At 59.5% G+C, this 113,985-nt stretch carries 107 protein-coding genes, 1 tRNA gene and 3 pseudogenes (1 of these 111 cut by a window edge); 35 read left to right on the top strand and 76 right to left on the bottom strand.

What is annotated here, in order from left to right; translation table 11 throughout:
* A protein-coding gene (gene purL, locus AACY08_RS18400; protein ID WP_339470758.1) for a phosphoribosylformylglycinamidine synthase crosses the window boundary here: on the bottom strand, window positions 1-616 show its 5' portion. It extends 3,281 nt beyond the left edge of the window; only the first 616 of its 3,897 coding nucleotides appear in the window; it begins with the start codon at window positions 614-616; its stop codon lies off the left edge, out of view.
* A gap of 286 nt (window positions 617-902) precedes the next feature.
* Here purL and mltF point away from each other — a divergent pair, with 286 nt between their 5' ends.
* Complete coding sequence (gene mltF / locus AACY08_RS18395; protein ID WP_339470757.1) at window positions 903-2,363, top strand: membrane-bound lytic murein transglycosylase MltF; 1,461 nt, start codon at window positions 903-905, stop codon at window positions 2,361-2,363.
* Between the two features lie 152 nt (window positions 2,364-2,515).
* On the opposite strand, the gene AACY08_RS18390 is transcribed toward mltF, so the two are convergent.
* The 5 genes from AACY08_RS18390 to treP all read right to left on the bottom strand — a co-directional run bounded on the left by AACY08_RS18390 (window position 2,516) and on the right by treP (window position 9,882).
* Window positions 2,516-2,797, bottom strand: a complete 282-nt coding sequence (locus AACY08_RS18390; RefSeq protein WP_339470756.1) for a PTS transporter subunit EIIB — start codon at window positions 2,795-2,797, stop codon at window positions 2,516-2,518.
* Between the two features lie 2 nt (window positions 2,798-2,799).
* Window positions 2,800-5,316 carry a phosphoenolpyruvate--protein phosphotransferase gene (gene ptsP, locus AACY08_RS18385; RefSeq protein ID WP_339470755.1) on the bottom strand — a complete coding sequence of 839 codons (2,517 nt, stop codon included), beginning with the start codon at window positions 5,314-5,316 and terminating at the stop codon, window positions 2,800-2,802.
* 141 nt (window positions 5,317-5,457) lie between these two features.
* A complete protein-coding gene (locus AACY08_RS18380) occupies window positions 5,458-6,678 on the bottom strand; it encodes a maltoporin (RefSeq protein ID WP_339470753.1) in 1,221 nt (406 codons plus the stop codon).
* A gap of 70 nt (window positions 6,679-6,748) precedes the next feature.
* The gene (treC, locus tag AACY08_RS18375) at window positions 6,749-8,395 is read right to left on the bottom strand and encodes an alpha,alpha-phosphotrehalase (RefSeq protein WP_339470752.1); all 1,647 of its coding nucleotides are present in this window, start codon (window positions 8,393-8,395) and stop codon (window positions 6,749-6,751) included.
* Window positions 8,396-8,439: 44 nt separating this feature from the next.
* Complete coding sequence (gene treP, locus AACY08_RS18370) at window positions 8,440-9,882, bottom strand: PTS system trehalose-specific EIIBC component (RefSeq protein WP_339470751.1); 1,443 nt, start codon at window positions 9,880-9,882, stop codon at window positions 8,440-8,442.
* 239 nt (window positions 9,883-10,121) lie between these two features.
* Here treP and treR point away from each other — a divergent pair, with 239 nt between their 5' ends.
* Window positions 10,122-10,826: a trehalose operon repressor gene (treR, locus tag AACY08_RS18365; RefSeq protein ID WP_339436004.1), complete on the top strand. Its 705-nt coding sequence runs from the start codon at window positions 10,122-10,124 to the stop codon at window positions 10,824-10,826.
* Between the two features lie 130 nt (window positions 10,827-10,956).
* Here treR and AACY08_RS18360 read toward each other — a convergent pair whose 3' ends face one another.
* Complete coding sequence (locus AACY08_RS18360) at window positions 10,957-11,184, bottom strand: transcriptional regulator (RefSeq protein ID WP_339470771.1); 228 nt, start codon at window positions 11,182-11,184, stop codon at window positions 10,957-10,959.
* 50 nt (window positions 11,185-11,234) lie between these two features.
* Between AACY08_RS18360 and AACY08_RS18355 the strand changes: the two genes are divergently transcribed.
* The 3 genes and pseudogenes from AACY08_RS18355 (at window position 11,235) to AACY08_RS30580 (ending at window position 15,000) form a co-directional block, all read left to right on the top strand.
* Complete coding sequence (locus AACY08_RS18355; protein WP_339470750.1) at window positions 11,235-12,572, top strand: IS4 family transposase; 1,338 nt, start codon at window positions 11,235-11,237, stop codon at window positions 12,570-12,572.
* 427 nt (window positions 12,573-12,999) lie between these two features.
* Window positions 13,000-13,881 (top strand): annotated as a pseudogene (locus AACY08_RS30585) (cache domain-containing protein); the annotation flags it as partial.
* Complete coding sequence (locus tag AACY08_RS30580) at window positions 13,867-15,000, top strand: methyl-accepting chemotaxis protein (protein WP_445262033.1); 1,134 nt, start codon at window positions 13,867-13,869, stop codon at window positions 14,998-15,000. The pseudogene AACY08_RS30585 and the gene AACY08_RS30580, both read left to right, overlap by 15 nt.
* 76 nt (window positions 15,001-15,076) lie before the next feature.
* On the opposite strand, the pseudogene AACY08_RS30575 reads toward AACY08_RS30580, so the two are convergent.
* Window positions 15,077-15,187 (bottom strand): annotated as a pseudogene (locus tag AACY08_RS30575) (DUF2252 domain-containing protein); the annotation flags it as partial.
* Window positions 15,188-15,382: 195 nt separating this feature from the next.
* Between AACY08_RS30575 and AACY08_RS18345 the strand changes: the two are divergent.
* Entirely contained in the window at window positions 15,383-16,954 is a 1,572-nt protein-coding gene (locus AACY08_RS18345; protein WP_339470747.1) for a putative bifunctional diguanylate cyclase/phosphodiesterase, read from the top strand.
* A 503-nt stretch (window positions 16,955-17,457) separates the two neighbouring features.
* Here the strand turns inward: AACY08_RS18345 and AACY08_RS18340 are convergent.
* The 6 genes from AACY08_RS18340 to AACY08_RS18315 all read right to left on the bottom strand — a co-directional run bounded on the left by AACY08_RS18340 (window position 17,458) and on the right by AACY08_RS18315 (window position 23,565).
* On the bottom strand, window positions 17,458-17,910 hold the full coding sequence (locus AACY08_RS18340) for a hypothetical protein (protein ID WP_339420571.1): 453 nt from the start codon (window positions 17,908-17,910) through the stop codon (window positions 17,458-17,460).
* Between the two features lie 185 nt (window positions 17,911-18,095).
* Window positions 18,096-18,341, bottom strand: coding sequence for a TolC family protein (locus tag AACY08_RS18335; protein WP_339470745.1), 246 nt, complete (start codon window positions 18,339-18,341; stop codon window positions 18,096-18,098).
* A gap of 530 nt (window positions 18,342-18,871) precedes the next feature.
* Window positions 18,872-20,449, bottom strand: coding sequence for a glutamine-hydrolyzing GMP synthase (gene guaA, locus AACY08_RS18330; RefSeq protein WP_339420569.1), 1,578 nt, complete (start codon window positions 20,447-20,449; stop codon window positions 18,872-18,874).
* 81 nt (window positions 20,450-20,530) lie between these two features.
* Entirely contained in the window at window positions 20,531-22,000 is a 1,470-nt protein-coding gene (guaB, locus tag AACY08_RS18325) for an IMP dehydrogenase (protein WP_339420568.1), read from the bottom strand.
* Window positions 22,001-22,104: 104 nt separating this feature from the next.
* A complete protein-coding gene (locus tag AACY08_RS18320; RefSeq protein ID WP_339420567.1) occupies window positions 22,105-22,653 on the bottom strand; it encodes a sugar ABC transporter ATPase in 549 nt (182 codons plus the stop codon).
* Between the two features lie 144 nt (window positions 22,654-22,797).
* Entirely contained in the window at window positions 22,798-23,565 is a 768-nt protein-coding gene (locus AACY08_RS18315; RefSeq protein WP_339470744.1) for a sulfite exporter TauE/SafE family protein, read from the bottom strand.
* A 42-nt stretch (window positions 23,566-23,607) separates the two neighbouring features.
* On the opposite strand from AACY08_RS18315, the pseudogene AACY08_RS18310 reads away from it, so the two are divergent.
* The 4 genes and pseudogenes from AACY08_RS18310 to leuA form a co-directional block, all read left to right on the top strand.
* A pseudogene (locus AACY08_RS18310) lies at window positions 23,608-23,955 on the top strand (LysR substrate-binding domain-containing protein); the annotation flags it as partial.
* A 10-nt stretch (window positions 23,956-23,965) separates the two neighbouring features.
* Window positions 23,966-25,345, top strand: coding sequence for an exodeoxyribonuclease VII large subunit (xseA, locus tag AACY08_RS18305; RefSeq protein ID WP_339470742.1), 1,380 nt, complete (start codon window positions 23,966-23,968; stop codon window positions 25,343-25,345).
* A gap of 3 nt (window positions 25,346-25,348) precedes the next feature.
* The gene (locus tag AACY08_RS18300; protein WP_339438135.1) at window positions 25,349-26,170 is read left to right on the top strand and encodes a peptidoglycan DD-metalloendopeptidase family protein; all 822 of its coding nucleotides are present in this window, start codon (window positions 25,349-25,351) and stop codon (window positions 26,168-26,170) included.
* Between the two features lie 324 nt (window positions 26,171-26,494).
* Window positions 26,495-28,174: a 2-isopropylmalate synthase gene (gene leuA, locus AACY08_RS18295; RefSeq protein WP_339470741.1), complete on the top strand. Its 1,680-nt coding sequence runs from the start codon at window positions 26,495-26,497 to the stop codon at window positions 28,172-28,174.
* 198 nt (window positions 28,175-28,372) lie between these two features.
* On the opposite strand, the gene AACY08_RS18290 is transcribed toward leuA, so the two are convergent.
* The 21 genes from AACY08_RS18290 to trmJ all read right to left on the bottom strand — a co-directional run bounded on the left by AACY08_RS18290 (window position 28,373) and on the right by trmJ (window position 47,171).
* Window positions 28,373-29,164 carry an amidohydrolase gene (locus tag AACY08_RS18290; protein ID WP_339470740.1) on the bottom strand — a complete coding sequence of 264 codons (792 nt, stop codon included), beginning with the start codon at window positions 29,162-29,164 and terminating at the stop codon, window positions 28,373-28,375.
* Entirely contained in the window at window positions 29,152-30,300 is a 1,149-nt protein-coding gene (locus AACY08_RS18285) for a pyridoxal phosphate-dependent aminotransferase (RefSeq protein ID WP_339470739.1), read from the bottom strand. Before AACY08_RS18285 ends, AACY08_RS18290 begins: the two co-directional genes overlap by 13 nt.
* A gap of 114 nt (window positions 30,301-30,414) precedes the next feature.
* A complete protein-coding gene (der, locus tag AACY08_RS18280; protein ID WP_049711641.1) occupies window positions 30,415-31,884 on the bottom strand; it encodes a ribosome biogenesis GTPase Der in 1,470 nt (489 codons plus the stop codon).
* A 134-nt stretch (window positions 31,885-32,018) separates the two neighbouring features.
* Complete coding sequence (gene bamB, locus AACY08_RS18275; RefSeq protein ID WP_339470738.1) at window positions 32,019-33,170, bottom strand: outer membrane protein assembly factor BamB; 1,152 nt, start codon at window positions 33,168-33,170, stop codon at window positions 32,019-32,021.
* Window positions 33,163-33,804 carry a YfgM family protein gene (locus tag AACY08_RS18270; protein WP_339420559.1) on the bottom strand — a complete coding sequence of 214 codons (642 nt, stop codon included), beginning with the start codon at window positions 33,802-33,804 and terminating at the stop codon, window positions 33,163-33,165. Before AACY08_RS18270 ends, bamB begins: the two co-directional genes overlap by 8 nt.
* Before the next feature lie 41 nt (window positions 33,805-33,845).
* Window positions 33,846-35,135 carry a histidine--tRNA ligase gene (hisS, locus tag AACY08_RS18265; RefSeq protein WP_049711638.1) on the bottom strand — a complete coding sequence of 430 codons (1,290 nt, stop codon included), beginning with the start codon at window positions 35,133-35,135 and terminating at the stop codon, window positions 33,846-33,848.
* Between the two features lie 23 nt (window positions 35,136-35,158).
* Window positions 35,159-36,268 (bottom strand): flavodoxin-dependent (E)-4-hydroxy-3-methylbut-2-enyl-diphosphate synthase, encoded by a 1,110-nt coding sequence (ispG, locus tag AACY08_RS18260; RefSeq protein ID WP_099585613.1) that lies wholly within the window; start codon window positions 36,266-36,268, stop codon window positions 35,159-35,161.
* 2 nt (window positions 36,269-36,270) lie between these two features.
* Window positions 36,271-37,260: a RodZ family helix-turn-helix domain-containing protein gene (locus AACY08_RS18255; protein ID WP_339470737.1), complete on the bottom strand. Its 990-nt coding sequence runs from the start codon at window positions 37,258-37,260 to the stop codon at window positions 36,271-36,273.
* Window positions 37,260-38,018 carry a type IV pilus biogenesis/stability protein PilW gene (pilW, locus tag AACY08_RS18250; RefSeq protein WP_339470735.1) on the bottom strand — a complete coding sequence of 253 codons (759 nt, stop codon included), beginning with the start codon at window positions 38,016-38,018 and terminating at the stop codon, window positions 37,260-37,262. The genes AACY08_RS18255 and pilW overlap by 1 nt, the downstream gene beginning before the upstream one ends.
* Before the next feature lie 12 nt (window positions 38,019-38,030).
* Window positions 38,031-39,179 (bottom strand): 23S rRNA (adenine(2503)-C(2))-methyltransferase RlmN, encoded by a 1,149-nt coding sequence (gene rlmN, locus AACY08_RS18245; RefSeq protein WP_049711635.1) that lies wholly within the window; start codon window positions 39,177-39,179, stop codon window positions 38,031-38,033.
* A 29-nt stretch (window positions 39,180-39,208) separates the two neighbouring features.
* Window positions 39,209-39,634 (bottom strand): nucleoside-diphosphate kinase, encoded by a 426-nt coding sequence (gene ndk / locus AACY08_RS18240; protein WP_003175956.1) that lies wholly within the window; start codon window positions 39,632-39,634, stop codon window positions 39,209-39,211.
* 92 nt (window positions 39,635-39,726) lie between these two features.
* The gene (gene iscX / locus AACY08_RS18235) at window positions 39,727-39,927 is read right to left on the bottom strand and encodes a Fe-S cluster assembly protein IscX (protein ID WP_032879605.1); all 201 of its coding nucleotides are present in this window, start codon (window positions 39,925-39,927) and stop codon (window positions 39,727-39,729) included.
* Window positions 39,928-39,941: 14 nt separating this feature from the next.
* On the bottom strand, window positions 39,942-40,283 hold the full coding sequence (gene fdx, locus AACY08_RS18230; RefSeq protein WP_015885743.1) for an ISC system 2Fe-2S type ferredoxin: 342 nt from the start codon (window positions 40,281-40,283) through the stop codon (window positions 39,942-39,944).
* A gap of 3 nt (window positions 40,284-40,286) precedes the next feature.
* The gene (gene hscA, locus AACY08_RS18225; RefSeq protein ID WP_339470734.1) at window positions 40,287-42,149 is read right to left on the bottom strand and encodes a Fe-S protein assembly chaperone HscA; all 1,863 of its coding nucleotides are present in this window, start codon (window positions 42,147-42,149) and stop codon (window positions 40,287-40,289) included.
* 51 nt (window positions 42,150-42,200) lie between these two features.
* Entirely contained in the window at window positions 42,201-42,722 is a 522-nt protein-coding gene (gene hscB, locus AACY08_RS18220) for a co-chaperone HscB (RefSeq protein ID WP_339470732.1), read from the bottom strand.
* A gap of 8 nt (window positions 42,723-42,730) precedes the next feature.
* The gene (gene iscA, locus AACY08_RS18215; protein ID WP_003175963.1) at window positions 42,731-43,054 is read right to left on the bottom strand and encodes an iron-sulfur cluster assembly protein IscA; all 324 of its coding nucleotides are present in this window, start codon (window positions 43,052-43,054) and stop codon (window positions 42,731-42,733) included.
* A 28-nt stretch (window positions 43,055-43,082) separates the two neighbouring features.
* The gene (gene iscU, locus AACY08_RS18210) at window positions 43,083-43,469 is read right to left on the bottom strand and encodes a Fe-S cluster assembly scaffold IscU (protein ID WP_339470730.1); all 387 of its coding nucleotides are present in this window, start codon (window positions 43,467-43,469) and stop codon (window positions 43,083-43,085) included.
* 99 nt (window positions 43,470-43,568) lie between these two features.
* Window positions 43,569-44,783 (bottom strand): IscS subfamily cysteine desulfurase, encoded by a 1,215-nt coding sequence (locus tag AACY08_RS18205; RefSeq protein WP_339420553.1) that lies wholly within the window; start codon window positions 44,781-44,783, stop codon window positions 43,569-43,571.
* Between the two features lie 49 nt (window positions 44,784-44,832).
* Window positions 44,833-45,324 (bottom strand): Fe-S cluster assembly transcriptional regulator IscR, encoded by a 492-nt coding sequence (gene iscR, locus AACY08_RS18200; protein WP_065874522.1) that lies wholly within the window; start codon window positions 45,322-45,324, stop codon window positions 44,833-44,835.
* A 287-nt stretch (window positions 45,325-45,611) separates the two neighbouring features.
* A complete protein-coding gene (cysE, locus tag AACY08_RS18195) occupies window positions 45,612-46,397 on the bottom strand; it encodes a serine O-acetyltransferase (RefSeq protein WP_339470728.1) in 786 nt (261 codons plus the stop codon).
* Between the two features lie 3 nt (window positions 46,398-46,400).
* On the bottom strand, window positions 46,401-47,171 hold the full coding sequence (gene trmJ, locus AACY08_RS18190) for a tRNA (cytosine(32)/uridine(32)-2'-O)-methyltransferase TrmJ (RefSeq protein WP_065874520.1): 771 nt from the start codon (window positions 47,169-47,171) through the stop codon (window positions 46,401-46,403).
* A gap of 145 nt (window positions 47,172-47,316) precedes the next feature.
* Here trmJ and suhB point away from each other — a divergent pair, with 145 nt between their 5' ends.
* A complete protein-coding gene (gene suhB / locus AACY08_RS18185; protein ID WP_003175971.1) occupies window positions 47,317-48,132 on the top strand; it encodes a type III secretion system regulator SuhB in 816 nt (271 codons plus the stop codon).
* 224 nt (window positions 48,133-48,356) lie between these two features.
* Here the strand turns inward: suhB and AACY08_RS18180 are convergent, their stop codons facing one another.
* From AACY08_RS18180 to queA, 6 genes are all read right to left on the bottom strand, one after another.
* Complete coding sequence (locus AACY08_RS18180) at window positions 48,357-48,899, bottom strand: glycine zipper 2TM domain-containing protein (RefSeq protein WP_015885750.1); 543 nt, start codon at window positions 48,897-48,899, stop codon at window positions 48,357-48,359.
* A gap of 124 nt (window positions 48,900-49,023) precedes the next feature.
* A complete protein-coding gene (secF, locus tag AACY08_RS18175; RefSeq protein ID WP_339420643.1) occupies window positions 49,024-49,938 on the bottom strand; it encodes a protein translocase subunit SecF in 915 nt (304 codons plus the stop codon).
* A gap of 9 nt (window positions 49,939-49,947) precedes the next feature.
* A complete protein-coding gene (gene secD / locus AACY08_RS18170; RefSeq protein ID WP_339420644.1) occupies window positions 49,948-51,816 on the bottom strand; it encodes a protein translocase subunit SecD in 1,869 nt (622 codons plus the stop codon).
* A gap of 62 nt (window positions 51,817-51,878) precedes the next feature.
* Complete coding sequence (gene yajC, locus AACY08_RS18165) at window positions 51,879-52,217, bottom strand: preprotein translocase subunit YajC (RefSeq protein WP_003175975.1); 339 nt, start codon at window positions 52,215-52,217, stop codon at window positions 51,879-51,881.
* Between the two features lie 43 nt (window positions 52,218-52,260).
* Window positions 52,261-53,376: a tRNA guanosine(34) transglycosylase Tgt gene (gene tgt / locus AACY08_RS18160; RefSeq protein ID WP_339470770.1), complete on the bottom strand. Its 1,116-nt coding sequence runs from the start codon at window positions 53,374-53,376 to the stop codon at window positions 52,261-52,263.
* A gap of 5 nt (window positions 53,377-53,381) precedes the next feature.
* Entirely contained in the window at window positions 53,382-54,431 is a 1,050-nt protein-coding gene (gene queA / locus AACY08_RS18155; protein WP_339438138.1) for a tRNA preQ1(34) S-adenosylmethionine ribosyltransferase-isomerase QueA, read from the bottom strand.
* Between the two features lie 108 nt (window positions 54,432-54,539).
* On the opposite strand from queA, the gene AACY08_RS18150 reads away from it, so the two are divergent.
* Window positions 54,540-54,624, top strand: a tRNA-Leu gene (locus AACY08_RS18150).
* Between the two features lie 194 nt (window positions 54,625-54,818).
* On the opposite strand, the gene AACY08_RS18145 is transcribed toward AACY08_RS18150, so the two are convergent.
* The 9 genes from AACY08_RS18145 to AACY08_RS18105 are packed head-to-tail and all read right to left on the bottom strand — an operon-like array spanning window position 54,819 to window position 63,154.
* Window positions 54,819-55,895 (bottom strand): protein-glutamate methylesterase/protein-glutamine glutaminase, encoded by a 1,077-nt coding sequence (locus AACY08_RS18145; RefSeq protein ID WP_339470726.1) that lies wholly within the window; start codon window positions 55,893-55,895, stop codon window positions 54,819-54,821.
* Complete coding sequence (gene cheD, locus AACY08_RS18140; RefSeq protein WP_339470724.1) at window positions 55,888-56,391, bottom strand: chemoreceptor glutamine deamidase CheD; 504 nt, start codon at window positions 56,389-56,391, stop codon at window positions 55,888-55,890. The genes AACY08_RS18145 and cheD overlap by 8 nt, the downstream gene beginning before the upstream one ends.
* A complete protein-coding gene (locus AACY08_RS18135; RefSeq protein WP_339470722.1) occupies window positions 56,388-57,197 on the bottom strand; it encodes a CheR family methyltransferase in 810 nt (269 codons plus the stop codon). The genes cheD and AACY08_RS18135 overlap by 4 nt, the downstream gene beginning before the upstream one ends.
* Before the next feature lie 9 nt (window positions 57,198-57,206).
* Window positions 57,207-57,746 (bottom strand): chemotaxis protein CheW, encoded by a 540-nt coding sequence (locus AACY08_RS18130; protein ID WP_339420649.1) that lies wholly within the window; start codon window positions 57,744-57,746, stop codon window positions 57,207-57,209.
* 39 nt (window positions 57,747-57,785) lie between these two features.
* Window positions 57,786-59,444, bottom strand: coding sequence for a methyl-accepting chemotaxis protein (locus AACY08_RS18125; RefSeq protein ID WP_339470719.1), 1,659 nt, complete (start codon window positions 59,442-59,444; stop codon window positions 57,786-57,788).
* Window positions 59,445-59,473: 29 nt separating this feature from the next.
* A complete protein-coding gene (locus AACY08_RS18120; RefSeq protein WP_339470717.1) occupies window positions 59,474-61,513 on the bottom strand; it encodes a chemotaxis protein CheA in 2,040 nt (679 codons plus the stop codon).
* Between the two features lie 40 nt (window positions 61,514-61,553).
* Window positions 61,554-61,841, bottom strand: a complete 288-nt coding sequence (locus tag AACY08_RS18115) for an STAS domain-containing protein (protein WP_339470715.1) — start codon at window positions 61,839-61,841, stop codon at window positions 61,554-61,556.
* Window positions 61,842-61,864: 23 nt separating this feature from the next.
* Window positions 61,865-62,233: a response regulator gene (locus tag AACY08_RS18110; protein ID WP_058423391.1), complete on the bottom strand. Its 369-nt coding sequence runs from the start codon at window positions 62,231-62,233 to the stop codon at window positions 61,865-61,867.
* A 9-nt stretch (window positions 62,234-62,242) separates the two neighbouring features.
* Complete coding sequence (locus AACY08_RS18105) at window positions 62,243-63,154, bottom strand: methyl-accepting chemotaxis protein (RefSeq protein WP_445262032.1); 912 nt, start codon at window positions 63,152-63,154, stop codon at window positions 62,243-62,245.
* A 538-nt stretch (window positions 63,155-63,692) separates the two neighbouring features.
* On the opposite strand from AACY08_RS18105, the gene AACY08_RS18100 reads away from it, so the two are divergent.
* Together AACY08_RS18100 and AACY08_RS18095 are read left to right on the top strand one after the other, a co-directional pair.
* The gene (locus AACY08_RS18100; protein WP_339470710.1) at window positions 63,693-64,073 is read left to right on the top strand and encodes a cupin domain-containing protein; all 381 of its coding nucleotides are present in this window, start codon (window positions 63,693-63,695) and stop codon (window positions 64,071-64,073) included.
* Between the two features lie 619 nt (window positions 64,074-64,692).
* Window positions 64,693-65,022, top strand: a complete 330-nt coding sequence (locus tag AACY08_RS18095) for a hypothetical protein (protein ID WP_339470708.1) — start codon at window positions 64,693-64,695, stop codon at window positions 65,020-65,022.
* 6 nt (window positions 65,023-65,028) lie between these two features.
* On the opposite strand, the gene AACY08_RS18090 is transcribed toward AACY08_RS18095, so the two are convergent.
* The 4 genes from AACY08_RS18090 to AACY08_RS18075 form a co-directional block, all read right to left on the bottom strand.
* Window positions 65,029-65,664 (bottom strand): LysE family translocator, encoded by a 636-nt coding sequence (locus AACY08_RS18090; protein ID WP_339470705.1) that lies wholly within the window; start codon window positions 65,662-65,664, stop codon window positions 65,029-65,031.
* A gap of 275 nt (window positions 65,665-65,939) precedes the next feature.
* Entirely contained in the window at window positions 65,940-66,506 is a 567-nt protein-coding gene (locus AACY08_RS18085) for a hypothetical protein (protein ID WP_339470703.1), read from the bottom strand.
* Between the two features lie 36 nt (window positions 66,507-66,542).
* Window positions 66,543-68,621, bottom strand: coding sequence for a hypothetical protein (locus AACY08_RS18080; protein ID WP_339470695.1), 2,079 nt, complete (start codon window positions 68,619-68,621; stop codon window positions 66,543-66,545).
* Between the two features lie 54 nt (window positions 68,622-68,675).
* Window positions 68,676-69,059 (bottom strand): c-type cytochrome, encoded by a 384-nt coding sequence (locus tag AACY08_RS18075; RefSeq protein WP_339470769.1) that lies wholly within the window; start codon window positions 69,057-69,059, stop codon window positions 68,676-68,678.
* Between the two features lie 178 nt (window positions 69,060-69,237).
* Between AACY08_RS18075 and AACY08_RS18070 the strand changes: the two genes are divergently transcribed.
* The 6 genes from AACY08_RS18070 (at window position 69,238) to AACY08_RS18045 (ending at window position 76,207) form a co-directional block, all read left to right on the top strand.
* Window positions 69,238-69,618: a response regulator gene (locus AACY08_RS18070; RefSeq protein WP_339470694.1), complete on the top strand. Its 381-nt coding sequence runs from the start codon at window positions 69,238-69,240 to the stop codon at window positions 69,616-69,618.
* A gap of 195 nt (window positions 69,619-69,813) precedes the next feature.
* The gene (locus tag AACY08_RS18065) at window positions 69,814-70,428 is read left to right on the top strand and encodes a biliverdin-producing heme oxygenase (protein WP_339470692.1); all 615 of its coding nucleotides are present in this window, start codon (window positions 69,814-69,816) and stop codon (window positions 70,426-70,428) included.
* A complete protein-coding gene (locus tag AACY08_RS18060) occupies window positions 70,425-72,668 on the top strand; it encodes an ATP-binding protein (RefSeq protein WP_339470690.1) in 2,244 nt (747 codons plus the stop codon). Before AACY08_RS18065 ends, AACY08_RS18060 begins: the two co-directional genes overlap by 4 nt.
* A gap of 176 nt (window positions 72,669-72,844) precedes the next feature.
* Window positions 72,845-73,051 (top strand): hypothetical protein, encoded by a 207-nt coding sequence (locus AACY08_RS18055; RefSeq protein WP_339470688.1) that lies wholly within the window; start codon window positions 72,845-72,847, stop codon window positions 73,049-73,051.
* A 112-nt stretch (window positions 73,052-73,163) separates the two neighbouring features.
* Window positions 73,164-75,056 (top strand): alkaline phosphatase family protein, encoded by a 1,893-nt coding sequence (locus tag AACY08_RS18050; RefSeq protein ID WP_339470687.1) that lies wholly within the window; start codon window positions 73,164-73,166, stop codon window positions 75,054-75,056.
* A gap of 137 nt (window positions 75,057-75,193) precedes the next feature.
* Window positions 75,194-76,207, top strand: a complete 1,014-nt coding sequence (locus AACY08_RS18045; RefSeq protein WP_339470686.1) for a diguanylate cyclase domain-containing protein — start codon at window positions 75,194-75,196, stop codon at window positions 76,205-76,207.
* A gap of 51 nt (window positions 76,208-76,258) precedes the next feature.
* Here AACY08_RS18045 and AACY08_RS18040 read toward each other — a convergent pair whose 3' ends face one another.
* A complete protein-coding gene (locus tag AACY08_RS18040) occupies window positions 76,259-77,287 on the bottom strand; it encodes an amino acid ABC transporter substrate-binding protein (protein WP_339470684.1) in 1,029 nt (342 codons plus the stop codon).
* Between the two features lie 144 nt (window positions 77,288-77,431).
* On the opposite strand from AACY08_RS18040, the gene AACY08_RS18035 reads away from it, so the two are divergent.
* The 3 genes from AACY08_RS18035 to AACY08_RS18025 all read left to right on the top strand — a co-directional run bounded on the left by AACY08_RS18035 (window position 77,432) and on the right by AACY08_RS18025 (window position 80,560).
* Window positions 77,432-78,325, top strand: coding sequence for a LysR substrate-binding domain-containing protein (locus AACY08_RS18035; protein ID WP_339470683.1), 894 nt, complete (start codon window positions 77,432-77,434; stop codon window positions 78,323-78,325).
* An 89-nt stretch (window positions 78,326-78,414) separates the two neighbouring features.
* Window positions 78,415-79,668, top strand: a complete 1,254-nt coding sequence (locus AACY08_RS18030) for a 2-aminoadipate transaminase (protein WP_339470682.1) — start codon at window positions 78,415-78,417, stop codon at window positions 79,666-79,668.
* 172 nt (window positions 79,669-79,840) lie between these two features.
* Entirely contained in the window at window positions 79,841-80,560 is a 720-nt protein-coding gene (locus tag AACY08_RS18025; protein WP_339470680.1) for a hypothetical protein, read from the top strand.
* A 73-nt stretch (window positions 80,561-80,633) separates the two neighbouring features.
* Here the strand turns inward: AACY08_RS18025 and ptaA are convergent, their stop codons facing one another.
* The 8 genes from ptaA to hmpA form a co-directional block, all read right to left on the bottom strand.
* The gene (gene ptaA / locus AACY08_RS18020; RefSeq protein WP_339470679.1) at window positions 80,634-81,728 is read right to left on the bottom strand and encodes a pyoverdine biosynthesis transaminase PtaA; all 1,095 of its coding nucleotides are present in this window, start codon (window positions 81,726-81,728) and stop codon (window positions 80,634-80,636) included.
* 149 nt (window positions 81,729-81,877) lie between these two features.
* Window positions 81,878-82,765 (bottom strand): heme o synthase, encoded by an 888-nt coding sequence (gene cyoE, locus AACY08_RS18015; RefSeq protein WP_049711593.1) that lies wholly within the window; start codon window positions 82,763-82,765, stop codon window positions 81,878-81,880.
* A gap of 11 nt (window positions 82,766-82,776) precedes the next feature.
* Window positions 82,777-83,118 carry a cytochrome o ubiquinol oxidase subunit IV gene (cyoD, locus tag AACY08_RS18010; RefSeq protein ID WP_010206434.1) on the bottom strand — a complete coding sequence of 114 codons (342 nt, stop codon included), beginning with the start codon at window positions 83,116-83,118 and terminating at the stop codon, window positions 82,777-82,779.
* Window positions 83,118-83,744: a cytochrome o ubiquinol oxidase subunit III gene (locus tag AACY08_RS18005; RefSeq protein ID WP_017734786.1), complete on the bottom strand. Its 627-nt coding sequence runs from the start codon at window positions 83,742-83,744 to the stop codon at window positions 83,118-83,120. Before AACY08_RS18005 ends, cyoD begins: the two co-directional genes overlap by 1 nt.
* Window positions 83,745-83,747: 3 nt before the next feature.
* A complete protein-coding gene (gene cyoB, locus AACY08_RS18000; protein ID WP_339420675.1) occupies window positions 83,748-85,766 on the bottom strand; it encodes a cytochrome o ubiquinol oxidase subunit I in 2,019 nt (672 codons plus the stop codon).
* A gap of 3 nt (window positions 85,767-85,769) precedes the next feature.
* Complete coding sequence (gene cyoA / locus AACY08_RS17995; protein ID WP_339470768.1) at window positions 85,770-86,711, bottom strand: ubiquinol oxidase subunit II; 942 nt, start codon at window positions 86,709-86,711, stop codon at window positions 85,770-85,772.
* A gap of 793 nt (window positions 86,712-87,504) precedes the next feature.
* A complete protein-coding gene (locus tag AACY08_RS17985; RefSeq protein WP_339470678.1) occupies window positions 87,505-88,011 on the bottom strand; it encodes a disulfide bond formation protein B in 507 nt (168 codons plus the stop codon).
* A 198-nt stretch (window positions 88,012-88,209) separates the two neighbouring features.
* Window positions 88,210-89,391 (bottom strand): NO-inducible flavohemoprotein, encoded by a 1,182-nt coding sequence (hmpA, locus tag AACY08_RS17980; RefSeq protein ID WP_339470677.1) that lies wholly within the window; start codon window positions 89,389-89,391, stop codon window positions 88,210-88,212.
* A gap of 147 nt (window positions 89,392-89,538) precedes the next feature.
* On the opposite strand from hmpA, the gene norR reads away from it, so the two are divergent.
* Window positions 89,539-91,083 (top strand): nitric oxide reductase transcriptional regulator NorR, encoded by a 1,545-nt coding sequence (norR, locus tag AACY08_RS17975; protein WP_339470675.1) that lies wholly within the window; start codon window positions 89,539-89,541, stop codon window positions 91,081-91,083.
* Between the two features lie 22 nt (window positions 91,084-91,105).
* Here the strand turns inward: norR and AACY08_RS17970 are convergent, their stop codons facing one another.
* The gene (locus AACY08_RS17970; RefSeq protein WP_339470674.1) at window positions 91,106-92,008 is read right to left on the bottom strand and encodes a DMT family transporter; all 903 of its coding nucleotides are present in this window, start codon (window positions 92,006-92,008) and stop codon (window positions 91,106-91,108) included.
* Window positions 92,009-92,146: 138 nt separating this feature from the next.
* On the opposite strand from AACY08_RS17970, the gene AACY08_RS17965 reads away from it, so the two are divergent.
* The gene (locus AACY08_RS17965; protein WP_339470673.1) at window positions 92,147-93,022 is read left to right on the top strand and encodes a helix-turn-helix transcriptional regulator; all 876 of its coding nucleotides are present in this window, start codon (window positions 92,147-92,149) and stop codon (window positions 93,020-93,022) included.
* On the opposite strand, the gene AACY08_RS17960 is transcribed toward AACY08_RS17965, so the two are convergent.
* From AACY08_RS17960 to AACY08_RS17930, 7 genes are all read right to left on the bottom strand, one after another.
* Entirely contained in the window at window positions 93,019-95,520 is a 2,502-nt protein-coding gene (locus AACY08_RS17960; RefSeq protein ID WP_339470672.1) for a helix-turn-helix transcriptional regulator, read from the bottom strand. The genes AACY08_RS17965 and AACY08_RS17960 overlap by 4 nt on opposite strands.
* A gap of 163 nt (window positions 95,521-95,683) precedes the next feature.
* Window positions 95,684-97,042, bottom strand: coding sequence for a DUF1329 domain-containing protein (locus tag AACY08_RS17955; RefSeq protein ID WP_339470670.1), 1,359 nt, complete (start codon window positions 97,040-97,042; stop codon window positions 95,684-95,686).
* A 26-nt stretch (window positions 97,043-97,068) separates the two neighbouring features.
* Complete coding sequence (locus AACY08_RS17950; RefSeq protein WP_339470668.1) at window positions 97,069-98,859, bottom strand: DUF1302 domain-containing protein; 1,791 nt, start codon at window positions 98,857-98,859, stop codon at window positions 97,069-97,071.
* A 483-nt stretch (window positions 98,860-99,342) separates the two neighbouring features.
* Window positions 99,343-100,254, bottom strand: coding sequence for an SDR family oxidoreductase (locus AACY08_RS17945; RefSeq protein WP_049711581.1), 912 nt, complete (start codon window positions 100,252-100,254; stop codon window positions 99,343-99,345).
* A gap of 154 nt (window positions 100,255-100,408) precedes the next feature.
* Entirely contained in the window at window positions 100,409-101,314 is a 906-nt protein-coding gene (locus AACY08_RS17940; RefSeq protein WP_339470667.1) for an alpha/beta fold hydrolase, read from the bottom strand.
* A complete protein-coding gene (locus AACY08_RS17935) occupies window positions 101,314-102,096 on the bottom strand; it encodes a class II aldolase/adducin family protein (RefSeq protein ID WP_339470665.1) in 783 nt (260 codons plus the stop codon). Before AACY08_RS17935 ends, AACY08_RS17940 begins: the two co-directional genes overlap by 1 nt.
* 206 nt (window positions 102,097-102,302) lie before the next feature.
* Window positions 102,303-102,758 (bottom strand): flavodoxin, encoded by a 456-nt coding sequence (locus AACY08_RS17930; RefSeq protein WP_339470663.1) that lies wholly within the window; start codon window positions 102,756-102,758, stop codon window positions 102,303-102,305.
* Between the two features lie 136 nt (window positions 102,759-102,894).
* On the opposite strand from AACY08_RS17930, the gene AACY08_RS17925 reads away from it, so the two are divergent.
* Window positions 102,895-103,362 carry a PAS domain-containing protein gene (locus AACY08_RS17925; protein ID WP_339470661.1) on the top strand — a complete coding sequence of 156 codons (468 nt, stop codon included), beginning with the start codon at window positions 102,895-102,897 and terminating at the stop codon, window positions 103,360-103,362.
* Window positions 103,363-103,420: 58 nt separating this feature from the next.
* On the top strand, window positions 103,421-104,026 hold the full coding sequence (locus AACY08_RS17920; RefSeq protein ID WP_339470660.1) for a hypothetical protein: 606 nt from the start codon (window positions 103,421-103,423) through the stop codon (window positions 104,024-104,026).
* Window positions 104,027-104,028: 2 nt separating this feature from the next.
* On the opposite strand, the gene AACY08_RS17915 is transcribed toward AACY08_RS17920, so the two are convergent.
* The gene (locus AACY08_RS17915; protein WP_339470659.1) at window positions 104,029-104,979 is read right to left on the bottom strand and encodes a MerR family transcriptional regulator; all 951 of its coding nucleotides are present in this window, start codon (window positions 104,977-104,979) and stop codon (window positions 104,029-104,031) included.
* Window positions 104,980-105,194: 215 nt separating this feature from the next.
* Between AACY08_RS17915 and AACY08_RS17910 the strand changes: the two genes are divergently transcribed.
* From AACY08_RS17910 to AACY08_RS17885, 6 genes are all read left to right on the top strand, one after another.
* On the top strand, window positions 105,195-105,752 hold the full coding sequence (locus AACY08_RS17910) for an antibiotic biosynthesis monooxygenase (protein WP_065874470.1): 558 nt from the start codon (window positions 105,195-105,197) through the stop codon (window positions 105,750-105,752).
* A 57-nt stretch (window positions 105,753-105,809) separates the two neighbouring features.
* A complete protein-coding gene (folM, locus tag AACY08_RS17905) occupies window positions 105,810-106,520 on the top strand; it encodes a dihydromonapterin reductase (protein ID WP_339470657.1) in 711 nt (236 codons plus the stop codon).
* Window positions 106,521-106,540: 20 nt separating this feature from the next.
* Window positions 106,541-107,101, top strand: a complete 561-nt coding sequence (gene folE, locus AACY08_RS17900) for a GTP cyclohydrolase I FolE (RefSeq protein WP_339470655.1) — start codon at window positions 106,541-106,543, stop codon at window positions 107,099-107,101.
* A 2-nt stretch (window positions 107,102-107,103) separates the two neighbouring features.
* Window positions 107,104-107,508: a dihydroneopterin triphosphate 2'-epimerase gene (folX, locus tag AACY08_RS17895; protein WP_339470653.1), complete on the top strand. Its 405-nt coding sequence runs from the start codon at window positions 107,104-107,106 to the stop codon at window positions 107,506-107,508.
* 65 nt (window positions 107,509-107,573) lie between these two features.
* Window positions 107,574-107,870 (top strand): DUF1244 domain-containing protein, encoded by a 297-nt coding sequence (locus tag AACY08_RS17890; RefSeq protein ID WP_339420692.1) that lies wholly within the window; start codon window positions 107,574-107,576, stop codon window positions 107,868-107,870.
* On the top strand, window positions 107,863-108,201 hold the full coding sequence (locus tag AACY08_RS17885) for a HopJ type III effector protein (protein WP_339435950.1): 339 nt from the start codon (window positions 107,863-107,865) through the stop codon (window positions 108,199-108,201). Before AACY08_RS17890 ends, AACY08_RS17885 begins: the two co-directional genes overlap by 8 nt.
* Before the next feature lie 185 nt (window positions 108,202-108,386).
* Here AACY08_RS17885 and trxB read toward each other — a convergent pair whose 3' ends face one another.
* Complete coding sequence (gene trxB / locus AACY08_RS17880; RefSeq protein ID WP_003176041.1) at window positions 108,387-109,349, bottom strand: thioredoxin-disulfide reductase; 963 nt, start codon at window positions 109,347-109,349, stop codon at window positions 108,387-108,389.
* Between the two features lie 283 nt (window positions 109,350-109,632).
* On the opposite strand from trxB, the gene cysZ reads away from it, so the two are divergent.
* Both cysZ and AACY08_RS17870 read left to right on the top strand, forming a co-directional pair.
* A complete protein-coding gene (gene cysZ / locus AACY08_RS17875) occupies window positions 109,633-110,400 on the top strand; it encodes a sulfate transporter CysZ (RefSeq protein ID WP_339470650.1) in 768 nt (255 codons plus the stop codon).
* A 54-nt stretch (window positions 110,401-110,454) separates the two neighbouring features.
* A complete protein-coding gene (locus tag AACY08_RS17870; protein WP_339436059.1) occupies window positions 110,455-111,657 on the top strand; it encodes a glycosyltransferase family 4 protein in 1,203 nt (400 codons plus the stop codon).
* Here the strand turns inward: AACY08_RS17870 and AACY08_RS17865 are convergent.
* From AACY08_RS17865 to AACY08_RS17855, 3 genes are all read right to left on the bottom strand, one after another.
* Window positions 111,626-112,729 carry an NADH:flavin oxidoreductase gene (locus AACY08_RS17865; RefSeq protein ID WP_339470649.1) on the bottom strand — a complete coding sequence of 368 codons (1,104 nt, stop codon included), beginning with the start codon at window positions 112,727-112,729 and terminating at the stop codon, window positions 111,626-111,628. The two genes, AACY08_RS17870 and AACY08_RS17865, sit on opposite strands and share 32 nt — an antisense overlap.
* Window positions 112,730-112,923: 194 nt before the next feature.
* Complete coding sequence (locus AACY08_RS17860) at window positions 112,924-113,406, bottom strand: glutathione peroxidase (protein WP_339420547.1); 483 nt, start codon at window positions 113,404-113,406, stop codon at window positions 112,924-112,926.
* A gap of 101 nt (window positions 113,407-113,507) precedes the next feature.
* Window positions 113,508-113,972, bottom strand: coding sequence for a CreA family protein (locus AACY08_RS17855; RefSeq protein WP_065874460.1), 465 nt, complete (start codon window positions 113,970-113,972; stop codon window positions 113,508-113,510).
* Between the last annotated feature and the right edge of the window lie 13 nt (window positions 113,973-113,985).

The following is a 113,985-nucleotide window of genomic DNA, read 5'->3' as shown; positions in this document are numbered from 1 at the left end:
TCATCAGTTCGATGTCGTGAGGGTTGCGCTTCAAGCCGTTGAAGGCGTTGACCAGGTAGTCGATCTCGTCTTCGGCCAGGGCCAGGCCCAACTCGGTGTTGGCCTTCTCAAGGGCGGCGCGGCCACCGCCGAGCACGTCAATCGCGGTCAGCGGCTTGGGCTCGGCGTGGCTGAACAGGCCGGCAGCCTGTTCCATCTGGCTGACGATGATCTGGGTCATGCGGTCGTGCAGGCTGCTGGCGATCAACTCGGCGTCGGCATCGCTGAACTGGCCTGCGACATAGAAGGCAATACCACGCTCCAGGCGCTGGATTTTTTCCAGGCCACAGTTACGGGCGATATCGCTGGCCTTGCTCGACCAGGGCGAAATGGTGCCGAACCGTGGCAGAACCAGAAACAAGCGGCCATTGGGCTCTTGAACGGGAACGCTCGGGCCGTACTTCAGAAGGCGTGCGAGCACTTGCTGTTCGTCGGCGGCCAACACGCCGGTAACGTCGGCGAAGTGAGCAAATTCAGCATACAGGCCTGTAACCGCTGGAACCTTCTGGCTCAGTTGCTCAAGGAGTTTGCTGTGGCGAAAGGCAGAAAGGGCAGGAGCGCCGCGCAGGATCAACATCTTCGGGACAGCCTCGGGAAGGGGTGTGCTTTGAGGCCGTGCATTCTAGCGTAAACCGCCGCCAACGGCACCCGAAACGCTACCGGTGGCGACTGCCAGACGTCAGTTGGCCGGATTGCACCGCTTTTGAGGGGGCGTACGGGGTATTCCGCGCAGTTATTTTAACCGTCACAATCCCTCGCCAAGCCCCGTTTCTGCGGGCTACAGCACAGTTTTGCACGCGCTAGCAGACAAGTCCCGCGCTGTCGAGATATGGCGCCGTGAGCCGTTTGCGTATACTGCGCAGATGTTCTCCCCAACTGCTTTGCGCCCGCGATGCGCCAAATGGCTTATCGCAACCGGACTCTTCCTGATGCTCAGCGCCTGTGTTGATAAGCCCAGCACGCTCGAGCGAATCAAGGAGGATGGCGTATTGCGGGTGATCACCCGAAACAGTCCGGCCACGTATTTCCAGGACCGCAACGGTGAAACCGGTTTCGAATACGAACTGGTCAAACGCTTTGCCGACGACCTGGGGGTAAAGCTGGAGATCGAGACCGCCGACAACCTGGATGACCTGTTTGGCCAGTTGGGCAAGCCCAACGGCCCGGTCCTCGCTGCCGCAGGCCTGGTCAGCAGCGAACAGCGCCGGACGCAGGTGCGTTTCTCCCACCCTTATTTAGAAGTCACCCCACAGATCATCTACCGCAATGGCCAGTCCCGCCCGACGAACGCGGCAGACCTGGTGGGCAAGAAGATCATGGTGCTCAAGGGCAGCACCCACGCCGAACAACTGGCGGCGCTCAAGAAGCAGAATCCTGCGATTGAATACGAAGAGTCCGACGCCGTTGAAGTCGTCGACCTGCTGCGCATGGTGGACGAGGGGCAAATCGACCTGACCCTGGTGGACTCCAACGAAGTCGCCATGAACCAGGTGTACTTCCCCAACGTGCGCGTGGCCTTCGACCTGGGCGATCCCAGCAATCAGAGCTGGGCCGTGGCGGCGGGTGAAGACAACAGCCTGCTCAACGAGATCAACAGTTACCTGGACAAGGTCGAGAAGAACGGCACCCTGCAGCGTCTCAAAGACCGCTATTACGGGCACGTCGATGTACTCGGCTACGTAGGCGCCTACACCTTTGCCCAGCATCTGCAGCAGCGGTTGCCCAAGTATGAGAAAAACTTCCGGGCCTATGCCAAGAAAGAGAAGGTCGATTGGCGCCTGTTGGCAGCCATTGGCTATCAAGAATCGCTGTGGCAACCGACCGTCACCTCCAAGACCGGCGTGCGCGGCCTGATGATGCTGACCCAGAACACCGCCCAGGCGATGGGCGTGTCCAACCGACTGGACCCCAAGCAAAGCATCATGGGCGGCGCCAAGTACCTGGCCAAGATCAAGGATGAACTGGACAACAGCATCGCCGAGCCGGATCGCACCTGGTTTGCCCTCGCCGCCTACAACGTGGGCAGCGGCCATCTGGAAGATGCGCGCACGCTGGCCAAGCGCGAAGGTTTGAACCCGAACAAGTGGCTGGATGTGAAGAAGATGCTGCCGCGCCTGTCGCAAAAGCAGTGGTACAGCAAGACGCGCTACGGTTATGCGCGCGGTGGTGAGCCGGTGCATTTTGTGGCGAACATCCGGCGGTATTACGACATTCTGACTTGGGTGACGCAGCCGCAGTTGGAAGGTAACCAGATGGTTGAGGGCAACCTGCACGTGCCGGGTGTGGATAAGACCAAGCCGCCGGAAGATAACTCGCCGTTGTAAGACACGCTATTCAAAACGCTGCAAAACCCTGTGGGAGCGGCGGTGCGACGATTCGACTTGCCCGCGATGGCGGCCTGGCAGTCGAAATACCCGCAGCCTGACACACCGCTATCGCGGGCAAGCCCGGCTCCCACATTGATCTGCGTTGATCTCTAGACCGAGCCCAGCCCGGTAAGCAGGTGCACGACCCCACCCGCCAACACCATCACCCCAGGCACACCCGCAGCCTTTAACGCTGCAGCATCCACTTTCGCAGCATCCTGCAACTGCACCCGCACCCGCGTCAGCGCCACCCGCTGCTGCGACTTGAGATTATCCGCGCCGCCCAACGCCCGCAGCACATCAGCCGACAACAAACCCGGCGCCGCTGCCGTCTCGGCAATCAAATCCGGCGTGAGGGCCTTCCAGAACGCCTGCTGCAATTTCTTGAACATGCTCAAAGCTCCACAACAGGTGAGGTTTCAACGGTAGCCGCGTGATATTGGCGCAATGCCTCACGCACCTGACCGGCTTCTTCCAGGCCGAGCACCTGGCGGGCAATGATCTGGCAGCCAGCCAGGTCCAGCTCGCGCACGGAGGCCTTGATGATGGGGATCAACGGCACGCTGACCGACAACTCATCCACACCCAGCCCGATCAGCACCGGCACCGCCAGCGCTTCGGACGCCAGTGCACCGCACACGCCGACCCACTTGCCATGAGCATGCGCGGCCTTGACCGTGGTGGCGATCAAGCGCAACACCGCCGGGTGGAAGCTGTCGGCCTGGCCGGCCAGGCGCGGATGGTCGCGGTCCATGGCGAGGGTGTATTGGGTCAAATCGTTGGTGCCGATAGAAAAGAAATCCACATGGGGCGCGAACACGTCCGCCATCAAGGCGGCAGACGGTACTTCAATCATGATCCCCAGCTTCGGCAGTTCAGTGAGCCCGAGCGCCAGCGCTTCCTCTTCGAGGATCTTACGGGCTAGGCGCAACTCCGACAGCAGGCTGACCATCGGCAACATGATATGCAACCGCGCAAAACCGGCACTGGCGAGGATCGCGCGGAACTGTTCGCGCAGCAACTCCGGGCGCTCCAGGCACAGGCGGATGCCGCGCAAACCGAGGAATGGGTTGGTCTCGGCGTCCATGGGCACATAGGTCAACGGTTTGTCGCCACCAACGTCGAGGGTGCGCACCACAAGGTTGCGCTCGGTGCCCAGGGCACGGGCGATCGCGGTGTAAGTCGCCGCTTGCTCGTCGGGGCTCGGCGCGCGGTTGCGGTCCAGGTAGAGAAATTCCGAGCGCAACAGGCCGACGCCTTCCCCGCCGAGGTTCAAGGACTGTTCCACCTGCGTCAACGAAGCCACGTTGGCGGTGACTTCGACGTGATGGCCGTCGCGGGTGGTTGCCGGTAGAGACGCGTGCGCCACGTCGCGCTGATGGCGCAGCGCCTGTTGCTTGCGCGCCGCCTCCAACTGTTCGATCTCGGCCAGGTTCGGCTCAAGGTGCAGCTCGCCTTTGTCGGCGTCGAGCAGGACCTGTGTGCCATTGGCCAACGCCAGCACTTGGGCCGACACACCGCAAATCGCTGGTAAACCCAGGGCGCGGGCGAGGATCGCGACGTGGCTGGTTGCGCCGCCGCCGACCGTGACGAAACCCAGCACCTTGCATGTATCCAGGCTGGCGGTCTGTGACGGCGTCAGTTGTTCAGCGATCAGGATAGCGCGTTCCGGCAAGTCCCAGGCGCTGTCTTGAATGCCGAGGATCAGTTTCAGCACGCGCTGGCCGACGTCGGCCAGGTCTGCCGCACGTTCGGCAAGCAGAGCATTGCCTGAGCCCTGGAACACGCTGGCCGTCGCGACTGTGGCACTGTTCCAGGCAAATACGGCGCTCTTGCCGTCAGCCAGCAGGCTGTGGGCTTGTTCCAGCAAGGTTGGGTCTTCGAGCAGTTCCTGATGTGCCCGGAAGATCTCTGCCTGGGCACTGCCGGCGGCCTTGTCTTGCAGAGCTTGCAGCGCTTCGGTTGCAGCCAGCAGGCCACGCGCCAGGGCAGCACGTTCAGCGGTTTCACCCGTGCCGTGTTCAATGATAGCCAGCTCAGGCTCGGTCACTTGAACGACCTGGCCAAACGCCGAACCCGGTGACGCACACACGCCCCGCAGCAACGTTGCCGACAATACCGCCGCGACCGGCTCAGCAACGGTCGCAACCGCCTCCCCACAGCCTTCAGCCAACAAGGCCACCAGCGCGTTGATCGCCGCCTCGGCCTCCTCCCCTGCCGCGCTCACTTGCACGGTGTCGCCCTGCACGGTTTGCAACGCCATGATCGCTACTAGCGACTTCGCATTGGCGCTCTGGGTTTGCTTGTGCAGGTAGATGCTCGCATTGAAACCCTTCGCCGCCTGGGCGAGCACCGCCGCAGGGCGGGCGTGCAAACCGTTGGCGTTGGGCAAGGTCAGCGGTTTGGAGAACAGCGCATCGCCGCCCTCCTCGTCCAGCGTTTCAACAGTTTCACTTGGGGATAACTGCAACAACGGCTGGCCGACCGCCACAAGACCGTTCGCCAACAGGGTAAACGGCTCGCCGCTGACCACCAGCATCAAGGTCAGCAAACTGCGCGCATTGAGCGCCACATAATCGGCATCGAATTCGATCAGCGCTTGCCCGGCCTCCACCCGCTGGCCTTCCTGCACCTGCCGAGTGAAGCCCTGGCCTGCCAGGTTCACGGTGTCCAGGCCGATATGCATCAGCACTTGGACGCCGTTGTCGTCGGTGATGCTGACGGCATGCCCACTGTCCTGGATATTACTGATCACCCCGGCCAGTGGCGCGCAGAGGGTCTGCGACGTGGGGTCGATGCACAGGCCGTCGCCGATCAAGCGGCTGGAGAATACCGGGTCGGGCACCTTGTCCAACGCCAGCAGCACACCCGACAAGGGCGCCAGCAGTTCCAGGGGTTGAGTTGTGGTCATGGCTTCACCTGCTGTTTTGTTCTGTAAATATCATTGGCTGGATGCAAAAATTTGGAGTACCGACGATCAAAATGTGGGAGCGGCGGTACGACGATTCGACTTGCTCGCTCCCACATGTCTAGTCCGCGTGCACCCGTCTAGTTATTTCCACCAATATTCAACTTGCACACCAACGTTCGCCCCATGCCGCGCCGTGCCGTAGGAGCCGGTGTCTGACAACGCCGACCCCGCCGCCAATTCATTCGCCGCGCGCTTGGCCGCTTCGTTCCACGTTGCATAGGTGTAGTACAAGCGCACTTGCGGCCGCGCCCAGAAATCCGGGCCTTTGGGCGACCAGGTTGGTGCGAAGGTAAATTTGCTCAGCTTGCGCGTGCCGCCGCTGGCGTCAACCTGATCATGCCCAAGCTCGGTGACCAGCTTGAACTGCTCGCTGATGGCGTACGCCGGGCGCACACCGAGGGACATCCAGGTCTGATCCTGGCTGCCGGGACGAATGTCCTTCTGGTACACCGCCTCGATCTGCCCACCGAAACGCGGAGTCACCTGCCAGTCGAAAAACTCCACGGCGCGGTAACTTTTGCTGCTCTTATCCAGGAAGGTATTGCCGGTGTAACCCAGGCCAGTGCCTGGGCCTTCGCCATACTGCAAGGCAAGCTTGTTCTTGCCGCCCAGGAAAGGTTTTTGCACGTGCTGCGCGGTGATCGCCCAGCCGCTGTTGGTGTCACGCCCGCCCGCTTTTTCGATGTAGCTCAAGCCCAGCTCCAGCTCGCCGCCAGGGTTGGTCTTGAAGCCTGCGACGTTGAAGTCGTGACGGGTGGCGTATTCCTTCTGGTACAGGTTGTCCTTGCGGGAAATCGCGTAGCTGTACTTGAGGTCGCCGATCAGTACGTCCTCGATCCCCCCGCCCGTGGCGCTCTGGTTCCAGTAGTAGAAGTCGGAGATATGAATGTCGTTACGCTTGTAGTAACGCCGACCGGCCCACAGCGAGCCGCCATTGAGGCTGGGCAGGTTGGACCACTGCGCATACATCTGCGGCATGCGCGCGGTGCCGTTGTTCTCGCCCTGGAACTTCAGTTCACGGTCGTACTTGTTGTAGAGCGACGCCATGGCATCGACGCTGAGCACAGAGCCGTCGTCGAGGGTAACCAGGTCCTGGCGCAACTCCAGTTCGCCATACTGCTCGCATTCGTTACCCAGGCGGTACTTGGTTTGCGCGCCCGGCAGTTGGAAACATTGCTGTGGGCCGCTGCCCGTTGAAGTCCCCGCGCCACTGCGCACGTAACCGGCAAATTCCAAGGCTTGAGCGCCAATAGGCAGGCTTAAACAAGACGCAACGAGGCCCAGCTTTATTGTTGTTTTCATAAAGCACTCCGATATTTTTATTATGTTTTTTCAAAGCGCCCCGTGCTCCCACACGGGGTTACAACGAGTCTCAGTCCTTGAGGTGCAGCACAAACGATTCGTAAGGACGCAGCGCCACCGTGGCGGTACGTTGCGGGCAGTCGGGGTAGTTGCTGATCAGCAGGCGTTGTTCACTTGCAGGGTTGATCACGGTGTCCGGCAGTTGGATGTCGCAGGGCGTTCCGTAGAAGTTGTTCAGCACCAGCAGGCGCTCGCCATGGCCTTCGCGCAGGTACGCCCAGACCTGTAAGTGGTCTTGCAGCAGTTGACGGTAAACACCTTCTTGGATCAGAGGCTCATGCCGGCGCAAGGCAATCAGCACACGGTAGTGATGCAGCACTGAATCCGGGTCATCCAGCTGGCTTTCGACATTGATTGTTGAAGCATTTTCCGGAATACCGATCCAGGGCTCGCCGGCGCTGAAACCCGCATTTTTCGCCGCATTCCACTGCATCGGCGTGCGACCGTTGTCCCGCGACTTCTGCATGATCGCCGCCATGCTCGACGTCTCGGACTCGCCAGCATCGCGCTTGAGGCGGAAGATATTCAGCGTCTCCACATCACGGTACTGCTCGATCCTGTCGAAGCCCGGATTGGTCATGCCCAACTCTTCGCCCTGGTACACGAACGGCGTGCCCTGGAGGAAGTGCAGCGCGGTGGCGAGCATCTTGGCCGAGACCACGCGGTGCTCGCCGTCATCGCCAAAACGCGAGACCACCCGTGGCTGGTCGTGGTTACACCAGAACAGCGCGTTCCAGCCGCCACCGGCTTGCATGCCCATTTGCCAGTCGGAGAGGATCTGCTTGAGTTGCAGGAAATCGAAGTCAGCTTTCACCCACTTCTGCAGGTTCGGGTAGTCCACTTTCAGGTGATGAAAGTTAAAGGTCATCGACAGCTCTTTCGACTCCGGCCGCGAGTAGCGAATGCAGTGTTCGAGGCTGGTGGATGACATCTCGCCGACATTGATCAGGTCATGCCCTTCGAAGACTTCGCGGTGCATTTCCTGCAGGTATTCGTGCACATTCGGGCCGTCGGTGTAGAAACGGCGGCCGTCGCTGTTGTCTTCGGGAAAGTCGGCGGGCTTGGAGATCAGGTTGATCACGTCCAGGCGGAAACCGCCCACGCCCTTGTCGCGCCAGAAGCGCATCAGCTTGAACACTTCGGCGCGCACCTGGGGGTTGTCCCAATTGAGGTCGGCCTGGGTGTGGTCGAACAGGTGCAGGAAGTACTGGCCGGTTTGCGCCTCGTATTCCCAGGCCGAGCCGCCGAACTTGGATTCCCAGTTGTTCGGCTGGTCGCGCCAGATGTAGAAGTCGCGGTACGGGTTGTCGAGGCTGCTGCGCGCCTGCTGGAACCACTCGTGCTCGATGGAGGTGTGGTTGACCACGATATCCAGCATCAGCTTGATGCCACGTTTGGCCGCTTCGCTGATCAGCAGGTCGCAGTCGGCCATGGTCCCGTAGCTCGGGTCGATGGCGTAGTAGTCGCTGATGTCATAGCCGTTGTCCCGTTGCGGCGAGCGCAAGAACGGGGTAATCCACAGGCAGTCCACGCCCAGCCATTTCAGGTAATCGAGTTTGTCCACGATGCCCAGCAGGTCACCGGTGGCGTTACCCGCGTGGCTGTGGAAGCTTTTGGGGTAGATCTGGTAGATCACCGAGTGTTGCCAGTTTTGCATGGTGGGTTCCTTCAGTAGAGTTGTGTGCTGGCGAAGGCGCCAGATCAGGCGACCCTGTATCCGGGTCGAACAATCTTCATGCTCAATGCACAGGTCAAAACAAACGGCACCACCATCGCGATGACCATGCCGATCACAAACACCGCGATGGATTGCGGCACGATCGAGATAAATCCAGGCAAGCCCCCCACCCCAATGGCCGAGGCCTGCACCTTGTTCAGCGCGAGGAAAATGCTGCCCAGCGCCGAGCCAACAAGGGCCGCATAAAACGGAAACTTGAAGCGCAGATTCACCCCGAACATCGCCGGTTCAGTGATGCCGAAATACGCCGAAATTGCCGAAGTCGAAGCCATGCTTTTGTCCCGCGCATTGCGGCTCATGTAGAACACCGCGAGCGCGGCGCTGCCCTGGGCCAGGTTGGACATGACGATCATCGGCCAGATAAAGGTGCCGCCCTGGGTGGAGATCAGTTGCAGGTCCACGGCAAGGAACATGTGGTGCATGCCGGTGATCACCAGCGGCGCATACAGCAGGCCGAAAATCGCCCCGCCGACCATCGGCGCCAGGTCAAACAGGGTGACCACGCCTTCGGTGATCAGGATGCCGAGGTGACGGGTCACCGGGCCGATAATCGCCAGGGCCAGCACACCGGTAACGACGATGGTGGTGATCGGCACGAAGAGCAGTTGAATCGCATTGGGCACCCGCGCCCGCAACCACTTCTCGATCACGCTCATCACATACGCCGCCATCAGGATCGGCAGGATCTGCCCCTGGTAGCCGACTTTTTCGATCTGGAACCAGCCGAAAATATCGAAGTACGGCAGGCTCTGGCCGTCGAGCCCGGCCACGGCTTTGCCGTAGTTCCAAGCGTTGAGCAGGTCCGGGTGCACCAGCATCAGGCCCAGCACGATGCCAAGGATTTCACTGCCGCCGAAGCGCTTGGCCGCCGACCAGCCGACCAGCGCCGGCAGGAACACGAACGAGGTGTTGGCCATCAGGTTGATCAGGCTCCACAGCCCATCCAGGTTTGGATAGGCCTCGAGCAGCGTCTCGCCCTCGATGAACATGCCCCTGGCGCCCATCAGGTTGTTCACGCCCATCAACAGGCCGGCGATGATCAGCGCGGGCAGGATCGGCATGAACACATCGGAAAACACCCGCACCAGGCGCTGCATAGCGTTGGTCTTGTCGGCGCCCTTCTTCTTCACATCGGCGATGGTGGCGGCGGCGAGACCGGTCTGTTCGCGCAGGGCGGCGTAGACCTTTTCCACTTCGCCGGGACCGATCACCACTTGGAACAGGCCGCCGGTGAAGAACGAACCCTTGACCAGATCGACCTGGCTCAGCGCGCTGCCATTGACCAGGCTCGGGTCCTTGAGCGCCAGGCGCAGGCGCGTAACGCAGTGGGCAGCTTGCTCAAGGTTGTCGCGGCCCCCGAGGTTTTCGAGGATCTCGCGGGCAATGTTCGAATAGTCGTGGCTCATGCTTGTTTTCCACTTTGATTTTTTTATTTGAGGGGCAGTCATTGGCAGCACGCCGAGGGCAAAAGTACTCGTCTGTACGAGTTAAAGCAACAGCTCGTCTGTACGAGTTTAATTTTGTTTATTTCCTGTAGGCCGCCGCATCGCTGCAAGCCGCATAAATCCAAGGGCCTAATGGACAAACCCCCTCTCTGCCACTAAGGTTCCTGCCTTGACCGCAACCCCGGCAAAGAGCCATCCCCATGAGCAAATACAACCAGATCTACACGGATCTGCTTGCCAGCATCACCACCGAACGCCTGCAGCGCGGCACGCGCCTTCCCTCCGAAACCGAACTGATGGACAGCTACCAGGCCAGCCGAGGCACCGTGCGTCGCGCCATCGAGCAGTTGCAGGAGCGTGGGTTCGCGCAAAAAATCCATGGCAAGGGCACGTTCGTGTTGTCGCCCAACCCGATTGAGTTCCAACTCGGCGGCATCGTCAGCTTCCACGAAACCCACGCCGACCTGGGCGACGACGTACACACTGAAGTGGTCGAGTTCACCCAATGCCCACTGGAGGGTTCACTGCTGCAGCACATCGAAGCAGAGCCCGGTACGCTGATCACCCGCATCAAGCGGGTAAGGCGCATCGGCGGTAAACGCGTGATCCTGGACATCAACCACTTCGTCGCTGATGTGATCCCGGGTTTGCACCGCGACATCGCCGAACAGTCGATCTACGCGTTCATTGAACAGACCTTGCAACTGCAGATCGCCTACGCCCAACGCACTATCGAAGCCCTGCCACGCGGCAAGGACGACCAGGCACACCTCGACCTCGAAGGGCAGAGCCATGTGATCGTGGTGAGCAACCAGACGTTTTTGCAGGACGGGCGGCAGTTCGAGTACACCGAGTCGCGGCATACGTTGGACAAGTTTTACTTTTCGGATATTGCGCGCAGGTAAGCATCAACCGGGAAGATCATTGCACTGCGATACTTTTTGCCAGCCCCGCCGTCCATGCAGCAGTCATCTTCTCTCCTACCGCCGCGAACTCTGGGTGAATGCTTCACCGGATTACAAACGATCCCTTTGACTAATCATGGAAGCTTACTGATTTAAATTCATCGAGGGTTTTGCGCCGACGTTTTGGTATGGCGGTCAATTCGTACCCCAAGCCCTCGAGGATCGCTGCGACTTTGCGAATTCTCACTTCGGAGATCGTGTTGTTCTCGACCCCCGAAATGGTGGAGCGGCTCATGCCATAAACACAAAACCCCGGCACATGGCCGCAATGCTGTTCACTTAAGGATTGTTGACTAATCCTCAAGCAGCCGGAAAATCCGGAGTCTGATAAGGACTCCGGATTTTTTTATGCCTGTTGCCCAGGATTTAAGTGCTGTTCTAGATTTTGCTGAGCGGCCGCTCTCACGCCTTGAGGTGTTCGCCGATCATATTCCTGATGAGTGGATAACAGCAGCGGCCACGCTGGCTGATAAAGCGACGATCCGACGTCGCCGTCTGCCTTCGGACATGGTGCTTTGGCTGGTAATCGGGATGGCCCTTTTCAGGGGCGAGCCGGTCATTGAAGTCGCTTGTCGATTGAATATCTGCGCCGACGGACTTGCCAACGAGGTGCTCCTGGCCAAAAGCGCGCTGTCCCAGGCTCGCCAACGTCTGGGCAAGCAACCCATCGCCTGGCTGTTTCAGCAGTGCGCCAACGCCTGGGGATATGAGCGCTACCCACAAGACGACTGGCATGGGCTCCAGGTGTTTGCAGTTGATGGCGCCTTATTTCGAACACCGGAAACATCTGCCTTGCGAGAGCATTTCGGCTCTGGCAATACCTCTTCCGAACGTCAAACCCCATACCCGGTATTGCGCCTTGTTGCACTGATGAATGCCCGCTCGCACATCATTGCCAATGCGGCCATCAGCCCTTATCGAAAGGGCGAGATCCCACTGGCGAGGGATTTCGTTGAGGCCATACCCAACGATTCGGTGACGCTGCTGGATAAAGGCTTTTTCAGTGCGGACCTGTTACTGAGCATCCAAAGTCCTGAGCAAAACCGTCATTGGATGATCCCGGAACGCAAGGGCACGGTCCGTACGGAAATTGAGTGCTACGGCGATGGGGACTACCTGGTGCAGATGAAGGTCTCGCCACAGGCGCGTAAAAAGAACCCGGTTCTGCCTGAGTACTGGCAGGTGCGAGCCGTCAGCTATGAGGTCGAAGGCAAGGAAAAAACCGTCTTCACCTCGCTGCCCGCTTCACGCTTTAGCGCTGAGCAGGTCGCTACTCTTTATCATGAACGATGGGAGATCGAGCTGGGTTTTCGGGATATCAAAAGCTCAATGCAGGACAACGCATTGACCCTTCGCAGCAAGACCGTAGAGCTGGTGTATCAGGAGCTGTGGGGACTGTTGCTGGCGTACAACGTAGTGCGACGCGAGGCCAGCCAGGCAGCTGTTGCGCACAACCGAGCCCCCAGCGAGGTGAGCTTCAAGTTTGCCTGTCAGCATATCGCTAGCCATTTGGTGGTGATGGCTGGCGCCGTATCGCCATCACATACGCCAAGACGCCTGGAAGAGCTTCGCGGCAGCATAGGTGTGCTCTTCATAACAAAACGCCCCAGGCCAGCAAGGCCCAGGGCGGTGAAGATGTCAAAAACCCGGTATCCGATTAACCGCAATGCTGCTCCGCTTAAGTGAACAGCATTGGGCACATGGCCGGGGTTTTGTTGTTCAGCATTCACCTGCTAAAGCAGGATCATTCCCGCTCTATTATCAACTAGAAAATTCCACCCTTTAAATAAAGGCCATAATAAAAAACAGCCAAACCATGGGAAATACTATGATTGATAGATAAACAACCTAAGTTTTCTTTGTTATCGCTGATGCGAATTGCCCCTACTGCCGACTTGGCGTTGCGCCATAAGTACTCAGTCCAAAGTCAGACCGGCTAACGCTTTACGAAGTAGAAGCCTGGGTCAGCGAAATGTGGGCAGCTCTATCAATTCTGCATTGCCGTTGACAGCCACCGGTCGCCTAATCATTCAAAATATCATGTAGCGCCTCAACTACCGGGCTTGGCTGCCGCTATTAACTAAAGCCAACCCTAATTTTGTGGAGTTACAGCATGTCGCTACTTCCCAACCGCATCGCAGGGCGAATGACTCTGGGGATCCTGACGCTGCTGGTTCTCACGGCATTGGCGATTTACTCAGTCATGACCTTGGGCGGCAAGCCTCAGTTAGTGGCAGCAGGAACCGAGGCAGCGGAACAATCGGCCCGTGCGATTACACGCCAGTTAGCCCTGCAAGTGAATCGCATTGAAGGCACCGCTACAGCGATGGCGCACCTGGCTGAAACCCTGCCCCACGACGAAAACCTGCTCAAGGCTAATCTGCCTAATGTAATCGACAGCCAAGGCGATGCAGCCATTGCAGGCGGCGGTCTGTGGCCAGAGCCCAACAGTTTTACTGCCGGTACTGATCGCCGAAGTTTTTTCTGGGCACGCAACGTCAGCAATGGGTTGGATTACTCGGACGAGTACAACGCCGCGCAAACCCCGCCGTATCAGGCTGAGTCCTGGTACACGGGAGCGAAATCCGCGCCATCGGGACGTTGCGTCTGGTCAGATGCTTATCAGGACCCGGTCAGTGGCGTGGCAATGACGACCTGTAGCGTGCCCTACCTCGCAAAGGGCGCGTTTGCCGGTGTCGCCACTATCGACCTCAAGCTTGACGGCCTCGCAGCGTTTCTCAAGGCCAAGGGCAATGTCACCGGCGGCTACGCTTTTGCGGTCGATCCTTCAGGGAACCTGCTGTTTTTCCCCGATGCAAAGAGCACCAAGGGCCTGCCGACCATTGCCGGGTTGAGCCAGGAACAAACGTGGTTGAAGCCGGTCGCCGAAAGCCTGTCGAGCAAGCCGGCCGGCACGACAACGCTGTATCTGGAACACGATGCGCGCTTGGATGGACCGGCTTACATCACATTGGAAACCATGGAAGGCACCGGCTGGCGCATTGGGCTGGTCACGCCAGAGGCCCGCGTGGTCGGACTCGCGAACAAGCTGACCGGGCAGATCTTGCTGTTCTTGCTACCGCTGTTGGGCATCCTGCTGGGGCTGGCATGGCTGGCCGGCAAACGGCTGCTCACTCAGCTTGAGGAAACCACTGCGCAAATCGAACGTCTGGGCCAAGGCGGTCAGGCAGGCGCTCAGCTAGAGATTCTGCGGTCAGATGAACTCGGCGCGTTGCGCATTGCGGTCAACCATTACGCTGGCTCTCTGCAGGCCATGCTGCGACGCATTGCCGATGAGTCGGTGTCACTGGAAACCCAGGCCAACGAACTGGCGCAACTGTCCAATGGCCTGGCTGAACGGGCAGAGACTCAACGCATGGACAACACCCTGCTCGCCACCGCCATTACTGAAATGTCGGCCAGCGCCAACGAGGTCGCACGCAACACCACAGACTGCTCGGACACGGCCCGCAGCTCACTGGTAGAAGCGCAAAAGAGTCAGGACCAAGTCAACCGCAACGGTGAATCCATCGAAAGCCTGGCGACCGACATCTCAGGCGCGGCCACCGCCATGACTCAGTTAGGTGAAGACATCGAGCGAGTTGGCAGCGTGCTGGAGGTAATCAAATCGATCTCTCAGCAGACGAATCTATTGGCGCTCAACGCTGCTATCGAGGCCGCTAGAGCCGGTGAGCAAGGACGTGGCTTTGCGGTGGTGGCAGATGAAGTGCGCACGCTCGCAGGCCGCACACAAACGTCTGCCAACGAAATTCAGGAGATGATCACCCAGCTGCGCCAGGCATCAAATTCTGCCGTCACAACCATGCAAAACGGCGCTCAACGCACTCGCGAATCAGTGCAACAGGCAGTCGGCGTGTCCGCCACATTGGGCACTACGGTGGGCAGTTTCGATGACATCGTCCAGCGCGCCCAGCAGATCGCCGTTGCCGCCCAAGAGCAGAGCCACGTGACTCAGGAAATCAACGAGCTGGCGGTACGTATCCATGCGGCCAGCGAAGAAGGCGCGCGAGATGCGAGCACCCTTCGGGAACTGGGCAAAGGCATGCAGTCGATCTCAACCCGTCTGGGTGGATTGAGCCGCGGCGCCCAATAGCCACGCGGGGGAAAACCGGCATCAGTTTAACGAAGCTGATGCCAGTTAGCCTTTGCGGCTAAGCGTGGACAGACTATCAGTGGTCCAGCGCGCAGCGACGGCAATGCTCCAGATACCCTTGCTCGTAACGACCGACCAGGAGCACAACACCGGACCATAGCCAGGACGGTGTAAACAGCAATGCAGAGTTGACCCAGTTGCCGAAATTTCGCTGACCCACGCATCTAAATGATGCGAAATTAATAGCGTCTGGACGTCACTACAAGTTAAGCGGGCCGAAAAATGTGGTTGGCGGTAAGGGGTCCTGAATGATGAATGGACTCAAGGAAGTTTTAAATGGGTCGATAGCTAAAGATGAGAACCCTCAAATGATGGCATTTCCATGGCCGACCGCTTATTACGTCGCTTCTTGAGACTCCACCAAGCGTGGTTAGACTTCATCGTCGTCGCCTGTTTGGGCACTTGCGTGCTTTGGGCTGGCCTTCACCTTGACCTTTATGAAGCACTTGCTCGCTTCAATATCCGGCACGAGAGCTGGCAGGCAGACGAGTTCTTTTTAGGCCTCATCGTCATGGGCTGGTGTGGCTTTGCCTTTGGTATTCGAAGGGTCTACGAGCTTCGCAAGGAAATTGTCGGTCGACGTCTGGCTGAAAAAGCGGCCATCGATATGGCCATCCATGACACCTTGACGCGGTTGCCCAACCGTAGAGGGCTGGACTTGGAGTTCCATTCACGCAGACTGTGTCCTAATGATCCGTTCTTTCTTGTACTGTTTGACTTAGATGGCTTTAAATCAGCAAACGATGTTTATGGTCATAGCTATGGCGATCGGCTGTTGCGGGAATTGGCAAGCCGTATCAGTACAAGCCTACCAGATGGTGATTTCGCCTGCCGTCTGGGCGGAGATGAGTTTGCGCTCATCATTCGGTCTGCAAAAACAGCCGAGTCAGCTCGTCTTTTCCTAGATCAACTCGCCTCTTTGATTTCAAGCCCTATGGTATTTGACTCCGTATGTCTCTGCACAGCGGGCACCTATGGTGTTGCACAGTTTCCACAAGACGGGAGGGACCTTAGCAGCTTGCTGCGGCGGGCCGATCTTGCGCTGTACCAAGGTAAGCATGACGGCAAGAATACAGTTCGGTTTTTCGATCCGAGTCGGGATGTGCATCTGGAAAAGCAATCCCAAGTAGTGCAGTTGCTGCGCGAAGCACTCGATAATGGCTATCTGAGCTTGGCATATCAGCCAATTGTTGCTCTGGAGGATGAGCGTATTGTTGGCTTCGAGGCCTTGGCCCGCCTGAACCATCCCTTGCATGGGCCGATTTCCCCCTTACATTTCATCCCTGCTGCTGAGCGATCCGGCCTGATGCGCGAGCTCACCACGTTATTGCTGGAACGAGCCTGCCGGGAGGCAGCAGTTTGGCCTGAGCACCTATTGCTAGCATTCAACCTGAGCGCATTGGACCTTCGTGACGAAAATCTCGTCAACCGAGTGAAGGGTGCATTACAGCGAACCGGCTTCCCACCGAATAGGCTTGAATTGGAAGTGACCGAAACCTCCGTAGTGAGCGATTTTGGAATGGCAAGCAAGCACATAGAAGCGCTGCATGAAATGGGCATCCGCATCGCCATGGACGATTTTGGGACAGGCTACTCCAGCTTGGCTCAACTGGCTCAGTTCAATTTTGACAAACTTAAAATAGATCGCACTTTCATCAGCACGGTTCTTGAAAACGACAAGAATGCCCGCATCGTCCGAGCCGTCCTTTCTCTAAGTAAAGGACTGAGCCTGACAACTCTTGCGGAGGGGGTTGAAACGCGCTGCCAAGCGCAATGGCTGAGTGAAGCAGGCTGTGCCATGGCACAAGGGTTTCTGTTCAGTGAACCGCTTTCGGAAACGCGCCTAAGGGAAATGCTGGGATCGTTATCAAAATCTGGTAATGAAACGGCATAACTGAACCGCCCGTGGTTTTCTAGTTAGCGTGGCCGCTACTTTTTGGCCGGTAGTCGCAATTAACCGAATGTCAGCTTTTGGCTAATTCTGTTGAAAATGTCGATTTCTCAGGAAACGTGACGCTGAGCTTGGCCTGTTGCCACTGATGCAGAGTTGACCCAACTGCCGAAACTTCGCTGCCCCATGCTTCTACTTCGTAAAGCGTTAGCCGATCTGACTTTGGGCTTAATACTTATGGGGCAACGCCAAGTCGGCAGCAGGGTCAACTCTGCATCAGCGGCAACAACCCGTGGCAGAGGGGCCAGCTCACCGACGCCGAGGGAACGACTGGCGTCGATGAAACTGCGGTTTTGTTAAGTACGAGGGCAGCGGCCCCGCCTTTGAATGGCACCAGCTCGCAACCAACAACAGAAGCTGCTGACCTGCGCCGGTACGCGTCAGACTGTCCTAGGAAGCCATGCACCTGGAAATCAATCTAACGCTTTACGCCAAGTCGTCAGGGCCTAGCGGACCTTGTACAGCACCGCAGCCCCTGGCTTGGCTTCAAAAGCCGGCACGGTACGCTGCTCGAGGCTACCCTCGGCGTCCCACACCAGGGTGTCCGATGGGTAATCGTCCTTACGGGTCATGGCGTCGATCTGATTGACGATCACCGCCGAGCCTGCCGATACTTCGGGGTTCCATTCAAAAACGCCGACTCTGCCGTAGAACACGGCCGGCGCGTCGGCATCGAGGCGCCGATCGGGGCACATGACCAGGCCACGATCGAGCATGACCCGCAACGCGCCGACGGGCACCGCCTTCACGGTGGGCGTGGTGCGCTCGGTACTGTGGCCCGGGCAGACATTGGCCGAGCGGGTCACCATGTCCTCGACCACTTGACGATCGGATTGAGCCTGCGCCGAAAAAGCGGCGGCAGACAGGGCGAGCAGTGCGAAACTTGACTTCCTGAGCACGCAAAACCTCCTACTGGACGAAATACTCAAACATTATGAACCGCCCATACGCAGGAACGGTCCGTTCCCAGGGGCACGCGGATACTAGCATGACAATAATTGGCCAATTGCAGCATCCGGTGCACCGGCTTTGCAGCATTCGACTTACCAGCGCAGCGCAGGTGCCAGGTTACTCCGGGGGATGATCAGTGCCCCCAGTACAGGAGCCGCCCAAGGCGACTTGCAACTGGACGCTGGTCACCAACTGCGTAGACACCCAGACTGAGCAAGGTCTGGCGCTCACTCAGGCTAGTGGACTGGGTAGTGGCAACATCGAGGTAGTCGATGGCCCCGGCTTCATATTGGTCGCGGCTGACCGACGCCGACTCTTCCGCCGATTGCGCAGAATTACGCCGCGCTTCCAATTCCGACTGCAAGGTGCGCAGCTCCACCAGGTAATCCTCGACTGTTGCCGCTCAACATGCTGTAACCACTCGGCTGCCCGGCCTTAGCTCGCAATTCCATGCCTTCGCCCAAGTGATCCCGGGCGTCCGAGCTAGCAATGATCCTGTGGTTGGCGTCGATTATCATCACTCGGCTTCGCGCGCGTTCTTCGTCGCTCAGACGCACGCTGCTGATGACCGACTCGGCGTGATTTTTCCAGTCGAAAAAATTCCGACTACGCCAATTATCGCCGTCTGCTTTTCGGCCTTGGCCCGTACGGCAGCGCTGAATACACAGCCGACCAAGGCTTCCGGGGGCAGAGTTACTTTAAGTGGAGACTGGCAAACAGTTACTGCTGACATCTGCGCAGCCAAGCGTTCTCGATACCATGTCGGCATTCCTTATCCAGGCCATGGTATCGATGTAGCTCTCTCACATGCGTACGATGCGCGCCATTAAGAACGCCATTGACGTCGTAGCAAACATCGCTTTCTGTTTTTATTTTTTTAGATAAAAATCATATAGTTACGAATCAACTCTACTCCCACTCAATCGTCGCCGGCGGTTTGCTCGACACGTCATACGTAACGCGCGAAATACCTTCGATCTCATTGATGATACGGCCGCTGACAGTCTCCAGCAGTTCGTACGGCAGGTGCGCCCAACGGGCGGTCATGAAGTCGATGGTTTCTACGGCACGCAGCGCAACTACCCACGCGTAACGACGGCCATCGCCTACCACGCCAACCGACTTAACTGGCTGGAACACCACGAAGGCCTGGCTGACTTTGTGGTACCAGTCGGCCTTGCGCAGTTCTTCGATGAAGATGTGGTCGGCGCGACGCAGCAGGTCGGCGTATTCCTTTTTCACTTCACCCAGGATACGCACGCCCAGGCCCGGGCCTGGGAATGGGTGGCGGTAGACCATGTCGTACGGCAGGCCGAGTTCCAGGCCCAGACGGCGGACTTCGTCCTTGAACAGTTCGCGCAGAGGTTCTACGAGCTTGAGGTTCATTTCCTCAGGCAGCCCACCCACGTTGTGGTGGGACTTGATCACGTGGGCCTTGCCGCTCTTGGCGCCGGCCGACTCGATCACGTCGGGGTAGATGGTGCCCTGGGCGAGGTACTTGATGTTGTCCAGGTGTTTGGCCTGGGCATCGAAGACGTCGATGAAGGTGCGACCGATGATCTTGCGCTTTTTCTCTGGGTCGGACTCGCCGGCCAGGTTGTTGAGGAACTGCTCCTCGGCGTTGGCACGAATAACTTTGACGCCCATGTTCTCGGCGAACATGGCCATCACTTGCTCGCCCTCGTGCAATCGCAGCAGGCCGTTGTCGACGAAGACGCAGGTCAGTTGGTCGCCGATGGCTTTGTGCAGCAGCGCAGCAACCACAGAGGAGTCAACGCCACCGGACAGGCCGAGCAGCACGTTGTCGGTGCCGACTTGGGCACGCACGTTGGCGATGGCGTCTTCAGCGATCTTCGACGGCGTCCACAGGGCTTCACACTCGCAGATGTCGAGGATGAAACGCGACAGGATGCGACCGCCTTGTTTGGTGTGGGTCACTTCCGGGTGGAACTGCACGCCGTAGTAACGGCGCTCGTCGCTGAACATGCCGGCGACCGGGCAGCTCGGGGTGCTGGCCAGGATGTGGAAGTCTTCCGGCATCTTGGTGACTTTGTCACCGTGGCTCATCCACACGTCGAGGCCGAACAGGCCGTCGGCGTCGATGTGGTCTTCGATGCCGTCCAGCAGGCGGCTCTTGCCGACCACGTCGACACGGGCATAACCGAATTCACGCAGCTCGGAACCTTCAACCTTGCCGCCCAGTTGCTCGGCCATGGTCTGCATGCCGTAGCAAATACCGAAGACCGGCACGCCCAGATCGAATACGGCCTGCGGGCAACGCGGGCTGTTGGCTTCGTGCACGGACTCGGGGCCACCGGCGAGGATGACGCCTTTAGGTGCGAATTCGCGGATCGCTTCGTCGTCCATGTCGAACGGATGCAGTTCGCAGTACACGCCGATTTCACGCACGCGGCGGGCGATCAGCTGGGTGTACTGGGAACCGAAGTCGAGGATCAGGATGCGGTGGGCGTGAATGTCGAGGGCCATGAAGTCAGTCTCGTCTAATGAATCAGAAACAACTCGGGGCTGAAAGAACAGCCCCGGTTACTTAACATTTTGCTGGAAGCATCAACCTACGCGGTAGTTTGGCGCTTCCTTGGTGATCTGCACGTCGTGGACATGGGATTCAGCCATGCCGGCGCCGGTGATCCGCACGAACTCTGGTTTGGTGCGCATTTCTTCGATGTCGGCGCTGCCGGTGTAGCCCATCGAAGAACGCAGGCCGCCCATCAGTTGATGGATGATCGCGCTCAGTGTGCCTTTGTACGGCACACGGCCTTCGATGCCTTCCGGGACGAGTTTCTCGGCGCCTGCCGAGGAGTCCTGGAAGTAACGGTCGGAAGAACCTTGCGCCTGGGACATGGCGCCCAGCGAACCCATGCCGCGGTAAGCCTTGTAGGAACGGCCCTGGAACAGTTCGATCTCACCTGGCGCTTCTTCAGTGCCGGCGAACATCGAGCCCATCATCACGCAGGAAGCACCGGCAACGATGGCCTTGGACAGGTCACCGGAGAAACGGATGCCGCCGTCGGCGATCAACGGAACGCCGGTGCCTTCAAGGGCGGCGGCGACGTTGGCGATGGCGCTGATTTGCGGCACGCCCACACCGGCAACGATACGGGTGGTGCAGATCGAGCCAGGGCCGATACCGACCTTGACTGCATCGGCGCCCGCTTCAGCCAGGGCCTTGGCCGCTGCGCCGGTGGCGATGTTGCCGCCGATCACTTGCACATCAGGGAAGTTCTGTTTGACCCAACGCACGCGGTCGATCACGCCTTTGGAGTGACCGTGGGCGGTGTCGACCACCACCACGTCAACGCCGGCAGCGACCAAGGCCGAAACGCGGTCACCGGTGTCTTTACCGGTACCGACGGCGGCGCCAACGCGCAGACGACCTTGATCATCCTTGCTGGCCAGCGGGTAAGCCTTGGCTTTTTCGATGTCGTTGACGGTCATCATGCCCTTAAGGGCGAATTTGTCGTCGACGATCAGCACGCGCTCGATGCGGTTTTTATGCAGCAGTTCGCGCACATCATTCTTGTCGGCACCTTCGCGGACAGTGACCAGGCGCTCTTTAGGCGTCATCACGTCGCGGACGGTGACTTCCATGCGGTTTTCAAAACGCACGTCGCGGGAAGTGACGATGCCGACCAGGTCGCCATCGTGCAACACCGGAACGCCGGAGATGTTGTGCAGGCGGGTCAGTTCGAACAGTTCACGCACGGTAGCGTCGGCTTCGATGGTAATGGGATCTTTCACCACACCGGCTTCGTAACGCTTGACCTTGCGCACTTCGGCAGCTTGCTGCTCGATGGTCATGTTCTTGTGGATGATGCCGATGCCGCCTTCCTGAGCCATGGCGATTGCCAAACGGGCTTCAGTGACGGTGTCCATGGCAGCGGAAACCAGGGGAATATTCAGCTCGATGCCACGGGTTAGGCGGGTCTTGAGACTGACTTCGTTAGGAAGTACCTCGGAATAACCGGGCACTAGGAGAATGTCGTCGAATGTCAGAGCTTCTTGGCTGATACGCAGCATCGCGGGGGCTCCCGAGCGGGAAAATGGAAGCGCGCCATTATATACATGCACCCTGTCGGGCTCAATGTAAAACTCTGACAAACTTGGTAATACTGATAGAAGGGTTAAAGCTCGACTTTGACCCAACTCATCTTCTGGTCCAACCAATCGGCAAATTCGTCGATAAAGCTCTGCTTGAACCCCGCCTCCGCCCAGTTGTTGAAAATGAACCCCAGGTTGGAAAACCCGCATTCCTGTAGGAACAGGAACCCATTGATGTCGTCTTCATGCCCACACAGCGGGCAGGTGAAGTTATCGGTGTGACCGGGCATCCAGTCTTCCAGGCTGTCAAACAATGCTTCGCCGACTTCCTTGCGGCATTCCGGGCAGCCGGCTTCTTCGAGAAAGCCCTTGGCCGGCGTGTAGATGCAGCGCTTGTAGATGATTTCCAGGCCGTTGATCGGCTCGTTGAACGGCAGCGCCTGGGGGTGCAGCACCACGGCGCGGGCACCATCGGCCAGGGCGTAGGCCATGCGGTTGCCGGTGCGGCCACAGGTGGTCAGCTCTTCCTTGATAATGTTCTTGCGCACCAGCCAGCGCACGATCGCCCGGGCGCGGGGTTCGTGGACGGGCAAGGTGGAGATTTTGGGGACAAGGATGCTTTGGGAGTTCATGAGACCTGAGAGTCCTGCGGTGTGGCTACTGGCGCCATCGCGGGCAAGCCCGGCTCCCACATTGGAACGCGATCAACTGTGGGAGCCGGGCTTGCCCGCGATGAGGCCCTGAAGGCTGGCAGCTTAATCCCTGCCCCACTCAGGTCAAGTACTCAAGTACCGCCCAATCAACGCCATCCCACTCGCCAGCACCAGCCAGGTGACCAACCGCACAAACGCCTCACGGGACATGCGCATGGTCAGCCTGCGCCCACACCACAGCCCCAGGGCCATCGCTGGCAGCAGGCACACCGCCAACATCAACAACGGCAAATCTGCATACACCCCGGCGACCAGGAACAGGCTCAAGCGCACCACCGTGCTGCAACTGATCAACGCACTTTGCGTGGCGCGCGCCGCGTCTTTGGGCAGGCGGCTGTTCAGATAGATTGCGTAGAGAAAGCCGCCACTGCCGAACAGCGCACCAAATAACCCGCCCACGGTGCCCATCGGAATCGACCACCCTGCCGCCAGTTGAGTCGGACGCGCCCTTACCGCCAGGCTGTAGATCGCGTAGGCGCTGATAAACAGGCCCATCAACAACAGCAATAGGTCGGAATGCAAGTTGAGCAAAAACACCACGCCAAGCGTGCAACCTATCGCCATGCACGGCAGCAACCGCAGCAGTTCCGGCTTGTTCACATCACGCCGCGCTTGCAGCAGGTTGCCAAAGGCCGCGACAAAATCCAGCAGCACCAGCAGCGGAATGATTTTCGACAGTGGCATAAACAGGATCAGCAGTGGCCCCGCCACCAACGCCGTTCCAAAGCCGGCGATGCCAAACACGATATAGGCCACAACGATGCCCAGGCCGATGACCAGCCAATCCACACCAACAAACGACCACTGGTTCATCAGCTCAACCGGGCTCATGGAAAATTCCTTACGAGAGAGAGATCACTTTAGCCATCGGTGAGCAATGCGCCTATCGAACTGGCGCAATTGAAGGACGAAGCGTTTATCTCGATCCCCCATCCCCAACGCGGCGGCCTGAGTTATCTGTCAGCCGAGTTGTGCATGCGTGCGGGATTTTTCCCCAAGGCCGCGCGGGTGATGTCCCGCAAGACCACCCAGTTGCAGCTGATCCAGGCCGGCTTCGGTATTGCCTTGTTACCAAAATCCATGCAGGACATCGCCCCGGCTAACCTGCACTTTCTGCCCCTGGCCGACCCGGACTGCCTCAGCACCGTGGCCCTCGCCTGCGCGCAGGCGCCAAGTGCGCTGGTGGAGCAATTCTGTCAAACACTGCGCGAATGCCTATAAACTGACGCCCATGATTAAAGATCCTTTTGCCCGACTGGGCCTGGACCGCGAAGTCCTGACTGTCAGCCAGCTCAACGGCCGCGCGCGGGTGTTGCTGGAAGACGTGTTCACCAATATCTGGGTCGAAGGCGAGATCTCCAACCTCGCCCGCCCGGCCTCCGGCCATGTGTATTTCACCCTCAAGGACAGCGGCGCCCAGGTGCGTTGCGCGCTGTTTCGCAATAACGCCGCGCGGGTTCGCCAGGCGCTGAAGGATGGCCTGGCGGTGAAAGTGCGCGGCAAGGTCTCGCTGTTCGAAGGCCGGGGTGATTACCAACTGATCCTCGATACCGTGGAACCGGCCGGTGATGGCGCGCTGCGCCTGGCGTTCGATGCGCTGAAAGAAAAGCTCAGCGCCGAAGGTCTATTCAGCGCTGAACGTAAAGTGCCGCTGCCGGCGCATCCTCGGCGCATCGGCATTATCAGCTCGCCAACCGGCGCGGTGATCCGCGACATCATCAGCGTGTTCCGCCGCAGGGCTCCGAACGTTGAGCTGACATTGATCCCGACAGCCGTGCAAGGCCGCGAAGCCATCCCGCAGATCGTACGTGCGCTGAAACTAGCCGACGCCCGGGGCTTTGATGCGCTGATCCTGGCGCGTGGTGGCGGTTCGCTGGAAGACCTCTGGTGCTTTAACGAAGAGGCCGTAGCACGCGCGGTAGACGCCTGCGTCACACCAATCGTCAGCGCCGTTGGCCATGAGACCGATGTGTCCATCAGCGATTTCGTCGCCGATGTCCGCGCCCCTACCCCATCCGCTGCGGCGGAATTGCTCGCGCCGGACGCCAGCCACCTGGTACGCCAAGTCGAAAACCTACACCGTCGCCTGGTGATGCTGATGCGCAATCGCCTGAGCCATGACCGCCTGCGCCTGGAAAGCATGGCCCGACGTCTGCGTCACCCTGGCGAGCGTCTGCGCCAACAGGCCCAGCGCCTGGATGACCTGGACATGCGCCTGCGCCGTGCGTTCGAGCGCAGCCTCAATACCCGGCGCGAACGCCTGATCCGCCTGGAAACTCGTCTTGCCGGCCAACACCCCGGCCGGCAACTGGCCCTGCTGCGTCAGCGCTTGGACAGCCTTGCCGAACGCCTGCCCCGCGCCATGCGAGAAGGCCTCAAGGCTCGGCGCATGCAACTGCAAAGCCAGGTGCAGACGCTGCAGGTGGTCAGCCCGCTGGCGACCCTGGGCCGTGGTTACAGCATCCTGCTGGACGAACGCGGCCAGGCCATTCGCGACGCCGCTCAAACCCACACCGGCCAGCGCCTCACCGCGCGTCTCGGTGAAGGCAAATTGCAAGTGCGGGTGGAAGACAACCACCTGACACCCGTCACCCTTTCGTTATTGGATTGATTAATGCCACGTCTCTTTAGCCTGTTGATGCTGCTGTGCCTCGCCGTTAATGCCCATGCCGACAGCTATATAACACGCACCCTGAACAAACCCGTGCCGGGCGGCGTTGCAGTCGTAGAACTCGGCCCCTCGGCGGCAGCACCGAAAGCCACCTACCAAGGGAAACCGGTGCTGGTGGTGAAGGAGGCGGACAACTGGCTGGCGATTGTCGGCATCCCATTGACCGTTAAACCCGGCAACGAGCGCCTCAGCAGCGGCGGGCGCAGCCTGCCGTTTATCGTCGGTTACAAGAAGTACCCAGAACAGCGCATCACCCTGAAAAACAAAAGCCAGGTAAACCCTAAGCCGGCGCAACTCAAGCGCATCGAAGGCGAACTGGCGGTGCAGCTCAAGGCCTACCGCAGTTTCAGCCCGAACCTGCCGAGCAACCTGGTGCTGGATAAACCGGTGAACGGGCCGCTGTCGAGCAAGTTTGGCGTACGCCGCTTCTTCAACGGTGAAGAACGCAATCCGCATTCGGGCCTGGATTTCGCCGTGCCCGCGGGCACGCCGATCAAGACCCCGGCGAACGGCAAGGTGATTCTCATCGGTAACTACTTTTTCAACGGCAACACGGTGTTCGTCGACCACGGCCAGGGCTTTATCAGCATGTTCTGCCACATGTCGAAGATCGACGTAAAAGTGGGCGATCAACTCAAGCGCGGCGCAGTGGTCGGCAAGGTCGGTTCAACGGGCCGTGCGACCGGACCGCACATGCACTGGAATGTCAGCCTTAACGATGCAAGGGTAGACCCGGCGATCTTTATCGGCGCGTTCCAACCCTGAAACGTCCGATTGCGCGCTCGATAATGGGCGCGCAATTAAAACCAGCCTTCATCTTGTAAACAAGCATAAAATCTCGCTTCCTACGCAGATAACAGAACTTATCTCAATTTTTCTCGACTGCTTGCCATCTTTCACCCCGGCGGTTAGGGTTGAGCTTATGAAAACCTCTCACACCCTCATTCAGCTCCGCCAGCACCGCAGTTTGTGCCTCGTCAGCGCACGACTGCCAAGCTGAATCGATCTGCCTCGTCTATACGTTTTATCCCTAAAAACAGTTCTACGGCAGGCCGCCTTTTCTCGGCCCCTACTACAAAGGATTTCCCGATGAGCATGCTCAAAGACCCGTCTTCGAAGTACCGCGCGTTTCCAACCATCGATATCCCGGACCGCACCTGGCCATCGAAGACCATCACCGAAGCGCCGATCTGGTGCAGCTCGGACCTGCGTGATGGCAACCAGTCGCTGATCGAGCCAATGGACGCCGCAAAAAAGCTGCGCTTCTGGAAGACCCTGGTAGCGGTAGGCGTTAAAGAAATCGAAGCCTCGTTCCCGGCTGCGTCGCAAACCGACTTCGACTTCGTACGCACCCTGATCGAAGACAACCACATCCCCGAGGACACCACCATCCAGGTGCTGACCCAGGGCCGTGAAGACTTGATCGCGCGTACGTTCGAATCCCTGCGCGGCGCCAAGAAAGCCATCGTGCACTTGTACAACGCCACGTCGCCGTCGTTCCGCCGCATCGTGTTCAACCAGGACAAGGACGGCATCAAGGCAATCGCGGTCAACGCGGCCAAGCTGTTCGTCAAATACGCCGCGCAGCAGCCGGAGACCCAGTGGACGTTCGAATACTCCCCGGAGACCTTCAGCGCGACTGAGCTGGAGTTCGCCAAGGAAGTGTGTGACGCGGTGATCGAAGTGTGGAACCCGACGCCTGAGCACAAGATGATCCTCAACCTGCCGGCCACCGTGGAATGCGCCACGCCAAACATTTATGCCGACCAGATCGAGTGGTTCGGTCGCCATATCAACCGTCGTGACAGCGTGATCATCAGCCTGCACACCCACAACGACCGAGGCACTGGCGTAGCCGCCACTGAGCTGGGCCTGATGGCCGGCGCCGATCGTGTCGAAGGCTGCCTGTTCGGCAACGGCGAGCGTACCGGTAACGTCGACCTCGTCACCGTGGCACTGAACATGTACACCCAGGGCCTCGACCCGCAACTGGATTTCTCCGACATCGATGGCGTGCGCAAAGTCGTCGAAGAGTGCAACCAGATCCAGGTGCACCCACGTCACCCGTACGTTGGCGACCTGGTGCACACCGCGTTCTCAGGCTCTCACCAGGATGCGATCCGCAAAGGTTTCTCCCAGCAGAAAGACGATGCGCTGTGGGAAGTGCCGTATTTGCCGATCGACCCAGCGGACATTGGCCGCAGCTACGAAGCGGTGATCCGTGTAAACAGCCAGTCGGGCAAAGGCGGCATCGCCTACTTGCTGGAGCAGGAATACGACATCAGCTTGCCGCGCCGCATGCAGATCGAGTTCAGCCAAGTGGTACAGGCCGAGACCGACCGCGTCGGCCTCGAGATGACTGCACCGCAGATCTACGCGTTGCTGCAGCGTGAATACCTGCAAGCCAACACCCCGTACGCGCTGGTCAGCCATCGCCTGCAGGAAGAGAACGGCAACAGCTATGTCGAGGTGGAAGTCTCGGGCAAGGGCCAGGGTGAAACCAACCTGCACTGGAAAGGCAAGGGCAACGGTGCGCTGGAAGCACTGGTAGCCGGCCTGCCGATTGCCGTGGAAATCATGGACTACAACGAACATGCAATCGGTGCAGGAACCAATGCCAAGGCGGCGGCCTACATCGAGCTGCGTGTGAACGGTGAGCGTCCGGTACATGGTGTGGGTATTGATGAAAACATCACCACTGCGAGCTTCAAGGCGTTGTTCAGTGCGTTGAACCGCTCGTTGAGTCAGATGGAAGCTAAAGCGGCGTAAGTTTTATCGCTGCAATACAAAAGGCCCTTGGATGAGAATCCAGGGGCCTTTTTGTTAGGCTTCAGATTTGTGGTGTCGGTGAGGACCTCTTCGCGAGCAAGCCCGTTCCCACATTGAACCGCGTGTTTCCTGTAGGAATGCGCTCGAAATGTGTGCGGGCTTGCTCGCGAATACAATCTCCCAGGCACGGCAAACCCGTCAGACAAACTGAAAGCTATCGGCATCCAGGTTCGCCGGAAATCGGGTGCGATACGCCGCCAGCTCAGCCGCCTCGAGGCACACCTGAAACACCCCATCCGCCTCCCCCGCACTCAGCAAGGTCTCACCCTGGAAGTCCAACACCTGACTATCACCGGTGTAGGCAAACCCCTTCCCGTCCGTCCCCACCCGATTCACGGCCGCCACATAGCACAGGTTTTCAATCGCCCGCGCCGGCAGCAGCCGATTCCAATGCTGGCGCCGAGCGCCCGGCCAGTTGGCCGTGTACAGCAGCAGGTCGGTGTCCTGAGCATCGCGGCTCCACACCGGAAAGCGCAGGTCGTAGCAAATCAACGGGCGAATACGCCAGCCCTTCAACTCAAATTGCACCTGCCGCTCGCCGGGGGTGTAGTGATCGTGCTCGCCGGCCATGCGGAACAGGTGGCGCTTGTCGTAATGCTGCACCTCGCCATCCGGCCGCGCCCAGAGCAGGCGGTTGCGGTGGCTGCCGTCGGCGGCCCGGATGATCACGCTGCCGGTGATCACCGCGTTGTACTTCGCTGCCTGGGCCTGGAGCCATCGACGGGTCGGGCCGCTCTCCGGTTCGGCCAGGGAGCCTGACTCCATGGAGAAACCGGTGGTGAACATCTCCGGCAGCACGATCAGATCGGCGCCCCTGGCCTGGTCCAGCAGCAGTTCGAAATGTTCCAGGTTGGCCTGGCGGTCATGCCAGGCCAGGGTGGTCTGGACCAGGGCGAGGTTCAGGTTCGGTAACGCAGTCAAATCACGCATAGTTTCTCGGCTGCTTGTTGCAGCGTTTCCTCGCGCTTGGCAAAGCACAGGCGCACCAGGCGCTGGCCTTGGGGTGGGGTCTGGTAGAACACCGAGACCGGGATGGTTGCCACGCCGTGTTCGCGGGTCATCCACAGGGACATGGCGACGTCGTCCAGGTCCGGGCGGATCTGTGAGTAATCGACCAACTGAAAGTAGGTGCCGGTGACGGGGGTAAAGCTGAAACGTGACGGAGCCAGCAGGTCACAGAACAGGTCGCGCTTGGCCTGGTAGAACGCCGGCAGCTCATCGACGTGCTCTGGATGTTCGGCCATAAAATCGGCCAATGCGAACTGGAGCGGCGTCACGCCGCAAAAATTAACGTACTGGTGCACCTTGCGCAGTTCGGCCGTGAGGGCCGATGGCGCGATGACGTAGCCGGTTTTCCAGCCGGTGACATGGTAGGTCTTGCCGAAGGAACTGACCACGAACGCGCGCTGATACAGTTCTTCGTGGGCCAGCACGCTGACATGGGGCACACCGTCGAATACCAGGTGTTCGTAGACCTCGTCGCTGACCAAGTAGATATCGCGGTCGCGGATCAACTCCGCCAACTGGTCCAACTCGGCGCGGCAGACCAAGGCGCCAGTGGGATTGTGCGGCGTGTTGAGGATGATCATGCGCGTGCGCGGCGACAGCGCGGCCTTGATCTTTTCGAAGTCGAGAGCAAAGCCTTGCAGGCTCAGTTGCACATGCACGCAACGGCCACCGGCCAGTTCGACCGAGGGCTCATAGCTGTCATAGCAAGGGTCGAACACAATGACTTCATCGCCACTGCGAATCACCGCCTGGATCGCGCAGAAGATCGCAGCAGTAGCCCCAGGGGTAATGGTCACTTCGCTGTCGGCATCCACCGTGGCGCCATAACTGCGGGCGATCTTGGCCGCCACTTGCTGGCGCAGGGCTGGCAGGCCAGCCATCGGTGAATATTGGTTGTGTCCGCTGGCAACGTGCTTGCCCACGGCATCGAGCAAACCTTGGGGGCCATTGAAGTCCGGGAAGCCCTGGGACAGGTTGAGCGCACCGGTTTCGGCAGCGAGTTGCGACATGGTGGTAAAAATGGTGGTGCCGACATTCGGCAGCTTGCTGGTGATCATCGGAGCCCCCTGCAGGTGAGCCCAAGTTTTAAGCTGCCAATTGCAGCGGGTCAAGGCACAAACCGTCGCGCACAAAAAAGGGCTCGCAATGAGCCCTTTTTTGACACGTCGATATCAGCGTTTGTCGCGACGCTTTTTGTCGGCTTTCTTGTGGTGCGTCATCATCCGGCGTTTTTTATTCACTTGGCGGTCGGTGAGGCTGTTCTTGTTACCTTCGTACGGGTTCTCGCCACCCTTGAACTCGATACGGATCGGCGTACCGACCAGCTTCAAGACGCGGCGGTAAGTGTTTTCCAGGTAACGCACGTAGGACTTCGGCACCTTCTCGATCTGGTTACCGTGAATCACGATAATCGGCGGGTTGGCACCACCCAAGTGGGCGTAACGCAGCTTGATCCGGCGGTTGTTGACCATCGGCGGCGCGTGCTCGCCAACGGCATCTTCCAGGATCTGGGTGAGGCGGTTGGTCGGCCAGCGGGTGACCGCGGACTTGAACGAGTTCTGTACGGAGGCGTAGAGGTTGCCTACGCCGGTGCCGTGCAGTGCCGAGATAAAGTGGATATCGGCGAACTCGACGAAGAACAAGCGACGCTGCAGCTCGATCTTGACGAAGTCGCGCTCGCTCGGCGTCATGCCGTCCCACTTGTTGATCGCGATCACCAGTGCCCGACCGGCTTCCAGGGCAAAGCCCAGCAAGTTCAGGTCGTGGTCGACCACGCCTTCGCGGGCGTCCATCACGAAGATCACCACGTTGGCGTCTTTGATCGCCTGCAGGGTTTTCACCACCGAGAACTTTTCAACTTCCTCGTGGATCTTGCCGCGCTTGCGCACACCGGCGGTGTCGATCAGCGTGTACTTTTCTTCGTTACGTTCGAACGGGATGTAGATACTGTCGCGGGTGGTGCCGGGCTCGTCATAGACGATTACCCGGTCTTCACCGAGCATGCGGTTGACCAGGGTCGACTTGCCGACGTTAGGGCGACCGATGATGGCGATCTTGATACCGTCTTTTTCACTCGGGCCAGGAATGCGCTTGGCCTCCTCACCTTCGGCGACGATCTCTTCTTCACCCTCTTCTTCCTCAGCGTCATCCTTCGGAAAGGTGCTGAGGGCAATTTCCAGCATCTGGGTGATGCCGCGACCGTGGGCACCGGCGACCGGGATCGCGTCGCCCAGGCCCATCGGGCTGAATTCGGCACGGGCCTGCTCAGGATCGATGTTGTCGATCTTGTTGGCGACCAAATAGGAACGCTTGTTACGCTTGCGCAGGTGCTCGCCAATCATTTGGTCGGCAGCGGTATAGCCCGCGCGGGCATCCACCAGGAACAACACAACATCGGCTTCTTCAATGGCCAGCAGCGACTGCTCGGCCATCTTTTCGTCCATGCCATGCTCGTCACCGGAGATACCACCGGTGTCGACAATAATGTAGGAGCGCCCTTGCCACTTTGCCTCACCGTATTGGCGATCACGGGTCAGACCGGACAAGTCGCCGACGATGGCGTCGCGAGTCCTGGTCAGGCGGTTGAACAAGGTGGACTTGCCGACGTTAGGTCGGCCCACCAGGGCGATTACGGGAACCATGCGGCTCTCCACTTCGTTATTTCAGAAAATACAAAAGCCGCTGCAAGGCAGCGGCTGGTGCTCGGGGCAGCATAATAAAATGCCGCATGCCCCGCCGAAGCGGGGCCGCCTGGGTGTTACCCCAAGCATAGTTCTTACTTGATGGTCAGGGCTTCCAGCTTGCCGCTGTTGCCATACACATAAAGCATGTTACCCACCACCAGCGGACGCGCACGCAGGCCGTCGCTGTCGATACGCTCGCGACCCACGAAGCGACCGTCTACCTGGCTCAGCAGGTGCAGGTAGCCTTCGAAGTCACCGACCGCGACGTAGCTGGAGAACACTTCCGGTGCCGACAGTTGGCGGCGAGCCAGGGAGTCGTTGCTCCACAGTGAGGTGGTGGAACGCTCGTCGACACTTTCAACGGTGCCGGACGCAAGGCTTACGTAGACGCTGCCAAACCCTTGGGCGACACCTGCGTAGCTGGAAGCATCACGCTGCCAGTTAACGCGGCCGCTCTGCAGGTCCAGTGCGGCAACACGGCCCTGGTAAGTGGCGACATAGAGGGTTTCACCGGACAGCAGTAAACCGCCGTCGATGTCCACTACGCGCTCCAGCTCGGAACGACCTTGCGGAATGGCCACACGGGTTTCCCAGACCGGCACGCCGTTCTGAGTGTTCAGGGCGACCACTTTACCGGTCGACAGGCCCGCAACGGCCAGATTGTTGGTCACAATCGGACCACTGGTACCACGCAACGTCAGCACCGCAGGGGTGCTGTCGTACAACCAGCGCTGTTCGCCAGTGTTGGCGTCGAGGCCGATGAGGCGGTCCTCCTGCGTCTGTACCACGACGATATCGCCGTTGGTAGCAGGCGGTGCGAGTACTTCACTGCTCACGCGAGCGCGCCACTTCTCTTCACCGGTGCTGGAATCCAGCGCCACGACTTCGCCCTTGAGCGTGCCGAGCAACACCATGCCATAACCCACGCCAACGGCGCCGGAGACAGGCAATTCGAGATCCTTGGACCACTTCACGTCGCCGTTCATGCGGTCCATGGAGGTCACAACGCCGGTCACGTCAGCGGCCACAATGTTGTCACCGTCGATTGCCGGTACCAACATGTTGTAGGTGTCGCCCTGACCATCACCAATGGAGCGGCTCCACTGCTTTTGCAGGACCACTTCTTCCTTGAAGCTGGTCAGCTCGGCAGGAGGCAGTTCTTTTTTACTGTTGCTGCTGCAACCCGCGGCCAGAACGGCCAGAGCCAGCAATGCTGCATGTTTCCAACGGATCACGTCACGCATCCCCTTTGGCCAAGTCGTCCAGCTTGATTTGTAAGCCACCGACCGCTGCTTCATCAGACAGCGCCGCCTTGGCTTTTTTGTACGCAGCATTGGCTTCGTCGGTACGACCCAATTGGACCAACAGGTCGCCCTTGAGCTCTTCGCGAGTGGCTACAAATGCCTTGTCAGCATCGCCGTCGAGCAGTTTGAGTGCTTCGTCAGCCTTGTTCTGTGCCGCGAGAACCTGAGCCAGACGCTGACGTGCGATTTCACCCAGGGTCGGGTTGGTCGGCTTGTCAGCGACAGCCTTCAGCTCTGCGGCGGCGTCGTCCAGCTTGCCAGTGTCGACTGCGACTTTCGCGACGAACAGGCTGCCGTATTGGGCGTAGGTGCTACCGCCGAATTCGCTCTTCAGCTTGCCGGCCAAATCGGCGACCTGCGCCGGATCAGGCTTGCCGTCCGGCGTCAGCGTGGTTTCCAGCAACTGCTGATAGAGGATCGAGGCGCCTTGGGACTGGTTGGCCTGATATTTGGTCCAGGCTTGCCAGCCGAACACCACCACTAAAGCCAGCAGACCGCCAGTAACCAGGGGCTTGCCATTACGCTGCCACCAGTCCTTGAAATCGGCCAGTTGATCATCATCAGAACTCGACACCCCAGTACTCCTTAATCGCTAAATTCGGCTGTTCGACAGCTTCAACCCTGCACGACGCAGGTGGCCAAGTGCGCAGCGAGCGCATCAAAGGCAATGTTCTGTTGCTCGCCCTGGCCACGCAGGGGTTTAAAACCTATCACTTGCTGGGCCAACTCGTCATCGCCGAGGATCAATGCATACAGCGCACCGCTCTTGTCGGCCTTCTTGAACTGGCTCTTGAAGCTGCCAGCGCCGGCATTAACCTGCAGGCGCAGGTTCGGCAGTTGGTCGCGCACTTTTTCGCTCAGGGCCAGGGCCGCCAGTTCGGCAGCCTCGCCAAAGGCGCAGAGGTACACGTCCACCTGACGGGAAATCTCTTCAGGGACTTGCTCCAGCGTTTCCAGCAGCAGGATCAGCCGCTCGATGCCCATGGCGAAGCCCACACCCGTGGTCGGCTTGCCGCCCATCTGCTCGACCAGGCCGTCGTAGCGGCCACCGGCACACACAGTGCCCTGGGCGCCGAGTTTGTCGGTGACCCACTCGAACACGGTCTTGCTGTAGTAATCGAGGCCGCGCACCAGCTTGGTGTTGATCACGAACGGAATACCGGCCGCATCCAGGCGAGCCTTGAGGCCCTCGAAGTGGATACGGGATTCGTCGTCCAGGTAATCGGCCATTTTCGGCGCATTGACCAATACAGCCTGGGTATCGGCGTTCTTGGTGTCCAGCACGCGCAGCGGGTTGGTCTTCAGGCGGCGCTGGCTGTCTTCGTCCAACTTGTCCAGGTGGGCCGACAGGTACTCGACCAAGGCGACCTTGTAGCGGCCGCGGGATTCGCTGGTGCCCAGGCTGTTGAGCTCAAGCTTGACCGCGTCGCGGATACCCAGCAGGCCCCACAGGCGCCAGGTCAATACGATCAGCTCGGCATCAATGTCTGGGCCATCGATGTTGAACACTTCTAGGCCAATCTGGTGGAACTGGCGATAACGACCTTTTTGCGGACGTTCGTGGCGGAACATCGGGCCGATGTACCACAACTTCTGAGGCTGGCCAGCACCGGTGAGACCATGCTCAAGCACGGCACGCACGCATGCAGCAGTGCCTTCGGGACGCAGGGTCAGGGAGTCGCCGTTGCGGTCTTCAAAGGTGTACATCTCTTTTTCGACGATGTCGGTCACTTCACCGATGGAGCGTTTGAACAGCTCGGTGAACTCGACGATCGGCATGCGGATCTGCTTGTAACCGTAGTTATCCAGCAGGCGCGCGACAGTGCTCTCGAAGTAGCGCCACAGGGGCGTCTGCTCCGGCAGGATGTCGTTCATGCCACGAATGGCTTGCAGAGACTTGCTCACATCAAATCCTTAAATTCGTTCAATCAGCCGCGCGCGATCAGCGCTGCGTCAGCGGCGACCTTTTCGGCCGCTTTCTCGCGGATCAGTCTTTCGAGCTCATCCACCAGATTGTCATTCGTTAACTTCTGCGCTGGCTTGCCGTCGATGTAGATCAGGTTCGGGGTACCGCCAGTCAGGCCCACATGGGCTTCCTTGGCTTCACCCGGCCCGTTGACCACGCAACCGATCACTGCAACATCCAGCGGCACCAGCAGGTCTTCGAGGCGCAATTCCAGATCGTTCATGGTTTTCACCACGTCGAAGTTCTGCCGCGAGCAGCTAGGGCAGGCAATGAAATTGATGCCACGGGAACGCAAACGCAGGGATTTGAGAATGTCGTAACCGACCTTCACTTCCTCTACGGGGTCTGCCGCCAGCGAGATGCGGATAGTATCGCCAATCCCTTCGGCGAGCAGCATACCGAGACCCACCGCAGATTTCACTGTGCCTGAGCGTAAACCACCCGCTTCAGTGATACCCAAGTGCAGCGGCTGTACGATTTCCTTGGCCAGCAGGCGATAGGCTTCGACCGCCATGAAGACGTCGGAGGCCTTTACGCTGACCTTGAAGTCCTGAAAATTCAGGCGTTCAAGGTGCTCAACGTGGCGCAGTGCTGACTCAACCAGCGCCGCCGGGGTCGGCTCGCCGTACTTCTTTTGCAGGTCTTTTTCCAGGGAGCCGGCGTTGACGCCGATGCGGATTGGAATCCCGCGATCACGGGCAGCGTCCACCACGGCGCGCACACGGTCTTCGCGACCAATGTTGCCCGGGTTGATCCGCAGGCAATCCACACCCAGTTCGGCTACGCGCAGGGCGATCTTGTAGTCGAAGTGAATGTCGGCAACCAACGGCACCTTGACCAGTTGCTTGATGCGCCCGAAAGCTTCGGCAGCGTCCATGTCCGGCACGGATACGCGCACGATGTCCACACCGGCAGCTTCCAGACGGTTGATCTGTGCAACGGTGGCGGCCACGTCATTGGTGTCGCTGTTGGTCATGCTTTGTACTGCGATGGGGGCATCGCCACCCACCGGCACCGAGCCGACCCAGATCTTGCGCGATACGCGACGTTTGATTGGAGATTCGCCGTGCATGACTATTGTCCCAACTTCAGGCGAGCTGTCTCGCCACTGGTGAACGGCGCCACGTCTACAGGCTGGCCGTTATAGACCACCTGCGCGCCCCGGGCGAAGCCCAGACGCAGCGTCAAAGGAGGCTTGCCGCCCTGATCAAGCGTATCTCCCTTACGCTTCAGACCGCTGAACAACACTTTGCCATTGCCATCGGTGAGTTGCGTCCAGCAGTCAGCGACGAAGGTGATCTGCACGCGGCCATCACCGGCGATCAGCGCTGGGGTGGTGGGCGGCGAAATCGCAGGGGCAGCTGGCGTGGTAGTCGCTGGCGCTTGCACTGGGGCGGTCGATGTATGGGGCTGGGCAGCCGGAACAGCCGGAGTGTGAGCCGGCGCAGCTGGCGTCGCAGGTACGGCGGCGGTCGTGGCAGGCGCGGCTTCTGGTACGGGTTGCTCGGCGACGGGTGCTTCAGGCGCGGCCTGGCCCTCGGCAACCGCCTGGTCTTCGGGCTCATCCAACGGATGAATCTGAGTGGTGCCGTCGGCGCTTTCGACTTCGACGTGCTCCATGGCGTTGCTGGTCATGTCCTTGGTGCGCTGGGCGGCCTGGTCTTGCCACCAGACGAAACCGCCGCCAATGACAGCAATCAGCAACAACAGGCTGACAATTCGCAAAATAGTGTGGGAAACCCGCACCGGCTCTTCGATTCGACCCAAGCCATGCACATTGCTGCCTTGGGAGTCGGTACCGGTGAATTGATCGAATTGCTGGACCAATATGGCCTGGTCAATACCCAGCAATTTGGCATAGGCACGGATATAGCCACGGGCAAAGGTATGCCCAGGCAGCTTATCGAAGGCGCCAGCTTCCAGATTGCCCAGGGACGTCGTGGTCAAATTGAGCTTGAGGGCCACTTCCGCCAGCGACCAACCATTGCTTTCGCGGGCCTGACGCAAGGTGTCGCCTGGGTTTACGCGATTAGCTGCTACAACTTCCGGGTGCGACGCTTTCATCATTGCTCCGACAGGTATTGCTGATATTCCGGCGTACCGGGATAGAGTCGTTCGAGTTGCTGGCCAAAACGTGCGGCTGTGTCGCGTTCTTCATGAACCGTCGCCAAGCGCACACCGAGCAATAGACTACGTGCATTTTGCCCGCTGAGCAGGCTAAAACGCTCGTAATAGTCACGTGCCGGCACATAATGCCTGTCTTCGTAGGACAACTCAGCCATTTCGAGCAATGCTCGAGGCTGACGACCATTCAAATGCAGGGCTTTTTCCAGTTGTTGGCGGGCGCTGTCGCGTTGGCCGAGACGCATGGAGGTCACCCCGAGGTTCTCGAACACCCGCGAACGCTCAGGATAAAGGGTATCGGCGCTGGCTTGCTGGAAATAACGAGCGGCCTGGTCATAACGTTTCTGCGCAAACAGGAAGCTGCCGTAATTGTTCAGCAGCCGCGGGCCTGCAGGTTTTGAGGCGAGTGCCTTGAGGAAATACTGCTCAGCCAGTTCAGGCTCGGCCTGGGCCTGGAACACCAGTGCCAACGCGCCATTGGCGTCAGCATCGTCGCTGTCCAGTTCAAGGGCCTTCTTCAAAGGCACCTTGGCCTGCTCGTTCATGCCTTGCTGCAGGTAACCCATGCCCAATTGCACATAGGCAACTCGCGCCTCATCACGGCCTTTACCCGTGTGCATAGGGCTGTCATAACCCGATGAAACACAACCGGCCGCGAGACCGGTAACAAGCAAAAGCAGCGCAAGGCGCAAGGGCATAGAGATCCTCTCTCAGATTCGATTCACAGCAATCAGCGGCAAATCGTCGGCGGCGTTCAGTTCGCGTCCGGCGATATAACGTTCGCTGCGGCGGGTGCGGTCCATCACCTGCCCTACTAATTGGCCACAGGCGGCGTCGATGTCTTCACCACGGGTGGTGCGCACGGTGACGTTGTAACCGGCCTGGTGCAGTTGATCCTGGAAACGGCGGATGGCGTTGTTGCTCGGCCGCTCGTAGCCAGAATGGGGAAACGGGTTAAACGGAATCAGGTTGATCTTGCACGGGGTGTTCTTGAGCAGTTCGATCATCTCGACCGCGTGCTCGACCTTGTCATTGATGTCCTTGAGCATGGTGTACTCAATGGTCAACACGCGCTTCTCGCCCAACGTTGCCATGTAGCGCTGGCAAGATTCGAGCAGCATCTTAAGCGGATACTTCTTGTTGATTGGCACCAATTGGTTACGCAATGCGTCATTCGGTGCGTGCAGCGACAACGCCAGGGAGACGTCGATGTGCTTGGCCAGCTCATCGATCATCGGCACCACGCCAGAGGTCGACAGGGTCACACGGCGCTTGGAGATGCCGTAGCCCAGGTCGTCCATCATCAGGTGCATGGCCGCGATCACGTTGTCGAAGTTCAGCAGCGGCTCACCCATGCCCATCATCACCACGTTGGTGATGGCACGGTCGACGGTCGCCGGGACGCTGCCAAAGGATTTGTTGGCAATCCACACCTGGCCGATGACTTCAGCGGCGGTGAGGTTGCTATTGAAGCCTTGCTTGCCGGTGGAGCAGAAACTGCAGTCCAGGGCACAGCCTGCCTGGGACGAAACGCACAAAGTGCCACGTTTGCCCTGGGGAATGTACACGGTCTCGACGCAACTGCCGGACGCCACACGCACCACCCATTTACGGGTGCCGTCGGTGGAGATGTCCTCGCTGACAACCTCGGGACCACGGACCTCAGCAATGGCCTTGAGCTTGTCGCGCAGGGCCTTGCTGACGTTCGTCATGGCGTCGAAATCGTCGACGCCAAAGTGGTGAATCCATTTCATTACCTGACCGGCACGGAAGCGCTTCTCCCCGATTGAGTCGAAGAATTTCTCCATTTCCGGCTGAGTCAGACCCAGCAGGTTGGTTTTCACAGTCGATGTAGTCATGGATTCACCCTCACTCTTTAAGCCAATGCTTAGCGAGCGGTTACTTCAGTAGCAGCGAAAAAGTACGAGATTTCGCGAGCAGCAGCGGCTTCGGAGTCCGAACCGTGTACAGCGTTGGCGTCGATGGATTCAGCGAAGTCAGCACGGATAGTGCCGGCAGCTGCTTCTTTAGGGTTGGTAGCGCCCATCAGCTCACGGTTCAGAGCGATAGCATTTTCGCCTTCCAGAACCTGAACAACAACAGGACCGGAGATCATGAAGGCCACCAGGTCGCCGAAGAAGCCACGAGCGCTGTGCTCAGCGTAGAAGCCTTCAGCTTCAGCTTTGGACAGTTGCTTGAGTTTCGAAGCTACAACCTTCAGGCCGGCTTTTTCGAAACGAGTGGTGATCTCGCCGATGACGTTTTTTGCAACAGCGTCAGGCTTGATGATGGAGAAAGTACGTTGAACAGCCATGGTGTAACTCCAGAAACGGTAATTTACGAAAAATTAAACCCGCGAATTATACGCGGGTTATTGGGTATTGCCTAACTGCGTAAAAAGGCGGTTCAGTCTGCTTCTTCGATCCACAGGCCTTGAATCGCCTCCAGGACCTTTTCGCCACCCCGGTCAGGGATGTCGTCGAAGTCCGGCAGCGCCATTACCAGATTGCGCAGCTTGACGAAGTTGACCGTAAGAGGATTGACCTCAGGATGAGCTTCAGCAAGTTGTATAGCGATTTCTTGTACATCAACCCATTTCAGGCTCATGACATTTCCTTGAATCAATGCGGCGCTTCGGCTGCATGGTTGAGGGAATATTTCGGAATTTCGACGGTAATGTCTTCCGTCCCGACCTTTGCCTGACAGCTTAGACGCGAAGTCGCTTCCAGGCCCCACGCGCGGTCAAGAAAGTCCTCTTCCAGCTCATCAGCCTCTTCAAGGCTGTTGAAGCCCTCGCGGATCACGCAGTGGCACGTGGTGCAGGCGCACACACCGCCGCAGGCGCTTTCGATCTCGATGTGGTTGTCATGGGCAACTTCGAGGATGGACTTGCCGGTCTCAGCCTCCACGACCATACCGTCCGGGCAGTGCTCGGCGTGTGGCAGAAAAATGACCTGCGGCATTAATTATTCCTCGATTTCATTCAGGTTGCGTCCCGCCAGGGCAGCTTTTACCGACTGGTCCATGCGGCGGGCGGCAAAGGCATCGGTCACTTGTGACAGACGCTTGGTCTGCTGCTCGATGGCGTAACCATCGGTGCCTTTCATCAGTTCGGCCAGCTCCTGCATCTGCAGGTCGATGACCATGCGCTCTTCGGCGTCCAACAGGCGCTCACCGTCAGCATCCAGGGCGCCCTGCACCGCTTCGAGCAAACGCTGGGCGTCGACCTGTTGCTCGCGCAATACGCGGGCGACCTTGTCGTCACCGGCATACTGGAACGAGTCCTTGAGCATCTTGGCGATTTCGCCATCGGTGAGGCCGTAGGACGGCTTTACCTGGATGCTGGCTTCAACGCCTGACGCCAGTTCACGGGCGGCCACGCTGAGCAGGCCGTCGGCATCCACCTGGTACGTCACGCGAATCTTCGCCGCACCAGCCACCATCGCCGGAATACCGCGCAATTCAAAACGCGCCAGGGAGCGGCAATCGCTGATCAGCTCGCGCTCGCCTTGCAACACATGGATCATCATGGCCGTCTGGCCATCTTTGTAAGTAGTAAAGTCTTGGGCGCGGGCGACAGGAATGGTGGTGTTACGTGGAATCACCTTCTCCATCAAACCGCCCATGGTTTCCAGCCCCAGGGACAACGGAATCACGTCAAGCAGCAGCAGCTCGCCGCCATCGCGCTTGTTGCCGGCCAGGGTATCGGCCTGGATCGCGGCACCAATGGCGACCACTTGATCCGGGTCGATTTCAGTCAGCGGCTGGCGACCAAAGGCTTCAGCGACAGCGTCACGAACGCGCGGCACACGGGTGGAACCACCGACCATGACCACGGCACCGACATCTTCTAGCTCGATACCGGAATCACGCACAGCGCGGCGACAGGCTTTCAGGCTACGGGCGACCATCGGCTCGATCAACGCATCGAAAGCTTCGCGCGTCAGCTGGGCCGACCAAGTGCCGTAGGACACTTCAATAAATGCAGCCTCCGTCAGCGCTTCCTTGGCGGCACAGGCGGTTTGCAGCAGGTTGCGCTGCTCGCCCGGGTCCAGGTCGGCAGACAAGCCGGCGCTGGTGATGATCCAGCCCGCGATGGCGTGATCGAAGTCATCTCCGCCCAAGGCAGTATCACCACCGGTGGCCAGGACTTCGAAGACACCGCCAGTCAGGCGCAGGATCGAGATATCAAAGGTGCCGCCGCCCAGGTCGTAAATGGCAACCAGGCCTTCGGCATGCTGGTCCAAACCGTAGGCCACAGCGGCTGCGGTTGGCTCATTGAGGAGGCGCAGCACGTTTAGACCGGCAAGTTTCGCCGCGTCCTTGGTGGCTTGGCGCTGGGCGTCATCGAAATAGGCCGGCACGGTGATCACCGCCCCTACCAGTTCGCCGCCCAAGGTGGTTTCTGCACGCTGGCGCAGCACCTTGAGGATATCGGCCGACACTTCCACCGGGCTTTTCGGGCCCTGGACGGTGTCGATAAACGGCATATGGGATTGGCCACCGATAAAGCGGTACGGCAGTTGGTCGCCCAGCTGCTTGACGTCGGACAGCCCGCGACCCATCAAGCGTTTGACCGACAGTACAGTGTTCAAAGGATCGGTAGACGCTGCCAATTTAGCCGACTCACCGACTTCGGTGCGATCAGCGTGATAGCGCACGGCGGACGGCAAGATAACCTGGCCATCGGCGTCGGGCAGCGGTTCGGACAGGCCGCTGCGCAAGGCAGCAACCAGGGAATTGGTGGTGCCCAGGTCAATCCCGACCGCCAGGCGACGCTGGTGCGGTTGGGGGCTTTGGCCGGGTTCGGCGATTTGCAGTAGGGCCATGGTAATCAGGTCTTATCTGTCTATCAGGCGTGCATCACGGGCAGCACTGGGTTAATCGTCGAGGCGCTCTTCTAGCTGGCGCACTTCGTAGGTGAGCTTGTCGAGGAACTGCATGCGCCGCATCAGGCGTTCGGCCTGTTCGCGTTGCGCTGCATCATCCCAACAAGCTGCGAAGCTTTCGTTGAGCTCATCCTGGGCCACTTTCAGACGACGCTTGAAGACCGCGACGCCAGCCACATCGGCTTCGTCCTGCAAGTCTTCGAGTTCTTCGCGCCACTGCAACTGCTGCATCAGGAAGTCGGGGTCGTGCACCGTGACTTCAAGCGGCAACTCGCCACCGTTCATCGCGAGCAGGTAACGCGCGCGCTTGGGTGGGTTTTTCAGCGTCTGATAGGCTTCGTTGAGGCTGGCCGATTGCTCCAGCGCCAGGCGTTGCTCACGCTCGGAAGCGTCAGCGAAGCGGTCCGGATGCACGCTACGCGCCAATTCGCGGTAGCGCGTAGCAAGCTGCTCAAGGTCCAGCCGAAAGCTCGGCTGCAGCTCGAATAAAGCGAAATGACAAGGAGTGCCCACGAATAGCCTCAGATGTTGAAGCTTTCGCCGCAGCCACATTCACCGCGTACGTTGGGGTTGTTGAACTTGAAGCCTTCGTTCAACCCTTCCTTGACGAAATCGAGCTCGGTGCCGTCCAGGTAGGTCAGGCTTTTAGGGTCGATGATCACTTTCTCGCCGTGACTTTCGAACACCTGGTCTTCCGCAACCACCTCGTCGACAAACTCCAGCACGTAGGCAAGGCCGGAACAGCCCGTGGTGCGAACACCCAGACGAATCCCCTCACCTTTACCGCGCCCATTCAGGGAGCGGCGAATGTGCTGCGCAGCCGCTTCTGTCATGCTGATAGCCATCGTTGACTCCTTACCTGTCGCCAAATGCTTAGATCAAGCCTTTCTTCTGCTTGTAGTCGCGAACGGCCGCCTTGATGGCGTCTTCTGCGAGTACCGAGCAGTGGATTTTCACGGGCGGCAACGCCAGTTCTTCGGCCAGCTGGGTGTTGCTGATAGTGACAGCCTCATCCAGGGTCTTGCCTTTCATCCATTCGGTCGCCAGGGAGCTGGAGGCGATGGCCGAACCGCAGCCGTAAGTCTTGAACTTAGCGTCTTCGATAACGCCAGCGTCGTTAACCTTGATCTGCAGGCGCATCACATCGCCGCACGCCGGAGCGCCAACCATGCCGGTGCCGACATCAGGGTCTTGCGCGTTCATCTTGCCGACGTTGCGCGGGTTTTCGTAGTGGTCGATGACCTTTTCGCTGTAAGCCATGGTACTGAATCCTCACTCATCAGGGCCGCTCTGGAACCCTGTAGAAACGCCTGCGTTTTCCGCCACGTTCCTACAGAGCTGGGGTGGCGGCTTCTATAGTTAGTGTGCCGCCCACTCGATCTTGGAAATATCGACACCGTCTTTGTACATGTCCCACAGCGGCGACAGAACGCGCAGCTTGTTGACGGCTTCGCAAACTTTCTGCGCGGCGTAGTCGATTTGCTCTTCGGTGGTGAAGCGGCCGAACGTAAAGCGGATAGAGCTGTGCGCCAGTTCGTCGTTGCGGCCCAGGGCGCGCAAAACATACGAAGGCTCAAGCGAGGCCGAGGTACAGGCCGAACCGGACGAAACCGCCAGGTCCTTGAGCGCCATGATCAGGGACTCGCCTTCGACATAGTTGAAGCTCAAATTCAGGTTGTGCGGTACGCGGGCGGTCATGCTGCCGTTGACGTACAGCTCTTCAAGGTTCTCGACCTGCTTATAGAAGCGATCGCTGAGTGCCTTGATGCGCACGTTTTCGGCAGCCATGTCTTCCTTGGCTACGCGGAAGGCTTCGCCCATGCCAACGATCTGGTGGGTCGCCAAAGTGCCAGAACGCATGCCGCGCTCGTGACCGCCGCCGTGCATGGCGGCTTCGATGCGCACACGTGGCTTACGGCTCACGTACAGGGCGCCGATGCCTTTCGGGCCGTAGGTCTTGTGGGCAGAGAACGACATCAGGTCGACTTTCAGTTTCGACAGATCGATGTCGACCTTGCCGGTGGACTGAGCAGCATCGACGTGCAGTAGGATGCCCTTGGAACGGGTCAACTCGCCAATGGCCGCGATGTCGTTGATGGTGCCGATTTCGTTGTTCACGTGGATCACGGAAACCAGGATGGTGTCTTCACGCATCGCGGCGTCGATCATCGCCGGGGTGACGATACCGTCGGTGGTTGGCTCAAGGTAGGTCACCTCGAAACCTTCACGCTCCAGTTGGCGCATGGTGTCGAGGACAGCCTTGTGCTCAATCTTGGTGGTGATCAGGTGTTTGCCTTTGGTCGCGTAGAAATGCGCCGCACCCTTGATTGCCAGGTTGTCGGACTCGGTGGCACCGGAGGTCCAGACGATTTCACGCGGGTCTGCGCCAACCAGATCGGCGACCTGGCGACGGGCGTTCTCGACCGCTTCCTCAGCTTTCCAGCCGAATACGTGGGAACGGGAGGCAGGGTTGCCGAAGTTTCCGTCAACCAGCAGGCACTCGCTCATCTTTTGCGCGACACGCGGGTCAACCGGGGTGGTCGCTGAGTAATCAAGGTAAATCGGCAATTTCATGGACTTTCTCCTAATCAGGCTGGCTGGCGTGCCGCTAGCTCTTCGGCTGTCACTCGACGGCGGACGCTTCAATCTTGTCCAGACGCGGCGCCTTGGTGTTGCAACGGCGCTGGTCCTGACGCTGGGCTACTTCTTGTACCTCACGGCGAGTCACAAGATCAGCCAAGCTGATACCACTCAAAAACTCATGGATCTGCAGGCTCAGATCGCACCACAAGTGGTGCGTCAGGCAGGTGTCGCCAGCGTGGCAATCACCCTGGCCCTGGCATTTGGTCGCGTCGACGGATTCGTTGACCGCGTCGATCACCTGAGCCACCTGGATGCCCTGCATATCGCGGGACAGTTGATAGCCGCCACCCGGACCACGCACGCTGGAAACCAGATTGCTACGGCGCAACTTGGCGAACAGCTGCTCGAGGTAGGACAGGGAAATGCCTTGGCGCTCGGAGATATCGGCCAGGGACACAGGCCCAGTTTGCGCGTGCAAGGCCAGGTCAAGCATGGCGGTCACCGCGTATCGGCCTTTTGTAGTCAGTCTCATGGACAAGTACCAAGGTGTTTCAGAATGGGAGCAAGTATGCGATTCCCGAGTATTTAAGTCAACTATAAGACCTAGTACTTTAGTCAGGATTACGCGTAAAAAGGGCGCGCGAATCATAGCAGGATGGGGTGGGGACGAACAGCGGCAACAAGGTCGTAAGGAAATTGCAAGGCCAGAGGATATCAAATACGGGAGCTAGCTTACCTGCGATAGCGGTGGATCAGCACCACATGGGGTAGCTGGCATACCGCTATCGCAGGCAAGCCAGCCCCCACTGGGCAACGCGTTCAGCCAGCCTTGGTGGTGGCGGCTTCGTCCTTGATCTCGGCAAAGTCTTCCTCGCGCAACTCAGGCAGATCCTTCGCGCAGTAAGGGCTACCCAGATCCTTCAACGCACCGCACATACCCTCCAGCTTGCCGTCCACCGCTTGCAGGTGGTCAAGCAACTGGCCAATGGCGCGCGCCACCGGGTCGGGCATGTCTTCGCTGACACCATAGGCATCGAAACCGATCTTCTCGGCCATGGCCTTGCGCTTGGCTTCCTGCTCGTCGCCGACTTCCGGCTTGACGATGATGCGACCAGGAATGCCAACAACGGTCGCGCCAGGCGGCACGGCCTTGGTCACCACGGCATTGGAACCCACCTTGGCACCGGCGCCGACGGTGAACGGGCCGAGTACCTTGGCGCCCGCCCCTACCACCACGCCATCACCCAGTGTCGGGTGACGCTTGCCTTTATTCCAGCTTGTGCCACCCAAGGTCACGCCTTGATAGAGCGTCACGTCATCGCCGATCTCGGCAGTCTCGCCAATCACGATGCCCATGCCATGGTCGATGAAGAAGCGGCGGCCCACTTTGGCACCCGGATGAATCTCAATCCCGGTCAGCCAGCGCCCAAAGTTCGACACCAATCGCGCCAGCCATTTCCAGCCCATGCCCCACAACGCGCCGGACAGGCGGTGAATCCAAATCGCGTGCATGCCGGGGTAGCAGGTAAGCACTTCAAAGGCGTTGCGCGCCGCCGGGTCACGATGGAAAACACTCTGGATATCTTCTCGCAAACGCTCGAACATTTTTTAATCCTTCCGCTTAAGAAGCTCGCCACGGGCCGCTTTCTGGGTTTCCGTGAGGATGCCACGCAATATATTCATTTCGGCTCGGCTCACTGAACTGCGTCCGTACAGGCGACGCAGGCGCGCCATCAAGTGCCGGGGCTTGTCCGGATCGAGGAATTCGATGGCCACCAGGGTTTGCTCCAGGTGCTCATAGAATCGCTCCAACTCGTCCATGGTGGCCAACTCGCCACTTTTGGTCGATGCGACTTCATCCTTTTCCACTTTGCTAGGCTGCCCCTCAGCAGCCAGCCAGGCCATGCGCACTTCGTAAGTTAACACCTGCACCGCTGCCCCGAGATTCAGCGAGCTGAACTCAGGGTCTGATGGAATGTGCACGTGGTAATGACATCGCTGCAGCTCTTCATTGGTCAGGCCGGAATCTTCACGCCCGAATACCAAGGCGATTTCAGCGCCGCCGGCGGCCTCTTCCACCACTTTGGTGCCGCACTCGCGCGGATCCAGCAGCGGCCAAGGGATGCGACGGTCGCGGGCGCTGGTGCCGAGCACCAGGTTGCAGCCGACCAAGGCGTCTTCCAAGGTGGCAACGACCTGGGCTTTTTCCAGGAGGTCATTGGCGCCGGACGCGCGAGCATCGGCCTCGTGGTGCGGGAACAGGCGCGGCTCGACCAGCACCAGGCGCGTCAGCCCCATGTTTTTCATGGCTCGCGCCACCCCACCGATGTTGCCGGGATGACTGGTATTGACCAAGACGACACGAATGTTTTGCAGCAAGGGAGGCGCTCTCGGACACGGGAAAGGGGAGCAAATCTTACAGAACAGCCTAAGGTTATGCCATGAAAGCTAACGTCGTCCTTCACCTGAAGAAAGTTTCTGCTAAACTGCTCGGCTTTCTTTAACAACCTTAGGTGACCTATCCATGCAGCCCATGCTGAATATCGCGCTGCGCGCCGCCCGCAGCGCCAGTGAATTGATCTTCCGCTCCATCGAGCGCCTGGATACCATCAAGGTCGACGAAAAAGACGCCAAGGATTATGTATCCGAGGTGGATCGCGCCGCCGAACAGAAAATCATCGACGCTCTGCGCAAGGCCTACCCTACCCACGGCATTCTCGGTGAAGAAACCGGCCTGCACAAAGGTAGCGGCGAAGGCGAAGATTACCTGTGGATCATCGACCCACTGGATGGCACCACGAACTTCCTGCGCGGCATCCCGCACTTTGCCGTGAGCATCGCGTGCAAATACCGTGGCCGCCTGGAACACGCTGTTGTGCTGGACCCGGTCCGCCAGGAAGAATTCACCGCCAGCCGTGGCCGTGGCGCCCAACTGAACGGTCGTCGCCTGCGCGTCAGCGGTCGCACCAGCCTCGACGGCGCCCTGCTGGGTACCGGCTTCCCGTTCCGTGACGACCAGATGGACAACCTGGAAAACTACCTGGGCATGTTCCGCGCCCTGGTTGGCCAGACCGCTGGTATCCGTCGCGCTGGCGCAGCTAGCCTGGACTTGGCTTATGTGGCTGCTGGTCGTTTTGATGCGTTCTGGGAGTCGGGCCTGTCCGAATGGGACATGGCGGCAGGCGCCCTGCTGATTCAAGAAGCTGGCGGCCTGGTGAGCGACTTCACCGGTGGTCACGACTTCCTGGAGAAAGGCCACGTGGTTGCCGGCAACACCAAATGCTTCAAGGCAGTGCTGACCGCGATCCAGCCGCACCTGCCGGCTTCGCTGAAGCGTTAAGCGAGCAGGCACAAAAAAGCACCCTTAGGGGTGCTTTTTTTATGCCTGGGATTTGAGGCTTGCCGCAACTACAGTAACAACACAAATCAATTGTGGGAAGGGGTCTGACCCCGATTGCAGTGGGCCAGCACCTAATAAGCTGACTGAACCACCGCAATCGGGGACAAGCCCCTTCCCACATTTTTGAACCCACACACATTTTTGCATCTGTACCAGGCTTGGGATTACTGCTGATTCTGGCCCAGCACCAAACGCCCTTCCTTGTCGACTGGAATCTGGCCGCCTGGATCACGATCCATACGCACCGAGCCTTCCTTGCCATCCAAGGTGTAACGCACATCATAGCCGACAACCTTGTCGCTGATGTCGTTGACGGTGTTACAGCGAGTCTGGGTAGTGGTGTAGGTATCGCGGTTCTGCATGCCTTCCTGAACCTTGTTACCGGCATAACCACCGCCGACCGCACCGGCCACGGTAGCCAGCTTCTTACCATTGCCGCCACCGACCTGATTGCCCAGCAGGCCACCGGCCAGCGCACCGACCACGGTACCGACGATCTGATGCTGATCCTGCACCGGCTTCTGCCGGGTTACCGCGACGTCCTTGCAGACCTCACGCGGGGTTTTGATCTGGGTTTTCACCGGCTGCACCGCCAGCACTTGCGCATACTCAGGGCCGCTTTTTACCAGGCTGTAGGTGGCGACAGCACCCCCGGCAGTCACACCGACAGCACCCAATACCGCACCAACCAGTAACGACTTGTTCACGTTGAACCTCCTGACCATCACAAACGGACCGAACGATCCGCGCTATACCCAGCCTTGGAGCAAAAAAAAAGGCACGAGTTCAATACTCGCGCCTTCTTTGTAACAGCAAGTCAACGACACCCCCTCAAGGGCGGTCGTCGACCTCCTTGCCGGTAGCGGCAGGAGGGATCAAGTCTTCGCTGTTGAGGTTCAGCCAGATCAGCACCACGTTGGCGATGTAGATCGACGAGTAGGTACCCGCCAGCACGCCGATGAACAGCGCCAGGGAGAAGCCCCACAGGTTGTCGCCGCCAAAGATCATCAGCGCGCCAATCGCCAGCAAGGTGGAGATCGACGTCGCCATGGTCCGCAGCAGGGTCTGCGTGGTGGAGATATTGATGTTCTCGATCAACGTCGCTTTGCGCAGTACGCGAAAGTTCTCACGAACCCGGTCGAATACCACGATGGTGTCGTTGAGCGAGTAACCAATGATCGCCAGCACGGCCGCCAGAACGGTCAGATCGAAGGTGATCTGGAAGTACGCCAGGATACCCACGGTCACGATCACGTCGTGGATCAGCGATACGATGGCGCCGACACCGAACTTCCACTGAAAGCGGAACGCCAGGTAAATCATAATACCCGCCAGCGCCATCAGCATGCCGAGGCCGCCCTGGTCACGCAGCTCTTCACCGACTTGTGGGCCGACGAATTCGACGCGCTTAACCGATGCCGGGTTGTCGCCGCCGACCTTCTGCAAGGCTTCAGCTACCTGGTGACCCAGTTGCGGGTCTTCGCCCGGCATACGCACCAGCAGATCGGTGGTGGCACCGAAGCTCTGCACCACGGCTTCGTGATAGCCGGCCTTGACCAGCTCGTTGCGCACCACGGTAACGTCGGCCGGCTTCTCATAGGTCAGCTCAATGAGCGTACCGCCGGTGAAGTCCAGACCGTAGTTGAGGCCCTTATGGAACCAGCTGAACAGCGCCAGAACGGTAAGGAGCACAGTAGCGCCGAACGCAATCTTGCGAACGCCCATGAAGTTGATTGTACGTAACATGGCAGCCCCTTAAATCCACAACTTCTTGAAGTCACGCCCGCCATAGATCAGGTTGACCATTGCGCGGGTCACCATGATGGCCGTGAACATCGAGGTAAAGATACCGAGGGACATGGTCACCGCAAAACCCTTGACCGGGCCGGTGCCCATGGCAAAGAGAATCCCACCTACCAACAATGTGGTCAGGTTGGAGTCGAGAATCGCGGTAAATGCCCGGCCGAAGCCTTCGTTGATTGCACGCTGTACGGTCATGCCATTGGCGATCTCTTCACGAATCCGCGAGAAGATAAGCACGTTGGCGTCTACCGCCATACCCATGGTGAGCACGATACCGGCGATACCTGGCAAGGTCAGCGTAGCACCCAATAGCGACATCAGCGCCAGCAGCATGACCATGTTGCCCGCCAGGGCCACCGTGGCGATGACGCCGAAGAAACGGTAGATGGCGATGATGAACAGCGACACAAACAGCATGCCCCACAAGGCCGCGTCGACACCCTTGGCGATGTTGTCGGCACCCAGGCTCGGGCCGATGGTACGTTCTTCAGCGAAGTACATCGGCGCAGCCAGGCCACCGGCACGCAGCAACAGGGCCAGTTCCGAGGATTCACCCTGACCGTTCAGGCCGGTGATGCGGAATTGAGCACCCAGCGGCGACTGGATGGTCGCCAGGCTGATGATCTTCTTTTCTTCCTTGAAGGTCTGTACCGGCACGTCTTTTTCGACGCCGTTGACCATTTGCTTGGTATAGGTGGTAACCGGGCGTTGCTCGATGAAGATCACCGCCATGCTGCGACCGACGTTGCTGCGCGTGGCGCGGCTCATCAGTTCGCCGCCGTGGCCATCCAGGTGGATGTTCACTTCAGGGGTACCGTGCTCGCCAAAACCCGCCTTGGCGTCGGTCACCTGATCACCGGTGATGATCAAGCCACGCTCGATCAGCGCTGGAGGACGATTGCCTTCGCGGAACTCGAACTCTTCGGAAGTGGCGCGGGTAGCACCCGACTCAGCCGCGAGGCGGAATTCCAGGTTGGCGGTTTTACCCAGGATACGCTTGGCTTCAGCGGTGTCCTGCACGCCGGGCAGCTCAACCACAATGCGGTTGGCACCCTGGCGCTGAACGATCGGCTCGGCCACACCCAGCTCGTTGACGCGGTTACGTACCGTGGTCAAGTTCTGTTTGATGGAGTATTCGCGGATTTCCGCGATCTTGGCCGGGCTCATCGCCAGACGCAGTACAGCCTGGCCATTGAGGTCAGCCGGTACGATATCGAAATCGTTGAAGTTCTTGCGGATCAGCGCACGGGCCTGTTCACGGGAAGCCTCGTCAGAGAAGCCCAGCTGGATGGCACCGTTGAGCTGCGGCAGGCTGCGATAACGCAAGCGCTCTTTACGCAGCAGGCTCTTCACGTCGCCTTCGTAGACTTTCAGACGGGCGTCGAGGGCTTTGTCCATGTCGACTTCCAGCAGGAAGTGCACACCACCGGACAAGTCCAGACCCAGCTTCATCGGGTGCGCGCCAATGCTGCGCAGCCATTGTGGCGTGGTCTGTGCCAGGTTTAGTGCAACGACGTAGTCGTCACCCATGGCCTTGCGCACGACATCTTTAGCCGGCAATTGGTCTTCTTGCTTGGTCAGGCGCAACAAGCCGCCTTTCGAACCAGCCGCCAAAGTTGCCGCTTTAACCTGAATGCCCGCGTCAGTGAGCGCTTTGCTCGCACGGTCCAGATCAGCCTGATTGACCTGCAGCGAAGTGCTGGCGCCAGAGATCTGGATCGCAGGGTCATCAGGATAGAGATTGGGAGCGGAATAAATAAACCCGATCGCCAGCACCGCCAGGATCAGTACGTATTTCCACAGAGGGTATTTGTTCAGCATCACGCCGCCCGCTTATAACGCGGGGCGCCTTGCGCGCCCCGTCGATTGGTAAAGGTTGTTACTCAGATCGCTTTGAGCGTGCCTTTTGGCAGCGTGGCAGCGATGGCGCCCTTCTGGAACTTCATTTCTACGGTGTCGGAGACTTCCAGAACCACGAAAGCATCGGAAACCTTGGTGATCTTGCCAGCGATGCCGCCGGTGGTCACAACTTCGTCACCTTTCTGCAGGCTGCCCAGCAGGTTCTTCTGCTCTTTGGCGCGCTTGGCCTGTGGACGCCAGATCATCAGGTAGAAGATGACCAGGAAGCCGACCAGGAAAATCCACTCGAAACCACCGCCCATAGGGCCGGCAGCAGCAGGCGCAGCGGCGTCAGCCATGGCGTTAGAGATAAAAAAGCTCATTTAGCACTCCAGTTGCAAATAGTGAATCTTAGGGTCGGAAAACTCAGTCCAAGGGCGGCACAGGGAGCCCGCGCTTGGCATAGAAGGTATCGACGAAGGCGGCCAATGTACCCTGTTGAATAGCCTCGCGCAAACCAGCCATCAGGACTTGGTAGTGACGCAAATTGTGGATGGTATTCAACATGCTACCCAGCATTTCCCCGCACTTGTCCAGATGATGCAGATAAGCCCGGGAGAAGTTCTGGCAGGTGTAGCAATCACAGGTGGGATCCAGCGGCGAATCATCATGGCGATGGAACGCGTTACGGATCTTCAGCACGCCTGTATCAATGAACAGATGCCCATTGCGGGCATTACGGGTTGGCATCACGCAATCGAACATGTCCACACCGCGGCGCACACCCTCTACGAGATCTTCCGGTTTGCCAACGCCCATAAGGTAACGAGGTTTTTCAGCGGGCATCAGGCCCGGCAGGTAATCCAGCACCTTGATCATCTCGTGCTTGGGCTCGCCCACCGACAAACCGCCGATGGCCAAGCCGTCAAAGCCGATCTTGTCGAGGCCTTCCAGCGAGCGTTTGCGCAAGCTTTCATGCATACCGCCCTGGACGATACCGAACAGCGCCGCCGTGTTGTCGCCGTGGGCATTCTTCGAACGCTGGGCCCAACGCAGCGACAACTCCATGGAGGTCCGTGCAACGTCTTCGTCAGCCGGGTACGGCGTGCACTCGTCAAAAATCATCACGATGTCGGAGCCCAGGTCGCGCTGCACCTGCATCGACTCTTCCGGGCCCATGAACACCTTGGAACCGTCCACCGGTGAGGCGAAGGTCACACCCTCCTCCTTGATCTTGCGCATGGCGCCCAGGCTGAACACCTGGAAACCACCGGAGTCAGTGAGGATCGGGCCTTGCCACTTCATGAAGTCATGCAGGTCGCCATGCTTCTTGATCACTTCCGTGCCCGGGCGCAACCACAGGTGGAAGGTGTTGCCGAGGATGATCTCGGCGCCGGTGGCGACGATGTCGCGCGGCATCATGCCTTTAACGGTGCCGTAGGTACCAACCGGCATGAAAGCTGGGGTCTCCACGGTGCCACGCGGGAAGGTCAGGCGACCACGACGGGCCTTGCCATCGGTGGCCAACAATTCAAACGACATACGACTCATGATTGTTCCTCTGGGCCGCGCGGCGCCGGATTGCGGGTGATAAACATCGCATCACCGTAGCTGAAAAAACGGTACTCGTTAGCGATGGCGGCTTGATAAGCGGCCATGGCTTCCGGGTAACCGGCAAATGCCGACACCAGCATCAACAGCGTGGATTCCGGCAAGTGAAAGTTGGTCACCAGGCAATCGACCACATGGAACGGCCGGCCTGGGTAAATAAAGATATCGGTGTCGCCACTGAACGGCTTGAGCACGCCATCACGCGCCGCACTCTCCAGCGAACGCACGCTGGTGGTGCCCACGGCCACCACTCGCCCGCCGCGCGCCTTGCACGCGTTAACCGCGTCAACGACGCCCTGGCTGACTTCCAGCCACTCGCTGTGCATATGGTGGTCTTCGATGTTATCCACACGCACCGGCTGAAACGTACCGGCCCCCACGTGCAGAGTCACATAAGCCGTCTCGACGCCCTTGGCGGCAATCGCATCCAGCAGCGGCTGGTCGAAATGCAGCCCGGCCGTCGGCGCAGCCACGGCACCAGGGCGTTGGGAGTAAACCGTCTGATAGCGCTCGCGGTCCGCGTCTTCGTCAGGGCGATCTATATAAGGCGGCAACGGCATATGGCCGACGCGCTCCAGCAATGGCAACACTTCTTCGGCAAACCTGAGCTCGAACAGCGCATCATGACGCGCCACCATCTCGGCTTCGCCACCGCCATCGATCAAGATGATCGAGCCCGGTTTCGGCGACTTGCTGGAGCGCACATGGGCCAGCACACGATGGCTGTCCAGCACCCGCTCCACCAGAATTTCCAGCTTGCCGCCGGAAGCTTTCTGGCCAAACAGCCGCGCCGGAATTACCCGGGTATTGTTGAACACCATCAGATCGCCTGGGCGCAAATGCTCAAGCAAATCAGTGAATTGACGGTGTGCGAGGGCACCGCTCACCCCGTCCAGGGTCAGCAGTCGACTGGCGCGACGCTCGGCCAAAGGGTGGCGAGCGATCAGCGAATCAGGGAGCTCAAAAGTAAAGTCAGCAACGCGCATGATGGGGTTCGTCTAGCAGGGCCGGGAAGTCTAGCGGAAATAGTGAAAATTGACCATGAAACGTGATTGACCAACGGTAATCTCATCTCTATACTTCGCCGCCATTGAGCCCTGATGGCGGAATTGGTAGACGCGGCGGATTCAAAATCCGTTTTCGAAAGAAGTGGGAGTTCGATTCTCCCTCGGGGCACCATCTTAAAAAAAGACCTTGAAATTCAAGGTCTTTTTTTTCGCCTGTAGAAAAGTGGCTTGTCGGCGGAATAACGACTCACCTCCCACCCCACACCTGAAACACGATCCACTGTGGGCGCTGGCTTGCCTGCGATAGCGCCAGCCCCAACATCCTCAAACCACCTGCCTACACACCCGCCACGTCACCCTGCCCCCTCACTTATGCAGGATCGCCAGATAAATATCCTCCAGCGCCATGATGCGCTGAGCGGCGTTGAGTTTGATGGCTTCCTTGGGCATGCCGAACACCACACAACTGGCTTCATCCTGGGCGACCGTGGCGGCCCCGGCCTCGAGCATTTCCTTGAGCCCGCGCGCGCCGTCGTCACCCATGCCCGTCATGATGATGCCGGTGGCATTCCTGCCGGCGAACCGGGCCACCGAACGAAATAGCACATCCACGGAAGGCCGATGGCGGTTGACCAGCGGTCCATCGATAACCTGAGCGTGATAATAGGCACCGCTGCGGGTGACCATCAGGTGCTTGCCGCCAGGGGCGATCAGGGCCAGGCCAGGCAGTATACGGTCGTTGTTGCGCGCTTCGCGCACCTCGATCTCGCACACGCTGTTGAGACGCTCGGCGAACGAAGCGGTGAACTTCTCGGGCATGTGCTGCACGATCACCATACCCGGGCACACTCGCGGCAGTGCCGTCAGCACGGCTTCCAGCGCTTGAGTGCCGCCGGTGGAGGTGCCGATGGCGACGATACGCTCGGTGGTCTGGGCCATCGCATGGCCATTGGCGGCGGGCAGGATCGCATCGGCACTGAGTTTGCTGGCCGGGGTCATTGGCGGGCTGACGCTGCGCTTTCCCAGGTTCCTGACGTTGGAGTTCGCTGCAGCCCGGATCGCTGCCACCAACTCGGCCGCCGACTCAATCAGGAAACTCTTTAAGCCGGTTGAGGGCTTGGTGATGATTTCCACCGCACCCGCCGACAGCGCCTGCAGTGAGGTTTCCGCGCCTTTCTGGGTCAACGAGGAACAGATCACCACCGGCGTCGGCCGCTCGCTCATGATTTTCTTGAGAAACGTGATGCCGTCCATGCGCGGCATTTCGATGTCCAGCACGATCACATCCGGCCATTCCCGGGCGAGTTTGTCCATGGCGAAAATCGGGTCGGAAGCCGCCCCCATGACGTGGATATCCGGCGTATCGCTGAGAATCGCCAGCAGTACCTGGCGCACCACAGCCGAATCATCGACCAGCAACACACTGATTTTTTTGTTAGGCATCTTCTTTAACTATTCCCATTGGTTGGTGCCGAACCCAGACGCTGCCGCTCCACAGGTCGAACATGATCGTGCGGTAACCGGTACTGCCCATGTCCTGGGCGGTCAGGTGCAGGTGATAGCGCTCGGCCAGGGCCAGTGCCGCGCGAATATTCAGGCTGGCCACGTCCTGCGTCGGCAGGCGGCGCTGCAAATCAGGAAACATCTCGCCGCCGCCGAACAACTTGACCTGGTAATCCCGTGCATGCGTGCCATTGACCTTTGCGTGGCGCAGCAGCAGTTCCAGGGCTTCGTCGGCGTACCTGCCATCCAGGGGCTGATGATTGCGCAGGCGCCCCGGCAGCATGAAGTGACACATGCCGCCGATCCGCAGTTGCGGATGCCAAAAGGTGATCGCCACGCAGGAGCCGAGCAAGGTACGCAGGCGCGTCGGCTGCGTCGCAAAGCTGACTTGGCCAGGTGCCAATACCACTTCGGCCGTACCGACAGGCTTTTTCATGGCTTGCGGTAAATCGACGGCGCCACCAGCTTCAAGGTGTCATTGACACCGTGGAGGCTTTCGGAGTGACTGATGATCAAGTAACCACCAGGTTTGAGCAGCGGCAGCAGGCGCGCGACCACCTGGCGCTTGGTCTGCTGATCGAAATAAATCATCACGTTGCGCAGGAAGATCACCTCGAACTCCCCCAGGGCCGGCAGCGCTTCGTTAAGGTTGACCTGGACAAAATTGACGCGGCTGCGCAAGGCCTTGTCGATCAAGACGGTGCCCTCCTGGCGCCCCATGCCCTTGAGGCAGTACTTGACCAGCAGCGGCTGGGGCAAGGTCTCGATGCGTTCCATTGAGTAATGCCCCGTGCGCGCCTTGGCCAGCACCTGGGAGCTGATGTCCGAGCCGATCACTTCCCAGGGCGTGGTGCCAAGACTTTCGGCCAGGGTCATCGCCAGGCTGTAGGGCTCTTCACCTGTGGAACTGGCCGCGCTCCACACGCGAAACATCCGGCCCGGCGTGGCCTGGGGCAGCACGTGCTGACGCAGGAAGTCGAAGTGCTTGGGCTCTCGAAAAAAATAGGTTTCGTTGGTGGTCAGCAAATCCAGCGCAACCTGCAGTTCGCCCTTGCGCTGGTCATTCATGATCAGCTTGAAATACTCACCATAGCTCTGCAGCTCATAGTGCTTGAGGCGCTTGAACAGGCGCCCGGCCACCAAGGCTTTCTTGGCCGGCGACAGGTTGATGCCGGCCGCGCGGTACAGCCAGGTCTGGAACTGACCGAATTCACGATCGTCGATGGAGACGGTGTCTGACATGATCGAGCCTCAACGCGGGTCGAGGTCAGGGGCTGGCGCCTGGCCGGCCTCGGCGAGGCTGGACATCTCGTCGATGGACAGCACCTTGTCCACTTCCAGCACGATCACGAATTTGCCGTCGACCTTGGCCATGCCACTGATGAAATCCGCGCGAATTCGCGCACCGAAGCTGGGTGGCGGTTCGATCTGCGTGGTCGGGATTTCCTGCACGGCAGACACCGTATCGACCAGCAGCCCGATGTCCTGTGGCTGGCCGTCCTCGGTACTCGCCTCGATGATGATCACGCAGGAGCGCCGGGTGATCGCTGAGTTGGCCCGACCAAAGCGCGCCGACAAGTCCACCACCGGCACCACTGCGCCGCGCAGGTTGATTACCCCGCGCACGAAAGCGGGCATCATCGGCACCACGGTCAGGCTACCGTATTCGATAATTTCCTTGATCCCCAGGATGCCGATGGCGAACATTTCGCCGCCCAGCATGAAGGTCAGGTACTGCGCATCCTCATCGACCGCCACCGCGGTCTGCCGAGTCGTCATTACTGCGCCCATGTCACTACTCTCCCTTGTAGGCCCGCATCGATCGTGCGATCAGAAGCGGGTGAAATCCGATTCGTCCGGGGCACTGGCCATGGTGTAGGCGAAGGCCTTGCGCGGCGCCGTTGGTTTAGTGCGTGGCGGCTGACGGTTGGGCGTGCTGCCGGGGCCGTCCACGCTGTTGCTTTGCACCGCGGCCTTGGACGCTGAATCCAGCACGAAGAAACTCATGGCCTGTTGCAGTTGCTCGGCCTGGCTGCTCATTTCTTCGGCCGTGGCCGCCAGTTCTTCGCTGCTCGAAGCGTTTTGCTGGGTCACTTGGTTGAGCTGGGTCATCGCCGTGTTGATCTGGGCGACACCGGCGGCCTGTTCTTCGGACGCAGCGCTGATTTCCTGCACAAGGTCGGACGTCTTGTTGATGGAAGGCACCATTTCGTCGAGCAACTTGCCGGCTTTCTCGGCCATGTCCACGCTGCTGGAAGACAGTTCCCCGATTTCCTGGGCGGCCACCTGGCTGCGTTCGGCCAGCTTGCGCACTTCGGCGGCCACCACGGCGAAACCCTTGCCGTGCTCGCCGGCCCGAGCGGCCTCGATGGCGGCATTGAGCGCGAGCAGATTGGTCTGGTAGGCGATGTCATCGATGATGCTGATGCGCTGGGCGATTTTCTTCATCGCCACCACCGTCTGCTGTACCGATTCGCCGCCCTCGGTGGCTTCCTTGGCAGCTTTGCTGGCCATGCCATCAGTGACCTTGGCGTTTTCGGTGTTTTGGTTGATGCTGGCGCTCATCTGCTCGACCGACGCACTGGTTTCCTCGACACTGGCGGCCTGCTCACTGGTGGCCTGGCTCATCGATTGCGCGGTGGCGCTGACCTGTTCGGAGGCGCTGGCGAGGTTATCGGAGGCGTTACGCACTTCGCCGATGATATGTGCCAGCTTGCCGACCATGTTGCGCATGGCGTTGAGCACCATGCCGGTTTCATCTTTGCCACCTGGCTCGATGTGTGCGTTAAGGTTGCCTTCGGCCAATTGCTCGGCGGCGCTCGCTGCTTGGCGCAACGGGCGGGAAATGATCCGCGCGATGAATATCGCCAGGCCCAGACCGATCAACAGGGACGCGACCAGTACCGCGATGATCGACACGCGTGAGCTTTCATACAGCACCGTGCCCTTGTCACCCGCGGCAGTCGCGCCGGCGTCATTGAGCTCGACCATTTTCTGCAGGCGGTTGGTCACCTCATCGAAATGCCCTCTGGATTGCCCCCTGAGCAAACTGCGGGCCTGGGCCTCCTGGTTCTGACGGGAAAACTCCAGGACCTGCTTGCTGCTCGCAATGTAGGCGTCCCACGCGCTTTTCACGCTGAGCAGGAGTTGACGATCGTCATCGTTCGACACCAATTGCTCGTAGGTCTGCATGCGGGTTTCGAACTGCTGGCGCGCCTCGGTGGCCTCGCGTTCGGCCTGGGCCTTTTCTTCGGCAATCTCGGTACCGATGTGGCGGTTTTCTTTCAAGCGATAGTTGGCGGCATAAAAACGCATGCCTGCCGCTGCGCGCATGGATGGCATCCAGTTGCCCTTAATGTCCTGGGCGGCATGGTTGACGGAACCGAGTTGAAGGATAGCGAAGCCGCCCATGGCCCCGGTGAGCGCCAGTACCACCAGGAACGAACTGATCAGCTTGGTGGAAATTTTAAGATCGTAGAACCATTTCATCGGAGAACCTCCATGGAATTGCAAAGACATCAGCGGGCGACGACCGGTGGCGACTGAGGCGCCATGGACGTGCGGGCTTCCAGTTGTACGATTTGATTGAGCAGTGCCGGTACATCCAGGATCAGGGCCACCGCGCCGCTGCCCAGGATGGTCGAGCCACTGATACCGCGCAGTGCGCCGAACAACTTGCCCAAGGGTTTGATCACGGTCTGAAACTCACCGAGCAGGTCATCCACCACCAGCCCGGCCTTATGCTCGGCGTAGCGCACCACCACCACATTCTGGCGTCGGGCAACGGGGCCTTCATGGCTGAAGTGGTCACGCAGGTGCACCAACGGCAACACCTCGCCACGCAGGTCCAGATAGCCCGTGTCGCGGCTGGACTGGCGCTGGTGTTCATCCAGCTCGATACATTCCTGGACCATGTCCAGGGGAATCACGTAGGTGGATTGGTCGATGCCGACCAGGAAGCCATTGATGATCGCCAGGGTCAGCGGCAAGCGAATGCGCACCACGGTGCCCTGGCCGGGACGGCTGTCGAGGTCGACGGTGCCGCGCAACAAGGTGATATTGCGCTTGACCACGTCCATGCCGACGCCGCGCCCGGACAGGTTGGTCACGGCCTCGGCGGTCGAGAAACCCGCTTCGAAGATCAGGTTGTAGATCTCCTGGTCGGTGAGCACCGCGCCGCTGGCCACCAGCCCGCGTTCCTGGGCTTTTTCCAGAATGCGGTCGCGGTTGAGCCCGGCGCCGTCATCGGCGATTTCGATGACGATGCTTCCGGAGTCGTGATAAGCATTGAGGCTCAGATGACCCTTGCTCGACTTGCCCGCCGAACGTCGCACATCGGCGCTTTCGATACCGTGGTCCATGGCGTTGCGCAGCAGGTGCATCAGCGGGTCGCCGATCTTCTCTACCACGGTCTTGTCCAGCTCGGTTTCCGCGCCGCTGATGATCAGCTCGATGTCCTTACCCAGTTCCTGGCTGACATCGCGCACCACGCGGCGGAAGCGGTTGAACGTGTCGCCGATGGGGATCATGCGCAGGTGCAGGGCGCCATCGAGGATCTCTTCCACCAGCCCCGACACCGTCGAAGTGGCCTCCTGCAGCGGGTCGTTGTTACAGGAACGCGCCAACAGGCTTGCGCCGGCGCTGGCGATCACCAATTCGCCGACCAGGTTGATCAACTCGTCGAGCTTGTCGGCGTTGACCCGCACATAACTGCCGTCGCGGGTTTTCGCCTCGCTGTTCGCCGGCAGGCGCTGGGGCGAGGCGGGAGCCGGACCTTGCTCGGCTTGTGCGATCAAGTCAATGCCGATGGCGACGCTGCTTTCCGGCGTTTCGTCGACCGCGCGGATGTGCACGTCACAGTCGTCGCGCACGAAGTCGAACACTTCGTTGAGCGTGGCATGGCTGGCCGTCGACCGCAGGTCGATCTCGAAGCCCAGGTAGCAGCTTTCCGGGTCCCAGCTCTCCAGGGCGGGGATGTTGTCGGTCAGGGTGGTGACCTGCACCATGTGCCCCAGCGTATCGAGGTAACGCAGGAACGACAGCGGGTCCATGCCATTACGGAACACCTCCACGCCAAAGCGCAGAGAAATATGCCAAAGCACTTCGCCCCCCGGGTCGTCGTCCACCGCAGCGGGTACGACGTCGGCAGTGGCGGTGCGCAGCGGCTGATAGTCGCTCAGCGCCTCGCGCAAGGTCTCACCGCGCTCCAGCGCGGCTGGGGTCGGCGCCTCACCGCGGCTGGCAATCACGTCGATCAGTTCAAGCATATGGTCGCCGCACTTGAGCAGCAGCGCGATCAAAGCAGCGTCCACCGCCACACTGCCGTCGCGCAGTCGGTCGAGAACGTCTTCGACGATATGCGTGAACCCCACGATCGGCGCGAGGCCGAACAACCCCGCGGAACCCTTGATGGTGTGCGCGGCGCGGAAAATCGCGCCGATGGCATCCTGGTCGCCGGGGTCGCTTTCCAACTGCAGCAGGGATTGCTCCATGGCCTGCAGCAGTTCGCGGGCCTCGACGATGAAGGTCTGCAGTGCCTGATCGAGATTGATGCTCACCTGGACTTTCCTTGTCGATCAATGAACGGGGCAGTGCCGATTAAAGCGCGGCGCTGCGACACAGTTGGAGCGCCTGCATGACCGCCTGGCTCTGGCCGGTCACACTCAAGGCGGTGCCGGCAATGCCGGCTTCACGCTGGATGACTGCCAGCAACTGCAGGCCGGCACCATCCATTTCCGTGACCTGGGACAGGTCCAGGTCCAGGCGCGGCGCCGCGCCCATCTGCGACAACAACGCGCCCGCCAGTTCAGCGACGGTGTAGATCGTGAGTTCGCCGTCGATGCCCACATGGGCGGTGCCGTCGATTGTTTCGTGAGTGATCGGCATGTTGGTCTCCCTGGCGCCGGGTGTCAGGGCAGGATCAATTTGGAGACCGCCGCCAGCATCTGCGCCGGCTGGAACGGCTTGACCACCCACGCCTTGGCGCCCGCGGCCTGGCCTTCGGCCTTCTTCGATTCCTGAGACTCGGTGGTCAGCATGATGATCGGTGTGAACTTGTAGTTGGCCAGCTTCTTGACCTCCTTGACGAAGGTGATGCCATCCATGTTAGGCATGTTCACGTCACTGATGATCAGGTGCACTTTTTGCCCGGTCAGCTTGTTCAGGGCGTCCTTGCCGTCACTGGCCTCGATCACGTCGTAACCGGCGCTTTTCAAGGCGATGCCAACCACTTGCCGCACGCTGCTGGAGTCGTCGACCACTAATACATTCTTCGCCATGATGCGCTCCTAAAAGAAAGTGATGTCTTGAGAATTCTGCTGCACAGCCGCCTCGCCATGATGGAGGCGCCGTTGCTCATCGGTGGCGTAGGTGGCTTCCATGCGCGCCAGCCATTGGCGGGCGTCGATGGCCAGCGGCTGGTCCGGGGCCTGGTTGGCCTGCACGAGATGGTCATGCAGGGCGTGCATGTTGTCGCGCACGTGACTGAGGATCTGGCTGACCCGATCCTGGAATTGCAGGTTGACCAACACCTCGGTCATCTCATCCCGGATGCCGTAGCTTTCCTGCTTGAGCAGGTCGGCGGATTCGGCCAGGCGCCCAGTGATGCTCTGGAAACGTGTGAGCACCACTTGAATACTGTTTTCGGACTCCGCCACAGAATGGCTGTCCTGGTCGGCGCTGCTGGACGCGGCCTGCACCAATTGAGTAATGGCGTTATTGATGATGTCGACCTTCGCCGACATCTGCTGGCCCGTTTCACTGGACTTGCTCGACAGGCTGCGCACCGCATCGGCCACCACCGCGAAGCCGCGACCGGCCTCACCGGCACGCGCCGCTTCGATGGCCGCGTTGAGGGCCAGCAGGTTGGTTTGTGCGGCAATCGCCGCGACATCAGCGGCCATGGTGCGCAGTTCGCCCGTGTAGGCGGTCAGGCTGCGCACCTGAGCCAGGGTCTGATCACGGCTGGCTTGAGTGGCCTTGAGCGAATTGATCACCTGGCTCAACTCGCTGTCACTGCGCGCCAGCACCTCAAGCGCACCGTCGGCGGAGTGCCCGTCCAGTTCGCCGGCTGCGTGCTGCGACGCTTGTACCGTTTCCTGCAAGCGTGTGGCGATCCCGGTGAAACGGTTCGCCAGGCTCACGATCGCTTCTTCGGTCTGATCGCGCGAGCTTTCCACCTGCTTGGCCCAGATGGGCATGGCGCCCAGCAATACCTCATCGAGCTGTGCGCGGGAGGCCATGCCGTTATGGGCATGCGCACTTGACTGGCTTGCCTGCGCCTGCGCAATCGCTCGCTGCATTGCGTTGCGCTGTGCAACCGCGCTCCAGGCACAGGCACCCAGGCCGATCATCACCACTGCCGTGCAGGCCAGCAGATTGGCCATCGAGGTTGATTGCACGAGTATCCACAAAACGGCCGGCACGACTGGGATCAAGGCGAACCAACGGAAACGAGGATAAGCGGGAAGGTGCATGCGGCTGGATGAGCGCTGAGGCATGAATTCGGTCCTTGAACAGTGTTGCGCATGTAAACGACATAGAGTTTATCCGCTCTTTACGCCGCAACTTTAGGTCTGGTGTATGCCTTCCGTCTGGTTTGTGACCGATGTGTGAATGAGCAGGAAGTTAAGTGTAGGCGACGCCAGCCGACACGCTCAGACTGCTTGCAGGATCGTACAAGCGCCCTCGCCCCCTCGTTCGCTAACCTGACGACTCTTGTCTAGCAGAGTATCCGTCATGCCTCAGCCGCAGCCCCCGACAAAACCCATAAATCTCACCCAAAAAGCCGACCTGATCGACCAACAATGGAGCCCACGCGTCGTCGCCGAAATGAACGACTACCAGTTCAAAGTAGTACGCATCGAAGGCGAGTTCATCTGGCACTCCCACCCCGAAACCGACGAAGCCTTTCTGGTACTTGAAGGCACCCTGCGTATCGACCTCCCAGACGGCCCGGTTTATGTCGCACCGGGTGAGCTGTACGTTGTACCGCGTGGCGTAGAGCACCGCACAGCCGCTGAAGGCGAGACCAAGCTGATGATGATCGAGCCACGGGGCATCTTGAACACCGGGCATGAAGGTGGGGAGCGTACGGCTGTGAATGACCAGTGGATCTGAGGCTGGCGTCGCCCGCTTGCTCACACCACTTACCGTGGCAGCCTTGAACAGGTCGAGACGCGGCCGCCCTGGCCTAGCGGCCGGTTGGGTTATTTCAGCAAGGCAATCAGTGTGCAGCCCACCATGATCACCAGCGCCGGCCACTGCATCGGCATGAAAAAGAAGTGGTGGCGGACGCCATCGGCGTGCGGCTGTCAGTTCAGTGCATCAGCGATGTGTTGCCGGGTTTGACGCTGGGGTCGGGCCACAGCCACATCAATAGCCGCGCCATCACCACCGTTGTAAACAACGTCAGCCAGCCTGCGCCGCGATAAATCATCGATTAATCCATAGGCCGGCTTAAGCCAGCTCGCGTGTCTGTGGATGCTTGGGGGGGGGAGTGACTGCATGCGTGTTTGCGTCCTTGTAATGGGTTGAGCCTTGCACCGCCTCCGTCTGGTGACCGGGTGCATTTGGCACGGCGAGTTGCAACATAGCCATTTAATATCGTTGCTCGGGCGGATGACATTGCGTTGGCGGGAGCTGACCCGTTCGCGGCATGGGGTCTTTTTTTTCATGCGCAGAACAGTGATCATCGCCCTCCCCCACTCTCCCGCCAAAACACCGAGGAACCGAAACCATGGAATTGACGCTGGAAGCGGTTGCGCTTTTTGCACTGAAGCTGGTGCACGAGACGGACGGTGGCAGCCCGGTTTTGCGGGATGATCCGGTGATGGATCGGTATGACCGGGAAGTGTTCGGGTTGTTGGTGCGGCAGGGGGATCTGGCCGTTATTCAATCCAAACTCGCGGAATGTGTTGATCAAGCACTTGAGGCATTGGGCGGGGCCGATACGGTGATGGGTCGCGAGCTGCAACGGTTGGCGAGTGATGTGCAAAACGCGGCTCAGTTGGATGAACTGCGCGGGCCACTGACCCACCTGCAGGATTACCTCAAAGACATCCAGTGAGGCACCCTACCGCCGCCCTTCAACCGCCATCCGCACCGCCAGCCCCATCAGCACCGACCCCATCAGCCAGCGCTGCACCACCTGCCAACCCGGCCGGGTAACGAAAAACACCGCGATCGAACCCGCCATGGCGGCAATCGCCGCATTGACGCTCACGCTGATAAAAATCTGCGTAAAGCCCAGCGCCAGGGATTGCGTCAACACACTGCCATGGCCGTTCGGGTCGATGAACTGCGGCAGTAACGACAAATACATCACCGCCACCTTGGGGTTCAACAGGTTGGTCACCAGGCCCATGGTGAACAGCTTGCGTGGGCTGTCCTTGGGCAACTCTCGCACCTGGAATGGTGAGCGTCCGCCTGGCCTGATCGCCTGCCAAGCCATGTATGCAAGGTACAACGCACCGCCGAAGCGCAGCGCGTCGTAGGCAAATGGCACCGCCATGACCAAGGCCGTGATACCCAAGGCGGCGCACAGCATGTAAACCAGAAAACCCAACGCCACACCTGCCAGAGAAATATACCCGGCGGTGCGGCCCTGGCAGATCGAGCGTGAAATCAGGTAAATCATGTTCGGGCCGGGCGTCAGCACCATGCCGAGGGAGATAAACGCGTAGGCCAGCCAACTGGACAGTTCAGGCATTGTTGGACTCCTGGGGTGTTCGTTTGTCGACGCGAAACATTTGGCCAAGGTTGTCGGCTTGGCCCCCATGGTAGGGCGTTCAAAATGCGCGCGTTAGATACAGATCCGCGAGCAAAACGGCATACACCCACGAGGCAGGACATGATCGAAACAAACGAAAATCGAAATATTCCCCACAGCTGACGCCCGAGCAGATGCCCTCCTTCTGCAACTGCTGCACCCACACCCTCAACGGTGTGGTATGCCCGCAGGGTCTACCGCACCACGGCTAACCCTCAACCCGACTTAACCCCACTCCCCGCCTCAGCCACCGGTACCCGATTCGCCGGATCCGTCACGTCATACACATGCTGCTCACACCCCGAGCCCTTGAATTGGAATTCCACCAGATACATTTTTGCCTTCTCCGGGCGGAACGTATTTATCTCCGGCCCGCAGGTGTAGTAGTAACCGGTGCGGGTGTCGTTCGCGTAACCCGATACAGTGAGTTTCTTGCCGGGGTCGGCCTGGATTTCCAGTTGTGGAAAACGCTTGAGCGTGGCGCTGGCGACGGTTTGGTTGAGCTTGGCGATCCAGTTGAAGACCTTGCCTTCGCCGGTGTCCATCACCTTACCGAGGGCTTCCATGCGTGAGTCGGGGTCGCCTTCGCGGCTGATCGAGAAGTCGACGGCGGGAGTGCCGCCACTGGACTTCATGATGACCTTGGCGTGTTCCGCATCCACAGCCACGGTTTTCTGGCGAAACTGAATGCCGTCCTTGAGCAGGCTGGGCGATGAGTCGCGTTGGTTGGATTGGCAGGCGCCCAGGGCCAGGGCGATGGAGAGCAGCGCGACTCGCTTCACGGGGGATGTCCTTATCGAATGAGGGTGACGAATAGACTAGGGCTCACTGGGAATGTTCCACACTTTGTCACCTTCAATTTTGCGCAGCTTGCCGCCTGAAACCGACTGCGCTACAACCAATTGTTCCTCGAAGCTGAAACCTGAAAGCTCGTAGAACAGACTCCGCACCGGCTGAGCCTGCTCGCCCCGCAGGGGGTACCGGTGCAGACGGGGCTGGGCCATGGCTCGGTAAATCCTGATCAAGGCCGGGCTCGCAGCATAACCTGCGAACTCACGCTGTGCGCCTTCGACATCGTTATACAGGCCATAGCCGTAGTCGTACGCGGTATCGGAGTCCGCACGTCCTCCAAACCGAACTTCGCCATCCTTGAGAAAACGCCTGAGCAAGTGGGCGTCCAGAATGGGCACGTCGTCACATGCAAAACCGGCGTGGTAAGGACCACTGACGATCACCAGCGGCAGCACAGTGACTGCGGACGCGTCGCTGAGGTGAGGAAAATACTGGCTGCAAAATGCCCCCAGTGCTTGCTGAATATGCTGGGCTTTTCGGCGCGCCTGGCGGGTTTTATGGGTGATGCCATTGTTATCGGAAAAATCGTTGTGGTAATCCAGCGGCGTTATCGGTGCTCGCCGACTGCGCAGTTCGCACACCACCAGCAGCCTGCCAAACGAGAACACCAGGTCGATCTCCTCGACAACATTGGACGTTCCTCTGAACTTAACCGCCCCCAACCACTTCAAGTCCGCCATGATCGGATTAGTTCTGCGACAATCTTCCAACACCGCGAGCAGGTAACGTTCAAACAATCGTCCGCGCTGCTTGCCTTTGGGGTCGATGATGTTGAGCCAGATATCAAAATTCCTGGAGATGCTGGCCGTCAACGGCGCACTGATCGGAATCAGCACGTCGTCATCCACCTTCACCAACGGTCGCGACCACAGGTCATGCTGCAGGCTCTTGGCCTCATAAATGAGCAGATCAATGGCCGCATCGACCTGTTCAGACGCGAGCCCAGTGCACTCTGCAAGCCGCGCAGCAAGCGTTTCAAGGGAGAACCGCGGACACAGCTTGAGCAGATCTTCCCACTGCTGCGGCGCAGACATCTGAGCATAGTGTTCTTTAAGTTGAGCCGCGATCACCGAAAGGTGCAGCCAGATATGCAGCAGGTTCTGGCACTCGATACTTTTTATAGCGGGCTCGGGAGAAGCATCGAACAACGGATGCAGGTACTCGTCGATCATGTAATACGGCGACAGGTACGCATAAAGCGCGGCTGTCTGGACGCTGTCGCTTAATTCAGACCACTTGCCGATCGATAACGCGCCAGTGCCGGCGCATTTGATATAGCGCTGCCCCCCAAGCTGAGGCGCATAGGTTTGGCGACCCTGCTGAATTTCACCGGAAATTCTCAGACCGTTGGTACCGTTGTGGTGATCACGGCGGTATTCATAAATCACTTTGACCAGATCCAGATGCTCCGACGCAGAAGAGAGCAGCACGCCTTTGGAATCGGCAAAAAATTCCATGCCGCCGTACAACAACTCCTGCCAGATTTTTTTGAAACTATGGGTCAGTTGCACCAAATCGCTTTCATAGGCAAAAAAGTTGATAGCACTGAGCATATGCGGGCAATTGTCGGGGAACAGCACACGCAGGTCATGGCGGTTTTGATACAGATCCCAGATCGCCCCGCAGAGCGAATCCAGGCGCAACATATTGAGATGATCCGGTGGCAGGCCGGACTCACCGTTAGTCAACGAAGATCGGAATGAAAGGTGCTCTTCAAGGGACGCTACCGGGTTGGCCTTGACGGCCTGCAGCGCCTCGGCGGCCATTGCGCAGAAGAAGTGATTGGCCGCCCCGATATGTGCGCTGATCAGCGCGTCATATGTCAGCGGCTCATTTGTACTGAACGAATAGTGCAGACGGCTGCTCTGCACCCGTTTAAATTGGCTGTTCAACCAGCGTGCACCTTCCAGAAAGCCTCTTTCGAGGCTGTGCCCTGGATAAAGCGCCTGATACTTTGCAATCCAATCGTTGATGTCGAACTCGTCGAGCATCGCGGGGTGCGCCAGCTGTTTGTTGCGGGCGAGCTTGAGCAGTTGCCGGTCCATCAGCGTGCCTCTGGGTTTTGTAAGGTGGCGCCCTTAGGCTTCGATCGACACCGATCACTTGGGCTGGAAGGTTTCCAGGTACGCCAGAATGTTCTCGATTTTTTCCTGATCACTAATGCCCCAGAAGATCATCCGCGTACCCCTTACCACCTTCTTCGGCGCCTCGATGTAGGCGGCGAGTTTGTCCCGGGTCCAGACCACACCAGAGTTTTTCATCGCATCGGAATACTGATAGTCAGTGGTAATCCCCGCAGGTCGGCCGATGATGCCGTTGAGTTCAGGGCCGAAACCACCGCGTGCACCCTCGCCGACACTGTGGCAGCCGCCGCAGGTCTTGGTGAAAAGTTTGCCGCCAGCTTCGGCGTCGCCCGCAGCATAGGTCAGGGGGCTGGACATACCAGCGGCAAGAATCAGCGCCAGTGAGGCGGTATATTTCATAGGGTGCTCCACATCGAGTGCTGCTGGCAGCAACGGTGGTGCAATTATGCCTGCTAGCCAGCCCAGTGCACCAAACCGTGCCACAACACGACCATCCATCGGCAAAAAACCTTTGCATCGAAACTCTTACATTCCTGACCCACTCCACCTTATGAACCCTGATGGTGGAGTAACGATCATGGCTCAGCCATCGATATTAGTATTGGAAGACGACGAAATCATTCGGACGTTGATGGTGGATGTACTGGAAGATTTTGGGGCGGTCGTGACGTCATTTCCTTCGGCGGATGAGGGAATGATTTATTTGGAGCGCGAGGATGACCCGGTGCACCTGATCGTCAGCGATGTGCAGATGCCAGGTTTGCTCAACGGTTATGACTTGAGCCGAGTGGTCGCGCATCGGTGGCCAACGGTGCCGGTGGTGTTGACGTCCGGAAACACCAGTATTGCAGCACAACTAGGTGGATCGGTGCGTTTCTTGCCTAAACCCTGGAGCACTGAGCACCTGATCGACTGTGTGCAAGCGGCGTTGACCCAGCAGGGGCTGTCCATGCATTGATAGCGTCGCGACATCATTTCAGCCGAACTTCACCGCATGCGCTGCGGTCTCTGAATGAACAAGCAGCGACTTTTCTGATCCGCTGGTCAGCCTTTTCGCTTTGCGCGTACAGCTGCCCGCCATTAGTTGTGTAGAATTATAGCCGATTTAAATGCGTCATTCATGGCCGAGAGGCCCACAGTTCGAGCTCACTGAATGCATTCACAGGCCCATGACGTTGGCGCGCCCTCTTTGCTAGAAACGTTGCGCACAGGTACGGCCCTGCTGCATGTGACGTTGGAAAAGCGCCTGCCGTTTTTCTCCGAGCGCATGGATGCCGATTGGTATCAGCGCTTATTGCAGGCGTATTACGGGTTTTATGGGCCAATGGAAGCGGCGCTGTACGAATGCGATTTGATCCCTGAAGGCTTCGACCAGGGGGTGCGTACGAAAACGCCGACTCTACTGAATGACCTCAACGCGCTGGGCTTGGATGAGCAGGCTATTGACGCCCTGCCCCGCTGCGCCGAGCTCCCGCCCCTTGACACCCCCGCCGCCTGCCTCGGTGCCCTGTACGTGCTGGAAGGCGCGACCCTCGGCGGCCAAGTGCTGCGCCGGGAAATGGCCCAGCGTCTGCACGTCAATGCCGACAACGGTGGCGCGTTTCTCGATGTATACGGTGCCGAGACAGGCCGGCGCTGGAAAGACTTTCTCGATTACCTGGGGCGCCTGCCGCTGGATGCCCGCGCCAAACAGCGCGCGGTGGATGCTGCCTGTTCGACATTCAGCTGCTTTGAGCAATGGCTCGACAGCCAGAAGGTACTGCTATGAAAACCGAACATTTTGAAGAGCTGCTTGCCAATTGTGCCGACGAGCCCATCCGCTTTCCGGGGGCGATCCAACCCCACGGTGTGCTGATGACGTTATCGGAGCCGGGGCTGAATATCATCCAGGTCAGTGCCAACGTCGACACGTTGTTCGGGCACGCACCCGAAGTGTTGCTGGGCCAGCCGCTGCACACGCTGATAGGCACCGAGCACGCCAATGCCGTCGGCGCCATGGCCGAAAACAATACGTTTTTCGACGCAGCACCTCTGCACGTCACGCTCAACGGCGCGGAGTTCGAAGGCCTGCTGCACCGCCATCAGAATGTGCTGGTGCTGGAGTTCGAACCACGGCTCAAGGACTTCCGCCCACGGGCACTGAACGGCCGCACCAGTGACCTGGGCAAAATGCTGCAGCGTTTGCAGTCGGCGAAAACTCTGCAAGCGCTGTACGAAATCAGCGTGACTGAAATCCAGGCCATGACCGGCTACGACCGCGTGCTGATCTACCGCTTCGAAGACGAAGGTCACGGCCAGGTGATCGCCGAAGCGTCGTCACCCTCCATGGAGCTGTTCAACGGGCTGTTCTTCCCCGCGTCCGACATCCCGGAGCAGGCCCGTGAGCTGTATCGCACCAATTGGTTGCGCATCATCCCGAACGCCGCCTACGAGCCGGTGCCGCTGTTGCCCAAGTTGCGCCCTGACTCCGAGCAGCCCTTGGACCTGAGTTTCGCCACCCTGCGTAGCGTGTCGCCAATTCACTGCCAGTACATGCAGAACATGGGCGTGCTGTCGTCCATGAGCATCTCGCTGATGAAAGGCGACAAGCTTTGGGGTCTGATCAGCTGCGGCAACCGCGAACCGCTGATGGTGCCGAATGACCTGCGCACCGCCTGCCAGACTATCGGCCAGGTCTTGTCGTTGCAGATCAGCGCCATGGAGGCCTTGGACCTGACACGTCAGCGTGAAGAGAAAGTCGAGACCCTGACGCTGCTGGATCAAGCGATGAAAGCGTCGCAAGAAAGCGTGTTCGGGGGTCTGGCCCAGCAACCGCGCTTGCTGATGGACCTGACCGTTTCGGGCGGCGTTGCGATCATCGAAGACAAGCAACTGCGCCGCTATGGCAATTGCCCGGAGCCAGCGCAGATCCGTGCGTTGCACAAATGGTTGCAGATGAGCGGCGAGCCGGTGTTCGCCAGTCATCACCTGGCGTCGGTGTATCCGCCGGCCTCCGAGTACCAGCAGGTGGCCAGCGGTGTCCTGGCCTTGAGCCTGCCGAAGCCGGTGGACAACGGTTTGCTGTGGTTTCGCCCGGAAGTCAAAGAGAACATCCACTGGAGCGGCGACCCAAAAAAGCCACTGAACCTGGAAAATTCCGACGCGGGTCTAAGCCTTCGCCCACGTACCTCGTTTGAAATCTGGAAAGTCGAGATGGCTGGCATCTCCTCCAAATGGAGCCATGGCGACCTTTTCGCCGCCAACGACCTGCGTCGCTCGGCCCTGGAAAACGACCTGGCTCGCCAGGTACTGCGCGAACAACAAGCCGTGCGCGCCCGCGATGAGCTGGTGGCAGTGGTGTCACACGACTTGCGTAACCCGATGACGGTTATCTCCATGCTCTGCGGCATGATGCAGAACGCCTTCAGCTCCGATGGTCCCCACACCTCACGGCGGATTTCCTCGGCCATCGACACCATGCAACAGGCGACCGCGCGCATGAATGTGCTGCTGGAAGATTTGCTCGACACCTCGAAAATCGAGGCCGGACGCTATGTGGTCAAGCTGGTGGTGCTCGACGTGAGCCAGATGTTTGAAGAGGCCTACGCCCTGCTCGCACCGCTGGCGATGGAAAAAGGCATCGACCTGTCGTTCAACGCCGAGTCTGGCCTACTGATCAACGGCGACCCCGAGCGCCTGTTTCAGGTGCTGTCGAACCTGATCGGCAACGCCATCAAGTTTACCCCGCGCCAGGGCAGCATCGGTATCAGCGCCATGAGCACCGACGACGCCGTCGTCTTCTCGGTGCGCGACTCCGGAGAAGGCATTGCACCCGAGCACTTGCCTCACGTGTTCGATCGTTACTGGACCCAGGCGGAGAACAACCCGACCGGAAGCGGCCTGGGGCTGTACATCACGCAAGGTATCGTGCAGGCCCATGGCGGCAGGATCGTTGCCGAAAGTGAATTGGGGCGTGGCAGTGAGTTCCGATTCACGGTGCCGAAGTTAATTGAAGTCTCGCCAACCTGACACGGTAAAACCGTGAGAGCGGCGGTGCGCCTCTGATGACGTCTGAAGCGCGTTTACCCACGTCAGTCATATCTTGCAGCAGCGCGTTTATAGCTGGCCCGCTTCGCCCTCTATAAGTTTGGTCTCACTTCGCTCTCACAGGCGGAGTAATCCCTACCCAATAGAAGGAAACATCCATGCTTAACGCTATCAACCACTCGCTGGGCCACTTTCACTACCCACCGCTGCAGAAGGATGATGCAGAGCCCCAACGCAGGAAGCGCAGTATTGACGACACACAAACGCAACTGCATGCCGCTGACCCTGGAAGTACGGCAGCCAATGACCGTCGACGCAAAAACGGCGGTGGGCTAGACAGCCTGGGGCAAGGCCGCCTGCTTTAACCGGCCTTATACGGAGGGCAGTGCACGGCCCTTCGTACGCTCGCCCTTAACAAAACGATGACATTCACGGGGTTAATCTTGCCGGTTCACCCTGCATGGAATCCTTGCCTGCATGCCGCATCCCGACACACTGCCCGCCGTACTGGCCGGCCCACTGCTGCGGCGTCTCGAACCTCGGCGCCTGGTGTTGTGGCTGGTGGGAAGCCGCGCACTTGAATTGACGCTGAAATTGCATCTGCCAACTCAGACACTGGAGATCACCCTGGACCAGTGCCAGGTTGTGGCCGTAGGGCGCCAGGCATTTATCCATTTGATCGACGTGTCACTGGACGATGCACTGCCCCTGGACGTGGCGATCGACTACGACCTGTTGTTCGACAGCACCGGCATTGCTGACTGGGCACCGCACCTGCTGTACGCCAACGCCCACCTTCCGAGTTTCGTGTTGCACAGCCGTATCCACCAGTTGGTGCACGGCTCATGCCGCAAACCCCATCACAGTGCCGACGAGGGTTTGCTGTGTGTCGACCGCCTGCTGGCAGACGCCCACACCCCAACCGATCGCCCAGCCTTGCTGATGATGAGCGGCGATCAGGTCTACGCCGATGATGTGGCCGGGCCGATGCTGCGGGCCATACATTCATTGATCGCACGCCTGGGCCTGTTCGATGAATACCTGGAGGGCGCTGTGGTCGATGACAGCGCCAGCCTCTACAGGCACAGCGCCAGCTACTACCATCGCGCCGACTTGCTGCCCGCACTGGACAGCAACGAAACCCTGCGCGAACGCTTCTTTGGTGGTGTAAAAAAGCCCATCTTCACCAGCAGCACCGCCGACAATCATCTGGTGACATTCGCTGAAGTCATCGCAATGTACTTGCTGGTATGGTCGCCCACGCCCTGGACGTTGATTGCACCTCAACCTGCGCAACTGAACGTAGAAAGACACCAGCGCTACGCGCGCGAACAGGTACAGATCAATAAATTTCGCGACGGCCTACAGGGCGTCGCGCGGGTATTCGCCCACCTGTCGACCTTGATGATCTTTGACGATCACGACATCACCGACGACTGGAACCTTAGCGCCCAATGGGAGGAGACTGCTTACGGCCACCCTTTCTCCAAGCGCATCATCGGCAACGCCCTGCTTGCCTATTTGCTGTGCCAGGGCTGGGGCAACCAACCGGACGCGTTTGGCGAACTGGTCAGCCAAACCCAAGCCCTCACGGCTCAGCCCAAAGCCAATCATTTGGACGCGGGCGCGCAGGATGAACTGCTCGAAACGTTGCTGAAATTCCAGCGCTGGCATTACGTACTGCCCACCACCCCCGCCCTGGTGGTGCTCGACACCCGCACTCGCCGTTGGCGCAGCGAGTTCACCCTCAAACAACCTTCCGGCCTGCTGGACTGGGAGGCCTTGAGCGAACTGCAACAGGAACTGCTGGATCACCCCTCGGTCATCATCGTCTCGCCCGCGCCAATCTTCGGCGTCAAGTTGATCGAGACAGTGCAGAAGGTGTTCAGTTGGTGCGGCCACCCCTTGCTGGTGGATGCCGAAAACTGGATGGCCCATCGCGGAGCCGCCCAAGTGATCCTCAATATCTTCCGTCATTCCCGCACGCCGGGTAGCTACGTGATCCTCTCCGGTGACGTGCACTACTCGTTCGTCTACGAAGTGCTGATCCGCCATCGCAACGCCGGCCCCAGGATCTGGCAGATCACCAGCAGCGGTATCAAGAACGAATTCCCACCCCGCCTGCTAGAGTGGTTCGACCGCCTTAATCGCTGGCTCTACTCGCCGCGCTCGCCGCTCAACTGGTTCACCCGCCGTCGCACCATGCAGGTGGTGCCCCATATTCCGGAGCACGCCGAAGCCGGCGAGCGGTTATGGAATTCGGCAGGGATTGGCCAAGTATTTTTCAATGAGCAGGGTCAGCCCGACGCGATTTATCAGCACAACGCAGATGGGAAGGAGCAGACGAGGATGGTGGCGCCGAAGCAATAGCTATCTTCCATCAATCTTTCGCCGTACACCTTCCCTATTCAAAGCATCCAGGCTCCGTTGTACAGTAGCTCCAGCCACGGAGTATCGGCGACAACAGGGGTAGGCGTTGAATGCCTGCCCTCGCAAGGAATGCACAGATGAACGATACCTCCGACACTAATCCGTTAAAGCAAGATTTCTCTCACTTCAACGCCGACATGCTACACACCGTTCTGGAGCTGGTCAGTGACGGGATCTGGGATTGGAATGCCAACACAGGTTTCGTCTACCGCAATCCAGGCTGGTACGAAATGCTTGGCTATCACCGCCATGCACTAGAGAACACTGTGTTCATCTGGGAGAACGTGATTCACCCGGACGACTACCCCCAGGTGATGAAGCTGTTCGACGACTACATCCACCGTCGCGCCCCCCACTACCAAGTCGAATATCGCTGCCGCAAAAAAGATGGCAGCTACCTGTGGATCGAAGACCGCGGCTACGTGATTGCACGTAACGCCGACGGCTCGGTGGCGCGAATGGTGGGCGCCCATCGCGATATTCATCTGCGCAAATGCTCCGTCGAACAGCTGGAAAAGCGCAATCAATCGCTTGAGGCACTGGTGGCCGAACGCACGTGCGAGCTGTCGCGGGTCAATCAGCAGCTGCAGCTGCAATTGGATGAAAATCGCACCTTGGCCGAACGGGATGCGCTGACCCTGGTTGCCAATCGCTATCGCCTGGAGAAAGTGCTGCTCGAAGAATGCGACCGTGCCCAGCGCTTTCGCCTGCCGCTGGCATTGATTGCCATAGACATCGATAACTTCAAGCTGATCAATGACCGCTACGGTCATGGTGTGGGCGACCAGACCTTGGTGCGGGTGGTGGGATGCCTGGAAAGTTGTATCCGCCCTAATGACCTGCTGGCCCGATGGGGCGGCGATGAGTTTGTGCTGGTCCTGCCCCAAACCTCGCTGGACATCGCAAAGGCGCAGGCAGAAAACATCCGCCAGACGTTCAGGAATCGCCCGCAAAGGGATGATTTCAAGGTAACCCTGAGCCTGGGTGTTGCTGTGCATCTAAGGGATGAGCCCCCTGCGGCCCTGATGGCGCGCGCTGATCAGGCGTTGTATCGCGCCAAGGCGGCGGGGAAGGACGGCGTGTCCGAATGAGCAATGTTCACTGTAGGCGCAGGCTTGCCAGCGCCTACAGCGGGACCGCGTTTATCTGACTGGCGGCGCGTATTGGATGCCGCCGTTGTTCCACAGCGCATTGAGCCCGCGCTTGATTTTCAGCACGCTGCCCTGGCCGATGTTGCGCTCGAATACTTCGCCATAGTTGCCCACTTGCTTGACGATCTGAACCACCCAATCCTTGCGCAGTTTCAAGTCCTTGCCGTATTCGCCATCAACTCCCAGCAACCGCGCAATGTCCGGATTCTTGGTGGTCTTGGCCTGCTCTTCGACATTCTGCGAGGTGATGCCCATTTCCTCGGCGTTGAGCATCGCGAACAAGGTCCATTTGACGATACTGAACCACTCGTCATCGCCTTTACGCACCAGCGGCCCCAAGGGTTCCTTGGAGATCACTTCCGGCAACACCACAAACTCGTCCGGGTGGGCCATCTTGATTCGCTGGGCATACAAGCCCGATTGGTCGGTGGTGAGTACATCGCAACGCCCGGCTTCCAGGGCCTTGGCGCTTTCGTCGGCGGTGTCAAAGGTGATCGGTATGTACTTCATCCCGTTGGTGCGGAAGTAATCGGAAACATTGAGTTCAGTCGTAGTACCGGCCTGGATGCACACGGTGGCGCCGTCCAATTGCTTGGCGCCAGTAACGCCCAGCTTGTTGTTCACCAGAAAACCAATGCCGTCGTAGTAGGTCACGCCGGTGAACACTAAGCCCATACCCGAATCACGGGAGCTGGTCCAGGTGGTGTTACGTGAGATCAGGTCGATCTCACCGGACTGCAGCGCCGTGAAACGCTCCTTGGCGGTCAACTGCGTGAACTTCACTTTCGACGCGTCGCCGAATACGGCTGCCGCCACTGCGTGGCATACGTCCACATCGATACCGGTCATCTTGCCCTGGCTGTTGGGCACGCCGAAGCCCGGTAGCCCATCGCTGACACCACATTGGATAAAGCCTTTTTTCTGGATGGCGTCCAGGGTTGCGCCCGCGTGGGCGGTGCCTGCCAGGCCAAGCACGGCGCTGGCGCCAATCGCGGCCAACGTAATTTTGAATGCGTTCATGCAAGGCTCTCCCTGTCATTCCTTATTATTCGGCGCCGTATTGCCCGCGCCGGTTTATAGTGCTGCCGGGCAGTATCCACGGCTTTACGCCGCTGCCACAAACGACCTTTAGGCAAAGGCTCCTTCCGATTTGGAATGAACTGCATGATTTCAAAACGCTTGACCCCTTCGATGACGGCCTTGCAATGCTTCGAAGCCGCCGCCCGCCACTTGAGTTTCACCCGTGCCGCCGAAGAGCTGCACCTGACCCAGAGTGCCGTCAGCAAGCAGGTGGCGCAGTTGGAAGAAATGCTCTGCCACAACCTGTTCGAACGGGTCCGCCAGCGCTTGTACCTGTCGCCAGCGGGGTCGCTGTACCTGGCCGAAGTGCACAAAATCCTGACCCAGGTGGACATCTCCAGCCGCTACATCCTCACCTACGGCGGCGAGACCGAAGTGCTGCGCATCGCCACCCAGCCGACCTTCGGCGATCGCTGGCTGGTGCCCAAGCTCAAGGATTTCGCGGCGAAACACCCGAATATCCACCTGGATGTGCGCAACGAGCTGGAGCCTTTCGATGTGTTGCAGGCCAAGGCCGATATCGCGTTTTTCTATGGGCAGGGCTCATGGCCGGGCGCGACGTGCATCGAGCTGTTCCGTGAAGCGGTGGTGCCGGTGTGCGCACCGGGCTTTGTTGCCGAAGGCAGCGATGCTTCGTCGCGCCACACGTTGCTGCAATGCACCTCGCGCCCGGAAGCCTGGCACGAATGGTTCCTCGAACAGGGGCTGCACTCGCAGAACAGCTACCACGGGCCGCGTTTCGACACGTTCTACATGTGCATTCGCGCAGCACAATCGGGCTACGGCGTAGCGTTGGTGCCGCAGTATCTGGTGGCCGAAGAGTTGGCCCAGGGCAGCCTGATGATTGCGTGGGACTACGCAATGCCCAGCAGCGGCGCGCACTTTATCGCCCATGCCGAGCATGCCGGCGAGGTCCCCAAGGTGAAGGCCTTCCTGAACTGGATGGTGGACTACGTCCGCTCACATCCCGACTTTTAATAATGACCCGGCGACTTTATTTCGTTTGCGACAAGGGCGGGCGCCCAGCTTAGATAAAAAGACGCCCGTCACTGCCGAGTCCCCGATTCATGAGCCACGAAACCATCAGCCAGTCGATTTCCATCGTTCATCCCATCAGCCTCAGCCACGGGAAAAACGCCGAAGTCTGGGACACCTCGGGCAAACGCTATATCGATTTTGTTGGCGGCATCGGTGTGCTGAACCTCGGCCATTGCCACCCGGGCGTGGTCGAGGCGATTCGTGAACAAGCGACCAAACTGACCCACTACGCGTTCAACGCCGCCCAGCACGCGCCCTACATCGAACTGATGGAGCGCCTGAGCGCGTTTATCCCGGTGGACTACCCAGTCAGCGGCATGCTCACCAACAGCGGCGCGGAGGCGGCGGAAAATGCGCTGAAGATCGTGCGCGGCGCCACCGGCCGTACGGCGGTGATTGCATTTGACGGTGCCTTCCACGGCCGCACCCTGGCCACGCTCAACCTCAACGGCAAGGTCGCGCCCTACAAACAAAAGGTCGGTGTACTGCCCGGCCCGGTGTTCCACCTGCCCTACCCCAGTGCTGATAACGACGTGACCTGCGCTGAGGCACTGAAAGCCATGGACCGCCTGTTCAGCGTAGAAATCGACGTCAACGATGTGGCCTGTTTCATTATCGAACCGGTGCAGGGCGAAGGGGGGTTCCTGGCGCTAGATATCCAGTTCGCCCAGGCTCTTCGGCGCTTTTGCGATGAGAAGAACATCCTGCTGATTGCCGATGAAATCCAATCCGGCTTTGGCCGTACCGGCCAGCGTTTTGCGTTCTCACGCCTGGGGATCGAACCGGACTTGATCCTGCTGGGTAAAAGCATCGCCGGGGGTGTACCGCTGGGCGCCGTAGTGGGGCGCAAGGCGTTGGTGGACAACCTGCCGAAGGGCGGTCTGGGCGGCACGTATTCCGGCAACCCTATTGCGTGTGCCGCAGCATTAGCCACCCTTGACGCAATGACAGATGAGCACCTGAACACTTGGGGAGCGCAACAGCAAGAAACCATCGTCAGCCGCTATGAAGCCTGGTGCGCACAAGGCCTCACGCCCTACCTCGGCCGCCTGACCGGCGTCGGCGCCATGCGCGGCATCGAGCTGGCGAACGCCGATGGCACCCCCGCACCGAAACAGCTTGCTCAACTGTTGGGCCTGGCACGGGATGCCGGGTTGCTGCTAATGCCCAGCGGCAAGTCGCGGCATATCATCCGTTTACTGGCACCGCTGACGATTGAGCCGGCGGTGTTGGAGGAGGGCTTGGATATCCTCGAAGCGTGCCTGAGGCACTTGTCCCAGTAAGGAAGGCCGGGGGTTATCGTAGATCTGTTTTGCAGGCGGGCAGTCCGGCTGCAATGGGCGCTGCCGGCGTTACGTCGTGATAAGGGCATTGTGCTGCCTTGACCTGATCCCCCTCCCCCCTGAAAATGCCCGACGCTTTTTTGTCCTCGTTTACTGAAGTAGTGAAATTTCAATGCCCGATTCCTACACCATCGAAGAATCCGCCGAAGAATCCGTAGCCGCCTTGCACGCCAAAGCCGAATACGAAAACGCCATCAATCTTTCACAGCATGTGCCAGCAGCCAAGATCATCAGCGAGATGGTGCTGGACGCGTTCCATACGTCCAAGGAAAGCGACCAGATCCGCGAACTGCGCGTGGCCATCCGCCAGGCCCACGATGCCTTCGACGACGACAAAGCCTACGATTTGATGGGCCAGCTCAAGCAATTGAAAGACGCCGAGGCGGCCGACAATGCTGCCCTGGAAGACCTGAGCAGCAAGTTCTCGATCAGCCGTATCCTGTCGAGTTTCAAGGACGACCCCGAGTTCCAGGAGCTGGTCTACGGCCTGGCCTTGAAAGTACTGAACCAGAGCCACCAGGCCATCAGCAACCCAAGCGCCGGCAAGAGCAAGGCTTCACGGCCCAAGAAAGAAGCCGAAGTGTTTGTGATCAGCAAGGATGGCATCAGCGTAACCCTGCCACTGCGCACGCCGCGCTCCAAGCTGAACGTTGACCGTGAGGCGTTTGAGTTTTTGGGTTTCAGCTTTGTGGGTGAAGGCGATGAAGCGGAGCTTGCGGTTGAGAGCTTTGTGGACAACGCCGGTGCAGAACAGCCGTTGAGCCGCAAAAGCGTCATTACTGCGTTGCAACAGCAGACTGCGTTTGAGGGGTACAGCATCGCTCAGCAGTAACTCGTAGCAAGCTACACCGCAGAATCAAATGTGGGAGCTGGCTTGCCTGCTCCCACATTTGATCTGTGCTGTGTCAACTGACCCGTTCGACTTGCGCTGCAAACACCTCGCGAAACCGTGCCATCTCCCGCTTGCCTCCCACCGTCACCCGCACCCACTGCGGCCAGCTTTTAAACACCCGGCCGATCAGCACGCCCTGCGCCGCCAGCTGCTCGATCACCTGCTCCGCCGGTTGCTTCACGTCGATCATGAAGCAGTTGGCCTGGGAGGCGGTGCAGGTGAAACCACGGCCTTTCAGCCAGGCCACGGTCTCGTCACGCAGCAGGTTATTGAGCGCCTTGCGTTGCGGCAGCAGTTTCACGTCTTCCAGGCTGGCAATGCCGCCGAGCAGTGTGGAACCTGCCGGTACGTTGTCGCCGCCAAACACGGCCAGCCGCTCCAGCAACGCAGGGTGGCCGATTGCCAGGCCCAGACGGGCGCCGGCCATACCGTAGATTTTCGAGAACGTGCGCAGCACCAGCAGGTCGTCATGGTCCTTGACCCAACTGACAACGCTGGGGACGTCGGCGAAGTCGATATAGGCCTCGTCCACCACCAGCACACTGCCTTTGGGTTTGTTTGCCAGTGCCTGGCGGATGGCCTCGGTAGACGTGACAGTGCCAGTGGGGTTATTGGGATTGCACAGGTAGAGCATGCCCGCCTGGGGATCGGCGGCGAACATGGCCGGGATGTCGTGGGCGTAGTCGGCGCTCAGACTGACTTCCTTCACCGGCGCCTTGTTCGACTCGGCCGCCTGGCGCGGCACTTCGTAGGACGGCGCGGCCATCACCAGGCCACGGGTTTCACTGGTGAATGCCAATACGGCATAGCGCAAGGCCGCCATCGAGCCTGCAAATACCGCCACCTGTTCCTCGGCAATTTCTTGCTGTTGGGCAAACAGCCGGGCTAAAGCATACATATGGCCGTAAGGATAACGTCCGGAGGTGGCGATGCCCCGCTGCATCGCCTGCCGCGCAGCGCCTGAAGGGCCGTAGGGGCTTTCGTTGTAGTTGAGCCTTACCTTGTCAGACGTTGCCGGCGACGGCGCCGCAACCGCCCAATCCATGCGCCCCAGCAACGGCAGGGCGGCGCCTACGGCGAGAAGGGACCGACGACTAACGCTGACCATGTGACAACTCCTTGTTGTAGGGCGGGTGATGGATTCGCACAGCTCGTACAAAAGTGTATGACGAGAAAGGCGTCGGCCGATTTAACCGAACGCCCAAGAAAAAGCCCCGCGCTTCTCTCGAAGGCGGGGCTTTTTCACTGCGGGACTCTTCAGTGAGCGTAGGTCAGCAACAGCTCTTTCGGCACTTGGAAATCCAGGGACATCATCACGCTAAGCGCGGTGATGGTGAAGATCGAGAACACGAACAGCTTGCGCGCCCAGACGGTGTCATCCACCGCCTTGTAGCCGGTCCAGGCCATGTACAACCAGTACATGCCCATGGCAGCGGCGACGGCAAGGTAGCTCATGCCGGCGTAGCCACTGAAGGTCAACATCAAGGTCGCCACAAGGAAGGCCAGGATGTACAGCAGGATGTGTTTCTTGGCGACCTGGATGCCACGTTTAACCGGCAAAACCGGAATCGACGCAGCCAGGTAGTCATTGAAGCGGAAAATCGCGATGGCGTAGGAATGCGGCATCTGCCACAGGCTGAACATCACCAGTAGCACCAGCGCGGCCATGTCGAAGCTATTGGTCACAGCCACATAACCAATTACCGGAGGCATCGCCCCCGACAGGCTGCCCACCAGCGTGCCGTGAACCGACTTGCGCTTGAGGTACAGGCTGTAGAGGCCGACGTAGATGACAAAGCCGATCACGGCAAACAGCGCCGCCAGCGGGTTAGCCACCTTGTACAACAGCACCACACCGGCAACACCCAGGACGGTCGCGAACAGCAGCGCCAGCTTCAGGGAAACCAGACCCTGGACCAGCGCGCGGTTCTTGGTGCGCTCCATCTTGATGTCGATGTCGCGGTCGATGCAGTTGTTGAACACACATCCGGAAGCTACCACCAGGGATGTGCCAATCATTGCAGCCAGGAAGATGGCCAGATCGACATGTCCCTTGGAGGCCAGGAAGAAACCGCCCGCCACAGAAAGCACGTTACCGAAAATGATCCCCGGTTTGGTGATTTGGATAAAGTGCTTAAGCGACATCGGGTCTTACCTCACTTCGCCATCATGAACGTATGGATGCTGAACATGATCCATATCGACAGGCCAACCAGCAGCAGGATTACTAAGCCTGCGAACACGAACGCAATCACGTTATCGCGCTGCTCTTTCGAGCGATCCAAGTGCAGGAAGTACACCAGGTGAACCAGCACCTGAATCACCGCGAACGCCAGCACGATCATCAACGTGATCGACTTCGGCAGGGTTGGGTACATCACCAGGCCGAACGGGATCAGGGTCAGGATTACCGACAGGATGAAGCCGATGGCGTACGACTTAACGCTGCCGTGGCTCGCATCATGGCTGTCATGGTCATGGGAGTGTGCATTAGCCATTACAGAGTCCCCATCAGGTAAACAACGGTGAAGACGCAGATCCAGACCACGTCCAGGAAGTGCCAGAACAGGCTCAGGCAGCTCAGGCGAGTCTTGTTGGTGTTGGTCAGGCCGTGTTTATTGACCTGATACATCATCACCGCCATCCACAGCAGGCCTGCCGTCACGTGCAGACCGTGAGTGCCTACCAGCGTGAAGAACGCGGACAGGAAGCCGGAACGGTGCGGGCCGTAGCCTTCGGAGATCAGCAGATGGAACTCGTTGATCTCCATGCCGATGAAGCCCAGGCCGAACAGGAAGGTCAGACCCAACCAGCTCAGTACGCCCTTCTTGTTGCCCTTGTAGAAGGCCAACATGGCGAAGCCGTAGGTGATCGAACTGAACAACAGCAAGGCGGTTTCGCCGAGCACGTAAGGCAGTTCGAAGATGTCGTGGCCCGACGGGCCACCCGCTACGTTGTTTACCAGTACCGCGTACACCGCGAAGATCGACGCAAACAAGATGCAGTCGGTCATCAGGTAGAGCCAGAAACCGAAAACGGTCATCGGCCCCGAGTCGTGGTGATGGTCATCGTGCCCATGGTCATCGACATGGGCGTGTCCAGCATTGGTCACTAAGTTCGACATGGTTTAAGCCTGTTCCAACGAGGTTTCTACACGGTTGGCCGGGATTTTCTTCTCGGCGACCAGGCGAGCGTGCTGCTCGGCTTCGATGCGCTCGATCGTTTCGACCGGCACCATGTAGCCTTGATCATCACGTGCAGCGTGGACAATGAAGTAGCCGATGGTACCCACCAGGCCAACGATTGCCAGCCACCAGATGTGCCAGATCATCGCGAAACCGAACACGGTCAACAGCGCACCCATCACCACGCCAGTGGCGGTGTTGCTTGGCATGTGGATCGGTTCGTAGTGCTTAGGCTTCTGGTACGCAGTACCGTCTTCCTTGGCTTCGGTGAACGCATCAATGGTGTTCGCAGTAGGGATCACGGCGAAGTTGTAGAACGGAGGTGGCGAGGACGTCGACCATTCCAGGGTGTGGCCGTTCCATGGGTCGCCGGAGTCGCAAGCGTTCTGCTTACGGTCACGGATGCTCACGTACAGCTGGATCAACTGGCAGGCAATACCCACAGCGATCATGATTGCACCGAACATGGCAACGTACAGGTACGGTACCCACTCAGGGTTGGTGGTAGCGTTCAGACGACGGGTCATGCCCATGAAGCCCAGTGCATAGAGCGGCATGAACGCGACGAAGAAGCCCGAGATCCAGAACCAGAATGCAGCCTTGCCCCAGCCTTCGTGCAGCTTGAAGCCGAACGCTTTCGGGAAGTAGAAGCTGAAACCAGCGATGTAGCCGAATACAGCACCACCGATGATCACGTTGTGGAAGTGAGCGATCACGAACAGGCTGTTGTGCAGGACGAAGTCAGCACCCGGGATGGCCAGCAGTACGCCGGTCATGCCGCCAATGGCGAAGGTCACCATGAAGCCCAGGGTCCACAGGACCTGGCTGGTCATGCGCAAACGACCGTGGTAGATGGTGAACAGCCAGTTGAATAGCTTCACCCCCGTCGGGATGGAAATCAGCATCGTTGCCAGGCCGAAGAAGGCGTTGACGCTGGCCCCCGACCCCATGGTGAAGAAGTGGTGCAGCCAAACCATGAAGCCCAGTACAGAGATCGCGCCCGATGCGTAAACCATCGAGTGGTGACCGAACAGGCGCTTGCCGGTAAAGGTCGAGATCACTTCGGAGAAGATACCGAACGCTGGCAGGATCAGGATGTACACCTCAGGGTGACCCCATGCCCAGAACAGGTTCACGTACATCATTGGATTGCCACCAAGTTCATTGGTGAAAATGTGGAAATCCAGGTAACGGTCAAGCGACAGCAGCGCCATGGTAGCGGCCAGGATCGGGAACGAAGCCACGATCAGGACGTTGGCCCAGGTGCAGGTCCAGGTGAAGATCGGCATGTCCATCAGCTTCATGCCAGGGGCGCGCATTTTCAGCACGGTGGCCAAGAAGTTGACCCCCGTCAGCGTCGTCCCGAGTCCTGATAACTGTAGCGCCCAGATGTAGTAGTCCACACCCACGCCAGGGCTGTATTGCAGGCCCGACAATGGCGGATACGCAACCCAACCGGTCTTGGCAAATTCGCCGACGCCCAGGGAAAGGTTGATCAGCACGACGCCGGAAACCAGCAGCCAGAAGCTCAGGGAGTTCAGGAACGGGTAAGCCACGTCACGCGCGCCGATCTGCAGCGGCACTGCAAGGTTCATCAGGCCAGTGAAGAAAGGCATCGCCATGAAGATGATCATGATCACACCGTGGGCGGTGAAGATCTGGTCATAGTGTTCAGGCGGCAGGTAACCAGGCGAACCCTCGGTGGCCATGGCCAATTGGGTACGCATCATGATGGCGTCGGCAAAACCACGCAGCAACATGACCATGGCGACGATGATGTACATCACGCCGATTTTCTTGTGGTCGACCGACGTCAGCCACTCGGTCCACAGGTAGGTCCACTTCTTGAAATAAGTGATTGCCGCAAACAGTGCCAGACCACCCAACGCGATCATGGCGATGGTAATCATCACAATCGGCTCGTGGAACGGGACCGCATCCCAACTTAATTTACCAAACATCGTTTACTCCTCTGCCCCAGCAGTTGAATGCGAGCCCGCGTCAGAACCTTCAACCGCGGCCACTTCTTTCTTCTCGTGCTTGACCGGCTTGCCTGGCTTCATACCTTCGTACTTGTCGACGATTTTCTGAAACAGGTTCGGCTCAAACGCGGAGTACAGCGCGACTGGGTTGTTCTGGCTTGGTTTGGTCAGGGCATCGTATTCAGCTTGATCAAGCTGTTTAGGTGCGGCCTTGACTTTGGCGACCCAGGCGTTGAAATCTTCCTGGCTCGTCGAGATCGCTTTGAATTTCATGCCGGTGAAGCCAGCGCCGCTGTAGTTCGCGGAGATGCCTTCCATTTCAGCTTTTTCGTTGGCGATCAGGTGCAGTCGGGTCTGCATGCCTGCCATCGCGTAGATCTGACCGCCCAGGGCTGGGATGAAGAACGAGTTCATCACGGCGTCGGAGGTAATCCGGAAATTAAGCGGAGTGTTCTCCGGGAACTGGATCTGGTTGACAGTGGCGATACCCAGGTCCGGGTAGATGAACAGCCACTTCCAGTCCAGCGCAACCACTTCGATATTGATCGGCTTGACGTCGGATTCCAGCGGACGGTAAGGGTCTAGCTCGTGGGTCGACTTATAGGTGATGTAACCCAGGGCGATGATGATGAGGATCGGAACCAGCCACACCGCGATTTCGATCTTGGTGGAGTGCGACCACTTCGGCGCGTAAGTCGCGCTGGTGTTCGACGCACGGTATTTCCAGGCGAAGGCGAAGGTCATGATGATCACAGGGACCACGACCAGCAGCATCAGCAGGGTGGCGGTGATGATCAGGTTTCGTTGATCCAGACCGATCTGTCCTTTTGGGTCCATCAAGGTCCACTTACAGCCTCCCAGCATTAACATCATGCCAAGCAGCGGCAAAAAGCCTAGTAATCGGGGGTACCTGTTTTTACTCATCTCACGACCTCTAAAGCAGCTTGCGCAATGCAGTTGGGTTTTGATCGCCAACACTTCACCCTGCCAAGGGTTGGCATTTCTCTTCGATTGAATAAGAGCCTGCCCGTCACGCCATAAATCTACGTTTCACGGACCTGCGGTGAGTTCTTATTCGATTTCGTGGCTAAAGGCCTTGTTACAGACCAATTCCATTTGGTGCGGGTAGTTGAAAGGCTGCCGGAACCTTGGGGTCGCACAGAGCCATCCATCTGCCCCTCGACCGCTCCAGTGCTCAAAGATTGAACAGCACCGAACATCCAGTGCGGGCGATTGTAGTTAGCTAGCGATGTATAAACCATGTCTGATAAAGAAATAATTTTTATCGATTACAGCAATAATCCTTCACCTTTATTGCAAAGGTTCACGATCTTACCGTGTTCGATTCTTCACAAAAACCACAAAAAATGCTGTGTTATAGGGCGATATGCGGCAGTCCTTACGGTCTGTAAGGGCACGCAAAACCGATGCAAGCCCCCATAAAACAAGGCATTCAGACATCACGAAATCGCGGGAGCGGCGTGAGGTACACGCCACTGTCAGAGCCACGAAGTGACAGCACATCTTGGCCGCATGATGCAAATTTAAGCGGCCGTTTGGCGGGTCAGAAACGTCCTGCGGCCGCTTCTGTGTGACAACATGTCGCATGCTGCGCGCACTCGCCATTGTCCTGCGTCACGCTCTGCTCACAAATCCCCACAAGCAAAAAACACCCCGGCCCTCCCTCAAGAAGGACCGGGGTGTTTCAAGGATGGGCTCAGGCTTTGCGCTGGCGATTCCGGTAAATGCCCAACGGCACCAGGATCACGGTCAGCACAAACGCGACCAACGCCCACTGCGCCAGGGACAGGCCCAGCACAGGCGGGTACGGAGTGCTGCAGAAGCCATCGACCTGGAAACCCAGGGGGAACACCTTGGCCAGGGGCAGGTCATCGACGATCGGTTGCAGCACATCAATGCCGCAGCTGACCTGTGGATAAAACTGGGTGTACACATGGTGACCGGCTGTGGCCATACCACCGAGGGCGCAGAGGATCACCAGCCCTTCGAAAAAGGTGAGCGCCCCTATGGTGCGCATGGCCGCGCCGATGAACGCGAAGATCGCGATCAGCAATAAAGCATAGCGTTGCAGAATGCACAGCGGGCATGGCGCCTCGCCCAGCACCACCTGCATGTAGAGCGCACCGCCGATCAACGCCAGGCAGATGATCCCCAGCAACACCAGAAAGCGCCGCTCCCTGCCTAAACGCAATTCGTCACTCATTTCCGGTTCCCTTTGTTTGGTTGTGCCAATGGCCGCAAGTTTACACACAGGGAGTGGTTTAAACAGAGAGGGGTTAACGGGGGATTAATGGGGGGGGGTAGCGAAAAGCTTCAAGCTTCAAGCGTCAAGTGAGAGCGGGCTTCGATCCGGCTTTTACTTGTCGCTTGCAGCTTAAAGCTTGCAGCTACCCCAAAGGGGTTATTCCAAGGTGGCAGCCGGGCCGAAGAATTCGTAGCGGCTTTGTTTTTCGGGGACACCCAAGGCCTTGAGGTGGCGCTTGATCGCGGCCATGAAGCCTTTGGGGCCGAGGAAGTACGCATCCACATCGCGCTGCTCGGGCAACCAGGTGGCCAGTTGTTCCTGGCTGAGCAGGCCGACCTTGTCCGCCGCCGGGCTCACACCATCGTCTTCGGCGTAGCAATAGAAGCGCTTGAGCTGCGGGTGCTTGGCGGCCAGGGCATCCACCCAGTCACGGAATGCATGCACGCCGCCATTGCGCGCGCAGTGAATGAAATGCACCGGACGCTCGGTGGCCAGGGCGGCTTCGAGCATCGGCAAGGTGGGCGTGATGCCGACCCCGCCGCTGATCAGCACCAGCGGTTTATCGCTGGCCGCCAGGGTGAACTCACCCGACGGCGGGAACAGGTCGATGGTCGCGCCGACGTGCAACTGGTTATGCAGGTAGTTGGACACCCGCCCACCGGCTTCGCGCTTGACGCTGATACGGTACAGGCCCACGTCAGTCAGGGCCGACAGGGAATAGTTGCGGCGCACCTCCTCGCCATCCAGTACCAGTTTCATGCCGATGTACTGGCCCGGCGCGGCATTGAGGATCGGGCCGTTGTCCACCGGGGCAAAGTAGAAGGAGATGATCTCGTCGCTCTCCTCCACCCGCTTGACCAGCAGGAACGGCCGCGCACCACGCCAGCCACCGGGTGCCTGGGCTTTCTCTTCATAGATCGCCGCCTCAGCGCCGATCAGGATATCCGCCAGCTGGCCATACGCCGCGCCCCAGGCACTCATCACTTCGGGGGTCGCGATCTCGCTGCCCAGCACTTCGGAAATCGCCCGCAGCAGGCAGGCACCGACGATCGGGTAATGCTCCGGCAGGATCTGCAGGGCGACGTGCTTGTTGATGATCTTGGCCACCAAATCACCCAGTTGATCCAACTGGTCGATATGCCGCGCGTACATCAACACACCCTTGGCCAGGGCGCGGGGCTGGTCGCCGCTGGCCTGGTGCGCCTGATTGAACAGCGGACGAACCTCTGGGTACTCGGAGAGCATCATGCGGTAGAAATGGGTGATCAACGCTTCGCCGCCGCTTTCCAGCAGGGGCACGGTAGATTTGACGATGGCACGGTCTTGGGCGCTAAGCATGGGAGCCTCCTGGGCTTCTTCACTGGTTACCCTGAATTACTCAGTATTCGTGCCAACTTATTAATCGTTATTTTTCAACCAGTTAAATTACATGTAGTCAGTATGACCTCCTACACCTTATAGTCATAAAGACTACAAGGAGTCTTTATGACTGCGCACTCATTGCTCACCACCCTGCTGCCTCTGGTCGCCGACCTGTCTCGCGAACTGCCTGAAGGCGAGCGTTACCGCCGCCTGCTGCAAGCGATGCGCGCCCTGCTCCCTTGCGATGCCGCCGCGTTGTTGCGCCTGGAAGGCGAATGGCTGGTGCCACTGGCCGTCGATGGCTTGAGCGCCGACACCTTGGGTCGACGCTTCAAGGTCAGTGAGCATCCGCGCTTTGCCGTGCTGCTGAGCAGCCCCGGCCCCACGCGCTTTGACAGTGACAGCGAATTGCCCGATCCCTATGACGGCTTGGTGGATGGCCTGCATGGACACCTGGAAGTACACGACTGCATGGGCTGCCCGCTGTTCGTCGACGACCAGCCCTGGGGCCTGCTGACCCTGGATGCCCTCGACACCGAACGCTTCGAACGCGTGGAACTCGATGCCCTGCAAGCCTTCGCCAGCCTCGCCGCCGCCACCGTCAACGTAGCCGAGCGCATCGAGCGCCTGGCCTTGCGCGCCGAAGACGAACACCAGCGTGCCGAGATTTACCGCCAGGCCAGCGGCCAGCAGCACAAGGAAATGATCGGCCAAAGTAAAAGCCACAAGCGCCTGGTCGAGGAGACCAAATGGGTCGGTGGCAGCGACCTGACCGTACTGATCACTGGCGAAACCGGAGTGGGCAAGGAACTGGTGGCCCACGCCATCCACGCCGCATCAACACGCGCGGACAAACCGCTGATCAGCCTCAATTGCGCCGCCCTGCCGGAAACCCTGGTGGAAAGCGAGCTGTTCGGCCATGTGCGCGGCGCCTTCACCGGTGCGTTGAATGAGCGCCGCGGCAAATTCGAGCTGGCCAATGGCGGTACGTTGTTCCTGGATGAAGTGGGCGAACTGTCACTGACGGTGCAAGCCAAGCTGCTGCGGGTACTGCAAAGCGGCCAGTTGCAGCGGCTGGGCTCGGACAAGGAACACCAAGTGGACGTGCGCCTGATCGCCGCCACCAACCGCGACCTGGCCTTTGAGGTGCGCAACGGCCGCTACCGCGCCGACTTTTACCACCGACTCAGCGTGTACCCCCTGCAAGTACCGGCGCTGCGCGAACGCGGGCGCGATGTGCTGCTGCTGGCCGGCTACTTCCTCGAACAGAACCGCTCACGCATGGGCCTGGGCAGCTTGCGCCTGACCAGCGATGCCCAGGCGGCGATGCTGGCCTATAACTGGCCGGGCAACGTGCGAGAGCTGGAACATTTGATCGGACGCAGCGCGCTGAAAGCCTTGGGGAACTGTCGCGAACGTCCGAGGATTTTAAGCTTGAGTGCCCGGGACCTCGACCTGCCCGATGTCAGCGCGCCGCTGATCGAAGAACAGACTGACATGACGACCGCCGTCACCGGCGACCTGCGCCAGGCCACAGAGCACTACCAGCGCCAAATCATCAGCGCCTGCCTGGAACGCCACCAGCACAACTGGGCCAGCGCCGCCCGCGAACTCGGCCTGGACCGCGCCAACCTGGGCCGAATGGCCAAGCGCCTAGGCCTCAAATAGCCCAAACAACTCGCTCCCACATTTAGGTTTGTTGTGCCTTGAAGACAGGGTTCACACGCTTCACCTTCCGAAACACCAACACATTCCCCACCATTACCAGCACCAACCCCACCAACGCCGGTGCAGTCCACTGATACCCCTCAACAAACGTCGACACATTCAGCGCCACCACCGGAAACAACACCGTGCAATACGCCGCACGCTCCGGCCCCATCCGACCCACCAACGTCAGATAAGCCGTAAACCCAATCACCGACCCCGGAATCACCAGGTACCACAACGCGCCGACATACCGCGCGCTCCAGTCCATCTCGAACGGAATCCCGCGCACCACGCAATACGTTGCCAACATCGCCGCACCATACGCCATGCCCCAGGCATTGGTGGTCAGCGGCCTGAGCCCGGCCTTCTGCTGCAGGCTCGACAACATATTGCCCGCCGAGAAACACATCGTCCCGAGCAACGCCAACCCCAAGCCGAGCCAGGTCTGCGGGCTGGCGGTATGCCCCACCAGTTCCGGCCAGAACAGCAAGCCCAGTCCCAGCAAGCCAAGGCCGCCGCCCATCAACACATTACGCGCCACCCGCTGGCCGAAAAACACCCGGGCATTCAGCGCGTTCCACAGCGTAGCCGTGGAGAACACCACCGCCACCAACCCACTGGGAATCCACTGGCTGGCCGTAAGAAAGCACATGAAGTTGACGCAGAACAGGCACAGCCCTTGGGCCAGGCAGATCAAGTGCCCACGCCTGTTCATCACCTGCAACGTGCGGCTGAGCAACAACAGCGCAAACAACACCAGCGCCGCCAAGCCAAAGCGATAAACGATGGACACGGGGATTGCCACCACGCCCAGTTGCCACTTGAGGGCGATCCAGGTGGTGCCCCAAATCAGCACGGTGAGTAAATACAGGGAAAGGTTCATAGCGGGCTCCATCGGTTGAGCCACAGTCTGGCCCTCCCTCCGTGGCGCGCTCTTGCACAATCTTGCGCTTTTGTCGGACGACGGGATCACAGCGCCAACCGCGGGGAGTAGGATGCAAAGCGTCGGAGAGTACTCACCATGCCTGATCTGGAATCCCTGCAAGTCTTTCAAGCCCTTAATCGCTCGCCCAACGCACGCCTTGAGGCCTGCGCCGAGCTCGGTGACGGCTTGTCTTCAGCATTGTGGAGCAACCACCACGACTCGCAGGATTATCAAGCGCCGAGCCATCACACGCTGTCGTGCTACATCGGCGGCGGCACCGGCACCTTTCGGCGTGACCAGCCGGGCACCAAGGGCGGGCCCGACAAGCTGTGCATCCTGCCCGCCGAGCATCAGTCGGCATGGGTGATCAACGGCGAGATTCGCCTGGCCCACGTGTACTTCAGCCCGGAGCAGTTTGCCTTGGGCTGCATCACCCTGCTCGACCGCGAGCCCCGCACCTTGCACCTGCGCGAAAGCACCTTCCTGGAAGACGCCAGCCAGGCCCGGCGCTTTCATCAATTGATCGCGCTGAACTGGCACGAACCCGCAGAGCGCTTGCTGACCAGCAGCCTGGCCCATGAAATGCTCAGCCACACCCTGCTCAGCCAGGTGGGCGCGCGCGAAGGGCTACGCCTGAAAGGCGGGTTGGCGGCGTACCAGCGACGACTGTTGGTCGACTACATCGACCAATACCTGGAAGACCCGATAAGCCTGGGTCAATTGGCCGGGATGTGTGCGCTGTCGGAGTACCATTTCGCAAGGATGTTCCGCCAGACGTTCGGCCTGCCGCCCCATCAATATTTGTTGGCGCGGCGATTGACCCGTGCCCAGGCCCTGCTGCGCAGCGGCGCCCTGCCCCTGGGCGAGATCGCCTTGATGTGCGGTTTCTCCAGCGCCAGCCACTTCACCCATCGCTTTCGCCAGGCCATGGGCGCCACACCCGGCGAGTATCGCCAGGCGTTCTGCACCTAGATCATCAACCCCAGTGTCTTGGCCTTGGCCACCGCTTGCGTACGCCGCTCCACGCCGAGTTTGCTGTGGATGCGCCGCGCGTGGGTCTTGACGGTGTGCAGGGAGATAAACAGGCGGTCGGCGATTTCCAGGTTGGAGTTACCCAGGGCGATCAACTGCAGCACTTCCAGCTCGCGCTGGCTGAGTGGGTTCTCGACCGCTCCTGACGTTGAGGCTTGGGGCTCCATGCCCAGCTCGCTCAACACCCCCGGCGAGCGCAGCCGCAGCTCGCGAATAGCCTGCTGCACCTGGCAACGCTCCGCCAGCTCCAGCCCGGTTTGCAGCGAACGGCGCGCCAGGGAGGCGTCGCCGACCTGCCAGGCCACTTCGCCGAGCACCAGGTACAGCTCGGTTTCCAGACAGAGCATGCCGCGTTGGTGGGCGCTGCCCAGCAAGGCCGTAAGCCGTGCTACGGGGTGCTCGGCACAGCCCAGTTTCACCTCCGCGAGCACCAGCAGGTATTCCAGGCGCGGGATCAGTTCCAGGGTGGCCGGCGGCGCCTGCTTGGCCTGGGGCCCCCGGAAGTGTCGCAGTACGCGGCGCACCGCTTCCACCGTCAGGTCAGCGCGCCCCTGTTGCAACCAGAAATGCCCGCTGACCAACAGCAGCACCGCGCGATACACCCTGTCGGGCACCTGGCGTTGTTGCATCAGCCGTTCGGCTTCGCGCAGTTGGTCAAAGGCTTGGGCGTAATCGCCACGATTGGCTGCCATCAGCGCCAAGCCGAGAAACCCGTAGAGCACGCGCTTGTCCTGGCTGTGCAGGCACACCTTCAAGCCTGTTTCGAAGCATTCGGCGGCCAGGCTGTCTTGCCCCTGGCGCAACGCCAGATGCCCGCGCCGCAGGGCAATGCGCCCGACCAAGGGCCCGGCCTTGAGCCGCTGTTCGAGCAACATCGCCTGCACATTTTCCAGCAGGCTTTGCGCCCGATACGGCGCGCCGCGCTGTTCCAGTAATTGCGCGTGATCCAGTTCGAGCAAGGCCTCGAGCAGCAACGAACCGTGGGCCCGGGCCAGGCACAACGCTTCACGGCTCAGGCTCTGGGCCACGTCCAACTCGCCACGCAGCAAGGCTTGCTGGGTCAGGCCCGACAGGCACATCAGCCGCGACGTCCAGGCACTGTCGGGCAAGGCTTGCAGTGCCTCAAGGAAATGTTCGCGAGAGCGCTCGGCATCGCCGCCCAAATGCAGCAGCCAGCCCCATTGCGCCTGCCAGCGCGCCAGCAGATAGCGTTGTTGCGCCGCCGTCGGTTGCGGAGCGAACCGCGCAAGCTGGTCGATGCATTGCGCGGCCTGGTCAAAACGCCCGGCGAACAGCAATGCCGCCGTCACCAGCCCGACCAGTTGCGCCGAGCCGAGCATCAATTCATCGCCATGCTGTTCATGCAGACGCAAAAGCAACACCGCGTTCTGCTGGCGGAACAGGTCCTCGAAACTGAAGTACTTCAGCAAGCTCACCGCGGCTTCATATTCTTCGGCCAGCAAGGCTTGTTCAAATGCTGCCTGCCAGTCCTGTTCGGCGGTGAACCATTGGCAGGCGCGCCGGTGCCAGGAGCGCTTGGCCGGCCAGGGCTCATCACGCATCAGCTGTGCCAGCGGCGGGAAAACCTGTTGCCAGCCCGTGTCTTCCCAAGGCTGGATAAACGCACCGAGGGCCTGCAAGCCCCGCAGGTATTGGACACCGTCGCCAACGCCGAACAGGTGCTCGCACAAGCCCGTATTGAAACGCGGCAGATGGGCCAGCACGCGCCAGGCTTCAGCCAGCTCGGTCGGCAAGGTGCTGAACAGCTCGTGTTGCAAATAGTCGAGCAAGGTTTTGTCCGGGTGACCATCGCCGAGCAGCGCGATGCGCACACCGGCGCACCAGCCGGCGCTGAACTGCAACACACGGTCGACGGACTGCCCTGGCGCATGGCTGAGCAGTTGCTTGATTTCCTCAGCATCAAACGCCAACTCGGCGCCACACTCCAGCAACTCATCGTCGAGCAACAGCCGCGGCCAGTTGCACGCCGGCCGGCGCCGCGCCCCAAGCCACCAGCTCAACGCCGGGCTGCTGGCAGTGAGCAGGCGGTCGAGCAAGGCGTCGGTGTCGGGCGCGGGCAAGCGGCAGAAGTCATCGAGGAACACCCACGCCGAGGTGTGCCAGCGGCCAAGGTCCAGCAGCAACGTGGCTTCATCGGTGAATGGCAAGCCGAGGCTTTGCGCCAGGCGCAGGCACAGATCAAGAGGGCTGAGGGCAACACCATTGAGCGCCAACCAATACACTTGGCAATCCTTGGGTGCCTGCAATGCGCACTCGGCGAGCAACGCACTCTTGCCACTGCCACCCGGCGCGCACAACAGCTTCACCCGCGCCGAAGCCGCCAGCAAAGGGCCCGCCAAGCGCGGGCGCAGCAGATGGTGGGCGGACAGCCGAGGCATGAATCCAGGACGGTCCAGGCAGCGTGTCATGGCGGTCATTGCTGCATCCTGCGTTTTTATTATTATGCAACGTGGCGACTACCCTAGTCCTGTGGTCGGCGGTTGTTGAAGAAAGATTCAGCACAATGATTGTAAGACATGCACAAAACCCAATGTGGGAGCAAGACCGCTCCCACAGTTGGATTGCATTTTCACACCAACATCAGCGAACGCCTTCAGTCCTCAACGCCGCCGGTGTGTAATCCGCAGCCTTGGCTTTGAACCCAAACACAAAACTGCTCTTCTCCTCGTTCTTCATCCCCAGGGCGATGTAGCGCCCGGCGATGATGTCGTACAGCGTCTCCACCGTGTAGGCCGGCACCTGGTGGTTGTAGTAGAACTGCGCATGCCCCTCGGCAACCCGCCACAGTTGGCCACGGCCGTCGTAGTGATCCACCAATGCCACCTGCCAGCTGTCTTCGTCGATGTACATGTGGCGCTTGGCGTAGATGTGCCGCTCGCTCGGCTTGACCGTGCCAACCACTTCCCACACGCGGTGCAACTCATAGCGGGTCAGGTCCTGATTGATGTGGCCGGCCTTGATGATGTCGTCGTACTTGAGCGTTGGCTGGTCCAGCTTGTAGCTGTTGTAGGGGATGTACATCTCCTTCTTGCCCACCAGCTTCCAGTCATAACGGTCAGGCGCGCCGGAGAACATATCGAAGTTATCCGTGGTGCGCAGCCCATCGGATGCAGTACCCGGACCGTCATACGACACCTGCGGCGCGCGACGCACGCGGCGCTGGCCAGCGTTGTAGATCCAGGCCAGGCGCGGCTCCTTCACCTGGTCGAGGGTTTCGTGCACCAATAGCACGTTGCCCGCCAGCCGCGCCGGCGCCGTCACCGATTGCTTGAAAAAGCTCAGTACGTTGGCGGCCTTGGCCTGGTCCATGTCCGGGATCGCTTGCGGCACCGCCACTTCTTCTTCGAAGCGGATCGGCGTGTAACCGCCGTTGGTCTGCGGGGTGGCCTGGATGATGATGCGGCGCAGGTTGCCACCGTGGTAACGGGTGATGTGGTTCCACAGCACCTCCACGCCATTCTTGGGAATCGGGAACGCGTAGTAGCGGTTGCCGGTGAAATTTTCCAGGCCATTACCGTCGTTGATGGCCTTGACGTTCAGCGCGCTGCGCTTGATCGACTCGTAGATCTCCGGCGGCAGATTGACCGTGCGGTGGCTTGGATACACGGGAATTTTATAGGTCTCGGGATAGCGCTTGAACATCGCTACCTGGCCGTCAGACAGCTTGTCTTTATATTTGTCGACGGTGGCGGCGGTGATCACGAACAACGGTTTTTCACTGGCGAACGGGTCGGCGAGGAAGCCCTTGCTGTCCACCGCACCGGCGTTTTTGGGAATGCCGCCAGTCCAGGCCGGGATCGAGCCATCGGCATTGCCGGCTTTTTCGGCGCCCACCGGGGTCAGGGTGGTGCCCAGCTTGGCCGCCTCTTCCGGCGACACCGCCGCCATCACGTTGGCGGCCAACAGGCTGAGGGCCATTACCGCAATTATCTTACGCATAGAGTCTTGTCCTTCTTTAAGCCAAATCAGAAGTTCACGCCGAAGCTGAGGGCGAGGAAGTCACGGTCGGTCAGGGTGTTGTAGTCGCCACCAAAGAAGTCGGTGTAGCTGAGGCTGGCGGTGTAGGTGTTGCGGTAGTCCGCATCGACCCCTGCACTGATCGCCTTGGCGCCTTTGTTGAACAGGCCGTTGGGGCCGTAGCCGGCAACGTCATGGGACCAGGACAGGTTGGGCTTGAGGTTGATCCCGGCGATCACGTTGTTGTAGTCAAGGATCGCCCGCGCGCGATAACCCCAGGAGGTGGACGTGACAAAACCATCGGTGTCGCCTTGGAAACCATAAGCGCCGTACACCGAGTCGCGGCCGTAACGCAGCTTGGATTTATCCTCCAGGCCGCCGACGTGCACGATGGCCGCTTCGCCCACCAGCGTCAGGCGCTCAGCGCCCAGCACTTGGTCGAAGAACTGGGTCATGCTGCTTTGGATCTGGGTGATTTCCTTGCGGCGGTAGCCTTTGTTGTCGTCGCCGAAATTGCTACGAATGGGTGAGGCCAGTTGGCCGGAAGTGGGGTTGATCAGGGCCAGGGTGAGGTCGGTTGTATTCAGTTGCACCGGTGCGTTCGGTCGGTAGCTGATCTCGCCAGTCCACGCCGTACCGGTGGGCAAGGTGGTGGAGAAGCTGGCGCCAAACAGGCGGATATCTTCCGGGTATTCAAGGTAATACTGGCCACGTCCGAGCATAGTGCTGGTGACCAAACCGTCCCCGGTTCCCGGCCGCAGGAAGTTGGCAAGGTTACGGATGGAATCCATCGTCGTCGCGTTAGAGTTGTTGGTAATCGTGCCTACCGTGGGCGTTCGACTGTGGTAATTCATGAAGTACACGCCGTACTCGGTGTCATCGCCCAACCAACGCAGCGCGGCACCAAATTGGCCGGAGTCGCGTGCGTCACGATCGCCGGCGCGGCGCACGATTACCCCCTCATTGGTCACACTGAACCCTTGGCCAAAGTTCGCTGCCACCGGCTGCAAAGGCGCGATCGCAGGGTTACCCACGGTGTAGTTGTTGGTGCAACCATCCGCCGCCACATCGCTGCCAAAAAACGTGCCGCAGTTATCCAGCACCGTCTGGTCCCATTCCAACTGGTAGAACCCTTCTACGGTCAGTTGGTTGGTCAGGCTTTGTGAAGCGAACAGCATGTTGACCGGGATCAGCCCTTCCTTGATCTCGGCACCCGGTCTACGGAAGGCAGACACGTCAATCGGGTTGATGCTGTTGATGGAGTTGCCGATGAAGGTACTTTCACCCCAACTCACCACCTGTTTACCCGCGCGCACGGTGCCCGGCAGATTGCCCAGTGAGTAGTTGTGATAAACGAAGGCATCGAGGATCTGCGCACCGCTGGACTTGGCGCCTTCCTTGCGGTTGTGGTCGCTGATCTGCTTGAACTCGCGATCTTCGTCCTTGAGTTCGAAGTCGTACCAGTATTTGCCACGGACAAACACGCCCGTGTCGCCGTACTTCAATTCAAGGTCGTGCAAACCTTTGAAAATTTTCGAGAAGGTTTCGCCCTTCTTGAAGTTCAGGCGCCCGTCATCCCCGGTGGAAGCCTGGCCGCTACCGCCATTGACGGTGCCCACCAGCTTTTTGTCCGCATCGCGCATGCCCCAACTTGCGCCCACCGACAGTGAGGAATCGAATTGCCCTTCGATCTCGCCAATGTTGAATGAAACAGCCTGTGCCTGCGCACAGCAACCCAACGCAACCGCAGCGGCCAGCGCCTGTGGCCTGAAGATGGCGCGCATTGTTGTTCTTGTCATGCGTCTTCCCCGATGAGTGACAGAAGGCCCCACCCTACTGCCGACCATCAGGAGGGATAAGCGCACCAAGGAGGGATTCGTGTTGTCGCTCGAAAGGATTACCGGGCGCTCTGGCCTGGGTCTGCGCGCGGGCATGCACCGTGTGGATGGCGGGTTATCAGGAAGATGGATGGAGCAGGTCATAACTGTTGCTGATTCAGCAACAGTCCTTGTCATGAATCGCCATTACTCATTTTGTTACTAACGGCTATTCTTGCCGGGCTTTCAGGGCCAACGGCCCGCTTTCCTAACCGGAAGAAAAGCCAGATTCAAATGGATTGATGATTATTTTCAATCCGTTACCGGTGTTCACTGACGTTGATTTGTCGCTCCTTGATCCAACGTCTTACTTCGGCCGCTGCCTATGCAGCGGCCTTTTTTATGCCTTAAATAAAACGGGGCGCCATCAGCGCCCCGCAGGATTCAATCTTTTTCAAGCAACGATCACAGGCTGTATTTCTGCAGATTGGCCATCATCTCCTTCAATGCCTCGATATTGTCCTTGGGGTGGGCTGCACCGTCGAAGTCGCAGATCTGCTGCCAGTGTGCGGCCACATCGTCGGGCGAGAAGCCGGCTTCCGGGTCAAAGCCCACGCCCAGGCTACGCTCCCAGCGGGTCTTGCCGATCCAGCCGCCGCCTACTTCAAACAGCCCCGAGGTTTCCTGACACGCCTCGCTGCCCAGGTACACCACCAGCGGGCTGACCAGCTCCGGCTTGAGGCGCTCGAACACTTGCGGCGGGATCAAGCCTTCGGTCATGCGCGTGCCGCCGGTGGGGGCAATGGCGTTCACCAGAATGTTGTTCTTGCGCCCTTCCAGCGCCAGCGTGCGGGTCAGCCCATAGAGGCCAAGCTTGGCCATGCCGTAGTTGGACTGGCCAAAGTTGCCATAGATGCCCGAGGTGGACGCCGTGAAAATCACCCGGCCGTAAGCTTGCTCGCGCAGATGGGGCCAAGCAGCGCGGGTGACTTTGTAGGCGCCTTCGACATGCACCCGGTAAACCAGGTCCCAATCGCTGTCGTCCATTTTGTGGAAGGTCTTGTCACGCAGAATGCCAGCGTTATTGACCACCACATCGATACGGCCGAAGGCATCGAGGGCGTTCTGCACGATCTTGTCACCGTCGGTGACAGAGTCATGGTTGGCCTCGGCGATACCGCCCGCTTCACGAATCTCGGCCACGACCCGGTCGGCGGCCGAGGCATTCGCGCCTTCACCCTGGGTAGAACCACCGAGATCGTTGACCAACACTTTGGCGCCATGTTTAGCGAACAACAGCGCATGGGCCCGGCCCAATCCGCCGCCGGCACCGGTGACGATCACGACCTTATCCTGGAACTGCACTGACTCACTCATACCGAACTCCAATGGCGACAATGGGAATGGGTCGAGTGTCAGGCACCGGGGCTCTGGTCACAATAGATACGGCAGGGGCTGAATGGTGCTCGATAAGGTAGGGGGATGATTATGATGGGCTAACGAAAATCTAATTGTGTGTAGATACCTATGGCTATCGCAGGCAAGCCAGCTCCCGCACTGGGCCAGCAATTCGCTCGCGAAACGCCAGGTAGTGCTTGAGCACCTGCACCGGCGCCTCGATCTGCGGATAGTGGCCGATATTGGCCAGCAAGACCGTGTCGGCGTGGGGCACCAACGCGTGGTAACGCTCAACCATGTGGGCGCCGGAGATCGGGTCTATCTCGCCATCAATCACCCGCAGTGGGACTTCAGCCTGCTGCATTGCCGCGACCCAACGATCACGCAGGCGCCGACGCTGAGGAATGTAGGCGACGAGCTTGTGCAGGATGCGCGTGCCTTCTTGGCACTCGATCAGGCTCCAGAAATCATCCAGGGCGCTTTCGCTGGGGCGGGTATTGAGGCCGAATATCTGGCTGAAGCTGTTCGCCAGGGCATTGCGCCCAAACGCACGGCCGATCATCCAGCCCAGGGGGCTGAGCAAGAGCTTTTGTACCAGCGCCGGGCGATGGGTCTCAGGAAACAACCCCCCGTTGAGAAACACACAACTGGCCATCTGAAAGCGACCTTCATAGTGCCGCGCCAGCAACTCCTGGGCGACGCTGTCGCCGTAGTCATGGGCCAGCACATGCACCGGCTGCTCGACTCGCAGGTGTTCCAGCAGTGCCTGCTGCAAGTCCGCCTGTTCCAGTAGGCAATAACCGTGGTCCAGCGGCTTGGCCGAGTCGCCAAAACCGAGCATGTCGCAGGCGATCACCAAGTTGCGCTGGGCCAGGGGCTGCCACAAGTAGTGCCAGTCCCAACTGGCAGTGGGAAAGCCATGGATCAGCAGCAACGGCTCGCCCTGCCCAGCCACCCAGTAACGGATGGTGCGGCCGTGGAATTCGAATGCCTGGCTGCGTTTGCGCCAGACACTGAGCGGAATCTCGGCGAGTGGCATCAGGTTTTATACCCAGGATCGACGCGGTCCAACTTGCGCAGCAACGCCGGCCAGGCCAGCGCGCCCCCCATACTTTGTGCGCTCTTTGTGACCGCCGCCACCATTGCCTTGGCACCGGCGAGTATCTGTGGCCCGATGGCGATCAATTCAGCGCCGCCATTTTGCGCCAGCACCTGGATATCGCAGGCGCGCTGGAAGGTAAACATCATCAAAAAAGTGTCGGCGATGGTGCTGCCGCAAGTCAGAAGACCGTGGTTGTGCAGCATCAGGAAATTGTTTTCGCCAAGATCGGCCTGCAAGCGGGCCTTCTCTTCATGGTTCAACGCCACCCCTTCGTAGGCGTGATAGGCCAGGCTCGACAGCACGAACAGGGACTGCTGGCTGATCGGCAACACGCCTTGTTTCTGCGCAGCCACCGCAACACCCGAAGCGGTGTGGGTGTGCAGCACACAGGTCACGTCGTGGCGAACTTCATGGATGGCGCTGTGGATGGTGTAGCCCGCGGGGTTGATCTCGTAGGGGCTCTCCATCAGCTTGTTGCCGGCCTGATCGACCTTGACCAGGCTCGACGCGGTAATCTCGTCAAACATCAACCCATAAGGGTTGATCAGGAAATCATCGGTGCCCGGCACCTTGGCCGAGATATGCGTAAAGATCAGGTCATCCCAACCATGCAGCGCCACCAGGCGATAACAGGCTGCCAGGTCGACGCGGGTTTGCCACTCGGCAGCGCTGACCTGGTCTTTGACATTCTGTGGCGATAGAACGGGGGCTAGGCTCACGGTAACGACCTCCTTGGCGCACTTTCTTATTGTTTTTTTGAGTGATGGGCCAGTCTAGTCAGACGTCGTGGCCGCCGTAGTTGCCTTGGCAGCCAGCTTGATGACCGTACGAGTCAGTGTTGAGAATAGTTTAAATTCGTGTGAACAACGTCAGAGAAGTGCCGCCAATAAAGGGGCGGCACAGGCATTGGTGCGCGAATGAGCGCTCAACCGCGCAGTGCAGTGACCAATTCGGCCAGCCACGGTTCGGCGTCAGTTTCCGGGGTGACACTTTCGCTGGCGTCCAGGCGCAGCATCGGCAGCACTTCGCGCACGCCCAGCTCAGCAAACAGCTCGCGCATTTGCTCGCCGCCACCGCAGAAAGTATCGCCATAGCTGGCGTCGCCCAGGCCGATGACTGCACCGGGCAGGCCACGCCAGGCGGCGGGCAGTTGGTCGCGAATCGTCGAATACAGGGGTTGCAGGTTGTCGGGCAACTCGCCCATGCCGGTGGTGGACGTCACCGCCAGAAAAGCGTCCGGCGCAAATGCCTGCACCTGCGCCAGACTGGCGCGGGGGTTGTGCCAGGCCTCGAAACCTGCGGCATTGAGGATACTGCCAGCATGGCGAGCGACATCTTCAGCAGTGCCGTAGACCGAGCCGGAAAGGATGGCGACTTTCATCAATCTAATCCTGTAGTTGAGCGAAAGCGTGGGATATTAGCAGCTCAACCGACCCCTTCAAAAAAACGTCGCGCCCGGATGGAAAGAATGCCGGGGTGTCTTAGACTTGCGACACCTCACATGGATGAAGCCCCGCATGATTAACGCTCAATTGATGCAAATGGTCATCGACGCCTCGAATGACGGCATTGTTATCGCTGAACGGGAAGGCAAGGACTTGCCACTGATCTACGTCAACCCTGCTTTTGAGCGGCTGACCGGCTACGCCCGCGATGAAATCCTCTACCAGGATTGCCGTTTCCTGCAATCGGGAGACCGGGACCAACCGGGCCTTATCGCCATTCGAGAAGCGCTGGGCAATGATGGCAATTGTCGCGAAACCCTGCGCAATTACCGCAAGGACGGCACGCACTTCTGGAATGAGCTGTCGATATCCACCCTTTACAACGCGGCAGACAAACAGACTTACTTCATCGGCGTTCAAAAGGACGTCACCGTTCAAGTCAAAGCCCAGCAGCGCGTGGCCCAATTGGAAGCGCAAGTCGCCGAACTCAAGGCAGAGCTGGCCGCACTCAAGACGACGATCGAATCTAACAAAGATTAGATAAAACGGTGATTAAGAGGATAATGGCGTTTTACCCCCTACCCGTTGAGCAGGCCTCATGCAACGCGACGCACTCCTGACGCAGGACGAACTGGATTTTATCCAGACCATGCAGCACAACCCACAGTTGAACCTGCGGGATGCGTCGTCGAGCCTGACGGTTAATGGGGGTGCGCAAATTCGCGACCTGCTCACTCGCCTGGCCGCCCACGACCAGGTCACCATCCAGGCGCAGTTCGACAACCAGCAACTGACCTTCCCGCTGCACTTGGTCGAAGATGAGTTTCACGCGGTTCACCTGCGCTTGGGCGTGCCGAGTATTTTCGAAGACGGGCCAATGATCCGGCCGTGGCGCCTGGCGCTTGAAACCCCAGTGGCGCTGGAAAATATCAAGGGCAACCCGGGCGCGATATGGGTGCATGAGGTATCGTTCAAAGGCGTACTGGTGGAGATTCGGGGCCGGATCCAGCCACCTAAAACCTTTTCACTGTGGTTCAGCCCGTCGGGCTATGAGCGCATTGCGTTGCGCGGAACGTTCGAACGAGAAACCGCGCGCGGGTTGTTCGCCTATCGACTGAACCAGAGCGACGCCGGAGAAATCGAGCGCCTGCGCCAGTTCATCCTGCACCAGCACCGCTTGGCCCATCCAGAGGTTCATGCCTGAGCTCAGGTATCCAGGCCACCCGCCAGGAATTGCTGTAAGCGGCGCTGCATCAGCCGCCCCTCGTTACCCAGGCAACCGATTGGCGAGCCCTTAAGGCTTTCCTGCGCCAGGTCGGCGGCATCACCTGCCAGCAGCAACGGGCAATTCAGGGTCAGCGCCAGACGCTTGAGTCGCAGCGGCAGTTCGCTGCCGGGTGCGCGATTGGAGAACAGTACCAAGGCTTGCGGCTGGGTCTTTTCGCAGATCAGCGTCAATTCATCGAATGGCTGGCCTACGCCCATGACCTTCACCGCGAGCGTTTCCCCCGACATCAGCAGGCCCGCGACCAGCAACTCCAACTCGCGGCATTCCCCGGCAACGGCCGCCAGCAATACCCGAGGCACCGACGCGGCCGCTGCCACTTGCAGACGTTGCGCGGTGCGCGAGCGCAGGTGATTGTCGAAGAACAGCCACTCGCTGGCTTGGCCGAAGCGCCCTTGGTGGCGCAGCAATGCCTGCCACAGCGGCATGAGAATGTCTTGAAACACTACCGCAATCGGGTAGGCGGAAAAGATCTGGCCGTACAGTCGGTCCAACTCACGGTCATCGAATGCGCTGATTGCAAGGCGCAGGCGCTCCTGCCACTGGACCCACTCCACCTGCGTTTCAGGCGCGGTGCCAGGTTCGCTGAGCGGCTCGTCTCGTGCGAGGAGTTTGCCGACTTTGCTCACCGCGACGCCACGTTCGATCCAGTCCAGCACCCGGTGCACGGTGTCGATATCGTTGCGCGAGTACAACCGATGCCCGCTTTCGGTGCGCTTGGGCTGGATCAGGCCGTAGCGACGCTCCCAGGCGCGCAGAGTGACCGGGTTGACGCCGGTCAGCCGGGCGACTTCACGAATAGGGAAAAGGTCGTCGCAATCAGTGACATTGTCAGGCGTCTTTTCGTGCTGGGGAGCAGTAATTTCGGGCATCAGAGATGAAAAACATCCGTGTCAATTTGAACACTATTTAACGCTTATTCGGCGGCGCGATACAAGTTACAGGGCGACGCGACCAAAGTATCTGGTGTATTTCGATAAAACAGGAATAATCCTTGCCTGTTTTTTCTACGTCGCTGCCACACCCCGCAGCCTCGTTTGTGTGCCGCCTACCCGGCCCAGCGCACCCGCACACTTGGAGATACACAATGTCTACCTCACCCGTCACCCTGATGGTTGCGCGCCGCGTGGCCAAGGGTCGCTACGAAGAACTGATGGCCTGGCTGCGCGAAGGCGAGCAATTGGCCACCGACTTTCCTGGCTACCTGGGCTCAGGCGTTCTTGCCCCGCCGCCCAATGATGATGAGTTCCAGATCATTTTCCGCTTCGCCGATGAGCACACCCTGCATGCCTGGGAGTTTTCTGCCTCCCGCAGTGCCTGGTTGAGCCGTGGCAGCGAATTGTTTGCCGACCCGTCCGAGCACCGCGTACGCGGCATCGACGGCTGGTTCGGCGCGGTGGGTGCGCGCCCGCCACGCTGGAAGCAGGCCGTGGCGATCTGGCTGGCGTTCTTCCCGGTATCGCTGCTGTTCAACTTTGTATTGGGCCCGCTGCTCAATGAACTGGAGCTGGTGCCACGTGTGCTGGTCAGCACCCTGGCGCTCACGCCCTTGATGGTTTATCTGTTTATCCCACTCTCGACCCACCTGCTGGCGAATTGGCTACATCCTTCCCCACCGCGCAAGGTCACTGAAGCTGCCGCATGAGTACAGGGGCGGGCGGTCGCTGGTATAGTTTCAATCTGCCAGCGACCCGAGCCTCTCATGACTGCAACGAACGCCCCGATTCTGATCACCGGCGCCGGCCAGCGTGTCGGCCTGCATTGCGCCCAGCGCCTGCTGGACGAAGGCCACTCGGTGATTTTCAGCTACCTCAGCGAGCGGCCCGGCGTGCAGGCGTTGCGCGAGCGTGGGGCCATCGGTGTATATGCCGATTTCTCTGACGAAGCCGGAATTCTCGCGTTTATCGCCGAGCTGCACACCCACACCCAGAGCCTGCGCGCGATCATCCATAACGCCTCGGCCTGGGTCGCGGAAACGCCTGGCGACGAAAGCCGCGCTTTTACCGACATGTTCAGCGTGCACATGCTTGCGCCGTACCTGATCAACCTGCATTGTTCACCCTTGCTGCAACGCTCGACACCGGCCGACATCGTGCATATCAGCGATGACGTGGTGCGCAAGGGCAGCCGCCAGCACATCGCCTACTGCGCCACCAAGGCCGGGCTCGACAGCCTTACGCTGTCATTTGCCGCGCAGTTCGCGCCGCTGATCAAGGTCAACGGCATCGCACCGGCGATGGTGATGTTCAACGACGGCGACGATGCTGCCTACCGCGCCAAGGTACTGGCCAAGTCGGCACTGGGCATCGAGCCTGGGCCCGAGGTGATCTACCAGAGCGTGCGCTACCTGCTGGACAACCCTTATGTCACCGGAACCACCCTGACCGTCAACGGCGGGCGGCATATCAAGTAAGCCGTTTGTGAGGATGTTGTATGACCTTATCCCTGCCCCAACACTACCGCGAGATCCTTAAAGGCCTGGGCGAAGACCCCGAGCGCGAAGGCTTGCTCGATACCCCCAAGCGCGCCGCCAAGGCCATGCAATACCTGTGTAATGGCTACGCGCAGAACCTGGAGGAGATCGTCAACGGCGCGCTGTTCGCCTCTGACAATGACGAGATGGTGATCCTCAAGGACATCGAGTTGTACTCGCTGTGCGAACACCACCTGCTGCCCTTTATCGGCAAGGCCCATGTGGCCTATATTCCGACCGGCAAGGTGCTGGGCCTGTCGAAACTGGCGCGTATCGTCGACATGTTCGCCCGGCGCCTGCAGATCCAGGAAAACCTCACGCGGCAAATTGCCGACGCCATCCAGGACGTGACCCAGGCGGCCGGCGTGGCCGTGGTGATCGAAGCCAAGCATATGTGCATGATGATGCGCGGCGTGGAAAAACAGAATTCAACCATGAACACCTCGGTGATGCTCGGCGCGTTCCGCGAGTCGAACACCACGCGCATGGAGTTCCTGCAACTGATTGGACGGAGCAAGTAGCAATGCCACAACTTCAACCAGGCATGGCGCGTATCCGGGTCAAGGACCTGTGCCTACGCACCTATATCGGTATCAACGAGGACGAAATCCTCAACAAGCAGGATGTGCTGATCAACCTGACCATCCTGTATGCCGCCCAGGAAGCCGTGCGCGACAATGACATCGACCATGCGCTGAACTACCGCACCATCACCAAGGCGATCATCGCCCATGTGGAAGGCAACCGCTTTGCCTTGCTGGAGCGCTTGACCCAGGAATTGCTGGACCTGGTGATGAGCAATGAGTCGGTGCTGTACGCCGAAGTCGAAGTCGACAAGCCCCACGCGCTGCGCTTTGCCGAATCGGTTTCGATAACGCTCGCGGCGAGCCGCTCAGCCTCAAGCGATAAGCTTCAAGCCACACGTTAAAGCCAACCTCATTCCAACTTGCAGCTTGAAGCTTACCCGCTGATAGCTGTCTCGAAGAGACCACCATGAACGATCAACAACGCCTCGAACTCGAAGCCGCCGCCTTTCGCCGGCTGGTAGCCCACCTGGACAGCCGTAAGGATGTGCAGAACATCGACCTGATGAACCTCTCGGGCTTCTGCCGCAACTGCTTGTCCAAGTGGTACAAGGCCGAGGCTGACGAGCGTCAGATCGAGCTGAGCCTCGATGACGCCCGTGAGGTGGTGTACGGCATGCCATACGCCGAGTGGAAAGCCACCTACCAGAAAGAAGCCAGCGCCGACCAACAGGCAGCGTTCGCGAAAGGAAAGACCCATGACTGATTTGAACACCCTGCGCGTAAGCCTCAACAGTGGCGAACATGTGTTTGCCGATACCTTGGCGTTTGTTGCTGCTGGTTACGACTACCAGCCGCAGGCCTTCACCAACGGCCATGTAGAAAATGCGGCCGGGCAGAATGAGGGTTCGTGCAAGACACTGGGTTTGGCCCTGCTGGAAAGTCTGAGCGATCAGGAAGCGCTGCTGGCTTTTGGCGAGCATTACCGTTCGGTGGTGGCGACGCCTGAGGGCAGCGACCACGGCAACATCCGCGCACTGATCGCGCATGGCCTGGCCGGCGTGAAGTTCACCGCACACCCCCTGACACGCCGCTGATTCAATCTAGAAACCCGTTCACTGTGGGAGCCGGGCTTGCCCGCGATGGCGATGGTGACTGACACGCCGCTATCGCAGGCAAGCCAGCTCCCACAAGGACTGGGTTAACACTTCATGACCTGGGTGTTAGTTGAATCGCGGACATAAAAAACCGGCCTCACAGCCGGTTTTTTAGTTCAACGGGGTCAGAACGAAGCGTTCTGCAGGCCGTCCAGGTAACGCTCGGCATCCAGTGCCGCCATGCAACCGGCGCCGGCCGAGGTGATGGCCTGGCGGTAAACGTGGTCGGCTACGTCACCGGCAGCGAAGATACCTTCGATGTTGGTGGCGGTGGCGTTGCCTTCACGGCCGCCCTGCACCACCAGGTAACCGTCTTTGGCTTCCAGCACGCCTTCGAACAGCGAGGTGTTCGGGGTGTGGCCGATGGCGATGAACACGCCGTCGACTTTCAGTTCGTCAAAGCTGCCGTCGTTGTTTTTCAGACGGGCGCCGGTCACGCCCATGTTGTCGCCCAGGACTTCGTCCAGGGTGGCGTTGAGCTTGAGGATAATCTTACCTTCAGCGACACGGGCGTGCAGCTTGTCGATCAGGATCTTCTCGGCCCGGAAGGTCTCGCGGCGGTGAACCAGGGTCACGGTGCTGGCGATGTTCGCCAGGTACAGCGCCTCTTCCACGGCCGTGTTGCCGCCGCCGACCACGGCGACGGGTTTGTTGCGATAGAAGAAACCATCGCAGGTCGCGCAGGCGGATACGCCCTTGCCCATGAACGCTTCTTCCGATGGCAGGCCCAGGTAGCGGGCGCTGGCACCAGTGGCGATGATCAGCGCGTCACAGGTGTATACGCCGCTGTCGCCGGTCAGGCTGTAAGGCTTTTTCGAGAAGTCGACTTTGTTGATGTGATCAAACACGATTTCGGTTTCAAAGCGCTCGGCGTGTTCTTTCATACGCTCCATCAGCACCGGGCCGGTGAGGCCATGGACGTCGCCCGGCCAGTTGTCGACTTCGGTGGTGGTGGTCAACTGACCACCCGCCTGCATGCCGGTGATCAGCAGCGGCTTGAGGTTGGCCCGGGCAGCGTAGACAGCAGCGCTATAACCGGCAGGGCCGGAACCGAGAATAATCACTCGCGAATGACGGGTATCAGACATGACTCACTCCTATCGACCGCCCGGACTACAAGGCGGCTGGAATAAAAAAGGGACCACGAAGCACTTGGGGAAGGCTTGAACTCGCAGACCCTGAAAAATAATGGGTGCAGCGTATCGAGGGGGGCAAGATTAAGGAAATACGGAATAACAATCCAGCTCATAGGTGGTCTCTATGCAGTCGGCTTGGTTCATCGACACGTTTGTTACCGCTGATGTCGCCGCTTTCGCCTAAGGTGCAAAGTCGGTAAGGTCGGCGCGTTCGCCACTTTGCTCGGAGTTCTCCATGCCCGCCCCTGCTCTTTCCGGCCCGCAATACCTGCGTGAAGGCCTCAAACTGGTGTTGAGCCCTGGCCTGCGCCTGTTTGTTTTGCTACCGCTGGCGATCAACCTGGTGCTGTTCGTCGGCTTGATCTATTTCGCCGGTCATCAATTCAGTTTGTGGGTCGACCATTTGATGCCGACGCTGCCGAGCTGGCTGAGTTTTCTGAATTACCTCATCTGGCCTCTGTTTGTGGTGCTAGTGGTGCTGATGGTGTTTTTCACCTTCACCATGCTGGCCAACATCATCGCCGCGCCCTTTAACGGCTTTCTCTCGGAGAAGGTCGAAGTGGTGGTACGTGGCACGGACGATTTTCCGGCCTTCAGCTGGGGCGAGTTGGTCGCCATGGTCCCGCGCACGCTGGCCCGGGAAATGCGCAAGCTGGGCTACTTCCTGCCACGGGCCATCGGCTTGTTTATCCTGTCATTCATTCCGGTGGTCAACCTGATCGCCGCGCCACTATGGCTGTTGTTTGGCGTGTGGATGATGGCGATCCAGTACATCGACTACCCGGCGGACAACCACAAGCTGGGCTGGAACGAGATGCTCGCCTGGCTGCGCCAGAAACGTTGGCAGAGCATGAGTTTCGGCGGCATCGTCTACCTGGTGCTGCTGGTGCCAGTGGTCAACCTGCTGATGATGCCGGCGGCAGTCGCCGGGGCCACGTTGTTCTGGGTGCGCGAGCAAGGTGCCGAAGCGATGGCGGTGCCGAAAAAAGTGACCCAGTCATAAATCCATCATGCCGATGACACAATGACGACATGGCCCACGGCGACACTGTGGGTCATGATGACAGCCTCGCTTCACATCACCCTGATTACCGAAACCTTCCCGCCAGAGATCAACGGGGTGGCCAATACCCTTGGCCGCTTGTGCGAGGGGTTGCGGGCGCGCGGCCATCAAGTCGAGCTGGTGCGCCCGCGCCAGGGCGTCGACCAGAGCCGCCCCAGCGACGATGAGTTGCTGCTGTGCCGTGGCTGGCCGCTACCCGGGTACCCGGGCCTGCAATGGGGACAGTCGTCGATGCACAAATTGCTGCGACGCTGGACCCGTCAGCGTCCGGACGTGCTGTACATCGCCACCGAGGGGCCATTGGGTCTCTCTGCCCTGCGCGCCGCGCGGCGCCTGGGGATCAGCGTGGTCAGTGGCTTTCATACCAATTTCCAGCAGTACTCGAACCAATACGGCTTGAGCATGCTGAGCCGAATGGTCACTCACTACCTACGCTGGTTTCATAACCGTTCGACCTTGACCCTGGTGCCCAGCGCCAGCCAGCGCCTGGAGTTGGAGCGCAGGCATTTCGAGCGTCTGGGGATGTTGTCACGCGGGGTGGACAGCCAGTTGTTCCACCCGGCCAGACGCGACAACGCGCTGCGGGAAAGCTGGGCATTGAACAGTGAGCAAACTGCCGTGCTCTACGTAGGCAGACTTGCGCAGGAGAAGAACCTGGGATTGCTCAAGCGTTGCTTTGAGACGTTGCAGGACACTTATCCCCAGCGTCAGATGAAGCTGATCATCGTCGGCGATGGCCCGCAACGGGCGATGATGGAAAAGGAACTGCCGGAAGCGATCTTCTGCGGCACCTTGCGAGGCGAGGAACTGGCGCGGCATTACGCGTCAGGCGATGTGTTCCTGTTCCCCAGCCTGACCGAAACCTTCGGCAACGTGGTGTTGGAGGCGATGGCCTCGGGCTTGGGTGTGGTGGCCTACGATCAGGCGGCTGCGACCCAGCATATTCGCCATGGCTACAACGGTGTGCTGGCGATGCCGGGAGATGAGAATGCGTTTTGTGAGGCCGCTAACTGGTTACTGGAGGACGCAGAAAGCTTGCGCCGCATGCGCCTGAATGCCCGTCAGCATGCGAGCCGCCAGGGTTGGCCGGCGATTATCGAACAGTTTGAGCGCCAACTGCGCGGGGTATGCAAGGACGGGCCCCCAGTGCCCGCCCTGTCGCCGCTTACACCAGGGTCGTCAACGCCTCACGACTGAATGGCAGGATATCGCTCTCCCGGCCTTCGCGCACTTTCACGGCCCAATCCGGATCAACCAGCAGGGCGCGGCCCACGGCGACCAGGTCGAACTCGTCGTTGTTCAGGCGCTCCAGCAGTTTCTCAAGACTGGCCGGTTGCGCGACCTTGTCGGTGTTGACCATGAACTGCAGGAACTCGCCATCCAGGCCCACGCTGCCCACGGTAATGGTCGGCTTACCGGTGAGCTTGCGCGTCCAGCCGGCCAGGTTGAGGTTGGAGCCTTCAAACTCCGGTTCCCAGAAGCGACGGGTGGAGCAGTGGAAAATGTCCACACCGGCGTCAGACAACGGCTTGAGGAACTCGCCCAACGCTTCCGGGGTTTGCACCAGGCGAGCGGTGTAGTCCTGCTGTTTCCACTGGGAGAAACGGAAGATGATCGGAAAGTCCGGGCCAACTGCGGCGCGGGTGGCCTCGATCAGCTCGATCGCAAAGCGCGAACGGTTGGCCAGACTGCCACCGTATTCGTCGGTGCGCTGGTTGCTGCCTTCCCAGAAGAACTGGTCCACCAGGTAGCCGTGGGCGCCGTGGATCTCTACACCGTCCATGCCGATGCTCTGTGCATCCCTGGCGGCCTCGGCGAAGGCGTTGATCACTTCTTTGATGTCCTGAGTGGTCATGCCGTGGACGACCACGTTGCCATCCTTGAGTTTTTCCATCGGGCCATAGGCTGGCACGCTGGCATCTGGCTCGGTGCCGATACGACGCACGCTGCCTACGTGCCACAATTGCGGAACGATCTTGCCGCCTTCAGCGTGCACCGCGTCGACTACCTTCTTCCAGCCAGCCAGGGCGGCTTCACCGTAGAAATGCGGAACATTGGGGTAGCCGTTTGAGGCTTGATGGCCGACCACCGTACCTTCGGTGATGATCAGGCCCACGCCTGCGGCGGCGCGGCGACGGTAGTACTCGATGACGTTGGAATTAGGGACGCCACCCGGGGAGAACGAGCGGGTCATCGGCGCCATGACCACGCGCGTCGACAGTTGCAATGCACCGAGCTGGAACGGTTTGAACAAGGCTTGGACAGGCATGGGAGCACTCCACGGGAGACTTAGTTTATGACGCAGATAATATGGGGAGTGCGCAGCGCTGAGTAGCACTATTGATCCGAGTGATTAAGGTGTATGAAAGCAGTCAGTAGCTACACGCTTGAAGCTGCAAGAAGAGCGCTGGCGCTTATTCTTGCGGCTTTCAACTTGAGACTTGAAGCTACACCGAAAGGGGTTCAGCTCAGGGCTTTTTCGATGGCCTGGACGATCGTCGGATCATCCGGCGCTGTACGCGGCGAAAAGCGCGCGAGCACCCGGCCGTCTTTACCCAGCAGGAATTTTTCGAAATTCCACGTGATATCCCCGGGGAACTCGGCGCCCTCACCTGCCAGCAAGCGGTACAGTTGATGCCGATCAGGGCCGTTGACCTCGAGCTTGCTGCCCAGCGGGAACGTTACCCCGTAGTTCAGGCTGCAGAACGCCTGGATCTCTTCCTCAGTACCCGGCTCCTGGCCGGCAAACTGATTGCACGGCAAGCCAAGTACGGTAAAGCCCTGGCCCTTGTACTGCTGGTAGAGTTTTTCCAACGCGGCGTATTGCGGGGTCAAACCACATTTGGAGGCCACGTTGACCACCAACACCACTTGCCCCTTTAAGGGCGCCAGCGGCAGCTCGTGTCCGTCCAACGCTTTGAGTTTCAGGTCGTGGAAAGCACTCATGACGAACTCCAGATATCCCATATTCTTCGCATTGCGGCGCTTCGAGATTACAGCTCGCAAGCCTGCAATCATAGACGCCGATTGCAAAACTCGCCTACGGGTTACTGAGCGGTCGGCCAGGGCAAAATCGGAATCGCCGTCACGGCGTTCTGCGGGCTGCCTTCGATCAGTCGGTCGCTGTACACCAGGTACACCAGGGTGTTGCGCTTCTTGTCGAGGAAACGCACCACCTGCATGGTCTTGAACACCAGCGAGGTGCGCTCCTTGAACACTTCGTCGCCATCCTTGAGCTCGCCCTTGAAGCGGATCGGCCCTACCTGACGGCAGGCGATCGAGGCTTCGGCGCGGTCTTCAGCCAGGCCCAGGCCGCCTTTGACGCCGCCGGTCTTGGCGCGCGAGAGGTAGCACGTCACGCCGTCGACCTTGGGGTCATCAAACGCTTCGACCACGATCCTGTCGTTGGGGCCGACAAACTTGAACACCGTCGACACCTGGCCGACTTCCTCGGCGGACGCCAGCAGCGGCATGGCCAACAGCAGGCCGAGCATTCCCTTCATTAAACGCATCGTGTATTCCTTT

Origin of the sequence: Pseudomonas sp. EL_65y_Pfl1_R83 (genome assembly GCF_963970695.1) — a bacterium.
GTDB lineage: Bacteria > Pseudomonadota > Gammaproteobacteria > Pseudomonadales > Pseudomonadaceae > Aquipseudomonas > Aquipseudomonas tritici.
Note: the sequence above shows the minus strand (reverse complement) of the source record. Positions and strands in the feature narration are given on the sequence as shown.

Excerpts from the sequence above, each read along its gene's own strand:
- AACY08_RS17965 (WP_339470673.1), top strand. The coding sequence starts at position 92,147 with ATGCCTGATCTGGAATCCCTGCAAGTCTTTCAAGCCCTTAATCGCTCG.
- AACY08_RS18095 (WP_339470708.1), top strand. The coding sequence starts at position 64,693 with ATGGAATTGACGCTGGAAGCGGTTGCGCTTTTTGCACTGAAGCTGGTG.
- iscX (WP_032879605.1), bottom strand. The coding sequence starts at position 39,927 with ATGAGCCTGAAATGGGTTGATGTACAAGAAATCGCTATACAACTTGCT.
- treP (WP_339470751.1), bottom strand. The coding sequence starts at position 9,882 with ATGAGCCACGACTATTCGAACATTGCCCGCGAGATCCTCGAAAACCTC.
- AACY08_RS17870 (WP_339436059.1), top strand. The coding sequence starts at position 110,455 with ATGATGACAGCCTCGCTTCACATCACCCTGATTACCGAAACCTTCCCG.
- cyoD (WP_010206434.1), bottom strand. The coding sequence starts at position 83,118 with ATGGCTAATGCACACTCCCATGACCATGACAGCCATGATGCGAGCCAC.
- ispG (WP_099585613.1), bottom strand. The coding sequence starts at position 36,268 with ATGCACGGCGAATCTCCAATCAAACGTCGCGTATCGCGCAAGATCTGG.
- AACY08_RS18380 (WP_339470753.1), bottom strand. The coding sequence starts at position 6,678 with ATGAAAACAACAATAAAGCTGGGCCTCGTTGCGTCTTGTTTAAGCCTG.
- AACY08_RS17940 (WP_339470667.1), bottom strand. The coding sequence starts at position 101,314 with ATGCCACTCGCCGAGATTCCGCTCAGTGTCTGGCGCAAACGCAGCCAG.
- AACY08_RS17970 (WP_339470674.1), bottom strand. The coding sequence starts at position 92,008 with ATGAACCTTTCCCTGTATTTACTCACCGTGCTGATTTGGGGCACCACC.
- leuA (WP_339470741.1), top strand. The coding sequence starts at position 26,495 with ATGAGCATGCTCAAAGACCCGTCTTCGAAGTACCGCGCGTTTCCAACC.
- AACY08_RS18100 (WP_339470710.1), top strand. The coding sequence starts at position 63,693 with ATGCCTCAGCCGCAGCCCCCGACAAAACCCATAAATCTCACCCAAAAA.
- AACY08_RS17910 (WP_065874470.1), top strand. The coding sequence starts at position 105,195 with ATGTCTACCTCACCCGTCACCCTGATGGTTGCGCGCCGCGTGGCCAAG.
- guaA (WP_339420569.1), bottom strand. The coding sequence starts at position 20,449 with ATGGCCCTCGACATTCACGCCCACCGCATCCTGATCCTCGACTTCGGT.
- bamB (WP_339470738.1), bottom strand. The coding sequence starts at position 33,170 with ATGCGTGACGTGATCCGTTGGAAACATGCAGCATTGCTGGCTCTGGCC.
- hmpA (WP_339470677.1), bottom strand. The coding sequence starts at position 89,391 with ATGCTTAGCGCCCAAGACCGTGCCATCGTCAAATCTACCGTGCCCCTG.
- folX (WP_339470653.1), top strand. The coding sequence starts at position 107,104 with ATGCCACAACTTCAACCAGGCATGGCGCGTATCCGGGTCAAGGACCTG.
- secF (WP_339420643.1), bottom strand. The coding sequence starts at position 49,938 with ATGTTACGTACAATCAACTTCATGGGCGTTCGCAAGATTGCGTTCGGC.
- AACY08_RS18355 (WP_339470750.1), top strand. The coding sequence starts at position 11,235 with ATGCCTGTTGCCCAGGATTTAAGTGCTGTTCTAGATTTTGCTGAGCGG.
- AACY08_RS17855 (WP_065874460.1), bottom strand. The coding sequence starts at position 113,972 with ATGCGTTTAATGAAGGGAATGCTCGGCCTGCTGTTGGCCATGCCGCTG.
- AACY08_RS18050 (WP_339470687.1), top strand. The coding sequence starts at position 73,164 with ATGCCGCATCCCGACACACTGCCCGCCGTACTGGCCGGCCCACTGCTG.
- ptsP (WP_339470755.1), bottom strand. The coding sequence starts at position 5,316 with ATGACCACAACTCAACCCCTGGAACTGCTGGCGCCCTTGTCGGGTGTG.
- AACY08_RS18290 (WP_339470740.1), bottom strand. The coding sequence starts at position 29,164 with ATGCGTGATTTGACTGCGTTACCGAACCTGAACCTCGCCCTGGTCCAG.
- AACY08_RS18075 (WP_339470769.1), bottom strand. The coding sequence starts at position 69,059 with ATGAAATATACCGCCTCACTGGCGCTGATTCTTGCCGCTGGTATGTCC.
- cheD (WP_339470724.1), bottom strand. The coding sequence starts at position 56,391 with ATGAAAAAGCCTGTCGGTACGGCCGAAGTGGTATTGGCACCTGGCCAA.
- AACY08_RS18090 (WP_339470705.1), bottom strand. The coding sequence starts at position 65,664 with ATGCCTGAACTGTCCAGTTGGCTGGCCTACGCGTTTATCTCCCTCGGC.
- AACY08_RS17930 (WP_339470663.1), bottom strand. The coding sequence starts at position 102,758 with ATGAAAGTCGCCATCCTTTCCGGCTCGGTCTACGGCACTGCTGAAGAT.
- AACY08_RS18110 (WP_058423391.1), bottom strand. The coding sequence starts at position 62,233 with ATGGCGAAGAATGTATTAGTGGTCGACGACTCCAGCAGCGTGCGGCAA.
- AACY08_RS18255 (WP_339470737.1), bottom strand. The coding sequence starts at position 37,260 with ATGAAAGCGTCGCACCCGGAAGTTGTAGCAGCTAATCGCGTAAACCCA.
- ptaA (WP_339470679.1), bottom strand. The coding sequence starts at position 81,728 with ATGGTCAGCGTTAGTCGTCGGTCCCTTCTCGCCGTAGGCGCCGCCCTG.
- iscR (WP_065874522.1), bottom strand. The coding sequence starts at position 45,324 with ATGAGACTGACTACAAAAGGCCGATACGCGGTGACCGCCATGCTTGAC.
- suhB (WP_003175971.1), top strand. The coding sequence starts at position 47,317 with ATGCAGCCCATGCTGAATATCGCGCTGCGCGCCGCCCGCAGCGCCAGT.
- AACY08_RS18315 (WP_339470744.1), bottom strand. The coding sequence starts at position 23,565 with ATGAGCCCGGTTGAGCTGATGAACCAGTGGTCGTTTGTTGGTGTGGAT.
- secD (WP_339420644.1), bottom strand. The coding sequence starts at position 51,816 with ATGCTGAACAAATACCCTCTGTGGAAATACGTACTGATCCTGGCGGTG.
- AACY08_RS18070 (WP_339470694.1), top strand. The coding sequence starts at position 69,238 with ATGGCTCAGCCATCGATATTAGTATTGGAAGACGACGAAATCATTCGG.
- AACY08_RS17955 (WP_339470670.1), bottom strand. The coding sequence starts at position 97,042 with ATGCGTAAGATAATTGCGGTAATGGCCCTCAGCCTGTTGGCCGCCAAC.
- AACY08_RS17885 (WP_339435950.1), top strand. The coding sequence starts at position 107,863 with ATGACTGATTTGAACACCCTGCGCGTAAGCCTCAACAGTGGCGAACAT.
- AACY08_RS17860 (WP_339420547.1), bottom strand. The coding sequence starts at position 113,406 with ATGAGTGCTTTCCACGACCTGAAACTCAAAGCGTTGGACGGACACGAG.
- cysZ (WP_339470650.1), top strand. The coding sequence starts at position 109,633 with ATGCCCGCCCCTGCTCTTTCCGGCCCGCAATACCTGCGTGAAGGCCTC.
- hscA (WP_339470734.1), bottom strand. The coding sequence starts at position 42,149 with ATGGCCCTACTGCAAATCGCCGAACCCGGCCAAAGCCCCCAACCGCAC.
- AACY08_RS17925 (WP_339470661.1), top strand. The coding sequence starts at position 102,895 with ATGATTAACGCTCAATTGATGCAAATGGTCATCGACGCCTCGAATGAC.
- mltF (WP_339470757.1), top strand. The coding sequence starts at position 903 with ATGTTCTCCCCAACTGCTTTGCGCCCGCGATGCGCCAAATGGCTTATC.
- AACY08_RS17945 (WP_049711581.1), bottom strand. The coding sequence starts at position 100,254 with ATGAGTGAGTCAGTGCAGTTCCAGGATAAGGTCGTGATCGTCACCGGT.
- iscA (WP_003175963.1), bottom strand. The coding sequence starts at position 43,054 with ATGGCTATCAGCATGACAGAAGCGGCTGCGCAGCACATTCGCCGCTCC.
- cyoE (WP_049711593.1), bottom strand. The coding sequence starts at position 82,765 with ATGTCGCTTAAGCACTTTATCCAAATCACCAAACCGGGGATCATTTTC.
- AACY08_RS18345 (WP_339470747.1), top strand. The coding sequence starts at position 15,383 with ATGGCCGACCGCTTATTACGTCGCTTCTTGAGACTCCACCAAGCGTGG.
- AACY08_RS17915 (WP_339470659.1), bottom strand. The coding sequence starts at position 104,979 with ATGCCCGAAATTACTGCTCCCCAGCACGAAAAGACGCCTGACAATGTC.
- AACY08_RS18135 (WP_339470722.1), bottom strand. The coding sequence starts at position 57,197 with ATGTCAGACACCGTCTCCATCGACGATCGTGAATTCGGTCAGTTCCAG.
- AACY08_RS17920 (WP_339470660.1), top strand. The coding sequence starts at position 103,421 with ATGCAACGCGACGCACTCCTGACGCAGGACGAACTGGATTTTATCCAG.
- AACY08_RS18145 (WP_339470726.1), bottom strand. The coding sequence starts at position 55,895 with ATGCCTAACAAAAAAATCAGTGTGTTGCTGGTCGATGATTCGGCTGTG.
- AACY08_RS18390 (WP_339470756.1), bottom strand. The coding sequence starts at position 2,797 with ATGTTCAAGAAATTGCAGCAGGCGTTCTGGAAGGCCCTCACGCCGGAT.
- treC (WP_339470752.1), bottom strand. The coding sequence starts at position 8,395 with ATGCAAAACTGGCAACACTCGGTGATCTACCAGATCTACCCCAAAAGC.
- AACY08_RS18205 (WP_339420553.1), bottom strand. The coding sequence starts at position 44,783 with ATGAAATTGCCGATTTACCTTGATTACTCAGCGACCACCCCGGTTGAC.
- AACY08_RS18115 (WP_339470715.1), bottom strand. The coding sequence starts at position 61,841 with ATGCCGATCACTCACGAAACAATCGACGGCACCGCCCATGTGGGCATC.
- AACY08_RS17950 (WP_339470668.1), bottom strand. The coding sequence starts at position 98,859 with ATGACAAGAACAACAATGCGCGCCATCTTCAGGCCACAGGCGCTGGCC.
- AACY08_RS18300 (WP_339438135.1), top strand. The coding sequence starts at position 25,349 with ATGCCACGTCTCTTTAGCCTGTTGATGCTGCTGTGCCTCGCCGTTAAT.
- queA (WP_339438138.1), bottom strand. The coding sequence starts at position 54,431 with ATGCGCGTTGCTGACTTTACTTTTGAGCTCCCTGATTCGCTGATCGCT.
- AACY08_RS18320 (WP_339420567.1), bottom strand. The coding sequence starts at position 22,653 with ATGAACTCCCAAAGCATCCTTGTCCCCAAAATCTCCACCTTGCCCGTC.
- AACY08_RS18005 (WP_017734786.1), bottom strand. The coding sequence starts at position 83,744 with ATGTCGAACTTAGTGACCAATGCTGGACACGCCCATGTCGATGACCAT.
- pilW (WP_339470735.1), bottom strand. The coding sequence starts at position 38,018 with ATGCCCTTGCGCCTTGCGCTGCTTTTGCTTGTTACCGGTCTCGCGGCC.
- ndk (WP_003175956.1), bottom strand. The coding sequence starts at position 39,634 with ATGGCTGTTCAACGTACTTTCTCCATCATCAAGCCTGACGCTGTTGCA.
- AACY08_RS30580 (WP_445262033.1), top strand. The coding sequence starts at position 13,867 with ATGGAAGGCACCGGCTGGCGCATTGGGCTGGTCACGCCAGAGGCCCGC.
- AACY08_RS18285 (WP_339470739.1), bottom strand. The coding sequence starts at position 30,300 with ATGATCACCAGCAAGCTGCCGAATGTCGGCACCACCATTTTTACCACC.
- xseA (WP_339470742.1), top strand. The coding sequence starts at position 23,966 with ATGATTAAAGATCCTTTTGCCCGACTGGGCCTGGACCGCGAAGTCCTG.
- norR (WP_339470675.1), top strand. The coding sequence starts at position 89,539 with ATGACTGCGCACTCATTGCTCACCACCCTGCTGCCTCTGGTCGCCGAC.
- cyoB (WP_339420675.1), bottom strand. The coding sequence starts at position 85,766 with ATGTTTGGTAAATTAAGTTGGGATGCGGTCCCGTTCCACGAGCCGATT.
- AACY08_RS18130 (WP_339420649.1), bottom strand. The coding sequence starts at position 57,746 with ATGGGCGCAGTAATGACGACTCGGCAGACCGCGGTGGCGGTCGATGAG.
- AACY08_RS18045 (WP_339470686.1), top strand. The coding sequence starts at position 75,194 with ATGAACGATACCTCCGACACTAATCCGTTAAAGCAAGATTTCTCTCAC.
- AACY08_RS18030 (WP_339470682.1), top strand. The coding sequence starts at position 78,415 with ATGAGCCACGAAACCATCAGCCAGTCGATTTCCATCGTTCATCCCATC.
- folE (WP_339470655.1), top strand. The coding sequence starts at position 106,541 with ATGACCTTATCCCTGCCCCAACACTACCGCGAGATCCTTAAAGGCCTG.
- fdx (WP_015885743.1), bottom strand. The coding sequence starts at position 40,283 with ATGCCGCAGGTCATTTTTCTGCCACACGCCGAGCACTGCCCGGACGGT.
- cysE (WP_339470728.1), bottom strand. The coding sequence starts at position 46,397 with ATGTTCGAGCGTTTGCGAGAAGATATCCAGAGTGTTTTCCATCGTGAC.
- AACY08_RS17890 (WP_339420692.1), top strand. The coding sequence starts at position 107,574 with ATGAACGATCAACAACGCCTCGAACTCGAAGCCGCCGCCTTTCGCCGG.
- iscU (WP_339470730.1), bottom strand. The coding sequence starts at position 43,469 with ATGGCTTACAGCGAAAAGGTCATCGACCACTACGAAAACCCGCGCAAC.
- AACY08_RS18025 (WP_339470680.1), top strand. The coding sequence starts at position 79,841 with ATGCCCGATTCCTACACCATCGAAGAATCCGCCGAAGAATCCGTAGCC.
- rlmN (WP_049711635.1), bottom strand. The coding sequence starts at position 39,179 with ATGACTACATCGACTGTGAAAACCAACCTGCTGGGTCTGACTCAGCCG.
- guaB (WP_339420568.1), bottom strand. The coding sequence starts at position 22,000 with ATGCTGCGTATCAGCCAAGAAGCTCTGACATTCGACGACATTCTCCTA.
- cyoA (WP_339470768.1), bottom strand. The coding sequence starts at position 86,711 with ATGAGTAAAAACAGGTACCCCCGATTACTAGGCTTTTTGCCGCTGCTT.
- tgt (WP_339470770.1), bottom strand. The coding sequence starts at position 53,376 with ATGTCGTTTGAATTGTTGGCCACCGATGGCAAGGCCCGTCGTGGTCGC.
- AACY08_RS18035 (WP_339470683.1), top strand. The coding sequence starts at position 77,432 with ATGATTTCAAAACGCTTGACCCCTTCGATGACGGCCTTGCAATGCTTC.
- AACY08_RS18065 (WP_339470692.1), top strand. The coding sequence starts at position 69,814 with ATGCATTCACAGGCCCATGACGTTGGCGCGCCCTCTTTGCTAGAAACG.
- trxB (WP_003176041.1), bottom strand. The coding sequence starts at position 109,349 with ATGTCTGATACCCGTCATTCGCGAGTGATTATTCTCGGTTCCGGCCCT.
- AACY08_RS18040 (WP_339470684.1), bottom strand. The coding sequence starts at position 77,287 with ATGAACGCATTCAAAATTACGTTGGCCGCGATTGGCGCCAGCGCCGTG.
- AACY08_RS18060 (WP_339470690.1), top strand. The coding sequence starts at position 70,425 with ATGAAAACCGAACATTTTGAAGAGCTGCTTGCCAATTGTGCCGACGAG.
- AACY08_RS17985 (WP_339470678.1), bottom strand. The coding sequence starts at position 88,011 with ATGAGTGACGAATTGCGTTTAGGCAGGGAGCGGCGCTTTCTGGTGTTG.
- AACY08_RS17960 (WP_339470672.1), bottom strand. The coding sequence starts at position 95,520 with ATGACCGCCATGACACGCTGCCTGGACCGTCCTGGATTCATGCCTCGG.
- AACY08_RS18055 (WP_339470688.1), top strand. The coding sequence starts at position 72,845 with ATGCTTAACGCTATCAACCACTCGCTGGGCCACTTTCACTACCCACCG.
- folM (WP_339470657.1), top strand. The coding sequence starts at position 105,810 with ATGACTGCAACGAACGCCCCGATTCTGATCACCGGCGCCGGCCAGCGT.
- AACY08_RS18080 (WP_339470695.1), bottom strand. The coding sequence starts at position 68,621 with ATGGACCGGCAACTGCTCAAGCTCGCCCGCAACAAACAGCTGGCGCAC.
- yajC (WP_003175975.1), bottom strand. The coding sequence starts at position 52,217 with ATGAGCTTTTTTATCTCTAACGCCATGGCTGACGCCGCTGCGCCTGCT.
- AACY08_RS18105 (WP_445262032.1), bottom strand. The coding sequence starts at position 63,154 with ATGCCCATCTGGGCCAAGCAGGTGGAAAGCTCGCGCGATCAGACCGAA.
- treR (WP_339436004.1), top strand. The coding sequence starts at position 10,122 with ATGAGCAAATACAACCAGATCTACACGGATCTGCTTGCCAGCATCACC.
- der (WP_049711641.1), bottom strand. The coding sequence starts at position 31,884 with ATGGTTCCCGTAATCGCCCTGGTGGGCCGACCTAACGTCGGCAAGTCC.
- AACY08_RS18125 (WP_339470719.1), bottom strand. The coding sequence starts at position 59,444 with ATGAAATGGTTCTACGATCTTAAAATTTCCACCAAGCTGATCAGTTCG.
- AACY08_RS17865 (WP_339470649.1), bottom strand. The coding sequence starts at position 112,729 with ATGCCTGTCCAAGCCTTGTTCAAACCGTTCCAGCTCGGTGCATTGCAA.